Origin of the sequence: Bacillus sp. ISL-35 (assembly GCF_018613355.1) — a bacterium.
Lineage (GTDB): Bacteria > Bacillota > Bacilli > Bacillales > Cytobacillaceae > Mesobacillus.
Genome location: NZ_JAGGQK010000008.1, coordinates 56,249 through 162,532 on the forward strand (window position 1 = coordinate 56,249; position 106,284 = coordinate 162,532).

The window sequence follows — 106,284 nt, forward strand, 5'->3', positions numbered from 1 at the left end:
AGATTTTGGTCCAGGATCATGAAGGAGCATGCGCTATTTTTAAGTCTGGGGTTTACGTATGAGCAAAAACAATTAATTGCTGAAGCACAACAGTTTATTGTGATATTTGAGCGGATTGAGGAAAAACTGGCACGATTTAGCGCCAACACGGATATACGTCAAATCCATGCTTTTAACAATGAGGTTTATCAAGCTGCCGCCTCAATTTGGAGTTACAAAAGAAAAGTATTAGGACTCACTCTAAGATGTGAAATAAGACATAATAATTTTCCTTTGCTAATTGATCACGTAAGCAGAGAAGCAGCGTATTTTGCGAATCGTTTGAAGGAACTAAATGAAGGGAAATTAGCTCCAGAGCCAGAGGCCATTATCGCTGAAAATGTTTTCTTTCTAAGAATCATGGCAGACCATGCAAAATTTATCGGGCATCTTTTAGATCCGTCAGAAAGGAAGCTAGTTGAACAGGCAAGAGAATTCAGTCATGACTTTGACCAATTGGTCTTCCAGGCAGTGGATTTGGATTCAATGAGGCCACAATCGGAAACCGTGCCAATGCTTGATCAATTCCTGGATCAAAACAGGGTTTCGGTTGCATCATTAAGGGATTTTAAGAAAACAGCTAGAGAATTGATTGAAGCCTGCAAAATAAAGAGCAATATTCATCCACTGTTAGCTGACCATACCTTCAGGGAAGCTGAACGATTTTTGGAAATCATCGATCTTTTTGAGGCTAGTCTAAACGCACAAAGTATAAAAGGGTAACGTATATTCACAAGCCGACCTTGATAGGTTGGCTATTTTTTTAGGTGTTCGAATCGATCATCGACATTTTACCCGTGCATATACATTCTTGTTATCAAGAAGTGAGGCATAGCCTTAAAAAAGAAACGCAAACTAAAAAAGTGGATAATCAAAAGGGGGGTGAAGAAATGGCAAAGAATAAACCAAAACATAATAAAGCCCTTCCAAAAGCAGATGTGGAATTTGCGGAGGAAAGAGGAAATGGACTGGAAAAGGTAGCATTAAAGGCGCAGAAAAAACATAATAAATGATTGCCTGTTATCACAGTAAAGCAAAAGAAAAAAGAACTGCAGAGAATCTCTACAGTTCTTTTTGGTACGTTCCCGACATTATTTCAGTTTTCGGCAAAATAAAGCCGATGACTGCTCCGATGAAGGCTGGAACAATCCACCCAAGACCTATATCGTATAAAGGAAGGTAGTCCATGTATAAAGTCTTTATCGAATTGAAGATCGGGACATTCAGATTTGCAACATTTGCTGCTAATGCACTATATCCGTCAAAAAAGCTTACAAGAAATGTCATCGCCATCGAAGCAGAGTAAACGCTCTGTCTATTGCGGAATAGCGGTGATAAAAGGGCCAGTAGGATAAGGATGATGGCTAAAGGATACAGGAACATTAACACTGGGACAGCAAATTGGATGATATTGTTTAATCCGAAGTTTGCGATGGCAAAGGAAACGAAGCTTAGAATAAACACATACCTCTTGTATGATGCCTTCGGAAACACATCATGAAAGAACTCGCTGCAGGCTGTGATAAGACCAATGCTTGTTTTTAAACAGGCCAGCACAATGATGATCGCAAGTAGGATCGCACCGAAGGAGCCAAAATAGTGCTGTGCGACTGCTGCAAAAATCTGGCCGCCATTTTCGAATGTTCCTATAGCTGAAACGCTGGATGCTCCCATAAATGTTATAAGTCCGTAAATCAGCATCATTAGCGACATGGCGAAAATCCCTGATTTCATGGTGGCTTTGGCAATATCCTTTTTGTCAGTAATTCCTTGTCTTTTAATCGCATGGATGACAACAATCCCAAACGCCAGGGATGCCAGAGCATCCATTGTATTATATCCCTCTTTAAAACCTGTCATGAAAGCAAGTTTTTCATAAGCGCCGGACGGTTCACCATAATTCCCCATCGGACTGAAAACCGAAAATCCAATTAAAAGAAATAAAAAGACGAGAAACGCCGGGGTCAAATATTTGCCAATGTAGTCCATGACCTTTGCAGGATGGAGTGAGAAAAAATAAACAACGGCAAAGAAGACGAAACTGAAAATACCCAGCCACAAACCAGCCTGTCCTGGAGCAATATAAGGTTCAAACCCGACAACGAAGGGAACAGTAGCTGTTCGTGGAATCGCAAAAAAGGGTCCAATTGTTAAGTAAAGAACTGTGGCAAAGGCAATGCCAAAAACAGGATGTACTCTGCTCGCTAAATCACGCAAGCCAGTGCTGCCGGAAAGCCCGATCGCCAATATGCCTAAAAAAGGAAGGCCAATGGCCGTTACCAGGAACCCAATCAATGCTGGCCAAAAGTTTGTGCCTGCAAGCTGTCCCAATTGAATAGGGAAAATCAAATTCCCTGCGCCGAAGTACATGCCGAATAGCATGGTTCCAATTAGTGCATAGGTTGAAAACGGAATTTTTTGCTGCATTTAAATTGCCCCTCTTCTTGATGTAGTGAATTCTGATTTACGCTAACTTCAGTTGGCAAGGAAGTATTTCCATTTAAGAAGGGAAGGAAATAGATAGAGAGAAAAGACTTGTTCAATCTATCACAATAGAGTGTTCCGTTGAGTCCAAAAGAAGAATAATACACATTACTATATATACTTACCCTTCACAAGTCAATGGAATTTTTAGTATTTTTAGAATTAAAGGAAAGCGATTCACCAGGAGAAGTTCTTCGGAGAGGCGCTGTAAAAAGTACAGATTGCATCCAATCGAAAAAAGGTATGTAAATTGATTTCAGGAGAGAATCTGATGACGATTGAACAAGCAGAAGCCATTTTAAAAAATCCGGAACTGGGACGAAATTTGACAAGAGAAAAAATGGAGGCAATTGATTTCTTAATCAGTGTAGCGAGAGCAAAAGAACAGAAATGAGAAGGGACTTAATCAAGCTGGTAAACTTAGAACATAGCAAAAGACCCTTGCTATTGGGCAAGGGTCTTATTTCATTAGTGGACCAGTTAAAAAAGATAGGTCAATTATTTATTTTCAGCTGCTTTTCTTAGCAGGAACTCAGCCTTGATATCGGTTAATAATTCCTGGTCAGTAATTAGCTGGACTGCTGTCAAAGCGAGGGCTTTGGCGCCTTTCAACAAGGCTTCATCTCCCTGTGCAGAAGCTGCTGCTTCCCGGAAAGGGACAGTGTGGGCAACGAGCTCATCAGGACCAATCTTAATATAAGGATGAATGGTTGGAACGACCTGGCTGATATTGCCTGCATCTGTTGAGCCAATTCCCTCTCGTTCATCAGTTGCAACGGTCTCTCCAAGGTCCTCGATCACATTTTTGAATACTTCATTATATCGATCATTCAATAGCAGATTATCGACCTCATTTTGGAAGGCAATAACATTCAGCTTTGCTCCGGTTGCTAGTGCCGCTCCTTCTGCAACTGCCTTAACGCGTTGAGTGACATCATTTAATCGGCTTCTTGTTGCTGCGCGGATGAAGAACCTGGCTTTTGCATATTCAGGAATGATGTTAGGTGCATCACCTCCATGGGTGATGATGCCGTGAATTCGTACATCATCAGTCAGCTGCTGTCTTAATGCATTGATTCCGTTGAACAGCTGGATTACAGCATCCAGCGCGTTTATTCCTTCATGAGGAGCCGCTGCTGCATGTGCGGGCTTTCCGATATATTCAAAGTCAAGTGGATCTACAGCAAGAGAAGTTGATGTCAATCTTGTTTGTCCTGAAGGGTGCAGCATCAAAGCCGCATCGATTCCCTCAACAAGGCCATGCTTCACAAAGCTTCCTTTCGCACTTCCGTTTGGGCCGCCCTCTTCTGCAGGAGTTCCAAAAACCACCGCTTCACCGCCAGTTTCATCCAATACCTTGCTAAGAGCTATGGCAGCTGCGACACTGGTTGTTCCTATGATATTATGCCCGCATGCGTGGCCAATCCCAGGCAGCGCATCATACTCTGCCAAAAATGCAATCGATGGTCCCGGTTTTTCAGCCCTTTGGCGAGCAACAAAAGAGGTCTCGTGTCCAGCAACCGCCTTTTCAACTTCAAATCCTTCATCCTCTAAAATCTTGATTAGCCGGGCTGAAGCAAAAAACTCCTCATTGCCGATTTCCGGGCGTGCGTGGATTTCATGGCTGGTCGTTAAGTAAAGGTCTTGGTTTAGTACCACATTTTCTGTAATGATATCTTTTAATGATTTTATTAATGTTGACATCATGATTCCTCCTTTAAACTTTCTTAAGAATAGTGAGCAACAGGGGAATCCCCCTTTAAAACCTTTGATCAGAACTTAAGTGTTCAAGCCTTCTGTGGATACCCAAGAGTGTTGGCTTCAGCAATTAAGGTTGTAGAACAGCCAAAGCTGCGCCCAGAAAAGGGATAACTTCAGCAATTACGGTCGCAGAATGACCAAAGCTGCGCCCGAAAAGGGAAGGCTCCTGCAATTACGGTCGCAGAAAGGTGATTTCTTTTTACCACCCAATCTCACTAAGCGGCACAAAGGTAGGAAGCGTATTTCCCTTGTATTCTTTCTCGATGAATTCTTTCGTGTCATCCTGCTGGTAAAGTTCAGCTAGTTTTTTCAAAGTTTCATTGTCTTTATCTTCTTCGCGGACAGCGATGATGTTGATGTATGGAGTGGCAGTAGCACTCTCAAGGAAGATCGCATCATCCTTTGGTGTAAGACCTGCATCGACTGCGATTCCGTTGTTAATGATTGATGCGGCTACATCTGGCAATACCCTTGGTGTCTGGCCAGCAACAAGCGGCACAAGTTCAATGTTCTTCGGATTTTCAACGATTTTATCGATTGAGCCAATGCCGTCAAAGCCTTCCTCCAGCTTGATCAGCCCTGCTTCCTGGAGTAGTAGAAGACCTCTTCCCATATTCGTCGCTTCATTTGCAAGAGCAATCTTTCCGCCTTCAGGAATGTCTTTCACGTCTTTGTATTTTTCGGAGTAGATACCCATTGGCGCGATCTGTGTGGTTGCGATTGGGACTAGGTCAAGATTGTGTTCTTTGATAAAAGCGTCAAAATAGGAAACGGTCTGGAATGAGTTTGCATCCAATTCACCTTCAGCAAGGGCAAGGTTTGGCTGGACATAATCTGAAAACGTGACGATTTCGACGTCAATTCCTTCTTTTTCTGCCTTTTTGGCAACAAAATCCCATACCCGGTGATCCGTTCCGCTGACACCAAGCTTCACTTTGACAGTTTCTCCGCCTTTCGCGGATGATGAAGAGCTGGAGCATGCGGTGCTGATCAATGCCAGACTAAGTACGATTAATGCTAGTAAAAGTTTTTTCATTTTGTTTTCCTCCTGGTTATCTTCTTCTGATTTTTTTAGCAGTTATATTTCCAAGGGATTGCAGTCCCTGAACCATGACAATTAAAATGCCAACGGTGATGAACATTGTCTGGGTATCAAAACGCTGGTATCCATAAGTAATCGCCAAATCCCCAAGGCCGCCGCCTCCGATGGCTCCAGCCATTGCCGATGCACCAATCAATCCGACTGTTGCAATCGTGAAAGCAAGAATAAGTGAACTCATTGCTTCTGGAAGAATGAACTTGAAGACAATCTGCCAGGGAGTGGCTCCCATTGCTTCGGCTGCTTCAATGACTCCCGGATCGACCTCCAGCAGGGAGTTCTCTACCAATCTGGCAATATACGGCCCTGCATAAAAGACAAGCGGGACGACTGCGGCAGCCGTACCAATCGATGTGCCGACAATCAGCCGGGTCAGCGGGATGATTGCGACCAGCAGGATAATGAATGGCACTGAGCGGAATACGTTGATGATACTGTTAAGTACGTTGAAAACAGGTGCGTTTTCAAGCAAATGGCCTTTTCTGGTCACGACCAGCGCAATTCCCAGCGGCACTCCAAGGACTGCCGAAAACAGCAGGGAGAACGCAACCATTTGCAGTGTTTCGACTAAAGCCTGTATGATTTGTTCTGAGTTAACTAGCATGTGCGGTCACTTCCTTTATGTTGACTTTTTGCTGATGTATAAAATTAAGTGCCCTCAAAATTTCTTTGTCACTTCCCTGGAACTCGACAATCAGGTTACCGAATGGAATTCCCTGCAGCTCGGTAATATTTCCGAACAGAACATTCACATGGATATCAAACTTCTTTGACAACTGTGACAACAGCGGTTCGCCAGCTGATTCACCAATGAAGTTAATCCGGAATACCTTTTGCAGCCCTGAATGTCCCTTAATGATTCTGTGGACGGAATCTGGAATATTGTCATTCATGATAGTGCTGACAAAATTCCTGGCTGTAACTGTTTTGGGAGCTGAAAAAACTTCAAATACTGAGCCTTCCTCAATGATTTTTCCTTCCTCGATGACAGCGACCCGGTCACAAATTTCCCTGATGACGGACATTTCGTGGGTAATGATCAAAATCGTGATGTTGTACTCCTTGTTGATTTTTTTCAAAAGCTGCAGAATTGAACTTGTTGTCTGCGGATCCAGCGCTGATGTCGCTTCATCGCAAAGCAGGATCTTAGGCTGGGTTGCCAGTGCCCGGGCAATGCCGATTCGCTGTTTTTGGCCGCCTGAAAGCTGGTCCGGATAATTGTCTGCTTTATCAGCGAGACCTACAAACTCGAGGAGCTGATAAACACGCTCTTTGATTTTCGCTTTTGGGAGCTTACCGAGAACGAGGGGCATCGCTACATTTTCAAAGACTGTCTTGGAGTTCAAGAGATTGAAATGCTGGAATACCATCCCGATATTCCTTTTAACCTCACGGACTTCTTTTGCTGAAAGAGAAGTCATGTCGCAGCCATTCACAATCACCCGTCCTGATGTCGGCCGTTCCAACAGATTCACACAGCGGATCAGTGAGCTTTTTCCAGCACCGCTAAAACCAATGACTCCAAATATTTCTCCTTCTTTGATTTCCAGGTCAATTCCATTCAGTGCCGCTACCTTATTCCCGCGGCTTTCATAAACTTTCTCCACTTGTTCAAACGTAATCAACTGTCTTCCTCCTTTGTAAATGCATAAAAAAACCTCTTCCCGGAAACAGGAAGAGGGCATGCCGCAATGATGCTGGACAAGGTCTCTTCTTATCTCCCAAGCTATTGCTTGCTGGATTTGGCACAGTCCTCAATATGTGAGTCCGCTGCCGAGGCTTCATAGGGCCAGTCCCTCCGCCTCTCTTGATAAGAAAGTATCGATATGAATTTGTAGGTGGGGATTTTTGGAAAAATAAAAAGTCCCCTTCAGAAAGAAGAGGACATGAATTAAAAAGTCGGCCTCTTCTTATCTTTCAAGCTGCTGCTTGCTGGATTTGGCACAGTCCTCCAAAGGAGTCCGCTGCCGAGGTGTCATAGGGCCAGTCCCTCAACCTCTCTTGATAAGAAGTAACGAATATTAAGTTATAAATCTTGTTTATTACTTTACTGCGTCGCAGAGAATGTGTCAATCATTTTGTTGGATTTTTTTTAGAAATACGAAAAATAGGAATTTAGTATCAATTGTGATGGATGCATAAAAAAATGAAACCCCTGCAGCAGCAAGGGTTTCAATTCGAAATCTATCTAGTAATAACAATCGGTCCATTTTTAGTAAGAATGATCGTATGCTCACATTGTGCGACAAAGCTATTTTCTGTAACATAAGTCCATTCATCATGTTCGTATTGGAAAACTTCTTCCTCACGTGTGGAGATGAATGGCTCAAAAGCGATGACCATTCCCTCTTTTAAGAGCTCATCATCCCATGGCTCATGATAGTTGTAGATGTGGTCAGGAGCTTCATGGATGGTCCGCCCGATTCCGTGTCCGGTAAGGTTTTTAATTACTTTTACTCCGTTCTTCCTCGCAGTCGCCATAACTGCCTTTCCAAGTCCGCTTTTCTTCGAACCTGGTTTCGCTTTTTTCAAGCCCGCTTCAAAAGCCTCAACAGCTGTTTCGCATATCTTCGTTAAAAGCGGGTCACCTTCACCAACGACAAAGGAAATCCCCGTATCGGCAAAATAGCCATTTTTTGATCCGGAAACATCGATATTAACGATATCGCCTTCTTTGATGACGCGGCTTCCCGGAATTCCGTGGGCGACTTCTTCATTCACACTGATGCATGTATACCCAGGGAAATTGTACTCGCCCTTTGGAGCAGAAATTGCTCCATGCTCCTCAAACATTGCACCCGCGACTTCATCAAGTTCCTTTGTGGTAATCCCAGGCACTGTCTTCTGTACCAATTCATCCCGAATCAAGCCGACAATCCTGCCAATTTCTTTTAATCCGTTAAAATCTTCTTCTGTTTTTGCAATCATGACTTATTTCCCTTCCATGTATGAACTATCTTATTAGAGTATCCCTTTTTTTGGTGAAAATCCATTCATCAGATTCAGAGCCTGGAGATTAAAGATAAATAAGATTGGAATAACCTTCAGAATGTAGTAATCTTGATAAAACAAATTCAGAGCGGTCTGATTTATGCAGAACAAGATATATTCACCACTTCATCATCCATATAATACATTAAAATGAGTTACATTTGATTACAGAGCAAGTCTTGGGAGGAAAAAATATGCTTGAATTTTTCATGGGTTTCCATCCGGTTGTCCAGGCACTGATTGGAACTTTGTTTACCTGGGGAATGACTGCTTTGGGCGCTGCCTTAGTATTTACAACGAAAAATCCGAACCAGAAATTCCTGGACAGTATGATGGGTCTAGCTGCAGGAGTTATGATTGCTGCAAGTTTTTGGTCACTCCTTGCTCCTGCGATCGAGATGGGTGAGGGAGGAAGCCTGCCGAGCTGGATGCCTGCTGCGACGGGTTTTCTTTTAGGCGGATTGTTCTTAATGGTCGTAGATAAATTGATGCCCCATTTACACCCTAATTTATCGATGGAGAAAGCTGAAGGCATCCATCCTGAAAAGAAAAGACGAAGTACTTTGATGGTCTTGGCCATCACCTTGCACAACATTCCTGAAGGTCTCGCTGTCGGTGTGGCTTTCGGAGCAGCAGCTGCAGGCTTTCCTTCAGCGTCACTCATGGGTGCGATCGCGCTTGCGATAGGGATTGGGATCCAGAACTTTCCTGAAGGTGTCGCAGTTTCCATGCCACTTCGGCAAGTAGGAATGTCAAGAAAGAAAAGCTTCATGTACGGCCAGTTTTCTGGCATGGTCGAACCAGTTGCCGCGATGGTTGGAGCAGCCGCTGTCATGTTCATCCAGCCTCTTCTGCCATATGCGTTAAGCTTTGCGGCCGGAGCGATGATTTTCGTAGTAGCCGAAGAAGTGATCCCCGGGTCCCAGGAAAACGGCAACAGCGACCTCGCCTCATTAAGCCTCATGTTTGGATTTGCCATCATGATGATCCTCGACGTGGCATTAGGATAAAAACTGCATAAAAGCTTAGAACCCTGTGCTTCAGACTCATTCAAAAGTCTGGTGCACAGGTTTTTTTATGAAAAGACTCTGTTGAATTTGAAGTTTGATTTTTAAACCCTGTTGATTGTAGTGGAAGGCGCGAAGACTCCTCCGAAAATGCTAACGCATTTCCCTCGTGCGTGGGCTGATTCGGGAAGCTAATCAATGTCCTGCGGGCGCAGCTGGTCAGGTGAGACCCCGCAGGAGCAAAGCGACGAGGAGGCTCAGCGCCAGCCAGGAAGAATTGCCTTTTGAAAAAGCCGGCAGTAGGGCTTTTTCATTATTCTTCCAGCGGAAAGCGAAGCGCCTGGAACGAAAATCAACAGCCTTGGTTAACAGGGTCTGCAAAAAAAGTAATAAATTCATAAATAGGACAAGCTGTTATTCTTCGCCTCCCGAAAAAATGAAAACGATAACAATGTGATGGTATCAATATTTCGGCCATTTATTCCAAAACTAAAAAATTGGTACCATAAGCAAAATTCGATGGCTTATAAATGTAAGCCCTTTTTTTTATGATGAAGGTACAAGAAAGACAAAGCAACCAAGGTGGTGAAGAAATGGAAGTCAAGATAGAACAGCCAGTCGAACAACAGGTCAGTGACACCATTATCGAAAAGGCAACAAAAAAAGAAAAATACAAAAAAATCAAAAAGACAATCATTTCACAAAAGTATTTGCAGACGATGGCGCTTCTCGGTGTAGTATGGATGTTCATCTTTAACTATATCCCAATGTATGGGCTGATCATCGCGTTCAAGGAATATAGCATCATCAAGACGATCTCGGAAGCTCCATGGGTTGGATTGATGCAGTTTAAAGAATTCCTTCAGGATGAGAACTTCTGGATCGTCCTAAAAAATACTCTGGGAATCAGCTTGATTAAATTGATTATCGGTTTCCCGCTTCCAATTATATTTGCTCTTTTGCTTAATGAACTTACATCCATGAAGCTTAAGAAAGCGGTTCAAACAATTTCTTACCTGCCGCACTTTATTTCCTGGGTTGTACTTGGAGGGATTTTGACTACCTGGCTGGCGGATATCGGTGTCATCAATGATATTTTGCTAGGTTTAGGGCTGATCAGTGAGCGGACAAATTTCCTGGCTGAACCTGATAATTTTTGGACCATCGTCATTCTCTCGGATATTTGGAAAGAACTTGGATGGTCAGCAATCATCTATCTTGCAGCTATTGCTGGTGTTTCGCCAGAACTATATGAATCATCCACGATTGATGGAGCAAATCGTTTCCAAAAAATGTGGCATGTCACATTGCCGTCAATTCGCCCAACAATCACAATCTTGTTCATTCTTGCTGTAAGCGGTGTCTTGAACTCAAATTTCGACCAGATCTTGATTTTGCGTAACTCATTGAATGAGAGCGCCAGTAACGTAATTGATATTTACGTCTATCAAATGGGTCTGCAGAATGCCCGCTACTCGTACGCAACAGCAGTTGGTTTATTGAAAGCGATCATCGCCTTCATCCTGCTCCTGTCAGCTAACAAGATTACGAAAAAACTGAATGGAACATCTTTATTCTAGGGGGGTGAGGTTGTGTTTAAGCTTTTTAAACGGAACCGGCGAACAACAAGCGAATACATCTTTGACAATGTTAACATTCTGATCATGCTCTTTATCTGTGCCATAACGGTCTACCCGATCTGGTACGTCCTCGTCAATTCACTGAATGATGGTGTTGATGCCATGAAGGGCGGGATTTACTGGTGGCCGAGAGAATTTACATTTGAGAATTATAAAGCTGTGTTTAATACTCCGGGAATCGTCACATCTTTTGGAGTAACAGTGGCCAAAACGGTTATCGGCACAATCACCCATGTATTTTTTACAGCGATGGTAGCTTACGCCATTTCGAGACGAGACCTTTACGGCAGGAACTTCTACATGCTGGTCGGTGTCATTACGATGTTTTTCAGCGGCGGATTGATTCCCTACTTCCTATTGATCAGGGACCTCGGGTTGTTTGATAACTTCCTGGTATATATCATTCCGACCATGTTCAACTTCTTCCATCTGATCATCTTTGTCTCCTTCTTCAGGGAATTGCCAACTTCTCTTGAGGAAGCAGCAAAAATAGATGGAGCAAATGACTTCATGATTTTTATCAAAGTAATCATCCCGCTGTCAATGCCGGTTATCGCTACCATTGCATTGTTCCAGGGTGTCTATCAGTGGAATGATTATTTTGCCGGGGTCATCTTTGTAAATAATCCAGATTTGCAGCCAATCCAGACCTATTTGTACAAGGTTGTTGCCGAGTCAAGTTCAAACCAGATGATGACGAATGCAGCTGGATCGATTGCAACGAAGACGGTAACATCCCAGTCCATTAAACTGGCAACAATGGTTGTAACGACGCTTCCGATCATGCTGGTGTACCCATTCCTGCAAAAGTACTTTGTAAAAGGAATGCTGATTGGTTCAGTAAAAGGTTGATTTTTTAAACAACGATTTAAATTTTTCTTCATTGAAGAAATTTAAATAAAACTTGGCTTCATTATTAATTGAGTACTGCTTTTTCGTGAAAAATACCCCTTTGACCTTGGGAAAGGCTGGCAATAAGCTGAAAAGTCTTTCCCCACCTTTTAAAGCAGTGTACATTGAATAATGTGGCCCAAAAAAACAAACAAGAGAGAGGGTCAAAAAATGAGGAGAAAATTTCTTTCCAAAGGCTGTTCATTAATGCTGGTTCTATCATTGGTTTTGGCATTGTTTTCAGGCTGTTCCAGCAAGACAAATGAAAACGCTTCCGATGAAAAGGACAAAGACAAACCAAAGGCAACAGCTGATGCACCTGGCTGGCAATCCAACAAGGAACCGATTACTTTTGATTGGTATGTGAACTTTTCCTGGTTCGCACATAAATGGGGCGACGATGTTGTTTCCAAGTATGTAACAGATAAAACTGGTGTTTCTGTCAACTTCATTTCGCCAGCAGGTAACGAAGCAGAAAAAATGAACACGATGATTGCATCAGGCAAGCTTCCAGATTTCATCACAATCGGCTGGTGGGAAGATGCTGTCAAAAAGATGATCGAGGGTGAACTTGTCCTTCCATTGAATGAACTTGCAGATCAATACGATCCATATTTTTATAAAGTTTCAGATGGAGCAAAGGTTGAATGGTTTAAGCAGGAGGATGGCAACACTTATGGTTATCCGAATGCATCATCTTCACCGAAAGATTTTGACAAATACAAAGACCTTAAGCCATCAAACCAGACATTCCTAGTACGAAAAGATATGTATGAAGCAATCGGCAGCCCGGATATGAGCACGCCTGAAGGATTCTTGAAGGCTCTTGAAGCTGCTAAAGAAAAATTCCCTGAAGTAAACGGCGCACCATTGATTCCATTCGGTTTAAATGAATTTACTGATGTAGGAAACACTTCCCTTGAAGGCTATCTGCAAAACTTCCTTGCGATTCCAATGGAAAAGGACGGCAAGGTGTATGACCGCAGCCAGGATCCAGAGTATCTTGCATGGTTAAAGACTTTCAGAGAAGCAAATGACAAAGGTCTTCTTGCAAAGGACATCTTCATTGATAAGCGTCCGCAAATGGAAGAAAAGATTTCACAAGGCAGATACTTCGCAATGCTTTACCAGCGCAGTGACCTTGCAGCGCAACAACACGCATTGTATGCTAAAGATCCAAACTCTGTATATATTGCAGTCGACGGACCTGCTAACTCAAATGGAGATGCACCTGCTTTGGCTGGTGACAGCATCTCAGGATGGACTGTAACTTTGATTTCCAAAGATGTAAAAGACAAAGAAAGAGCAATTCAATTCCTGACTTACCTGATCAGCGAAGAAGGACAGATGGACCTTTACATGGGTAAAGAGGGCGAAACATATGATATGGTGAACGGTAAGCCTGAATTCAAGCCAGAGGTTCTTGACCTTTTGAACAAAGACCGCGCTGCGTTTGACCAGCAGTATGGTGCTTCATTCAAGTACTGGATGCTAATGGATACAAACATGAGCCTTGCATGGGCACCGCCAGCTTCTGAGCCATTCAAGCAAATGGAAGACTGGACAAAAGGAAAAACAGTCAGCTATGCAGAATTTGATGGCATCAGCCCGACTGGAACTTCCGCAGAAGGTGTTGCAGCAAGCAAGATCGCTCAAGAATGGGGTAAAACACTTCCTAAGCTTCTGCTTGCCAAATCTGATAAAGAGTTCGATAAACTCTTCAACGAATTCCTGAAGAAACGTGATTCTTTCGGGTATGAAAAAGTTGAAAAGTATCAGCAGGATGTTTATGAAAACAATAAGAAAAAACTTGATGCAGCAAACTAAATAATCATACGGAAAGACTGTTCCTTTAGAAAAAAATTTCTTAAAGGGGCAGTCTATTCCTGCTTTTGCGTTAGGCGTGAATCCTGTTAAACTTCAAAATATTGAAACACTTTTTCACGCTATTTATATTAATTAAGATGTATCATTTTAATGTGGATAAATGTTAGGTGTGATTAAAGTGGACTATCAAAAAAAAATCAAGTACGCAGCGAACTGGTTTGACCGCCTTTCCCTGCAGCAAAAGCTAATTGCCTTATATATCGTCATTATCATTATTCCAATCATCATTTTTATCTCCATCTATTCCAGTAACGTATATGACAGAGCGATCACCGAGATCAGCATCAAGAGTGAAAATGCTCTGGAAATCGAAAAAATCCACATTAAAAACAATATCGAATCGATGAGACGCACGGCCCAGATGGTTGTTTCGGACATGGAATTCATTGATTTCGTTAAAAGCCGAAATGAAGCAAATGTCGATCAGTTAATTGATTTCAGGATGAATGAGCTTTCGAATGTCACCAGGCTGCAGGCCAATAACCCTGCCATTGAAAATATCCGCCTGTATACAACGAATCCATATGTAACCGAGATGTGGCCGATTCTCTTCAAGGAAGAGCGGATCATGGGAAAGCCATGGAGAGATGAAGTCATCAACAGGAATGGCATGGAGGTATGGTGGTTCGATCAGCAGACAGAGGATGTCCTGGAACGGCTGCCATCACAAAACACTGCGAAAATTTCTTTGTTGCGGGAACTGGATTATCCAAAGGATGAACACTTGGGGATCATCGAAATCAATATGTTTCTGAAAAACTTTTTCCCTAAGATGTTCGGAGCTGTTCAAGATCCGGAGTCAGCCTATGTTGTCATCGACCGGGATAACAATATGATCAGGAACTTCCATCATACTTTTTTTGAGGATAAAGGAATTGACACCGAAGATCTTCAACGTGAATTCAGCAAATCAAAACCCGAAGAAACCGGAAGTTTTCAATATGAAAACAATGAAACTCCTTATCTTGTCATCTCTGCCTATATTGAGGATTTGGATGCATACTTGCTGAATGTGATCTCTCTGGAAGGCCTATATGCTGAAACGGAAAAGACGAGGAATGTCATTTTTAGCGGAATTATTTTTCTGGTCATTATTCTTTCTTTTGTCACCTATGTATTGATATTATTGCTCCTGAAAAAAATGTACAAACTGAAGAATTCAATGGAGCGAGTCGGACACGGGGACTTTTCCGTCGATGTAGAGGTTAACGGACAGGATGAGATTTCGGAACTGGCATTCCATTTTAAAAGCCTGCTAGGTAAAATGAACGGACTGATTGCTGAAGCTGTCAATAAGCAGGCTGCCGCAAAAGAAACGGAATTAAAGGCACTGAAGACCCAGATTGACTCCCATTTTCTGTATAACACATTGGAAAACATAAAAATGATGGCAGAAATAGAAGGCGAATATGCCATTTCAGATGCAGTGACCTCACTTGGGGAAATGATGCGCTATAATCTGAAATGGAAAAATGACTTTGTGATCCTGGAAGAAGAACTTAATTATATAAAAAACTATGTAGACATCATGAATCTGCGCCTGGATGGGCGGCTGACATTAACGATCGATGTCCCCAGTGAATTGCGGGACCAGGAAGTGCTGAAAATGTCATTGCAGCCGATTATTGAAAATGCCATAAAACATGGGATTATCCCGAACCACCAGAAAGACAGAGGGATCCTGCAGGTAAGCGCCAGGTATTCTGATGACTATGTCATCATTGAGATTCAGGATAATGGCGTAGGGATGACACAAGAGCAATGTGAAGCTCTCAACCGATCCATCCAAACAGGTGAGGAACATCAAAATCACGGTTCCAAAGGCGGCAATGGCATTGGGATCCACAATGTGAATGAGAGGATCCAGCTTTACTATGGAACAGAGTATGGGGTGTTTGTTACAAGTGTCAAAGGCGAATTCACGATGGTGACATTAAAAATGCCTTGCAAAATTATGAAAGGGGGCAGCCAAAGTGTATAAAGTCCTTATAGCTGATGATGAGAAAAATATCCGATTGGGCATACAGGCAATGATCAAGAGAGAATATCCTGAATTTACTACCTTTATTGCCAGTGATGGACAGGAAGCCCTCGAACGCATAGAGGAAAATGAACCAGATATTGTGATCACTGATATTAAAATGCCGAGGATGGACGGTATCCAGCTGATCAAGGAAATCCAGCAAAAAGAAATCCAAACAGCCATTGTGATCCTTAGTGGATATGATGATTTCTCTTATGCCAAGGAAGCGATCAAGCATAAGGTGAGAGATTATCTTTTGAAGCCGGTCAATCGATCAGAGTTGTTCAAAACCCTGAAATTGATCACGGAAGAATTGGAACATAGCCAGAAAATGACCTATCAGCACATGGATGAATATCGTGCCAGTCAGCTGAATTATATTTTGCTCAATCCTAATCTGCAAAAGGATGTTGTCGAGGATCTTTATAAGAAAATGAAAATCGAGGCCTATCCGGATGGCTTTTATGTAGGGATCATTGATGCGGAGGTTGAGATAGAAAATGCTCATTTGCTTGAAAAAATCAATCAGCTGCTTCAATCATCCAGTGATTGCATTCCGTTTCTCGATAAAGATGGCCGGGTGACCATCATTTCAGCAGATCTCGAGCAATTTTCCCTGTTTAAAGAGCAGCTTGGCAGGGACAGGCATTTGGTCTTCACCATTGGCATCAGTGAGAAGGAACAGGACATACGGGAATTGAAAAAAACGTATGAACAGGCAGCCACTGCCTTGAAGTACCATTTCCTCTATCCGCGCAGACAGGTTATTTTTTTTGAAAATGTCAAAGAAAAGCCGGATGGTTCTTCGATTCCGGTGGAACTGATCAATAAAATCTCCAATATGCTGGGAACGGAAAGGGAAAATGAAATAAAAACGAACCTGAGACAGGTGATGGACTTCGATGTTATCGCGCACAGCAGCATCAGCTATCTCGAAGACCTGAATCAGGCAATCAATGAGACGATTTTCAAGGGATTTTTTAAGCGCCTGGGGGATGAATCCCTTGTGACGTTTGAGCTTTTGAACAAAATCGATGACATTTACAATTTTGATAACTTCCATGAATACTTCCATGCCCTCGAAGGCTTGCTGATGAGGATCCACGAATACAATAAACAAATGAGATCAGTGTATTCAGAGCAAAAGTATATGGACCGGGCAATCGCCTATATCAGGGAAAATTACCACAAGGACTTGAATCTCGCTGTAGTCGCCAATTATATATCATTGAATTACTCCTATTTCAGCCACATGTTCAAGGAGTATATTGGGCAAAACTTCGTTGATTATTTAAAAATGGTCAGAGTAGAGAACGCAAAAAAACTGCTGAAAGAAACGGACTTTAAAATCCTCGAAATCAGCGAGATGGTTGGCTACAAAAATCCCAAGCAGTTCGCACGAGTATTCCGCGAAGCCGAAGGAATCTCACCAAAAGAATTTCGGGAAATGAATGGATGAAGAGAGCTGAATAGGCTCTCTTTTTTTCTGTTTGCTTCTAGGTTCGGTCAAAGTATCGCCAGTGCGGCTTCGTTTTGTCCGAAGTGGCCCCAAGTTCGAACAAAGTATCGTCGGTGGGGCTTCATATTGTCCGAAGTGCCCCCGTGTTCGGACAAAAGATCTCCTGTGCAGCTTCGTTTTGTCCGAAGTAGCCCCAAGTTCGGACAAAGTATAGGCAGTGCGGCTTCATATTGTCCGAAGTAGCCCCAAGTTCGGACAAAGTATCGCCGGTGGTGCTTCGTGTTGTCCGAAGTGTCCCCGTGTTCGGACAAAGTATCGCCGTTACGGCTTGGTTTTGTCTGAAGTAACCCCAAGTTCGGACAAAGTGTCGCCTGTGTGCCTTCGTATTGTCCGAAGTCACCCCAAGTTCGGACAAAGTGTCGCCTGTGCGGCTTCCTTTTGTCCGAAGTCACCCCAAGTTCGGACAAAGTATCGCCTGTGCGGCTTCATTTTGTCCGAAGTCACCCCAAGTTCGGACAAAGTATCGCCAGTGCGGCTTCGTTTTGTCCGAAGTGCCCCCCAACTTCGGATAAAAGATTCCCAATGCGCCTTCACTTTGACTGAACCAGCCCCGTATCCTTATAACACCATCAAATTCATCGCTTTAATCCCTATAAAACTTGCACTTTTTGGAAGTGTTTTCACTCAGAATTCCGCTCTTCTAAAATATTGACACCCTAAACAAAATTCTCTATCTCAAGATGCTGTGCTGGCAAAGGTAGAATAGGAATTGAGATATATTTTGTTCGAAGCAATCCGTTTTTTTGAAAGGGGAAGTTTAGGTGGAGCAAAAAGATCAGGGGAAATTAAACAAAGAAATGATGACGCTTTCAAAAACTGAAGCAGAGTCGAGCCTGGTGTGGGAAGAGAACTTTGACCTACCTGATATAGATGAAAGCAAGTGGAATTTTGTTGAGGCGGGGACGGGGTTTGGCAATGAGGAATCCCAGTTCTATACAAGACGGAAAGAAAACGCGCGGATTGAAAATGGCATGCTGGTCATCGAAGCCAGGAATGAGAAGTATAAAGGGATGGATTATACATCCGCTAAATTGACGACCAGAGGCAAAGCAGCCTGGACATACGGAAGATTTTCGATTCGGGCGAAGCTGCCTGAAGGCCAGGGGATCTGGCCGGCAATCTGGATGATGCCAGAAGATATGGAACTCTACAAAGGATGGCCTGCCTGCGGGGAAATCGACATTATGGAGCTGATTGGACATCAGCCCGGCACGGTTTATGGAACGCTTCATTACGGAATGCCTCACACATATACGGGAGAAAACTATACGCTTCCTGACGGTAAGAAATTCTCAGACGATTTCCATGTTTTCACCCTTGATTGGGAACCTGGTGAATTCAGATGGTATGTGGATGATGTCCTGTATGCAAAACAGACTGAATGGTTCAGCCAATCTCTGGAATCATCAGAAAAACAAGCTGGTTTTGCACCGTTCGACCGCGATTTTTACTTGCAGCTGAACCTTGCTGTTGGGGGGAAATGGCCTGGATATCCTGATGAAACGACACAATTCCCACAGCAGATGAAAGTAGATTACATCAAAGTATACAAAAAAATACAGCAGAGGGGAACAGAAGATGAACAAGTTTTCTAAGGATTTTATTTTTGGTACAGCAACATCATCCTATCAAATTGAAGGGGCCTATCAGGAGGATGGCAGAACCCCGTCTATATGGGACATGTTTTCTCGCACTCCCGGAAAGGTCTTCAATATGGATAACGGGGATATCGCCTGTGACCATTACCACCTATATGAAAAGGATATTGAGATTTTAAAAACGCTTGGTGTGGATTCATATCGCTTCTCGATTGCCTGGCCAAGGATTTTCCCGGAGCAAGGCAAGTATAACGAAGCGGGAATGAACTTTTATAAAAAGCTTATAACACTCTTGAATGAAAATGGCATAAAGCCTGCAGTCACTCTTTACCACTGGGATTTGCCACTGTGGGCCCATGAAAAAGGCGGCTGGACAAACAGAGAGTCCGTCAATTGGTTCATGGAGTATGCAGAAAAATGCTTTGAGGAACTCGATGCACATGTGGAAATGTGGATTACCCATAATGAACCTTGGTGTGCAGGTTTCCTCGGCTACCATCAGGGCGTTCATGCACCAGGACATACGAATATGGAAGAGGCGGTGAAGGCTGTCCACCATATGCTTCTGTCTCATGGGGAAGTCGTTTCCCTGCTGAAAGGGAAATTTGCTTCGGAAACTCCGATTGGGATTACGCTGAATCTGTCACCGATGTATCCGGCAAGCAATTCTGCCAATGACCAGCTGGCTGCCAACAATGCGGATGGCTACACGAACAGGTGGTTCCTCGATCCAGTACTGAAAGGATCTTACCCTGCGGATATGATGAATCTTTTCTCAAAATATGTCCATTCCTTCGACTTCATCCAGGAAGGCGACTTGGAGAAAATTTCGGTGGATTGTGATTTCTTTGGAATCAACTATTATAATCGCAGTCTGGTTGAATTCAATGCTGCATCGGACTTCCTGTTCAAGAGTGCCTATTCGGATTATCCGAAGACCGGTATGGGATGGGATATATCGCCGGCTGAATTTAAAGAACTGATTCATCGCTTGCGCAAGGAGTATACGAATCTGCCAATCTATATCACTGAAAACGGGTCGGCGTTCGATGATCAAGTGTCAGATGACCACCGTGTTCATGATACAGATAGGCAGGAATATGTTGAAAAACACATCACTGCGGTTGCCGAGCTCAATGACGAGGGCATGAATGTCGCCGGATATTATTTATGGTCATTGCTCGACAACTTTGAATGGGCATTTGGCTACGACAAACGCTTTGGAATCACTTATGTTGATTTCGAAACCCAGGAAAGAATCCTTAAGGATAGCGGTTACCGATATGCCGAAATTATCAGGAACCGTTCAATCTAAATCCAACACCTCTGGAGTGAGAAATAATGGGAAAATATCGATTTGATGAAAAACAATATTTTGTTATTGAAGACTTCGATCAGGCAAAGACCTTTTCGAGCTTCCTGCCAGGATTGGCCGGGTTATACGGGATACCGATGTGGGCTTTTTACGTAAACCGCGGCCAGGCGATGGTCAGCTTCGGTGTCCAGGATAAAAACCATGCGATCACAGAGTTTTTCCCGGCAAACCAGGCATACCAGCGTGTATCAACGAATGGTTTCCGCACTTTTATCAAATTGGATGGAAAGACCGTTTTTGAACCATTCTCGTCTTATGGAAGCAAAAAAGATCGTACAAGAAACATGTATATAAAAGAAAATGAACTGAAAATTGAAGAAATCAACCATAAGTATGGTGTCAAGACGCTGATTACGTACTTCACGCTGCCGAATGAAAACTTTGGCGCACTGACAAGAAAGGTCCAAATAGAAAATCTATCTGAAAAACCAATCGAGCTCGAGCTGCTTGATGGACTTCCTGCGATCATCCCATATGGAATTGATGATGCAGCATACAAAGCGGTCGGGAATACGCTGAAAAGCTGGATGGATGTATTTAATCTCGAAAACGGAATTCCGTATTACAGAGTCCGTTCTTCAACGAATGACTCTGCAGAAGTTGAAGAAATTTCGAAAGGTCATTTTTACTTGAGCTTCGATGATCATGGACAATTAATCACCCCAGTTGTTGATGCGGATCTTGTCTTTGGATCAAACAGTTCATTCTCTTTCCCGGATGAGTTTGAAAGCAAATCAATCCATGAGTTATCAAAAGCTCAGCCAGTTACCTCCAACAAAGTACCTTGTGGATTTTCCGGTCTGGGGAGAGTGCTTGGAATAGGAGAACAAGTCACATTTCACACGCTTGTCGGTCATGTGAAGGACATTGAAATCATCAATGAAAAAGCAGCTGACATAAGAGCTGGCGGATATATGGATAGAAAATATGAAGAAGCGCAGAGCCTTGTTACGGAGATTACGAAGGATGTTGAAACAAAGACAGCATCCCCGCTATTCGATGCCTATGTAAACCAAAGCTATCTTGATAATGTCCTGCGCGGCGGCTATCCAATTGAATTGGAGACTGATGATTCAGCCTTTACTTACTATGTTTTTTCCCGTAAGCACGGAGATCTGGAGCGGGATTACAACTTTTTCTCGCTTGCGCCGGAATACTTTTCGCAGGGGAACGGCAACTTCCGTGATGTGAACCAGAACCGCAGGAATGATGTGTTTTTCCATCCCGAGACGGGAGACTACAATATCAAGCTGTTCATGAGCCTGATCCAGGCGGACGGCTATAATCCGCTCGTCGTAAAAGGAGCGAGCTTTGAACTAAAAGATCAGTCTGATTGGGGATGGCTGGATGAACTGGTGCCTCTGCAGAAGGACGCTGAATTTATTAAAAAGAAGCTGAGCGGAACCTATACACCGGGCGATTTACTACAAACGATTTCGGACAGCGATATTCAGCTTGAATCTTCACTTCCGGATTTCCTGAAAAAAGTTCTTTCAAGAAGCTCCCAGAACATTGAAGCGGAGTTTGGAGAAGGGTACTGGATGGACCACTGGACGTACAATCTCGACCTGGTTGAAAACTATTTGAAGGTATATCCGGAAAATAAAGCGCAGCTATTGTTCGGTGATGATGGCTACAAATATTTCCACAGCCCTGTGTTTGTGAATCCTCGTTCTGAAAAATATGTCCTCGCTAATGGCAAAGTCCGTCAATACGATGCCATTACTGAATTTGGGCATCAGAAAGAGTCAAATTGGGTGAGGAGACCTGACGGTGAGTTCTTTACATCCAATCTTTACAGCAAACTGTTCTCACTGGCATTGCTGAAATTCTCAACATTGGATCCTTATGGTATGGGTGTGGAAATGGAAGCGAATAAGCCAGGCTGGAATGATTCCATGAACGGCCTGCCAGGAATATTTGGTTCTGCAATGAGTGAGACATTAGAGCTGAAACGCCTGCTCGAATTTGTCATCTCTTCTGGAGAGGCTGGCGAGCTGAAGATCACTCTTCCTGCAGAAGTCGTCGATCTGGCTAAGTCAGTTGTGGAATTCCTCGTTCAATTTGAAAATGGCGAGCTGGATGATTACAGCTACTGGAATCAAACAGCGGCTGCCCGTGAAAAGTACCGCGAGTTAGTGAAAAACGGTTTTGAAGGTACGGAAAAGAACATCGAGTTACAAAAGCTTACTGCTTATGCAGAGCAAATGCTTCTCAAGACAAAAGCAGGAATTGACAAGGCTACTGAGCTTGGCAATGGGCTGATTCCTACGTATTTCTCTTTCGAAGCCGCTGACTGGGAAAAAATCGTCGATGAAAACGGAAGTGAAAAACTGAATAAAAAAGGCTTGCCGTTAGTCAAGGTCAATAGCTTTGAAGTGTCTGTTCTGCCGCATTTCCTTGAAGGTCCTGCAAGGGCATTGAAGACTGCTGATCACCAAACAGCGAGATCGACCTATCAGCATGTAAGGAACTCGGAGATTTACGACAGTAAGTTGAAAATGTACAAAACTTCCGGATCCCTTGAAGAGCAAACCTTTGATATCGGCCGTGCGAGGGCTTTCACTCCAGGCTGGCTTGAGCGTGAATCCATCTTCATGCATATGGAATTCAAGTATTTGCTCAGTGTCCTGAAGTCCGGATTGTACGAAGAATTCTATGGAGATATCAACTATGCAATGCCGCCATTCATGGATGCAGAAGTGTACGGAAGAAGCGTCCTGGAGAATTCATCCTTTATCGCGAGCAGCGTGAACCCTGATTCCAGCCTCCATGGACAAGGTTTTGTGGCGAGGCTGAGTGGAACAACGGCAGAATTCTTAAGCATCTGGCAATTGATGATGATGGGGAAAAAGCTCTTTGACGTAAATGAAGACGGGTTGACACTGAAGCTTGAGCCGATTCTTCCTTCATGGCTTTTTGATGCAGAGGGCAAGGTGCAATTTACAATGTTGGGCAAGATTCAGGTAACCTATCACAATCCATCAAGGAGAAATACTTTCGGTGAAGAAGGTGCCAAGACCGTTAAGTATGTACTCCATATGAATGGTGAAGAGGTTGATGTTCATGGCGGGCTGCTGCAGTATACCTATGCACAAGCTGTTAGGGACGGAAAAGTATCAAGGATCGATGTTTACCTAGATTAATAGATGAGGTGCTGACACATGGAATTAAAAATGATCCAGAGTGCTAAGAATACCGGAGAGCGTTTTGCGGATAAGGGCAATCTTTCTTTTACAGATGAGCCGGGCAAAGATATGGTGATGAAGCTCGATCCAGAAAAGAAATACCAAACCTTCATGGGATTCGGCGGAGCTTTTACAGAGGCAGCTGCTTATACACTGGCGCAAATTCCCGGGGAAGAACGGGCAAAAGTAATCGACAGCTATTTTAACCAGGAGACAGGTCTTGGTTACAGCCTGGGCAGGACGCACATCCATAGCTGTGACTTCGCCCTGGAAAATTACACTTATGTTGAAGAGAATGACAGAGAACTTAAAACCTTTTCAATTGAACGTGAAAACAAATATGTACTGCCGCTTATCAAGGACGCGGTGAAGGCTAGGGGAGAAGGATTGACGATTCTTTCTTCTCCATGGAGCCCTCCAGCATGGATGAAAACAAATAATGAGATGAATCACGGCGGAAAATTGAAGCCAGAGTTCTATGATACATGGGCTTTGTATTACACGAAATACATCAAGGCAATGGAATCAGAAGGAATCCCAATCTGGGGCATCACCGTTCAAAATGAACCTGAAGCAACTCAAGTGTGGGACTCCTGCAGATATAGTGCCGAAGAAGAGCGTGACTTCGTTAAAAACCACCTGGGACCTGTAATGGAACAGGAAGGCCTTGGAGAAAAGAAAATCATCGTCTGGGACCACAACCGGGATATCGCCTATGAGCGGGCAAAAACGATTTTATCAGATTCCGAGGCTGCAAAATATATTTGGGGCACAGGTCTCCACTGGTATGTATCGGAAGAGTTCGAGAACCTGAGCAAAATTCATGAAGACTTCCCTGACAAGCACCTGATTTTTACCGAAGGCTGCATTGAAGGCGGAGTCCAGCTGGGCGCATGGCATACTGGAGAACGTTACGCCAGGAACATCATGGGCGACATCAACAACTGGCTTGAAGGCTGGATTGACTGGAATATCGTCCTTAACGAACAGGGCGGGCCGAACCATGTAGGCAATTATTGCGACGCGCCGGTCATCGTCGATACCAAAACTGGAGAGGTTCACTATAATAGCTCCTTTTATTATATTGGTCACTTTAGCAAATACATCAAGCCCAACGCAGTCAGAATCGGGCATGAACTAAATCATGATTCTTTAAAAGCAGTATCATTTAAAAACGAAGATGGCTCCATTGTCGCGGTTGTCATGAATGATGCAGATACCAATGAGATATTCTCGCTAACGGTCGGAGGCAAGACTGCCAAAGCCGAGCTGCCTTGTCATTCGATTACAACATTCATTATAGAAAGTTAAGCTCTGCCACCTCCTTGTCATGACAAAATGTGCTTTACGCTAATGATTAACATGAAAAGGAGGTGGTTTTATTTTAGAAGTCTTTAAAGCATATAAGTTGAACTTAACAATTATCGATTTAATGGAGCGGAAGGTGCGAAGACTCCTGCGGGATGAAAAGGTCAGTGGGAGACCCCACAGGCGCTTGCGCCGAGGAGGCTCCCAGGCCTACAGCGGAAAGCGAAGCACCTGGAGCGAAATGAAAAGGTAGACCTTATAGTTCAACTTATATAGTAGATAATGAAGGAGGAATTGGCATGAAGAAAACCTTGGCTCTTTTGTTGAGTGCCATGATGATTTTGCCTGCAGCCAGTATCGCGGCCCCTAAAGATAAACCAGGAAATGAAGAACTGAAAAACAAACAGAACAAATCACAGTGGTCGCTTGTCTGGTCAGATGAGTTCAGCGGTTCGGAAATCGACCGCAGCAAATGGACTTATGATATCGGGAACTGGATCGTGGATGAAGATGGAAACGGCGTTACTTCGGGTTGGGGCAACAACGAGAAAGAATATTATACGGATTCTGATGAAAACGCTTTTATCGACGATGGTAAGCTTGTCATTAAAGCAAAAAAAGAACAGGTTTCAGACCAGTTTGGAACCTATGATTATACCTCTGCCAAACTTAAAACAAAGGGTCTTTTCAGCAAGAAATACGGCAGATACGAAATCAAGGCGAAACTGCCGACAGGTAAAGGGCTCTGGCCTGCCATCTGGATGCTCCCAGAGGACGATAAATATGGTGCCTGGGCGGCCTCAGGTGAAATCGATATTATGGAGGCGTGGGGAAGCAGACCGAATACAGTGTCAGGAACAATCCATTATGGAGAAGGCTGGCCAAATAACAAGTATACCGGCAAGGAATTCGAACTCCCTGAAAACAGAGGCATTGACAAGTGGCATACATATGCTCTCGAATGGAAGCCAGGAGAGCTGCGCTGGTATGTCGATGGTGAACTCTATCAAACTCAAAATAAATGGTATTCAAAAGGAAAGGATAACGCAACAAACTATTCCTACCCTGCACCTTTTGATCAGGAATTCTATTTAGTTATGAACCTTGCAGTTGGCGGCTGGTTTGACGGAGAAGTTGACGAGACGACAAAATTCCCAAGCCAGATGGAAGTAGACTACGTCAGGGTATACGATTTGAAGAAACGTGATTACCGAGAGCCTGTAGAACCGGTATCCGGACCTGTTGAGCTGCCAGTAGATGCGAAGCAGCCTTTAGAGGACGGCAATTTAGTTTATGACCAAAACTATCAACAACCTATTACAGTAGTGGATCAGCCTGGGGTAGAACTGGATCCGCTATATTGGAACTTTGTAAAGTTACCAGAGTTCGGAGGAGACGGCAGCGTTGTACTGGAGGAAATCGAAGGCAAGAATTATGCAAAAACGAATATCACAAATCCAGGTTCGCAGCTTTATTCGCTGCAAATGATCCAGAACATCTCGCTTGCAAATGGAGGCAAATACAAAGTCAGCTTTGACGCAAAGTCGACAGCAGCCAGAAAGATCATGGTCAAAGCGGGTGCCGGCGAGAAACGAGGCTGGGTGAAGTATTCGAATGAGGAATCCTTCCAGCTTTCTGATGAACTGAAAAACTATGAATTCACTTTTGATATGCTGAATGAAACGGATATCGCGTCAAGACTTGAATTCAATCTTGGCGGAAACGGACCGAATCCGGTTTGGATTGGCAATGTAAGGGTTGAGGATATCACCGGGACTCCTGTAGATGAAGATGCGACTAAACAGCCGCTCCCGAATGGGAACCATGTTTATAATGGAACATTCGACCAGGGCGGCATGGATCGGCTGACTTTCTGGAATTTCTTAGTCGGTGAAGCAGCAGCTACAGCATCTGTTTCAGAAAATACTCGTGAACTTCATGTGGCAATTGATAATGGAGGCAGCTATCCTGAGGCCGTCCAGCTTGACCAAAAAGGGATTTATCTGGTTAAGGGAAATGATTATAAGATCACCTTGAAAGCAAGGGCAGACGAACAAAGAACGATTCAGGCCAGCCTTTTAGGCAAGGACGGCAGTGATTACTCAGGAATTAAAACGATTGAGCTCACTTCCAATATGGAAGAGAAAACCTTTGAATTTACAATGCCAGAGAATATTTCTGATTCAGAAGCTAAACTTGTCTTTAGTTTTGGCGGCGGCGATGGCGATGTCTATTTGGATGATGTAGTCCTGCTGAAGACCTCAAACATCCCGGACTATGGAGATATCGACTTATATCCATTGAAAAATGGGGATTTCACAGACGGTTTATCATCATGGGAAAATTATGTTCATTTTGATGCCAGTGCCCAGATCATTCCAGACAATGGAGAGGCTAAAGTGGCAATTGGCAATGAAGGAAATGAAACATGGAGTGTCCAGCTGATACAGCCGAATTTAAACCTTGCCAAGGAAGTGGTATATGAATTATCCTTCGAGGCCCGTTCTACAAAAGCGAGACAGGCAGAGGTAACGATCGAGAATGCTGAATATACCAGGTTCTTGAGTAAGTCGATCCCACTGATTGATCAAATGGAGCAATACACATATGAATTCAAGATGCCTGTTGATGACATTGCGTCGTTCAAAATGCTTCTTGGTAAAAACGGTTCATCAGCAATAGGCAGCCATGATGTCTTCATTGATAACGTGGTCCTGAAAGTAAAGGATGCACCAACTCAGCAGGAGCCCGAGCCTGTGTCAACGCCTGGAATTGATAATGGAACATTTTCCGATGGAACAGATGGCTGGTCCTCATGGTGGGGCGATCAGTGGAGCGGTTATGCTGAAGGTACAATGAATGTTGAAAACGAAGAACTGAAGGTCGCGATTTCCCAGGTTGGCGGTGCAACGTATTCCCCTCAGGTTTTTCAAAAGGACCTGCTTTTTGAAAATGGCAGCAGCTATACAGTAACTTTTGATGCAAGAGCGGATGTGCCAAGGAAAATGAATGTCAATATTGGTAAGGAATTAAGCTTTGAACCATGGTTTATTAACTATGCACCTTTGCAAACAGTAGATTTAACTTCTGAGATACAAACGTACAGCTTTACCTTTGTCATGACTGAAGAAACTTATGCTGATGGCAAAATCGTATTCGAACTTGGCAATATTTTAGACGGCAATGCAGCAACGAATGTCTATCTCGACAATGTAAGTATCACAAAAAATTAAGTGAATCAGCGGATGTATTGACTTGGTCGAAATAATTTTGAATCTGGTTGAATAATTTAAAAATTCGCCGATAAAATTCAAAATGTGGTCGAATTGTTTTGAAATTCGCCCGATAAAACTTAAAATGTGGTCGAATAATTTTAAAACTCGTCAACATAATTCAATAATGGTCGAAATCAAGAGGCAGAACAGCAAGTCTTTTCTGCCTCTTATCCTTCTATTCCATTTCGTTGCTTTAAAATTTTACAATCAAAGTTGAATGAGCGAGGCCAGAGTAATTTTACCAAAGGAAACTTTTAAAGGTGGCAAAGCAAGATGACTTTACAGAAAAACAACAGTCTGCCTAAACAGATTGGCTTATTAGCACTTACCTGGCCGATTTTCATAGAATCGTTTTTACACATGCTGATGGGCAGCACGGATACGTTCATGTTGTCGCATATTTCGGATGAAGCCGTTGCGGCTGTTGGGGTGGCCAATCAGCTCATATTTTTCATGATTCTCGTCTTTGGCTTTGTTGCCACAGGTACTGCAGTCTTAGTTTCACAAAGTCTTGGGGCGGGACTTCAAGCAGATGCAAGGAAGATATCGGGTCTTTCGCTTTCTCTTAATCTTATATTTGGCTTATTGGTCAGTGTGATTGTTGTCGGTTTCAATGATTTGTTTTTACAAATGTTCAATCTGACTCCGGAAATACACAGTCTGGCCCAACAATATTTGACGATTGTTGGCGGCACTCTTTTTACACAGGCGCTCCTTGTCACTGCATCGGCAATCCTCCGGGCAAATGGGCTGACAAAAGAGGCGATGGTGATTTCAATCGTTATGAATATCATCCACCTTGCAGGTAATAGTTTATTTATTTTTGGACTGTTAGGTGTTCCGGAAATGGGTGTTCAGGGTGTAGCGATTTCGACCGCTATATCCCGAACGGTTGCTGTCGTTTTAATATTCCGCTTGCTATACCGCAGGCTCCCTATGAATATTGCTGTAGAAGATTATTTGACATTCAATAAATCTTTTATCAAAAAGATCCTGAAGATAGGTGTTCCTTCTGCTGGCGAGAATGTTGTCTATAACACCAGCCAGATGGCGATTACCGTCATTATTGGCTTGCTGGGGGCTATGGCACTGACAACAAGGGTATACACTTTTAACATCATGTCATTCATGATGCTTTTCGGAATAGCAATTGGGCAGGGTACGCAAATACTGATTGGCTATAAAGTGGGGGCAAGGGAATTTGATCAAGCCTATCATCAGCTATTAAAAAGCTTGAAACTGAGTATCATCATCACGATGGCGATCACGGTCGTCATCGTTTCAATCAGAGAACCTATACTTGGTGTCTTTACTTCAAATAAAGAAATCATCAGGGAAGGAAGCAAGGTCCTGCTCCTTTGCTTGATCCTTGAACCTGGCCGGACCTTCAATATCGTCGTGATCAGTTCTCTCAGGGCAGCCGGAGACGCAGTATTTCCGGTGAAAATGGCATTTGTCTCGATGTGGGGAATTAGTGTGCCACTCGCCTATATCCTGGGAATTACGATGGATTTTGGCCTTACAGGCATCTGGATCGCGTTTATCGTTGATGAATGGTTCAGGGGAATCATCATGTATATCAGGTGGAAAAGCAGGGTGTGGGAGAAGAAGGTCCTGATTGATGCAAACGCGCAGCCAGCGTGACAGTAGAGGGGGAAGAAGATGAACTACAGACAGCTTGGAAGTACAGGGATAAAGGTGTCGGAAGTCGGGTTTGGTGCCTGGCAGCTTGGCAATGCCAGGGATTGGGAAGGCATGGAAGACAAACAAGCAATCAGGCTGGTCCATGAAGCGCTTGATCATGGCTGCAATTTCTTTGATACCGCTCCAAATTACGGTGGGGGTAAAAGTGAGTCATTGCTTGGGGAGGCTCTTTCCGGAAGAAGGAGCGCGGCGGTGATTAGCAGCAAGTTCGGTCATCATCCAGATAAAACCCTTAATTTTGATTCGCAGAATATCCGTAGTTCGGTTGAAGATAGTTTACGCCGACTTAAAACGGATTACCTGGATTTGCTATTATTGCACAATCCGCCGTTTGAAATCCTGACCGGGGTAACGGATCATTTTGAGGTACTGGAAACCCTCAAAAAGGAAGGAAAGATACGTGCATACGGAGCTTCAGTCGATTCCGGGAATGAAATGGAAGAAATCGTCCAGTCTACTGACAGTCAGGTTATTGAAGTGATGTTCAATATTTTTCATCAGGAGCCAAGAAGCGCGTTTACCATGGCCGCAGAGAAGAATGTGGGATTGATCGTTAAAGTTCCGCTTGATTCTGGGTGGCTATCAGGCAAGTATGACGAAAATAGTGTTTTTACAGACATACGAAGCCGATGGACCAGGAGCAGCTCAGGAAAAGAGCCGAGCTCCTGCCTGTTCTAAAGGAAATGCTCGAACCAGGAGAATCCCTGGTCCAGCTGGCTTTGAGGTATATACTTAATTATCAGGAGATCTCTACCGTCATACCTGGAAACAAGAATCTGAAGCAGCTGATTGAGAATCTATCAGCGTCAGAAAAAAGGATTTCAGCAGAAAAAGTAGAAAAGCTAGAAGCACTATGGGAAGAAACACTGCAAGCCGATCCGTTGGGTTGGTAAAAAACAGTATGGAGGTTTTACACAATGGCATATCAACCAGACAGCAATCGCTATGAAACGATGACTTATAACAGATGCGGCAAATCAGGGCTTAAATTGCCGGCCATTTCGCTGGGACTATGGCACAATTTCGGCGGCCAGGATCCTTTTGAAAATGGCCGTGCGTTAATCAGACGGGCCTTTGATCTGGGGATTACCCATTTCGATCTTGCTAACAACTATGGACCGCCGCCGGGATCAGCAGAAGAAAATTTCGGCAGCATCCTGCGCAAGGATTTTTCAGGCTACCGTGATGAAATGGTGATTTCGACCAAAGCAGGCTATGGCATGTGGCAGGGACCATATGGCGATTGGGGTTCAAGAAAGTATCTGGTATCTAGCCTCGACCAGAGTTTGAAAAGGATGGGACTCGATTATGTCGACATCTTTTACCATCACAGGCCGGATCCGGAAACTCCTCTAGAGGAAACGATGATGGCACTTGATCATGTTGTCAGGCAGGGAAAAGCTCTTTATGTTGGCCTGTCCAATTATGGTGTGGAGGAAACGAAACAGGCCATCGGAATTCTAAGAGATCTGGGTACTCCATTGCTGATCCATCAGCCTGCTTATTCAATGTTTAACCGCTGGGTAGAAGACGGACTCACCGATTTGCTAAAAGAAGAAGGAGTCGGATCGATTGCGTTCGTTCCACTGGCACAAGGGTTGCTGACCAACAGATACTTAAACGGAATCCCTAAAGATTCCAGAGCCCTGAAGCCAAACAGTTTCCTCAATGAAGGAGATGTTTCCGAAGATGTTCTAGCAAAGGTCAGGCAATTAAATGAAATAGCACAGGAGCGTGGCCAGTCACTTGCCCAGATGGCTCTTGCATGGGTTCTTAGGGAACAGAAAATCACTTCAGCACTTATTGGCGCGAGCAAAGTAAGCCAAATTGAAGAAAATGTCGCCGCCCTGAACCGTCTTGATTTCAGTGAGGCAGAATTGAATACGATTGATGAAATCTTAAAATAAGGACGTCAAACAAAGCTGTAAAGCCAAATGGTTTTACAGCTTTGTTTTGTATTGGAGTAGTTTCTTGTCATTAGGGTAAAGGTAATTTGCTTTTATACGAGGATAGATTCCCTTCTCTTTTTACCAACGGGGTCTGCTTTGGTAGTATGTAATTTAGGCACTGCCTGTAACTGAAAATAGGAAATCCTCAAAGTGCTAATAATATATAAAAGTAAAAATACGAGAGATATAGGGGTGAAATAGTGATCAGCTTTGAAAATGTCGCAAAGAAATATGACGATGGAACGTATGCGGTGAAGAATTTTAATTTACATATCAACGAAGGGGAATTGCTTGTCTTAATCGGTCCGAGCGGCTCAGGAAAGACGACGACTTTAAAAATGATCAATCGGTTGATTCCGCTTACGGAAGGCTACATTAGAATCAAGGATAAGATGATCAGTGACTATGATATTCACGAGCTGCGCTGGGATATTGGGTATGTACTTCAGCAAATCGCGTTGTTCCCGCATATGACGATCGAAGAAAATATTGCGATTGTTCCGGAAATGAAGAAATGGGAGCAAAAAGAGATCGATCAACGCATTGATGAATTGCTGCATATGGTCGGGCTTGAACCGGAAACGTACCGCAAAAGGCTGCCCCATGAGCTTTCGGGAGGCCAGCAGCAAAGAATTGGCGTGGCACGTGCGCTTGCTGCCAATCCGCCAATCATTTTAATGGACGAGCCATTCAGCGCATTGGACCCATTGAGCAGGGAAAAACTTCAGGATGATTTGATTCAATTGCAAAACAACATAAAGAAAACCATCGTTTTTGTGACCCATGATATGAGTGAGGCATTGAAGCTTGGTGACCGGATTTGCTTGATGAGGAATGGGGAGGTTGTCCAGATAGGGACTCCGCAAGAATTTGTCCAACAGCCTGCAAATGATTTTGTCCGTGAGTTTGTCGGGATTGACCAGTCCCAGGCAAGGATGGTCGATATCAGTGGAGGCGTCGAGCCGGCGAATCATGAAGAACTATACAATCTGCCCGTCATTGCTTCCCGTGTGCCTTTAAACGAGATCCTGTCTCTGCTTGGGGAGCACGAGCAGCTGGCTGTAAAAGAAATGGATGAAATAATCGGCACTATCGACAGGCAGGGAATCATCCGGATTTTATCCAGGCAGATGGAGGGAATGAAATGAATAGCTGGACTTCAACATTCATAGATCGGAAAGACGAGCTGTTAAGTGCACTGCTTGAACATATCCAAATTTCGTTCATCGCACTGTTCTTTGCTGTCTTAATCGCAATCCCTCTGGGAATTTTCCTGACACGAAGGAAGCAGATATCAGAAGGAATCATAGGGGTAACTGCGGTGCTGCAAACAATCCCTTCCCTAGCATTGCTTGGCTTGTTGATCCCGCTATTCGGAATCGGCAAAGTCCCGGCAATCATTGCACTTGTGGCATATGCGCTGCTGCCGATCTTACGAAATACATATACAGGAATCAATGAAGTGGATCCTTCGTTGATCGAAGCCGCCCGGGCCATGGGAATGAACAGCAAGCGCCGTTTGATGAAGGTGGAACTGCCTTTGGCAATGCCGGTCATCATGGCTGGAATCAGGACAGCAATGGTCTTGATCGTTGGAACAGCAACGATTGCCGCGTTGATTGGTGCCGGGGGATTAGGTGACCTGATCCTGCTCGGAATCGACCGGAATAACACGGCATTAATCGTTCTTGGGGCCATACCAGCTGCTCTGCTTGCAATTCTGTTCGACCTAGTGCTTAGAAGGTTTGAAACGGTTTCCTTTAAAAAATCACTTATCACGATTGGGGCCATTTCATTAGCCGTAATCCTCATGATGGCGATTCCTTTCCTTGGCGGGAAAAATGAAGACGAACTAGTCATTGCCGGGAAGCTCGGTGCAGAACCGGAAATCCTGATTAACATGTACAAGCTCCTGATTGAAGAAGAAACGGATCATTCCGTACAGTTGAAACCAGGACTGGGGAAAACATCTTTTGTTTTCACGGCATTGAAAAACGGAGATATTGACATTTATCCCGAATTTACCGGCACGGCCATCTCGGAGTTTTTAAAAGAAACAGCCGAGAGTACAAGCCGCGAAGAAGTATACCAGCAGGCAAAAGAAGGAATGAAAAAAGAGTTCGACATGGATATGCTCCAGCCAATGGACTACAACAACACCTATGCTTTAGCTGTTCCAGAACAACTGGCGAAAGAAAATGACCTGAAGACCATATCTGATTTGAAGTCGATTGAATCATCATTAAAAGCTGGCTTCACACTTGAGTTTTCAGATCGGGAAGATGGATACAAAGGAATTCAGAAGCTTTATAATCTGAATCTGCCAAGCTTGACCACAATGGAGCCAAAACTAAGATACGGGGCGATAAAAAGCGGAGAAATTAACCTGGTCGACGCCTACTCCACCGACAGTGAGCTCCAGAGATACAAGCTGGTCGTACTGGAAGACGATAAAAACCTATTCCCACCATACCAGGGAGCTCCGCTGCTAAGGTCAGAAACAGCAGAAAAATATCCTGAGGTCGTCGAGGCCCTAAACAGACTTGCTGGTAAAATCACTGACGACGAAATGCGGAAAATGAATTACCAGGTCAATGTTGAAGGGAAATCTCCTGAAGAAACAGCCAGGGAGTATTTGAGAAAAGCGGGATTGATTAGGTAAAAAGGAGGCCCCTTACAGCTTGATGTAAGGGGTTCTTTTGGAGTGTGAAATGGGGAACACTTAGGTTGGCACCAATTGTTATATTTTTCTATTCGATAGAAGTTTTGTGAATACAGCTAAAAGTACGAGACAAAAACCAGGGTCTGTTGCAGGACATCCGGACTATGCCTATCTCATATACAACGAAGATAAATGAAACTCATCATCAGTCATAGTGTATTTGTGGAATTGTTCCAAAGCTGTATGCAATCTGTTAGATAAACGATGTGAAACGTAAGCACAAACAGAAAGCATACGTGCCTCTATAACAAAATCATCGGCCGAGGATTCAAATTCTTTAAGCAATTCTTCATCTGGTTCTGTTGATGCCCAATCGACTTGAGCCCAAGTACGAATTGATGAATTAAGTTTTTTTAAGGCAGAAAGATCTTTCTGAAAATATTTTAGAATGGTCTTTGTGTTGAAATCTCCACTTGATAGGTAATAATCAAAGTTATTAACCAGAAAAATAAACTGTTGCTGTTCATCACTAAATAGACTATCAATCTTAGATTTTATTTTTAGGATGGTTCTCATATTTTCGATAATGAGGATATGTTCTTTTTTTTCGATTCCAGTTTTAATAAAGGAAATTAACTTGTTGATATAAATTTCTTCATCCTGGAATCGATAAAATACATGCCCTTCAGTTAACGTTTCTAAATTGTTTGTTTGATGACTTGAATGATTAATGGCTGTGTGAGTGAGATCACAAGACATAAGGTAGTCTCCTTTCCTTTAAGGGGAGGTGACTAAGAAAAGTCGATCAATTCCCAATATTAGTTAATAACATTACCTTAACACTTTAGTCCTGTATATTCCATAAGGGAATTTAACGAAAAATAGCATATTTTGTTGCATATAGTATAAATAATTGTTCGGATTTTATTAAACTGCAGGGAAGCTTTACTTTAACAAATAATACAAAAGAAAGGAGCTAGGATTTTTAGATCCAGCTCCTTCTTTATTGCTAAATAGTAAGCGATTTGGTTTGAACCCCCTGAAGCTGATGCAGGGGGGAGTTGCTATAGTTTGTAAACTTTTAGGTTCAAATATATAGTCAATAAACTGCCGGCAAGGAATACAATGACACCCGAAATTGAATTTGGAGAAAGGTAGTGTAAATACTCCATTTGAAAAGCTCCCCTTTTTGTGAAGTATATCGTAATGCGATACTTTTGTTGATTTAATTATATCGTGTTAAGATATATTTATCAACTAGAAAGTAAGGTGGAATTTTTGTTAAGTAAAGATGTGTATGAGTACCTCGCAGAGTTCCGTTACCAATTAAGGAAGTTCCAGAAGTTTAGTGAAACAGCAGCACAGGATATGGGCATCACTGCTCAGCAGCACCAGTTGATGCTGGCCATTAAAGGCTATCCGGACAGGGACTACGCAACACCGCGGGAGCTGGCAGAACGCCTGCAGATCACTCACCATTCCTGCGTTGGCCTGATTGATCGATGTGAAGAAGCAGGACTTGTTTCACGCAGAAAAAATCCTGAAGACGGCAGGAGTGTATTCGTTGAAGTGACTGAAAAAGGGATTGGAATTCTTGAGGGTCTTTCTGAGATCCATCTAGAAGAGATCAAGCGGATCGGATTGTTTAAAGAAAAATTGTTGGATAGAAATGGAGAAAGTGAAATATAAAGAGGTAGACTTTATGAAAAAAAGATTCTTATATTGGGGATTTGCAACAGTATTGGTCTTTCTGTTGCTATTCATTTCCTATAAACTAATGAACTCAAGGACATCTCAATTTTTCGGCGGGTTGACATCCCAGGTGAGCACAGAGGAGAAAGTTGTGGCCTTGACCTTTGATGATGGTCCAACTAAAAATGTAGAGAGCATTTTGCCGATTCTGGAAAAGTACAATGCCAAAGCAACGTTTTTCCTGATTGGAAATGAAATTGAAAAGAACCCGGAAGAAGCAAAGAAAATCGCCTTGGCCGGGCATCAAATCGGGAATCATACTTATTCACATCGAAGGATGGTGTTGAAATCTCCGTCTTTCATCAAAGAGGAAGTTGAGAGAACTAATACTTTGATTAAAGAGACAGGCTTTGAGGGTGAGATTGACTTTCGTCCGCCTAATGGAAAAAAGCTAATCGGTCTGCCCTATTATTTACATCAGCAAAATATTGACACCATTACCTGGAACCTCGAACCAGATTCCTTCTATCAGGCATCTGCGGATAAAATAAAGTATGTGAAAGATAATGTAGAACCCGGTTCGATTATTTTATTGCATCCGATGTACGATCAATCTGGAGATGAGCTTGAAACAATCGAAGGAGTATTGAAGGCATTAACTCAAAAAGGCTATAAATTTATTACTGTGAATGAGCTCCAGGGAAAATGAGCGTTATGGAAGCTTGGGTGATTTCGTTTGGTATTTAGGAGTCCTTAATAAGCTTTGAAAGTCCCAACCCATAATTCCGGAAACAATTTGCTAGAATATTGATTAATGACTAAAAAAAGTGGCTGCTGCCACTTTTTTTAAAGAAATCTATTCAATTGCCCCAGCTTGTCTTTTCTTAATCTGTACAAATAGCCAGGGCGGCCAACTCCATATGTTAGTGACTCTTCAAGAATGCCCAGGTCCGCTAAAAATTTCAGGTATTTACGGACCGATACTCTTGAAATAAGGGTGATTTCTGATATATCATCGGTAGAAAACTGGAGATTCTCTTTCGATTGAATGACTTTTATGATGGATTCCAAAGTGCTGATCGTTAGACCTTTTGGCAGGTTCTCCATAGATGAAACTGCCAATTTCTGTTCGGTGCTTAATATACGTCCATCAATGTCTTCTTGTCTAAGCATGTTATGATTCTCAAAGAAATGGTGTTTTTCTTTATAGTGCAATAAGGCCTGATTGAATCTTTCAAACTCAAAAGGTTTGATCAAATAGTCCAAAGCCCCATACCTGAGTGCAGTTTGAATATTCTCTTTATCTGCAGCTGCTGTGATCAGGATAACATCGGCTGAGATGTTCTTCTTCCTGATAAAACGGAGCAAATCGATTCCTGTAGCGCCAGGCATATAAACATCCAGCAGGATGAGGTCAACCTTTTCAGATTCAAGAAATTCCCTGGCGTCCTTTACGGTATGGACAATGCCAGCAAGAGTGAAACCATTCACTTCTTGTAGATAACGCCTGTTAAATTCTGCGACCATCGGATCATCATCGACAATCAGTACCCTGATCATTTCCCCACCTCTTTTGCTTCATATGGAATCTTTATATAGAAATTCGTCCCTAGTAATAGTTTTGAATCAATGTCTAATTCTCCACCGAGGTCTATTATACTTTTTGTAACTAGGTATAGACCATAACCACGGTTTTTCCCTTTTGTGGAGAATCCTTTTTTAAATATCTCTGCTTGCTGCTCTTTTGATATACCGGGGCCCGAATCAAAGACTTCGACTGTTAACCACTTATCCTTGTACGAAAAATTCACTTCGATTGTTTTGTCTTCGCTGTCTGCCATAGCCTCAATGGCATTGTCGATGAGGTTGCCTAGGATGGTAATCAATTCATGGGTAGTCTTATTTGCTGCCGGCTCAGGGATGATGCTGGTACATTCTATTGAAAGGTCAACTTTAGCTTCCCGGGCATAACTTAATTTCCCCATGATAAAGCCTGCCAGTGCAGGATCCTTGATATGTTGAGTAATGCTGCCGAATTCCTGATCCCGGTAGTCAACCAGTGTACGAATAAACGCTGCCAGCTGATTGTATGATTTTAATTGGACCATACCGGATATAACATGGAGACGGTTCATGAATTCATGTGATTGTGCCCGAAGTGCTTCCGCATACGTCCTTACCCCTGTGAGCTGTTCCGCCAGCTGGTTTACTTCTGTTTTATCACGGAAAGTGGAGATAGCTCCGACAACCTCGCCATTTACAATAAGCGGAACCCTGTTGACAAGAATCGAAACGCCGTTAATCGTTTGTTCCTCATCCAATTCAGGCTGCCCCGTCTTCAAAACATGATCCAATCTCGTTGATGGCATATAGTCATAAATTTTCATCCCGACCGGCTTTTGAGATAGGCCGGCCCTTTTAAAAATTTGTGAAGCAGATTTGTTCACCAAAGTGATGGTAGATGTATGATCAACTGCAATAATGCCTTCATGCACAGATTGCAGCATCGTACTTCTTTCCTCAAGAATCCTCGAAATGGCAAAAGGCTCAAGGCCAAGGAGGATTTTTTTTATATATCTGGCCAGCAGGATTGCCCCGACGGTCCCTATAAGTAAACCGAGAATGGTTACAATGATGATGTTCTTATGGCTGCGTCCAAGGGCTGTCTCCAGGCTACTAAGCGAAATGCCAACTGCCGCTACACCAATTTGCTCATTCTTGCCATTGTAAATGGGTGTAAAACCGCGCACTGATTCACCAAGTGTCCCGCGTGAGATGGAGACATATTCCTTTCCTTTTAGTGCAGCCTTTTCATCTCCGCCTACAAACGACTTGCCGATCATCTCCTCATTCGGATGGGATAGGCGGATTCCGTTCATATCCATAACAACGATAAATAGGACATTCGTTGCTGTTTGGATTTCCTTTGTGTAATCCTGGATGGCACTGGAGGTTTGGCCCTCCTCTAAGGCATTAATCACAATATGAGATTTAGAAACGGTCCTCGCAACAATTAAAGCCTTCTCTTCCTGGTTTTTTCTAATATTTTCACTAACTGAATTGCTAATTAACAAATCTGTAATCATCAGTGAGATTAAAACAACTAAACATACGAAGAAAATGATAATGGTACTTAGTTTAAATCGGAACCGCTGTTTATGCACGCGAAATCCTCCATAATCGCTTTTATTAACTACTAAATTTCATTGTATAAAAATTAAGGATTTGGCGAAAGCCAACTCAATCTATTATTTTTTCTCTTTCTTTAATTACAAAACGTTTTTTAAAGTTTATTAAACTATATTTCATGTTCACAAAATTGTAACATGTTGTTATTCGAAGGGAATGTAATCGTTTTCAAACTTACTCGAAGGGGAGGAAGATTGCGTGAGAATTAACTTTAAGAGTCTTACTACACAGGTAATCATTGGTATTTTTCTCGGTATTACAGTCGGTTTTATTTTTCCTGAATTTGGTTCACAGCTGAAAGTACTTGCTGACATTTTTATTAAACTAGTAAAAATGGTCATCGCTCCAATCATATTCCTGACAATTGTCATTGGGATTGCAGGTATGGGGGATTTAAAGAAGGTCGGCAAAATTGGCGGCAAGGCACTGCTTTATTTTGAAATTGTTTCGACTATTGCCCTGGCAATCGGGATCATTGTCGCGAATGTAATCAAAGCAGGGCATGGCATTGATGCCAAAGCAGGGAAAGGCGATGTTTCTCAATATACTAAGGCTGCAGAGGAAACTAGCCACGGATTCATGGATTTTGTTCTTTCAATCGTCCCTGATAGCTTCATAGGCGCATTTACAGGCGGCCAGCTTCTGCCAGTATTGTTGCTTGCTGTACTCTTTGGGGCTTCACTCGCACATATTGGTAAAAAGGGTAAACCAGTTCTAGAACTTTTTGAAAAAATCGCCGATGTCTTTTTCGGGATTGTTAATATCATCATGAAGGTCTCTCCACTTGCTGCTTTTGGAGCTATGGCCTATACAATTGGCGAATTTGGCATCAGCTCTCTCGTGTATCTTGGCAAATTGATGGGCTCTGTTTACCTTACAATGGGTCTCTTTATTTTCCTTGTACTAGGCGGTATTGCAAAACTTTACGGTTTCAGCATCTTTAAGTTCATCGCTTATATTAAAGAAGAAATCCTCCTCGTAATTGGGACATCATCGTCAGAAGCAGCTCTGCCAAAAATGATGGAAAAGCTTGAGAAATACGGCTGTTCAAAGCCTGTTGTAGGACTTGTGCTTCCAACTGGATATTCCTTTAACCTTGATGGGACATCCATCTATCTTTCGATGGCGGCACTATTCATAGCCCAGGCATACGGTGTAGACCTCAGCATCTGGCAGCAGATAACACTTCTGGGAGTTTTGATGCTTACCTCCAAAGGTGCAGCAGGGGTGACAGGATCAGGCTTCGTGACACTTGCAGCGACACTTGCGGTATTCCCATCGATACCTGTTGAAGGAATGGCGCTTATCCTCGGCGTAGACCGCTTCATGTCAGAGGCGCGTGCCATTACGAACCTTATTGGCAACGGTGTGGCAACAGTTGTCATCTCTAAGACTGAAGGAGAGTTCAATCCTGTAAAAGAGGCAGTCCAGAACAAGGTATCTGCATAAGCCTTAATCATTCATCAAAATAAACGCAGGCAGCCTTACTTCGCTGCCTGCTTTACCAATTCTATAGGCAGGAAATTATATCAATCTAGCAAGGGGAAGAAGGAAAGATCCATGGCAACTACTGATATGACAAAAGTGATTCAGACTACTTTAAAAGGGAAAGAGATTCTTTCCAACCCGTTTTTGAATAAAGGAGTAGCTTTTACAAAAAAAGAAAGGGAAGAGCTTGGATTGGAGGGATTATTGCCTCCACATGTCCTCACTCTCGAAGAGCAGACGAAAAGAGTTTATGAGCAGTACTCTGCCCGTACGACCAATTTGTTTAAAAATGGACTTTTATATGATCTATATAACCGGAATGTTGTCCTTTTTTACAGTTTGCTGAGGGAACATTTAAGTGAAATGCTGCCGATTATCTACACTCCTACAGTAGGGGAAGCGATTGAGAAATACTCACATGTTTATCGCCGCCCTGGAGGCATGTATTTATCGATTGAAGATCCTCAGGGCATTGAAACAGCTTTTATGAATCTTGGGCAGCCAAAGAACGGGATTGACCTGATCGTCGTCACTGATTCTGAGAGCATTCTTGGCATAGGGGACCAGGGAGTCGGTGGGATCAATATCGCTATCGGTAAATTGGCCGTTTATACTGCCGCTGCAGGGATTGATCCAAGCCGGGTGCTCCCGGTCGTATTGGATACCGGAACAAACAACCAGGCTTTAATCGAAGATCCTTTTTACATTGGGAACAAGTTTCCGCGTGTCAGAGGAGAACGCTATGACGAGTTTATTGACTCCTTTGTCTCAGCGGCAAGAAAATTCTTCCCGGATGTACTCATTCACTGGGAGGACCTTGGCAATGTGAATGCCCGCAATATCCTGGAGAAATATGGGGAAGAAATTCTCACTTTTAATGATGATATCCAGGGCACTGGAGCAGTTACACTCGCGGCGGTTATGTCCGCACTCAAGGCAACAGGTGAATTTTTGAAGGATCAGCGAATAGTCGTCTTTGGTCCCGGAGCAGCGGGGATTGGCAATGCCGATCAAATAGCTGAGGCGATGATGATGGAAGGTTTATCGAGGGAAGAAGCATATGATCGCTTTTGGGCAGTAGACTACCGTGGATTGTTAACTGACGATATAACGGATGTCCTTAAGTTCCAAAAACCATATACACGAAAAAACGAAGAAGTATGGGACTGGGAACGCACTGAAGAAGGCATTATTACATTGATGGAAGTGGTTAAAAAAGTTAAGCCAACAATCCTGATTGGTACTTCCGGACAAGCCGGAGCTTTTTCAGAGGAGATTGTAAAGGAAATGGCCAAGCACACAGAACGTCCAATTATTATGCCAATGTCCAATCCAACTTCATTAGCAGAGGCAATACCAGCAGATTTGGTTCAATGGACAGAAGGCAGGGTCTTAATTGCTACCGGCAGCCCATTCGAAAATGTTGAATACAATGGCATCAGCTATGAAATTGGCCAGTCAAATAACGCCTTTGTCTTCCCAGGTTTAGGCCTTGGAGCAATCGTCTCAAAAGCAAAGATCATTTCCAAGGGGATGCTGGCTGCAGCCGCAAATGCTGTTGCAGAGATGTCGTTTAGCAATACACCTGGCGCACCGCTGCTTCCATCGATCAACAAATTAGGCGAGGTATCAGAATACGTTGCGATTGAAGTAGCCAGGGCAGCAATCCAAGAAGGTCTTGCAGGAACGGAAATTAATGATGTTGAGAAAGCCGTTGCAGATGCAATGTGGAAACCGGAGTATAAAAAAGTAACGACTATCGCCATATAAGTTTCGGAAAAAGGCTGTCCATGGCAGCCTTTTTTCTTTAACTTGCCCTTCGAAAAAGGGGATTTTCTGAACGTATAGAATTGATTAATAGGTAAAGTCCAAATGAAATGAGGTGCTAATTCAATGCTTAAAAATGAAGTGACCGAACTTTTGAATATTGAACATCCGATTATACAGGCACCAATGGCTGGTGGCATCACGACTTCACAACTGATTTCAGCAGTCTCCAATTCAGGAGGATTGGGAATGGTTGGGGCAGGCTATATGGCTCCTGAGGCATTGCAGGAACAAATCAGGGAAATCAAACAGCTTACCACTAAAAATTTCGGTATCAACCTATTCGTGCCGAATGAATTTCATGTTACGCAGGATGAAATTGAATCAGCAGAAAAAGATTTGAAACCAATTCGTCAAGCCTTGAATTTACACGAAGAACACCAGGTGAAAATCCCTGAATACAGTCATCATGCTGAAACATTCAATGATCTGATCAAGATTGTTATTGAAGAGAAAGTCAAGGTTTGCTCCTTTACTTTTGGTCTGCCTTCAAAGAAAGTAATTGGCGAGCTTAAAGCTCACAATATTATGTTATTGGGAACGGTAACAACAGTCAGGGAAGCAATTGAAGCGGAAAAGAGCGGAATGGACGCTGTAGTTGTGCAAGGTAGTGAAGCAGGCGGGCATCGGGGAAACTTTATCAGCGATGACAAAGAAAGCTTAATTGGCTTAATGTCACTGATCCCCCAGGTTGCTGACCATGTAAGAATCCCTGTTATTGCTGCTGGCGGCATCATGGATGGAAGAGGACTAATGGCGTCTATTTGCTTAGGTGCAAAAGCTGTTCAAATGGGCACCGCCTTTTTAACATGTACGGAAAGCGGAGCCCATCATCTTTATAAAGAAGCGATTATGAATGCAGGTGAAGAGGAGATGGTATTAACCAATGCCTTCTCTGGCAAGTGGGCAAGAGGGATTAAAAACCGGTTTATTGAAGAAATGCAGGGAAAAGGGGAGGCATTCCCTCAATTCCCAGTCCAAAATGCACTGACGCAACCAATCAGGAAAGCAGCAGCTAGCCAAAAAAACAGGGACTTTATGTCACTATGGTCCGGCCAGAGTCCAAGACTTGCTAAAAAACAAACAGTTGAGGAATTAATGAAATGTATTATTTCTGAAGCTAATAAGATTAGTGGAAATATGTAATTGGAACTTCATGAAAACATAAAAAAGAGGAAACCCATTATGAATAGGTTTCCTCTTTTTGTTCTTTAATGGAGAATAGGGGGCTCGAACCCCTGACCTCAACGCTGCCAGAGGAAATCCAATAGTAAAACTGAGTTAAATAAGTTAAATTGAAATCAATTAAGTCTTGATTTATAAGGGCTTGTGGAATGCAGTAAACAATTAAACCAATCTAGTTCAATTAAATAAAATAAGTCTGTGCACTGTTTTGTGCACAAAGTAAAAAGCATGTGGTCAAAAAAAGCCAGTTAAGTTAACACTTAATTGGCTTTTTTAATGATGAATTTACATTTTATTTGCCAAGGAGGCGTTATTCTAAATAGGGATTAATCAATATTTATGGAATTATTAAACGATCGAACCCGGTTTAGTTGAAAAGAGAAATGATAATTTAGATAATAAACTGTATTGGTGAATAATAAAATTGGGCTGTATTAAATGAGTAATGAACCTAAGACATTGTAATTATTGATACAATAAAGAAGGGGAGTCTTCAGAAGAGAACATCAGCTTATGGTTTATCTTAGAGCAGATAAACCACTTGACTATATTTATGCCTGGGAAGAGCTTATTGAAAGTGATAAAGAACTAAATATACCTTTAAATGAAGAGAAAAAGAGCCAAAAGGTTACACCAGCTAATAGTGAACCCGCTGACTTCGAGGAAATAGATGAGCCAGAAGAAATAATTTTAAGTTCTTTTGTAAACAAAGATATTCCAGCGGCAGAGAATGAGCCTGAAAAACCCGAATTAGGGCTGGAATATTTCGAACTGGTTAAAGAACTTGAGGATGAACTTAGTAAAGTAGAGCCTCCTAAGAAGGAACCAGTACCTGCATTTTTCAGTGATATGGAAGATTAAGATTTGGAACCGCTGTATAGCGGGTCTTTTGTTTTTAGATGCTAAAAAGGTATTATCTGCTAATATAGAAAAAGAGTGATTGTTGGGTAAATAAGGGGTGAATAAAAAGTTGAGAAAGTATGTTTTTATTTTTTTTATTGGTATATTGTTGATTCCGCTTCTTTTCGTAGTATTAGACATTGTTAATATTACCAATCATATTTCTTTGACAAGAGAATATGATTGGTTAGGATTTTACGGAGGATTTCTAGGAAGTACATTAGGTGGAATCGCAACCTTTTTGGGTGTTTATTTAACCTTACAGCATCAGAAAAAGGTAGAAGATGAGAAAAATAGACTTTCTGTGATTCCGATACTTGAATACAAAATCAGTTATAACAAGACGGATTTTGATAATTCCAACGGACAATTGGCAGGCGAAGTGTGGAGCCATATTAATATCGGTGAAGCAACGTATGAAGATAAAGACAGTTTGGAATGGTATTTTAATTTGATTATAAGTAACATAGGTTTGGGCCATGCACAAATCACCGGAATTAATTTTAAATTCGTTGCTTCAGAGGACCACAATGTAGTCATTCAAGAACAGCAAATTGGCTTTTCTTATATATTAGTTAAGAAGGAGCATGATAAAAGTTTTAAAGCCATGATATATGCTCCAGGAAAAGATGTTAATGAACTTACATATGGTTTAAAGATAATTGTTCAATATCAAGACCTGTTTGGAAATGAATATGAGCAGTTAATACATGCTGCAATCGCTAGTTCCAACGGAATAAATTTTGCTGATTTAAGTTATTATGAAAACTTTAAACTAATTAATAACAAATTTTAAAATTAAAATCCTTTAGGGAGAAGGAGAGCGGATTATGCTGATAAACGGGAAGATAATGAAGCAGATGGCTAACACGTTGAGCGATGATAAACAAAACAATGATGAAATAACTTTAATTTTTAAAGAGGAAGAACTATTTTACTTGGCATTAGAACAAGAAGTGGAGAGAACCAGACCGATAAAGATTGTATTTAAAAATGAAAAAATAAGCAAAGATTCAAAACTGCTCAAAAAGATTTCTAACTGCTCGAATGGTAAAGACGTACTGATTCGCATCTCTGAGTTTATTTTGCTTGCACCAGAATTGTTTAAAGCTTACCAAGAGAAAGATATACAAAAATTAGTAGAAATATATGGAAAGCAAGGCAAAGAAGGGATTTACGTAATGTACGCAGCATCATTTGTTTTTGATGACAAATTAGATTCCTATGTATTATTACTAAAACCCTATAAAGCGAATAAAGAGAAAATAGGATTTTTGCCTTTTCTAGCATAATAAAAAGGACTTTATTTGTATTATTTTTTCTCGCCTTAAAATTAAAATTGAAAAAACTTCCAAATCTATAATAAACTTTCCTTAAGGATTACTAATATCGACAATTTAATTAATTGAATGGGACGAGCTCAACTACTGAGTAACTTAGCCTTACTCAGTAGTTGGGCTTTTTTGTGTTCATTAAACTATTTTTTTATTACTATCCTAAAGTGAATATTTTGGGAACAAAAACTATCATGATTCCTTCGACTCCCAACCCATGCATGAAAATAAATTCCCTTTGTCCATAATGTAGAGGACACAAACGGTTGATAGGACGTGGCTCTTTATGGTGGCTAAGACCCTGTAACAAAAACTGTTTGAGTGGATTTGGTGATCAACCCTTTGTTGGCTCATTCCCTTTGGGAAAGATGACCACGGACAGAAAAATGCCTATTTTCAAATCCACTCGCTGTTTGTGATCTAACACGCGGAGGATTGGTATTATGGAGGTATTTATTGAACGTTGTGCAGGTCTTGACGTTCATTCAGAGACAATCGTTGCCTGTGTTCTCACCGGCAAACAAGACGAAGATTTGAACAGGATAACTGAAACCTTTCCAACCTTGGCGAAAGATCTCTTCCGTCTTTTGAAATGGCTGGAAGACCATGGGGTTACCCATATTGCGATGGAAAGCACCGGAGTCTATTGGAAACCTGTGTTTAACATCCTTGAAGACTTTTTTGATATTACTCTTGCGAATGCCCAAAGGATTAAAAATGTTCCAGAAAGAAAAACAGATGTTTCGGATGCCGAGTGGATTGCCAAATTATTGCGACACGGACTCATCGAAAAGAGTTTTGTGCCCCCGTCCGATATCCGGGAGCTTCGAGACCTCACACGTCTCCGAAAGAAGTGGATTGGCCAATTAACTTCTGAAAAGAACCGGATTCAGAAGGTTCTGGAGTGTTCAAACGTTAAGCTGAGTTCGGTTATCTCCGATGTCTTTGGGGTTTCAGGGAGAAAGCTGCTTGAGAGACTGGTAGAACAGGGATACGTAGATGGCGATGAAGTCGAAAGCAGGATACACGGAAAAATGTCATCTAAAAAACAATTAATTACTGACTCGCTCTTCGGTACGATTAATGACCATCAAAGATTTTTAATTAAACAGTCTTGGCTTCACATTCAACAGCTGGAGGAACATATTTTAGAGGTTGAGAAAAGAATTGACCAGCTTCTGGAAAAATATAAAGAAGAACTTCATTTGCTTCTGACCATTCCAGGAATAAAGAAAGATACAGCAGCCATCATTATTGCCGAGATTGGAGTGGATATGAACCAATTCCCAACCTCTCAACACTTAGCTTCGTGGGCAGGTGTATCTTCTGGCAATCATGAAAGTGCAGGAAAACGCAAGAGTACTCGGACAACAAAAGGAAATCCGCACATTAAATCAGCCATGTGCGAAGCAGCCTGGGCCGTTTCAAGAAGCCGAAATAGATGGTTAGCTACGAAATACTGGTCTACTGCCGCTAGAAGAGGAAAGAAAAAAGCACTCGTTGCGACATCGCCTCGAATGCTTCGAATCATCTACTCCATGCTTATAAACAAGGAGCCATTTAAAGAAAGACAAATTATTTAGTATAACCAAAACCAAATAGAAGTATACACGGTTACCCTCCGACCGGCAGCCATGCTTTCTTATTGGCTTTTTTAGGTTATTTTAAGGATTGCCGAATAGGATCACTATTATTCAAGGCAGCCAGAATTATTTATTTTCACAGAAAAAATGACTTTATCACAACCATGGTGGTCAGATTTGTAAATAGAAAACCTTGTCCGCTAAAGCGGAATAGGGAGATTGTAAAATGTGTTTTTTCTTCTGTAGGAACAATGAAAGGAAAGGTCTTTGAAGAAGGCATAACGTTGAGAAAGAAACTGGATTGATATTGAGTACCAGTTGTTGAAATAATTAGTTTTAAATAGTTTGTCCCTTTGTTATTATTTGGTGGGGGGTGGAAATATTGACTATATATAATATCTTTTTTGATGATAAAGGAAACTTTGTTTGGGCTAGTATTGCTGCATTTATTGCTCTAATCGCTGCATTAGTAAATCTATATAATGTTTATAAAACAAATAAGTCTAATTTTAAAAGTAATATTGTTTCAAAATCCAGAATTGAATGGATACAAGAAGTAAGGAAACAAAGTGTTGCATTTATTTCTTCTTTTTATAAAGTGATAAATTATATTAAAGGGTTTGATTATGATTATTTTAGGGATCCCGACCATAAAAATAGAATTGACAGAATTGAAAAGGATCAGGAATTATCGAGGCTAATTAGTGAATTGAAAGAAAAGGGTACACTGCTAATCTTATATTTTGGACCAGATAAGACTGGTAATAATGATTTTATAGATTATATGGTTAACCATATCTTAGAAGTGGCAGATGGAATGGGTAAATATTATGACGTTGACTATTTACTTGCACAAGAAAAGTCTATAATTAGTTTTAAGGATTTTCTAAGAGTTTATTTTAAAGCAGAGTGGAAAAGAGCGAATGGCCAAATTAAGGATTCAAAAGTACAAGCATATCTCGAAAAGGATAAGTTATATCGAGATATCATGGAAATATATAGAGATGGGCTTGCTAATCACAAGGAAAATACTGAGGTTTTTTATAATAGTTTAAGGGATAAGTATGAAGAATAAGCCTTATTTTGTAAGGCTTATTTTTTTATGCAAGAAAGGAAGTGATAATTTGATATTAAGAGGCTGACCTTCTAATACTATCAGATGAAAATGTTAATAAAAGGAACAGACAGACTGTAAACCAACAGTCTATTTTTTTACACAAAATTGTCGAAAAATATTGAAAAAACTTACTTGCTTCAATGAAGAAAGTAAGTTACTCTTTAATTAGTAAATTATGGAGATGGATTATATGAATGGACTTAGAAAAGGAAGTAAGGATCTAATCAAAGAAATTAACCGTTCCATAGTAATTAACTTAATTAGGAAATCAGGCAGGATTAGCAGGTCTGATGTTTCTAAAATCACCAAAATGAGTTTGTCTACAATCACTTACATTGTGGATGAACTAATGGCCATTGATTTGGTAAGAGAAGTTGGTGTTGCTACATCCACTGGTGGAAGAAGGCCTGTACTGCTGGAGTTTAATGCGGATTACGGCTATACAGTAGGTGTAAAGATTGAGGAGAAAAGAGTTCTATTTGCTTTAACCAATCTAAATGCTAATATTTTGGATTTAGTAGAAAAGAAGTTTAACAGGTTTGATAATATCCAGGATGTTGTAGAAATGATTGCTCGTGGTATTAAGGAGCTTTTACAAGCGGCTGATAAGCCAATGGAGCAACTTATGGGTATTGGAATTGCTGCTTCTGGATTAATCAACCGCCAGGAAGGTACGATTGTTAGATCTTCAATGCTGGGATGGGAGAACGTACCTTTATGTCAATTGTTAAGCGAGCAGCTGAACAATATTCCAGTATTCATTGATAAAAATGTCAACGCTTACACAATGGCAGAATTATGGTACGGAGAAGGAAAAGACCTATCAAACTTCATCTGTATCTCTGTTGGTGCCGGATTAGGTATGTCCCTCGTGGTCGATAAGAAAATTTATTACGGAGAATCCGGGGGAGCTGGTGAGTTTGGCCATACGGTAATGAAAATTGGCGGGTATCCATGTCACTGCGGACAAAAAGGTTGCCTTGAAATGTATGCATCTGAATTCTTTCTATTTAACCGTGGCAGTGAAATAAAAGAAAGCTATCCTGAAACAATCATTGAAGATTTTTCATTCGAAGAAGTATCCACTGCAGCAGAAAAAGGTGACGTTCTTGCAATAGAACTGATGAAATCATTTGGTGAAAACCTGGGATACGGAATACTAAATGCAATTAACGCACTTAATCCCCATACAATTTTGCTTATTGGAGAAGGGATGAAATACAAGCACTTATTCCTGGATGCAGCTGTAGATATTGCAAGGGTGAACTTTTTCTCTGCAGCAAATATCCAAACAGAAATCAGGCCAACAGAACTGGGAGATGATTCATGGCTAAAAGGGGCAGCTTTACTTGCAATCACTCATTTGTTCCAGGCTCCGATTTATGAAGAATCTAAATCTATATTAAATTGAGGTGAGAACATGGTTGGTATGACAAAGAAAAAGACAGCTTTTTGGGTAGCTGTGTTCCTTTTGCCCAATTTAATAGGTTTCTTGACTTTTATCGTTTTCCCACTTTTATCATCATTAGCCATCAGCTTTACGAACTGGGACCTAATATCCACTATGGAATTCGTGGGTATTGATAATTACAAACAGCTAATTGTTGACAAAGAATTTTGGGCAGCGTTTACCCACACGGTAACTTTCATTATTGGATATTTACCCTTAGTAATGATTTTTGGATTAGCTTGTGCTTTGCTGCTTAATCGAAAAGTAAAATTAAGAGCATTCTTCAGAGCAGCGTATTTTTTACCAGTCGTGACATCCTGGGTTGCCGTATCTCTTGTCTGGAAATGGCTGTTTAACCCTAGTTACGGATTAATAAATTACTTCTTATCATTTGTTGGTATTGAGGGGCTGAATTGGCTCCAGGATGAAAGTCTAGCAATGCCAGCTATCATCATCACAAGTGTCTGGAAAGACATTGGATTTGTTATGGTACTCTTCTTGGGCGGCCTACAAAATATTTCAACCTCCTACTACGAAGCCGCAGATATCGATGGGGCAAATTCCTGGAAGAAATTCTGGAATATCACCCTCCCGCTTTTGACACCTACGACATTTTTTGTAACCATCATTTCTTTGATTAACTCATTCCAAGTTTTTGACCAGGTCATGATTATGACTGAAGGAGGCCCAGGCGGAGCTACAAATGTTCTAGTTCAAAACATATACAATCACGCTTTCCGGTATTTTGAAATGGGCTACGCTTCCGCAATGTCATGGATTTTATTCATCGTCATATTTGTGATTACATTGATCCAGATGAAAATGCAGAAAAGGTGGGCGGATTGAACATGGAAATGAATACGGTTACAAAACAATCAACTGTCCTTCAGAAAGACTATCAACTTACAAGTCTTAGAATATTTAAAAAAGGTTTACTGTACATCGTTTTAATCTTAGGTGCAATCGCCATGCTGCTTCCTTTTCTATGGATGATTTCTACTTCATTAAAGAATCAAGGAGCAACAATGGTCTTTCCACCACAATTTATCCCTGATCATGCAACCTTCCAAAATTATAAAGATGTGACTGGTGCATTCCCGATGCTTCACTTTTTGGGGAATTCCTTGTTAGTAGCCGTTCTGACCACTTTGGGCCAATTGCTTTTATGTTCAATGGCCGCATATGCGTTTGCCAGGATGCAATTTTGGGGCAGGGATAAACTTTTCCTGTTATACCTAGCCACTATGATGGTTCCGGCACAGGTCACGATGATTCCACAGTTTATCTTAATGAAAAACTTTGGCTGGCTTGATACATATCAAGCATTGATCGTCCCTGGATTGTTTAGCGTTTTTGGAACCTTTTTATTAAGGCAGGCATTCTTGTCAATTCCGAAAGAACTTGAAGAAGCTGCATTCATGGATGGTGCAAACCATTTTTCAATATTTTGGCGTGTAATCATACCATTGTCAAAACCAACACTCGCGACTTTAGGAATCTTTTCATTCATGCAATCTTGGAACAATTACTTATGGCCACTTATTGTAATTAATGATAAAAGCTTTGCTACTTTGCCGCTAGGATTATCTCTTCTGCAAGGGAGGTGGGAAACGAATTGGAACATGATGATGGCAGGTGTAGTCATTAGTGTTCTGCCAATACTTGCAGTCTATCTATTTGCGCAAAAGTACTTTATTCAAGGAATGACAATGAGTGGAATGAAAGAATAATAAGGGGGAATTAAGATGACTCAGAAAAAGTTTGTTTCGACTATCGTACTATTATTTATGCTTACTTTTACTGTATTGGCAGGATGTTCTGATTCGGAAAAAAGCTCTGGAGCTAACAAAGATGAAAAGGTAACAATCAATTACTTTACTTTTTCACCAGGTACTGACCATGAAAAAGACCTTCAGGATATGATCAGTGCTTTTGAAAAGCAAAACCCTAACGTAAAAGTAGATTATGAGATTGCTGCTTATGATGATTATTTCACAAAGCTGCAAACCATGATTGCTGGCGGAAAAGCACCGGATGTATTCGAGCTTAACTATGAAAACTTTGTTAGTTATGCTTCAAAGGGAGCTTTAGCGGACCTATCTAAATACATTGAAGAAGATAAAGACTTTGATCCATCTAAATTAAACCAAGAAGCATATAAAGCTTATCAATACGAAGGAAAGCAATATGGAATGGTGGAAAGCTTCTCAAACGTTGTTACTTTCTACAATAAAGATTTGTTTGATAAAGCAAAAGTGGATTATCCAACTGCAGAATGGACATGGGAAGATGAATTAGCAGCAGCTCAGAAAATCACGAACAAGGATGAAAAAGTTTGGGGTACTTATGCACCGATTCAGTTCCATGAATTCTATAAAGTGATTGCGCAAAATGGGGGATCTGTATTCAATGAGGATAAATCAGAAGTAACAATTGATAGCCCTGAAAATGCAGAGGCTCTTCAATATATGGTTGATAAGGTAAACAAATACAAAGTTACTCCTTCCGTAGGAGATCTATCTGGCCAGTCACCAGAAGACTTGTTTAAGAACGGTCAAATCGGAATCTTGCATACTGGAATCTGGATGCTATCCGCTTTCAAAGATGCACCATTCAAATGGGATATTGCACTTGAAGCAGGCAATACACAAAAGGCTCATCACTTCTTCGCAAATGGATTAGCAGTTTCAAAGGACTCAGATGCTCAAAACGCTGCTTATAAATTTGCACGCTTCATGAGCGCTAGTGACGAAGCGGCAGAAATTCGTATTGCAAGTTCATGGGAACTTCCAGCCATAACAAATGAAGAAATCTTAAAGCCTTACCTGGAACAAACTCCTCCAGAAAGCAGGGAAGTTATTTTTGAAGCTATGGATACGCTTGTTTTACCTCCAGTAATTGAAGATTGGAGTAAAATGAGTGACCTGATCACAAAGGAACTAGAAAATGTGGTGAATGGTAAAAAGAGTCCAGAAGAGGCATTGAAAGTTATGCAGGGAGAATTAGAGAAGCTGAAGTAATCAAATTTGGGGAAGGATATCGAGGCATCCTCATATCCTTCTCTTCTAACATAAGGGGAGAGACATATGGATTCAAAAGCAATGTACAGCAAGCTGCTTAAAGCTCATGTATACCAGTTAAATAATGATTATCCATCCTCGGAAAGAATTCTTCTTAATTATAAACCTCAGCTTGATAAAGACAGTATATACCTTATTGCTACCTGGCTATGGAATGTGCAGAACCATTTAAAAGGGACGAATAGAGAGAGCATGAAAGAAGTTAATGTTCAACCTTATTTAACGTTTCTCCAGGAAAATTGGAGAAAACCTTTTGAACGTATTTGGGGAGACGGCAAAAAAGATATTCATGTTTCGAACATTGCAATGGTATATGCGGCATTAACTCAATCCAAAAATAATCTCCAGCAATATGAACTTCAAAAAACAATCACAGAAATCAGAGATTTTGTCTTTGGCACTCTACTTTCTGGGGGTATGTTGCTTAATGCAGTGAATGAACGGCAAATTTCATTGGATATGCTTACTGCAGTTATGCCATATGGATTGTTTTCTCCGGAGGACTTAATTGTGGTAGAAGCAGTTGGTCAAATCGAAAGGCAGTTAGTAAATAATACAGGGGCACTAAAAACGATTGAAGGTAAGAAAGAATCTTCTTCAGCTACCGCGCTTTTGTCATTATATTTTTTGGAAAAAGGCAACTATGAAAAAGCGAATACCTATTTAAATTTGGCAAAAAGATTGATTGAAGAAGAGTCGACAGAGGAATCCGAGCTTGGAAAAGTGATTATTGAAATGATAGAACACTATAAGGTTGATTCAATAGAAGAGTACAAAATTATGCATACACCATATGGCAATCATAACATTTACGAACCGCAGCTTACAGAACGCAGTCCACATGAGCCGACAACCGAAGAGCCAATAACAGTAGCATGCCAGGTATGGCCTGAAGGCGAAGTAGATTCGGTTTTATTAACTTTATACTCAGCTAGCGGTGAAACCGTAAAGACAAAAGAGTTGACCAGAAAATATCTTGAGGATAAAAAAGTTTACATTTGGACTGGAACTATCGAACCCCTGACCCAGGAAGAGGAATTCAGTTATCAATTCTCCGCTTATAAAGGCGAGGGCCTTAAGGTGCAATCAGAGCGGTTTCCAATCACACCTCTAAAACGCCGGGTACTAAATGAATTCCGCTTATTTGAAAAGGCTGAGAGTGAAGCAGTCTTGTTAGCGAAAGATGAGGATGGTTTTTCATTACAGATCAATTTGGGCTTCAATGATGACCAGTTTTATATCAATATTGATTCTAATATTAATCAAGAATTCCTCCAGGAAGAATATGAAGCTCTTACCCTTAGATCCATGAACCAAGAATTTACTGTTGACCTGCAGTTAGATCCATTTTTTATTTGCATGAAAGATGCCAACAAAACACTTTTAAAGTCACACGATTTCCTTTCTTTTATTGAATGTACGACTGATGAAAACCAGCTTATCAGAGACTTAAAGCTAAATTTGTATACACCGGTGAACGAAAGCTTTTATGGATTCGGTGAGAGATACAACGCTGTTGAGCAGCGAGGGAATATCATTGATTGCTATGTTTATAACCAGTATCGAGACCAAGGTACAAGGACTTATATGCCTGTTCCTTTTTACATCAGTTCACTGGGATATGGCTTGGTGGTTAATACCAACAGGTACACCCATTTTGACATCGCTCACTCATTGAAGGATGCCATGTCTATTAAGATAAGGATGTCAGAAAAACAACAAAGCACCTCCCTTACCGCATTTTTAGGGACACCGAAGGAAGTGATTGAATCCTTTACTTCGAAAACTGGCAAACCAGTATTACCACCTGTTTGGGCGTTTGGGCCCTGGATGTCGAGTAATAACTGGGATAGGGATAGTTTGACCCGTTCAGAAGTTGAGAAAACAAACAAATATAAGATACCAGCGACTGTTCTAGTCCTCGAACAGTGGAGTGATGAAGCCACTTATTACATGTTCAATGATGCCCAATATGAGGTGAAGGGTAATGGAGAAAGTCATACTTACAACGAAATGGAGTTTCCTGAATGGGGACGATGGCCTGATCCGAAGGGATTGTTTGAATACCTGCATGATAATGGGTTGAAAGTTCTTCTGTGGCAGATTCCGATTAAAAAATACTTGAACAGGCAAACGCATCCACAAAAAGATGAAGATGAAAAGTACATGCTGGAAAATGGGTTTGTTGTCAAAAAGAGAGACGGGTCTCCATACAGGATGCCTGAAGGCTGGTTTAAGGAAAGTCTTTTGATGGATTTTTCAAATCAAGAAGCCCAAGAATGGTGGTTTAGCAAACGGAAGTATTTGCTTGAAATTGGAGTGGATGGCTTCAAAACAGATGGTGGGGAGTTCGTGTTCGGAGACGAATTGCTGTTTGCTGATGGGAAAACTGGCGACGAAATGCGCAACTTGTATCCAAATGATTATATAGAGGCGTACTACCATTTCGCTAATGACTTTAAAAGCGGAGATGCAATGACCTTTAGCCGAGCCGGATATATGGGAGCTCAAAACTTCCCAGCACATTGGGCAGGAGATGAAAGATCGACTTTTGACGCTTTTAAGCGGTCTTTGGCTGCAGGTATCACTTCCGGAACGTCAGGAATTCCATTTTGGGGCTGGGACTTAGCGGGATTCAATGGTGATATTCCAACGGCCGAATTGTATGTCAGATCTGCGGCTATGGCGGCCTTTTGTCCAATTATGCAGTATCACGCTGAAAGCAAAGGTGAGTTTAATCAGGATCGTACTCCATGGAATGTTGCGGAGAGAACCAATCAAAAGATTGCAATTGAGGGATATAGATTTTATGCCAATGTCCGAATGAACTTGCTCCCTTACATTTGGAACGAAGCAAGAAAAACTAGTGAAACTGGTATTCCATTAATGCGCTCCTTATTTATGGAGAAACCCGAAGATCAACGGGGTGAGGGAGTATTCGACCAATATTACTTTGGATCTTCTTTATTGGTTGCCCCTGTAACAGAAGAAGGTGCAACTTCAAGAAAAGTTTATTTCCCTGAAGGAACTTGGTTTGATTTCTGGAACGGAAAAAGAATTATTGGTCCTGCCTATGAATTGATTGATTCACCACTTGATCATATACCTGTTTACGTAAAAGAAGGGGCTGTAATTTTAACAAATGTGGATCAAACGCTTCAGTTAGGTTCATGGGTTTCTAATAATATTACCAGTTATGTGAGACCTTTATTAAGGATTTATTTAAAGGATGGATTATCCGAAAGAATCAATGACCACCTGAATAATCAATGGGGCGTTGATGTCATAGAAGAATCGGATACATGGACGATTTCAGTAAGTGGACCAACAGAAGAATTTGATGTTTATTTTCCTGATGAAGCTAACTCAGGAGGAAAAGCTGTTTTTGTAAACGGAAAGAAAAAAGCTTGAGTACATGGAGGAATGAATGTGTTAGATACAACTAGTTTTGCTATCCTTCCAACCCAGGAAAAGATCGAAGGCGAACCTAAATTACATGTTGGGTCAGTGAAATTTTTCACGTGGAAAGATTATATGCTAACAGGGACCAATGACTATGGTGAGTTTTTGATTTATTTTGCAGAAAAAAAGATTCCTAGGATTATAATAAATCCATTTGGAACAGTACACTCGGCATCGAGTATTGCTGTGTCACTTAAGCAAGTTCCTCATGAGGCAATGTTTCAGGAAACGAATGACCTATTAATGATCACCTGTGATTCGGTAAAAGTTGAGGTGACCAAAGAACCTTTCACAATAAAGATATCGAATGACCAAGGAACAATCTTCCGATCGGGGAGTCCGTCAGCTTTTTATAAAAACAGTGGTGAAGTTTTTTTTGATGCACTGATGGAGACTGATGATGTCTTTTATGGATTTGGGGAAAAGACTGGATTCCTCAATAAGAGAGGTTCGAAACTGTCGATGTGGAATACGGACGTTTATGCACCGCACAATAAGGACACTGTCGAGCTGTATCAATCCATCCCATATTTTGCTGTACATAACAAGCAGAGATCTTATGGACTTTTCTTTGATAATACATTTAAAACCGAATTTGATACCCAGACTTACTCAAATAAATTCAGGATGAGTGCCAATGGTGGCCAACTCGACATCTACCTTTTTGCTGGTGGAGATTTAAAGGAAATCACCACCCTTTACACCGAACTGACTGGAAAGATGAGTCTGCCTCCCAAATGGGCGATTGGATATCATCAGTCCCGCTATAGCTATCGATCAGAAGAAGAGGTCCTGGAGGTCGCTAATCGTTTCAAAAATGAAGGTATCCCATTGGATTGTATATTTTTCGACATCCATTATATGAGGGATTATCGAGTATTTACTTTTGATAAGGATCATTTTCCGAAACCTGATAATCTGATCTCTACTTTATTAAATAACGGGATCAAGGTTGTGCCAATTGTAGATCCAGGAGTTAAAAAGGATGTTCAGTATCCTGTGTACGCAGAAGGGGTAAACAAGGGCTTATTTTGTAAGTATCTTGATGGACAGATTTATTATGGGGATGTCTGGCCTGGAACGAGTGCATTTCCTGACTTCATGAATTCTGAGGCAAGGAATTGGTGGGGAAGTTTGCACAAATTCTATACCAATCTCGGCATTGAAGGAATTTGGAATGATATGAACGAACCGTCTGTCTTCAATGAAAGCAAGACCATGGATCTCGATGTGATGCATGATGTGGATGGAGAACTGAAACCGCATTTGGAGATGCACAACACCTACGGACTCTATATGAGCAAAGCGACTGCCGAAGGACTTTCGGAGCTACTCCCCGAAAAACGTCCTTTCGTTTTGACCCGTGCTGGTTATGCGGGTATCCAAAGATATGCGACCGTCTGGACGGGAGATAACCGAAGCCACTGGGAGCATCTTGAAATGTCACTGCCAATGATCATGAATCTTGGCATATCAGGGGTTGCTTTTACAGGAGCGGATGTTGGCGGTTTCTCTTCTGACTGTACACCCGAATTGTTGATCAGGTGGACACAGGTCGGGGCTTTCATGCCTTATTTTAGAAATCATAGTGTACAGGACAGTATCCGACAGGAGCCATGGGTTTTTGGTGAAGACACAACTGAAATAGTAAAAAAATACATCAAGCTGAGATATAAGTGGCTCCCTTATCTATATTCCCTTTTTCATGAGTCATCTCAAACGGGAGTTCCAATCGTTCGTCCTCTTGTGATGGAATATCCAGAGGATGAAAATACATTTAATATCAGCGATCAGTTCCTATTGGGAAGCAATGTCATGATCGCGCCTATTTTACGGCCAGGTACTACCCATCGGTCTATCTATCTTCCTGAAGGAGTTTGGTATGATTACTGGACTAAAGAATCCTATCAAGGTGGAAAGTATGTATTAATTGAAGCAGCGTTAGATAAGCTCCCAATCTATATAAAAGAAGGAACCGTTCTTCCTATTGGATCAGAGGTTCAAAATACAACTGAAAATCAAATCCTTGAGATTGAAGTTTATGCTGGTGATAAAGGGAAGTTCAGTTTGTATGAAGATGATGGAAGTTCCCTTGGTTATAAAGATGGTCATTATTCCATCACAAATTTCCATACTGAAATGAATGAGGGTTATCTAAAAGTTAAAGTAAAAATAAGCGGAGAAAAGCAATGGAAAAGTAAAGTAAAAGGGATGAAGGTTTATGGCTACGAGGGAGACGTTAGGGTTGAGAATTTATCTGAAGTAAGGGAGCCGGAGAAATGGAAAATCGAGATACTGTAGTGGAAAAGGTAAAGAATGACCAACAATGGTGGAAAAAAAGTATTGTATATCAAATCTATCCTAGAAGTTTTTATGATTCCAATGGGGATGGTATTGGGGATCTGCAGGGGATTATACAAAAGTTGGATTACTTAAAGGAGCTTGGCGTGGATGTAATCTGGCTAAGTCCTATCTATGACTCTCCAAATGACGATAACGGTTATGACATAAGGGATTACTACCAAATAATGAAGGAATTTGGAACGATGGAGGATTTGGATCATCTTCTTGATGCTGCTCATCAGCGAGGGTTGAAAATCATCATGGATTTAGTAGTGAATCATACTTCTGACGAACACTCCTGGTTTGTAGAATCAAAGAAAGGTCTGGATAATCCGTATCGAGACTATTATGTTTGGAAGCCAGGAAAAAACGGAAAAGAGCCGAACAATTGGGGATCGATTTTTAGTGGGCCGGCCTGGGATTATGAAGAAAATACAAATGAATATTATCTGCATCTTTTTTCAAAAAAACAGCCTGATTTGAACTGGGAAAATCCAGCTCTAAGGAATGAAATTCACACCATGATGAAATTTTGGCTTGATAAAGGCATAGACGGTTTTCGTATGGATGTCATTAACTTTATTTCTAAGGTCCCTGGTCTTCCGGATGGGGAGGTTAAAGAAGGTGCTATATATGGGGATGGAGGTCCATACTTCGTAAACGGACCAAAGATTCATGAATACTTGAGAGAGATGAATGAAAAAGTTCTATCTCACTACGATATTTTGACTGTTGGGGAGATGCCGGGAGCGAGTACTTCAGATGCGGTGATGTACACAAATCCTGAGAATAAGGAAATTAACATGATTTTTACCTTTGAACACATGGGCTTAGATAGTGGTCTTACTGAAAAATGGGATCTCAAACCTTTGAACCTAGTTGATTTAAAGGAGAATCTGACAAAGTGGCAGACTGAATTGCATGGCACAGGTTGGAATAGCTTGTATTGGAATAACCATGACCAGCCAAGGATTGTTTCCCGGTTTGGTGATGACCAGGAGTACCGAGTGGAATCTGCCAAAATGCTTGCGACTTGCCTTCACATGATGCAGGGGACACCTTATATTTATCAGGGTGAAGAGATCGGAATGACAAATGTTAAGTTTGAATCGATCGAACAATATCAAGACGTCGAGACATTAAATATGTTCAGAGAAAAACGTTCTCTTGGAGTTCCAACAGAAGATATCATGAACTCGATTTATGTAAAAGGCAGGGACAACGCCCGGACTCCTATGCAGTGGAGCGAACAAGTTCATAGCGGGTTCACGGAAGGAACTCCATGGATCGAAGTAAATCCACGCTATAAAGAAATTAATGTAGAAGCAGCTTTAGAAGATAAAGAATCTATTTTTTATCACTACAAACATTTAATCTCTCTTAGAAAGAAATTAGATGTCATCACAACCGGTGACTTCAATCTATTATTTGAGGATCATCCAAAGATTTTTGCATATGAGCGAAGAAGTGAGAATGAAAAGGTTGTTGTGTTATGTAACTTTAGTAATGAAGAAATTGTAATTGACGAAGAAGCATTATTAACTGAAATTGCTCAAGCAGAATTGATTGTACAGAATTATAAAGAAATAGAACACGGTAAATTGAGGGCATATGAAACGTTAGTTTATTATCAAAAAGGTATTTAATAGTAAAAAAGCTGCAAAACCAATTGGTTTTGCAGCCTTTTTAGTAAGTGGAGAATAGGGGGCTCGAACCCCTGACCTCAACGCTGCCAGTGCACACGATATCACCTGAATGGAACGGACGTTCTCATCTGTATCCCTTTGTAGATAGGGTTTTTCAGGTTGGCTACCAGTTTAAACCTGAACGTTTAGGAAGGTTGTCGCCCGTGTTCGGCGACAACTCGGCGACAGATTAAGAATTCGATGCGGACTGTTTCTTTGAGAAAAGTCCGTTCAATTTATTCGCTGCTTCCTGGTCTGCTTTTCTAAGAACATGACCATATGTGTTCATTGTGACCCTGATATCTGAGTGGCCCAATCGTTCTGAAATAATCTTAGCGTGGACACCCTGATTAATCAGCAGGGTGGCAGAAGTGTGCCGTAGATCGTGTAGCTTTATATACCTGACATCGGCTCTCTTTGTAAAACGGGTCCACCAGGTAGTAGGTGTGTCTGGATGGAAGTGGGTACCGTCCTCATTACAAAACACCCACTGTCGGTCTTTCTCGATCCATTTGTCTCGCATCCTCATCTTCTCTTTTTTCCACTGAAGCTGAAAGAACTTTAATTCTTCGACAACCGACTCAGGCAATGACAGTAACCTTTTCGACTTTTTTGACTTTGGCCCTTTAATGACAGCCCCATTTCTCCCCTTAGTGATAACCTGGGTGATGTCGACCGTTCCTTTGTCCAAATCCAATTTAGACCACTCTAAGCCTAAGCATTCACTCCGTCTCAGCCCAGCTGCAAGGATAAGGGTTAAGAACATTCTCCAATGAAAAGGTTCATTTTCAACAGAGATAAAAAGGGATTCGATCTCATCTTCGTCATAAACAATGAGATCCTTTTCTTCTGTAATCCTAGGCTTTTTGACATTCTTCACGGGGTTGTCCTTAATTATTTGCCATTCTACTGCACGTTCAAATATATTTCGGATGGTTAAATACGTATCCTGCTTTGTCCGTTCAGACAATGGTTTATCATCAGCATCCTTCCTTTTCATATCATTTAGCATATTGATAATATGTAGGGGCTTCACTTGATCAAGTCGCATATGTCCAATTGCAGGAAGGATGTGGTTTCTGATATGAGAAAGGTAATTGGCCAATGTTGTTTCGGCTAATTCCCTGGAGGCATATTTCTCTTCCCAGTCGACAACGAAAGTCTCGAGTGTTAATTTCTCTGGTGCAATATATTCACCAGCCTGAACCTCCGTTTTGAATTTATGAAACTCAACATCCAAATAATCTCGGAGTTTTTTAGTAGTTTTCAAGAGCGACTTGTCTTCAACTTTTATCGTCTTATACCGGCGCTTTCTTCTACCTTTAGAGTCGTACCCTGTTTCAACTGTAAGTATAAAAGAGTTTTCTCCCCTTTTTCTAATGTTCGCCATGCTAAAAACCTCCTTAGTTAATGATTTCTTTAACTTCGTCCACTTCTGAATCTTTATATCCGACTAGCATGCCGTAAAGTTCACCGTCGATCTCTGTGATGCTTTCAAAGATAGGTATTTTTACATTTCCATTTTTGTCCGTTCCACCTTCAATTGCAGTGTTCAATTTAATTAAGATTGGTTTGTTATCCATGATTTAGCCCTTTCTGCGACCATGGTTACGCTGTTAATTCGATTCCTGAATAATTCCAGTCGATATTCGGCGAAATCTAAGGTTACGTTAAAAGTATTAGCCAGAAAGTAGGTTGCTTGTTTATTAGAATCAGGGATTGGGAGCTTCAAAAGCATAAAACTAGGGACACAAAAATGATAGGCAAATAGGTTTGCCTGGTATTCCTGTAGTTCCATAAATGGCTGAGGCATGACCAGTTGGTTGCCTGCGTGCCGTTCTAAATGACATACTTCATGAGCAAATTCTTGCCACTGTTCTTGAGGTGACAATCGTTCGTCAATGATGAGTGAATCATTATAGAAACGGCTAGAAATATCCCTATAAATCACTGAATAGCCTAGTCGGTTTGCGATTGTGTGTAAATCCAATTGCCGAGGGTGATGGATGCCAATTCTTGAATAAAAAATTTCAATCCAGTCTTCGAGCAAAGTTGTTTGGTATTTCATAAGTTCCTCCAAAAAGGGAATATATGTTCGTGTTTATGTTGAAAAGAAAAGCCCGGCATGGGCCTAAAGTGGTTTTTATAAGAACTTTTTCGCTACCTCAATAATCTTTTCTTTATGGAAAACAATATCTGAGACCTTTTCAATATTAACTGATGAACGGGAGTCATCGTTAAATTGAATATATTTATTTGTATTGTTTAGCCCCAATCTGCAGATCCATTTGCGAATACTATTGTCTACGATAATATTAAAATAACTCAAATTATCTCTATAACTTACACGATCAACCGGAAGTGTTTCTTGCACTAAAAACCTAACGGTGACAAACCCTTCTATCTCTTCTTCAGTAGTTATGATCTTCGGTTCAGTTTTTGGTTCTATAGCTTCAATTGCTTCTACAGTAGCTGGGTTTTGTGGTGGTACTTCTTCATCATTATTGGTGTTTTTCAATGCAGCGTTCAACTTATCGTTTACAAGCTCATTGATAAATTGCTTATACCCTTTTTTGATAAGAGGTTCGAATTTTTCTATGGTGTTCTTAGTTTTAATTCCGTCATAAATTTGGGAAATCAAAAATCTAACGTAATCTTCTGAAGGATTTTCACGCTGCTCATTAAGAAACGTTTTAAGTTTATTTAAATACTTTAATTCAGAAGCAGTTGTAAAGATGCTTTCTAAATCAAAACTATCCTTTTTAAATTTCGCTAGTTCAATTAAATTACTCTCTTTGAGATCCAATATATTAAACTCGAAGAACGGAGAGGCATCCATTTTATTTTGTTCTTCTAAATCAGTATAGAACCTATATGTGAGACCGTTAGTCAATATTGCAAATTTTGCAGTAGTCGTTCCAAAGTATCTAAACAACTGTGAATCGTGACGTTGTAATTTCTCGCTAACCGATTTTGCTTCAATTAAAATAACTGGTTTTCCATCTGCCATTATCGCGTAATCTACTTTTTCACCCTTTTTAATCCCAACATCTGCGATAAACTCTGGTGTAAACTCTTCTGGATTGAAAATGTCATAACCTAGCACTTGAAAGAATGGCATTACTAATGAAGTTTTTGTTGCCTCTTCGGTTTCAATTGAATTCTTAATTTTGTTTGCTCTTACCGATAATGTTTTAACTTGTTCAATGAAATTTTCCACATGGCTTCCTCCCTGACTTGTATAGTTTAATTGATTGTTTTATCCATGACTTTCTTTTATTTCTCAAGCTTTGATGATGAGAAGAAAAACCCTAAGGAGGGATTTGGCTTTCGTTTTTATTAATTTAAATTCTCGATAGCATAATCAGCTTCTTCTTGAGTAAATTTTTCTCCAGCTTCAGAAGTCAGCTGATCTCTTATCGCTTCAGGAGACATACTCATTGTTTCCTGATAACTTTTTGCTTTTGCCAAGGCATTTTTCTTAAAATCAGCTTTCATATTGTCAATCGCGTATTGTGCTTCATCTGGGGTGAATTTTTCGCCGGCTTCAGAGATAAGTTGATCGTAGATTCCCTGTTTTGACATTTGCATGTCCTCTGAATAGGATTCAGCTTTCTTCAATGCGTTCGCTTTCCAATCATATTTCAGTTTGCTCATTGCATACTCAGCTGCTTCTGCTGAAAATTTCTCACCATGTTCTGAAGTTAATTGTTCAGAAATAGCACTTTTTGACATGCTCATAGTTTTTGCGTATGCTTCTGCTTTTTTCAAGGCAGACTTATGTTCACTAGGAACATTATCTTCTTGCTTTGTTTCTTCTTTCTTCGTATCTTCTTTTTTTGCTTCCTCTTTAGATTCTTCAGGTTTTGAAGATGTCGCAGCACTATCATTTTCCTTTTTTGGTTCAGTTGAGGTTTGCTCATCTCCACCAGAAACGACACTTATAATAACAGCTAATGCAATAAGACCAATAAATCCAAAACATCCCATTTTAAAAAGCTTTTTCATGATTTATCCTCCCAAAATAAAAAACTATTAAATTCCTAGCAATTGTTTCTTTTTAGCGTTGAATTCATCTTCAGTTAAAATTCCACTATCACGTAAGTCAGCTAACTTTTTAATTTGGTCAGCTGCGTCTAGCTGATTTACATTTACTACAGAAGGATTACTTAATTGATCTATTTTTTCTTCAATTGCTTGTTTAATCTTCTCGAAATCAGCCATCTGCTTCTTATTGAACATAATTGTATTTTCATCTTTTGTAGCATCCATAAGGCCACCTTTATTTTCCTTGCCACCAGAAAAAGAGAATTGAATATAACCGTTGGTCAAAGCACCTGCTTTTTTGATTTGAATCGAAGAAATCTGCTTTACCAGTATTTCTTTATCTCCTTTTAATCCTTGGGTCATTTTTGCCATCATACCTTTTCTTTTGATTACAATTTTGTTACCTGTCAGTTCTAACTGGCCATTTATCCCCATAGCTTCCATAAAAAAAACCTCCTATGTATATGTGAATATATTGTATTGATGGGCGAAATGCCCAGTAGTGACTGAAAGAAAAACACGCAATGCGTGCTATTCTTTATCTCTTTCCTTAATAAACTCCCAGAACCGAATTAACTCAGCAATCTTCTCTTCTGGTGCATCCATCAAATCTTTGAAGAATATTTGGGTTTTTGGGTCCAACATTTCTTTCCACATTTCATCGCTTGATCCTTGTTGATCTTCGCCGGTTAGTAAATAGTCGATACTAACTTCGAAGTAAGCAGATATTTTTTTTAGTGTCTCATAATCTGGTCGCCTTTCATCAGATTCATAGCGAGACAGTTGAACATTAGAAACGCCTATTTTTTTCGCTAATTCTTTTTGAGGTAAGTCTCTTCGTTCTCTCAACCCCTTAATCCTAGTTCCCAACGTACTCATATAAATTCTCCCTTTGTATCAATTAACCTGATTTTAACATTACCAAATCGGTAACAAAATAATTATTGCCAAAAAGGTAATTTATTTATTGACATTACCATAAAGGTAATTTAGTATATGAATTAAGAGTTGCCAAAACGGTAATTACGGGAGGTGAACAACAAGTAATGACAATTAAGAAAGTAAATCTAGAAAAAATCAAACGCCTAAGAAAAGCCAAAGGTCTATCGTTTAACCAAATGGCCGAAAAGCTCGGTTATGAAAGCCAAAATGGATATTACTATTTAGAAACCGGAAGAAATAAATTTTCAGCCGAAGCGCTTGCGATGGTAGCAACAATATTCAATGTACCTATAGAGGATCTTTTTTTTGAAGATAAAGTTACCAAAATGGCAAACTAAATAAGGAGGCAACCCTATGAACCTCGATCATGAAGTTCTCTGGGCTGAACTCAAACTCAAAATTCTGCAATCAGCCATGATGATCAACGACGGATATTCAAATGAAGAAGTGATTCAACAACTTTTGGAAGCCGTTGATATTCTGGATAACACTGAACCAAGGAGGTCAATATGAGTCCAAAGCAAAAAGAACAAATCGTAAATCAAATCATTTCAGTTCTAGCAGAGAACAACGTCAGCTACGCAGAGGTTCCAGAAGTCATCAAGGAAGTACAGTTTGAACTGAGCGAACTATGCCAGCAGCAAGTCATAAAAATTTCATAAGGAGGAATCCCGATGGAAAGACATACTTTAACAGCCCAGGAAGTAGCGCAGTACATTGGCGTTCATCTTGACACCATATACAACATGGTGCGAGAAAAACAGATCCCACATGTTCGGGTAAGGCGGAGGATCATCTTTTCCAAAGAAACCATTAATGCCTGGATGCGTGATCAGGAACAAAAAAGCATAGAAGCTATTTCATAACTTAAGTTTACTAGATTGAACCAATCCCATTGGTAGAAAGAGGGTGTATGAACATGCCGAATGGTAGAGCCACATCGGCTGCCAGGACGGCCCGGAAAGAAGCCGGAATCACACAACTAGAAATGACCTTCGATGAATATTACGGCTCCCGGGAATCGATTTCCCAACAGGAGAACGGCCGTTACCAGATACAGCCGGAGTTGACCAAGTACTACACCGAAAAACATAACAATCCATTCGTTGCGATGGAAGCAGCTGCGGAGTACATCGGCTGGGGTCCCATGAAGCTGGATGGAGACGCTGCCGACCTACATAGAATGACTGTCACCATGAAGACGAAGGAAGAGCTTGAAGAAGCAATTCTATCCATTAGAAAGGCTTCGGAAAAGCTCACAGTGAATCCCAGATGCATCGAACGCTTAGATATTGAAGAAATTGAAAAATCTTTAATGGAGAGCATTGATGCAATCACAGCGCTGAACCATTATGTTGCGGTTGTATGTAAAGAGTACGGAATATCCTGGGTCAAAGTTTGGACCCAGCACAAAGTGAAGTTAATACAGAGGAGGTTCATCAAGAAATGAACAGAGATCAGTTTTTACCCAACGATGCTAGAGCAGCAATAACTGAATACAGGGCATCTTGGACCAACATCACGAGAGCGGAAGAAAGCCTCATCAATGGTGACTTAAAAGAAGCAAAACTTGCAGCTGCCAATCTTCTTAGCTCATTGAATGAACTGGAGAAGCTTCATAAGAAGAAAGAAGAAGTTGATCTGCAAATTAGCAAACTGAATTTTTTGCTTGGAAGAAATTCATTAAGAGGCCTGGTGGTGAGAATACATGAGAACTAAAGCAGGGGATTGGATGAAGCTTTCAAAAATGGAGAAGTACCTTTTGCTAAGAAACAAAATGAAAAAGCAGTGAGTACTGGTGGGGACCGTACGACTCACTGCTCCTATGGAAACTTAGGGTTTGAATTTATTTTATCATCAATATTTTGATGCGGCAAGCTTGGTTCTTGCCGTCCTGGGCCGGGGTTTATCCCCCTTTACACGAACCCCTTTCCCCGACCCGGGACGGTGTGAATGAGGCACCAATACATATAGAAGGGAGGTTCAATTATGCGAGATCATCCGGTCATTGAGCAAGTGGAAGGGACAGGATATCCGAACCTGGCGGATCAGCCGGCACATAGCGGCACCGATTACTTCGGCGATGAAATCCTAGAAGGCGATGAAATCGTGATTGACGGAGAAGAAATGATTTTGAAGAACAACCTTGAGGATTATCTGTCAGATGTCTATGGGTTGGAGTTCACAACAGCAAAATAAAAACCCCCTGTTCGCAGCAGGAGGTCAGCGACAAAAAATACATTTAATTACCGTCATTTTAGCACATATTGCTTTGACGGTAAAGGAGGGCGCACACATGGCAATGAATCAGAATGCCATTCCTACTCATGAAATGAGTCGATATGAATGGCTACAGGAGCGGACAAAAGGAATCGGTGGAAGTGATGCTGGAACCATTCTTGGACTGAATAAATATCGCACAGCATTTGAATTGTGGCTTGAGAAAACAGGCCAGGTAGAACCAATTGAAGTCGATAATGAAGCGGTCTACTGGGGAAACGAAATGGAGAAGGTCGTAGCCAAAGAGTTTGAAAAAAGAACAGGTAAGAAGGTTAGGCGAACTAACTTCATGTATAGCCATCCGGACCATCCTTTTATCAAGGCGAACATAGACCGTTTGGTTGTCGGTGAATCAGCGGTCTTGGAATGCAAAACAGCATCAGCATACCTTGCTAAAGAGTGGGAAGCAGATGAAGTGCCTGCAACCTACCTGGTGCAGTTGCAACACTATCTAGGTGTCACCGGCAAGGAAAAAGGATACATGGCGGTTCTGATTGGTGGCAACAAGTTCATCTGGAAGGAAGTCGAGCGTGATGAGGAGCTCATCGAAATGATTTTCAACGCAGAAAAGCACTTCTGGGAATATCATGTTCAGCAATTCAACCCACCTGAGCTGGATGGATCCAGCGCGGCGGAGAAATACCTGAATGAAAAGTACGCGAAGGCTGAAGCGAACAAGGAAATCGTATTGCCGGGTGAATATAAGGACCTGATTGTCCAATATGAAAAGGTCAAAGGGGACGAAAAGCTCATCAAGACAGCAAAGACCGAAATAGAAAACAAACTCAAGGCTGAATTGAAAGACGCTGAAACAGGTTTGACTGATACCTATATGGTTTCCTGGAAAAGCCAAACTCAGCAAAGGGTTGACTCAAAGGCTCTCAAGGAAAAGTTCCCAGATATTTATAAGGAAGTCATTAAAGAAACTAGCTTCCGTAAATTCAGCGTAAAGGAGATTAAATAATATGCCTGCTATTTCAAGAAAAACGGCTATCGGTTCATTGATCGAGCAATTTTTGGATGATAACGAGAGTGATCTTTCCCCAAACATGTTCTCAGCTCTGGAAGATCTTGCGGAGGAAGTGGATGAGGCAGCTAAGGATTTACATGATGAAGTCGACGAGCTGCAGGACAGGGTGAAGGAACTGGAAGAAGAATTGGAGGCGGGCAAATAATGGCAACAAACTCAGCATTGAAAAATCAATTGGCAAATAAACAGGGCACAGAGGCGAAGCAGGTTTCTGCTCAATCTCTTGGCCTTAAGAATCTCTTAAACACACCGACCATGCAGAAGAAGTTTGAACAAGTCCTAGCAAAGAAAGCACCACAATTCATGGCATCCATTCTTAATCTTTACAACGGTGATGCAACGTTACAAAAAGCAGAGCCGATGTCCATTATTTCAAGTGCAATGGTGGCTGCTTCACTTGACCTACCAGTTGATAAGAACCTCGGTTATGCCTGGATAGTTCCTTACAGTGGAAAAGCTCAGTTTCAACTAGGATACAAGGGATATATTCAATTGGCCTTACGAACAGGGCAATACAAATCAATCAATGTGATTGAAGTTCGAGAAGGCGAGCTGGTGAGATGGAATCGTCTAACTGAGGAAATCGAACTGGATCTCGATGCTGCAACAAGTGATAAGGTCATTGGCTATTGTGGTTATTTCAAACTGATCAACGGGTTTGAGAAGAGTGTCTACTGGACCAGAGATGAAATCACAAAACACAAAAACAAGTTCAGCAAATCCGACTTTGGATGGAAAAAAGACTGGGATGCAATGGCTAAAAAGACTGTCCTAAGGAACATGTTAAGCAAATGGGGAATTCTTTCAGTCGAGATGCAGAAGGCCGTTACAGAGGACGAGAACACGGAGAGAGAACTTAAGGACATCACAAACGATGTAGATGAGTCGGAATCGGTAACTCCTAGCCCAGATATCATCGATATCTCTCCTGATGAAGAAGGACAAGGAGAAACAGTCGAAGGAGAAATCATCGATAAGAAGCCAGATAAGCAAAATAACAAAAAAGAGAAAATGTCAGCACATGATTCAATGGAAATTGATTTTGAATGATTAGCAGTAACCATACAAACGTCCTCCTTCCAGCTTGGATCTGGGAGGAGGCAAAGGATAAGGAACACCTGAAAAAACTTGTACTACAGTATATGCGCAGGTATCCGGATTATACGGTGAAAAAGGTAAAAGATAGATTTGCAGTTTGTGAGAGGAAATAAGGGAGGTGTTCCCTTGCAGGGGTACATCAAGGACCACAGGAAAGAATTAGACAGCGCGATTTGGATGATGCCCCCTCTTTATCATCGAACCTGGCAATATCTCAAATACATCGTGAATCACCAAGACAATACGATTCCATTGAGGGATGGATCCTTCCTGACCATAAAGGCGGGCCAGCATCTAACCTCTGTTCGTGAGATAGCCAAAAGAATTGGGTGGTACGAGGGGGTGAAATGGAAAGAACCTAACCCTAAAACTATGGACACTGTTCTCAAATGGATGGAGAAACAGTCCATGATAAGGATTGATAGAGGGAAAGGTAACAGGCAGTACACACTAATAACCTTGTTAAATTGGGATTTATACCAACAAAACAACCAAGAGGGTAACAGTGAGGTAACAGGTAGGGAACACCTCGTGGATATAAACAAGAATGATAAAGAATGTCTTAAGAATGAGTTTACTGCTTCTGCTAATACGCACATGACTGAGGAAAGTGACGGGGTGCCTACGACCGACCCATTATGTGGTGATTCAGTGCCGTCTGAAGAAATATCACACACCTCAGCCGAGGCAGAGAAAGTCCTTATAGACCGTTTTATCCAACTGAGAGCATCAGGGTTTGCATGTTCACCGTCCGATGAAATAGCAGCACAGGAGATCCTGTCTAGCGGAGTGCCTTTGCAGGACGCCCTAGTTTACCTTACAGACCGTTTTGACACATATAAACCCAAACACCCAAGAGACCGAATAAACAGCTTGTCTTACTGTGTGGGATACATTTTGGACAAGCATTACAATAAATTGGAATCTCAAAAACTTGCCAAGAGGAGGATACCTGAGGATGGCAAAGAGCATAAACGAAGTCCTGGAAGAACTCAGAAAAAAGAGCCAATTAAATCTGAGTCAATCACAGGTGGACAAGTCGGCTGGCTCGGAAGAAAAAAACTATCAGTGCCCGAAGTGCCGGGATCAAATGGGATATATTGAGCAACGCAACGGACAGGAGCTCTGGGTCAGATGCAGCTGTGTTGAATGGAGAAGAGCTCAAAAGCTGATGAAGGCCAGTGAAATCACAGATGAGTTCAAGAACCTAGGGTTTAAGAACTTTATCACCGATGGTAAGCCTGACATCATTAGCGAGATTCGGGAATGTGCCTTGACCTACCTGAAGGACTTCGAAAACATAAAAGGCAGCAGGTCCAACAGTATTGCCTTACTTGGACAGCCTGGGGCAGGGAAGACTCACTTGCTGACAGCAATCGCGAACAACCTGATGAAACGCATGAACGTACCAGTTTTATATTTTCCGTATGTTGAAGGGTTCAATGACTTGAAGGACGATTTTGACAAGCTGGAGGAAAAGCTTGAACGAATGAAGCAAGTTGATGTTTTGTTCATCGATGACCTTTTCAAGCCGGTCAAGGGAAAGCCAAGGGCGACTGAATGGCAGGTTGAGCAGACATACGCAGTCATCAACTATCGGTACCTGAACCACAAACCATTACTCATATCCTCTGAACTTACAGTGGACGAACTGGCAGATGTGGATGAAGCTCTTGGAACAAGAATCTATCAGATGTGCAAGGACTATACAGTCTTGATTAAAGGGGACAGGAAACTATTAAACCATCGATTGGCAGGTGCACCGAATGTGTGAATTATGCAACGGTACCCATGTGGTACATATCGAATCTCCAGGAGTGGCATTAGTGACGAATTGTCCAGAATGTGGCCCTATGCCAGAAGAACAGTGGCAGGCTAAAATGGACGCTTTTCAGAACAGGCTGGATGCAGCCGAATTGCAGTTCGAAAAGAAGGGAGCATAACCATGGGAATCCTTTTTGACAAAGTGAAACGTAGCCAGGATTCATTGCGGCAGGATTATATCGCCCAACTGCTTGTCAAAGGCATTACACACGATCGAAATGGAACAAGCATCCATGATCTTGGGTACTACGAGCTTCGTCAGGAACTTGCTGCAGCTGAATTCAGGAATGTGAATACTGAAACTCTGGAAAACGGATTCTTTTAGGAGGTAAATCAATGATCTGCCCAGTATGTAATCGACAACTAAAAAGCCAGAAAAGTATAGCCCGCGGCATCGGCCCTGTATGTGCTCGTAAACTAGAAAACTTAAAAGACAATCATGACGAAAATCAGATGAAGTTGGAGCTGAAGGATGGCGGCAAATAAGTTCGGCAATCGGAAAGTGTTAGTGGATGGCATAAAGTTTGATAGCGTAGCGGAAGCAAAATACTACGAGCAGCTGAAATGGCTAAAGCACGCAAAACAAATTAAAGGATTCAAGTTGCAGCCTCGGTTCGTGCTCCTGGATTCCTATAAGAAAAACGGCAAGACAATTCGCGCCATTCATTACTCAGCAGATTTCGAGATTCATAACCTGGACGGCAGCATCGAAATCGTGGATGTGAAAGGGTATGAGACGAAAGAGTTTCTGATTAAGAAAAAGCTTTTCGAACATCGATATGAATACACACTGAAGGTCGTTACTTTGGATGATTCTTTTGGATGGATCGAACTTGACCAACTGAAGAAACAAAAGGTCAAGTCTAAGCCAAAGGCGAATACCAGAAGGAGGCGATAGGGATGTTGCAAGGTGTCTGTGTAGGTTTGCTGGTGATTCGGCTTCCACAGAGTAATTAGTGGCTAGAATTGACGAGCAAGGTTCATGAAATCTGAGGAGAAAACAATATGGAAAGAACCTTGCTCTACTCTAGTTTGCTCAAATAGGTGGATTTTAATTATAAATAATATACTCTTTCCACCTTATTGGTTTTCACATCTTTAATTTTCATATCTAAATAAAAAAGTTGTTATACATTTTAAGAAGTTTCACAAGGAGGAAAGGAAAATGAGGATATTTTGTAGTTATACGATGAAATGGGGCAAGGAATTGCAGATTTGGGTCCTTGCCCGTAGAGAAAATAGTAAGGACCAATTACTATATCTCAGGTTTAACTTTGCCAGTTTGAGTGATTATTATCCTTAAGAGGAGTATTAGGCATCGATACTTTTAGTTATTTTATGATATAACTTCACCACTTCAGGATGTTCTTTTTCGTAACTTACGCTGATGCTTTTAGGGATTTCAAACGTTCTAATTAATTCGTTTAAAAGGCTTTGGGATTTCATGCTTTTAACGCGGGATGAGAAATCAGAACTCAAAATTTTTTGATGGACTGAATCAATTTGTTTTAGTGTCCTCATGGTTTCCTCCATTAGTGTATAAGGAATATTGCTCTTTTGAGCAAAATTATGCAGACGATTGTACTAAGCGGCTACAAAATTATTTTTAAGGCAAATTACGAAAACGTTGAAGGAGAACAATTAATGAAAAACTACAAAACAACCTACGATTATCCAAAGGCAAAGGGGCCAGCTATTTGTCCTAAGTGCGGATTTCATTTCGAATTACCAGCAAACTTCTGTCCAGGATGCGGGAACGAATTGGATGACACCACCAAACAAGGACTCAAAAATTAAAAAAGCCAGGATTTCTCCCGGCCACCCAATCTCATTATAACCCATTGGGAGGGGTCCTGGTGAAGGCAAATGCAGAAAATATGACGGCAGAAATTGATTTAATGGTTAATGCAACATACATCGTAAAAGACGGCCAGCTTGTTATAGTCGATACCCCACCAAAAGGATACGGCAAACAAGTTATTTCTTGGCAGTCGGGGAAGCCGTCGCATTATGAATTGAACTACTCAAATAAATTATAAGTCTACTGGAACAACCAGGGGCACTAAATGGACGCTACGGCGTTTGTTTGGTGTCCTTTTTATTTTGATTGGGGGTCAAATGATGAAGGTGACTATATGTGAACAGTTAAGAAGTAAAAATCCTCAGAAACAAACTGATAAGAATAAGTCGGACAAGCTATCCGAAAGTGATTTGAAATATCTAATGGGCACTAGCAGGCAAACACTGACCAGGGGAAAAGGCGGAGCTTGGAGGAATGGGCGATGATAGATCAGATCGAAGTCTTATTACGTGATTATCAGTGGATGCGACGGGAAGTAGACAGACTCCAGAACGCTCTCTATGGTTACTCGGCTCCTATGAGGAGTTGGGGAGTAGCTCAATATGGAATCGAAGCTGCCATGCCAAAGGGGTCATCAGGGAAAAGTAAAGCTGAGTTGGAGAAAATGGATTTGCGAGAAGAGCGATTATATAAAAGGCTTCTGAAATATGAAGGTCGAGTGTATGCGCTAGAGTGGGCAGGGGAACTATTGGATGATGAAAAGGAAAGAGTCGTTTATGACTGTATGCTCGATGGAATGAGCTACCGTTCTATTGCAGAATTGTTGGGAATGACCAGAAATCAAGTGAAGAAAACCAAAGATGCCATATTGAGCCAATTGAGCCAAAAAAGCCAATTTGTGCAATTGTTGAATCTCGAAAAATTCGCATGCTAAACTTGAAGGCAGGACGGGGAGGCAGTTAATAAGCTACTTCCTCTATATAAAAGTCTATGTTATCTCCGATAAATACTTTGGAGGTGACAATATTGGAAAAGGTTGATTTTAGTCCAATGAAAGAAACAGTTGATATGATGGCATCCCAGTTGGCAATCTGGATCCTTTTGACTGTGGAAATTGTACTGGTAGTAATAGTGGTTTTAAAAGTCTTAAGAGTGCCAGGTAGATTGATTGTTGCAATAGCATCGATTACAACGCTTTTGGCAGCTTATAAAGTATTCTTATTTCTATTTAGTTGAAACTAGGCACTCAATCAGAGTGCTTTTTTTATTGTCCCAAAACAAACACAAATACCTGGGGGTGGCAGGTGATGTAGCATGGCTGAAAAATATGTGTTAGCTGAAAAAGATTATATGAAAGGCATGAAATACAAAGACATTGCCGATAAATACGAGGTCTCTCTCAATACGGTCAAGTCATGGAAAAAACGATATGGCTGGAATCGAGATAGGGGTGCACCCTCTGAAAAGAGTGTGCACACAAAAAAACGTGGGGCTCCTAAAGGAAATATCAACGCTAAGGGTAATAGTGGGGGATCAGCCCCAAAAGGGAACCAGAATGCTATGACTCATGGTTTCTTTTCAAAGTTCCTACCTGCTGAGACATTAGAAGTAATGGATGCGATGCAGGATAGGTCAGCAATTGATTTAATATGGGATCAAATACAAATTCAATACGCTGCTATCATCCGCGCTCAGCAGATCATGTTCGTCCAGGATAAGGGCGAGATGATTAAAGAGCTGAAGAAATCAAAATATGAATTGGTTCCTGACCTGGATAATAGAGGGGAATTCAAGCAAATCGCAACCGAGGAAGAGTACGAATTTCAGTTTGCATGGGATAGACAGGCTGCTTTCCTGAATGCTCAGTCCAGAGCAATGGGCGAGCTACGGAGTTTGATTAGGCAATTCGATGAAATGGCCCATGCTGAAGATGAGCGACGGCTGAAGCTTGAGCAACTGCAGTTGAATGTTGCGAAGACAAAAGCCGAGATTGAAAACATGAGCGATGATGGTGAGGATGATGTGGTAAACATCGTTATCACTCGAAAAGAGGCGCGTGGGTAATGGACATCAATAAAGAAGTTAATCCACGTTTCGAGGACTTTCTCTTTGACTGGAATCAAAAGTTCCAGTTTCTTATGGGGGGTTACGGTTCCTCTAAGTCTTATCATGTTGCCCTAAAAATCATTCTAAAATTACTCTCTGAAAAACGTAAGGCTCTTGTGATTCGTGAAGTATACGATACACACAAGGACAGTACGTTTTCTTTATTTACCGAGATAATTGAGGATTTAGGTCTCTTGGATGAAAGCAGTCGAAAAAAGGTTGCGAAAGGCAAGATAAGGCCGAAAGAAAGCCCCTATGAACTACGGTTCTCCAATGGTTCTAAAATCATTTTCAAAGGAATGGACAAGCCTGCAAAACTAAAATCAATCAACAACGTGTCCCTCATATGGTTGGAAGAATGTTCAGAAGTGAAGTACGAGGGTTTTAAAGAGTTGATTGGTCGTTTGCGTCATCCGAAACTCAAGTTGCATATGATTCTTTCAACTAATCCAATCGGTGAAGACAATTGGACATATTTGCATTTCTTCAAAGACGATGAAAACGATCGTTTCGTTCTGGATGATAATGAACTTTATCAAAAAGGAACAGTCGTTGTTGGAGATACTTACTATCATCATTCAACGGCAGACGATAACCTGTTCCTGCCTGATAGTTACATCGAGCAGCTGGATGAATTAGCAGAGTATGATCCTGACTTACATCGTGTTGCCAGGTTGGGGCGATATGGGGTTAATGGTAAAAGAGTTTTGCCTCAATTCCAAGTGAAGTCACATGAGGAAGTAATGAGGGCAATCGATGAAATTGACAAGCCGTTATTTAAAAATGGTTTGGACTTTGGATTTGTTGAATCATACAACGCTTTGGTCAGGATGGCAATTGATCATGAAAATAAATACCTCTACATCTTTGAACAGTATTACAAACGTGGTATGACAGACCCTGAGCTGGTTGAGGATTTGGATCCATACAAAAAGATAATGATCAAGGCCGATAGTGCTGAACCTAAGACGATTGCATATTTCAGGCAAAGAAGATTTAGGATTATGGGAGCGAAGAAGGGACCTGGATCGAGACTTCAAAACACCAAGAAGGTGAAGCGGTTTAAAAAGATTATTTGTTCCGATGCTTGCCCGGATGTAATAAGAGAACTGAAGAATTTAACCTTTGCTAAAGATAAAAAAGGCAAAATAATCGAGGACGAATTCAATATTGATCCTCATACTTTCAGTGCTATTTGGTACGGCTTGGATGATTACGAGGTTGCTAGTATTAAAGGTCATAACGCAAGACGCAAAACGGGGTAGGTGAAAACAATGCTGAAGTTCAAGGAATACATCGATAAGAATGGCATTGATGAAAAAACCGTGCTAGAGATGATTGATGCCCATAGCAAAATTAGAGCACGAATGAGGAAGATGTATCAGCGATATAAAGCTGATCTTGATGGTCCAACCATTTTTTCGCGGTCTGCTACTGCATACGAAGAAAAGTTTGAATCAGGCGGCAATGTTCTTCGAATTGATGATAAAGTGAACAACAAGCTTAACAATGCTTTTGATGCTGATATCGTCGATACCAAGATAGGGTATATGTTCGGTCATCCCATCAGCTACGATGTTGACGATACCAATGCGGCACTTAGATCAGAACTGGAATCATTCCTTTTGCGCAATAATGCAGAAGATAATGATTCAGAATATGGAAAGATGGCTGCAATATGCGGGTATGCTGCAAGGTTGGCATACATCGATAAGGCAGGGGATGAAAGAATAAAAAACATAGATCCATGGGAAGTCATATTCCTGGGGGATGAGATACATGAACCGGACTATTCTCTTCGATATTTTTCTCGCGATGATGAAATTTACGCTGAGTTCTATGATGAGATATACATTTATTTTTTCAAAGCAAACCAGGGCGGTCAGTTTAACCTCCAGGACATCCAGCCTCACATGTTTGACTTCAATCCTCTTTTTGGAGTGGCAAACAACAAGGAGTTAAAAGGGGATGCTGAGAAAGTTCTTAATCTTATCGATGGTTACGACCGCACGCTCTCAGATGCTTCCAATGAAATCGAGCAATATCGGCTAGCCTATCTCATTCTGAGAGGAATGGGAGCAGATGAAGAGACACTGGCCAACCTAAAGAAGAGTGGGGTATTCGAGTTATTCGGTGAAAATGACGATGTCCGGTACCTAACCAAGGATATTAATGACACCATGATCGAAAATCACCTGAACCGACTGGAAGAGAATATCTTGCGATTTGCAAAGTCAGTGAACTTCACGGACAAATCGTTCGGGACTCAGCTAAGTGGAGTGGCAATGAGGTTCAAATTGATGGCCTTAGAGAACAAGTGCATCACTATGGAGCGTAAGTTCACTGCTTCCCTTCGATATCAGTTCAAGGTTCTCTTTAGTGCCTGGTCGAAAAGGAAAGGATTTAGTCCCGATGATTATCTGAAAGTATTCTTCGGTTTTAAGAGAAACCTTCCTGCTAATATCTTGGATGAAGCACAATCAACAGCTCAGCTGAAAGGGCATATCAGCGAGCGGACCAGATTGGGGCTTCTTTCATTTGTTGATGATGTTGAATTTGAGCTTGAGGAAATGAAAAAAGACGCTGTCTTATTTGGTCCAGCGCTTGAGCCATTGGACGAGGATGATCCTGATGAGGAAGACCTGCAAGAAGATGAAAAGGGGAGCTCCGGCAAAACAAGTGAGGGAAGCAAACCATGTACTACCTGCAGCGGCACAGGCAAAGTACCAAGCAACATTACAGGAAACCTCATTCAGTGCAAAACATGTAAAGGCACTGGGGTGGTTGGCTAATGGATCAATTTAAGATTCGTGAGTTGCTGAACAAGCTTTTAGGAAAGACAGAATCAGATATTGAAAAGGTGTTTGCTAAACGGCTCCAAGCAATTTTTCTGCAGATCGGTGAAATGTTCAGGAAGTACGAGAAGAAGGGTGAGCTCTCTTACACAGAGCTGAACAAATATAACCGGTTCCAAAAGGAAATGGAAGTCATCAGCAACATGTTCAACTCTGATTACAAGCAGTTGATCAAAATGATTAATGCCTCAATGGAAACTCAGTATGTAGAGAGCTTTCTTATGCATGCATACCTTTTCCAAATGAGTGCATCAACGGAAATGGGATTCACTCTCCCGTCTATGACCACCATAAAATTGGCTCTTGCAAATCCTGTAGACAAATTAACGTTGCCTTCCGTATTTACAGAGCACAGGAATGAGATCATCCGGAAAATCAATATTGAAATCAGTCAGTCGCTTATTGCTGGTGAAGGTTATACAGCCATGGCAAAACGAATTGAGAATGCAGTGAACTTCTCGAAAAAGAAAGCGATGCTCGTAGCCAGGACTGAGGCTGGCCGTGTTCGTTCTATTTCGGATGAAGAGGTGGGAGAACAGGCTGCCAAATACGCAACCATGGATAGTATTTGGGCTTCATCGTTGGACTTGAGGGTCAGGACCTCACACAGGGAATTAGACGGCCAGAAGGCTGACAAGGATGGATATTTCCACTACAAAGGCATGAAAGCTAAAGGTCCTCATCTCTGGGGCAAGGCTAACATGGATATCGGCTGTCGCTGTGTGAAGCTCCGGCTTGTGAATGGCATGCTGCCTGAATATCGTCGAGGTAGGGATTATATGAATCCTGATTTCCAGAAGAAGCTGGCGACTCGTATAGACGCGTTGATGGCTGACGAAGGCCTAACATATGCAAAGGCATTGAAAAAGGCACAGAAGGCCGTGAAACCTCCTTCTACCACAATGCCTTATGTAACATTCGAGGAATGGAAGAAGAAATATGCTTCATAGGAGGCTGAATAAATGAAATATCGTAAGAAACCTGTAGTTATTGAAGCGATTCAGTTTAATACCTTAGAAGATTACCTGCGAATATGCAAATGGATTGATGATAGCGAAAGTACCTTGAGTGCAGTTGAGACGGTGGAATTTAGGACTCCGATCATGCTGGTCAACACATTAGAAGGAACCATGACTGCAAAACCTGGTGATTACATTATCAAGGGTGTGAATGGGGAGTTTTACTCTTGCAAACCTGATATCTTCGAAGCTACTTATGAATTGGTTGAGGTGAAATAAATATGATTTTTCTTGATGAATTTCGAAAGAGCAAAGAAGGGAAAGTCACACCAAAGGCACTTATTGAACACCTTATCGCTAATATAGATCAAGTTGAAGTCGTAGGATACGTTATCAAAAAGAAAGACGGGATTATCGATGCCGGTTGGAGTGAGACAACGCACCTGGAAGCTCTAGGATTATATGAGCTTGGTAAAAACCGAATCATTTTTGATATGGGAGAGGATGAATTCCAATGACCTTTGAACAATTTAAATCTAGATATCTGCTAAAGCTTACGGAACAAGGCCTTGCGAGCAACGATATAGAGATCATAAAGTTGTATATTGCTGTGAAGGTATTTAAGGGCTTTGAGGAGAAAGCTGCAAAAAGGAGAGGGTGAAGTTTGACCAATGTCATAGTCACTATCGGTGAAGATGGTTATATGAAGATTGAGGCTGCTGGACATGCTCAAAGCGTTGTTTGTGCTGCAGTTTCAACTTCGCTTCAAACATCAGTTAGATTTCTCCAGGAACTTTCTGAACAGTTCCCAGAGGATTTGCAAGTAACAATCAAACAACAATCGGATTGACCTGGGCAAGTCATTAAAAGGCATATTTTTTATACCCATTTTGACATGCAGGCTCGTACTGCATGGCTAGGAGGAATTAGAACGTGAAAAAATTTAATTTTCTGAAGGTTAATATTAAACAATTTGATGCCGGTACTATCAGTCTGGCAGCAGTGAAAAAGTTCTTGGAAGATAACAAGGATCAGGAAGAAGTGAAAACCTATCTTGGAGAACTCTCGGCCGTGTCAGCAGACAAGGTGAAAGGTTTCTTGGATACAGAGGATGGGAAACGGCTTCTTCAACCCCGTCTGGACAGCTATTTTACCAAGGGATTAGATACTTGGAAGGCGAACAACCTGGAGGCTCTAGTCTCTGAAGAGGTCGCGAAACGTAACCCTGCCCAGACAGAGGAGCAGAAACGAATAGCGGCACTTGAGAAGGCCCTTGAAGACCAGCAAAAGGAATCTCAGCGAGAAAAGCTTATGAACCTTGCAATCAAGCAGGCTACGGAGAAGAAACTTCCCGTTGATCTTGTTAGTTATTTCCTTGCAGAGGATGAGGAGAAAACTACGGCTAATCTTGCGAAACTCGAGGAAACATACAACAAGGCTATCCAGGAAGCTGTAGACAACAAATTCAAGGATAAAGGCCGAGATATTCAACAAGGCGGCAACACAGGTGGCGGCACAATTAAATCCATTCAGGAAATGGCGGCAGCACACAATATTCGTAATCAAAGTCAAAACAATTAAAAGGAGGCCATCATAAATGGCAGTAGCATTGGAAACATCATTAGTAACATCTTTACTCGCAGTTAATATTAAGCAATTTGAAGAGCAAACATATACTCCAGACCATGTATTAATGCAAAATGCAAAGACAGGGTTAATCCCCCAGGAAGAGGGCGGCCTAATCATTGAGGATGTGATCAAAGGGTCAACAATCATGAAGCTGGCAAAATATGAGCCTATGACTAAGCCGAAGAAAACATTCTCTTTCAAGGCTAAAGGAGCCGGCGCGTACTGGGTATCTGAAACAGAAGTTATCAAGACTTCCACAGTTGAATGGCTTACTGCCTCAATGCAGGCAGAGAAGCTGGGTGTCATTATCCCATTCTCAAAGGAATTCTTGCGTTACACAGCTAAGGACTTCTTCAATGAAGTTAAGCCACTGATTGCTGAAGCGTTCTATCAGACATTTGATATTGCAGGATTATTCGGTACGAACTCACCGTTTGCTACTCATACTAGTGGCAAGGCCATCTTCACTGGCGCAACTGATGAAGGAAATCTCATCGCACTTGGTTCAGGTGCTGACCTGCAGGATGAAGTATTTGACCTGATGGCACTTATCGAGGCAGGTGGATTCACTCCTGATGGGATGGTAGCAACAAATGCATTCAAACAGAACCTGCGCCGCGCAAGGAACGCAACAAATGGTGAAAGGTACTATACGAACCTAAACGACGTGGAAGGCCTGGCTGTAACTTACTCCAAGCCTGAAGCATTCGACGCTACTAAGGCTGTAGCTCTCATGGGCGACTGGGACTATGCACGTTACGGTATCCTTCAGAACATTGAATATGCAGTTTCTGAAGATGCGCAGTTATCTTCAATCGTAGACGCTGCAGGTAAGCCTATCAATCTATTTGAACGCGATATGTTTGCTCTCCGTGCGACAATGCATATCGGTTACATGAATATCAAACCAGACGCATTTGGTGCGTTAACACCAGCTGTAGTCACGCCATAATAGAGTCCACACAATAATAAAGGAGGAATAATCAATGGCTAAATACGTGAAAGCTTCTGATAGCATGGTTGTTGTTAAAGATCAAAAGGGTAAGACGCATAGGGTGACAGAAAGGGCGTATAACATCGTGTACAAGGCAAAGGGTTACACCCTGGTTGAGGCCCCGGAAACAACAGAAAACCAAAATGACGGGTCAGAACTGGATTATTTCACGCTTACTCGTGAAGAACTGCAGGAAATCAAAAATGATGATTTGAAAGAATTCCTCGACAAGGAAGAAATTCAGTATAAATCAAACGCCAATAAAGAGGATTTAATTGATTTAATCCTCGGGGAGTAGGTGTACCATGTATAGACCTACAGATGAAGAAGTAAAAGAAATAATGCTGATTAACGGGGAGAATCGTACGGAGCAAGAGGCGCATTACCGTACCATGCTCCCTCTTATTTTTGACCATGTGAAGGAAGAATGTAATAACACATTCGGAGACAGTGAAACGACTGCTCCTGTTATTCCTGGTGGAGTCAAAATCTTTATGGCTAAGGCGATTGAATTCTACCAAAACAAAACCGGCCTGCGGAATCGGTCGATGGGCAGCGTCTCTTACTCTTTCGAAAGTGAATTACCGAGGTCCTTATACAATAACTTGAGGGCTTACAGGAAGGTGAGATTCCGTGCTCAACGATGAATTTCCTCATGAAATAACCTTTTGGGAGCAAAGAAAGATACCAGATGGGGGAGGCGGCCACGAATTGGCTTACGCTGCAGTTTTAACGATGATAGGGTTTATGGATACACCTTCAAGCCGTGAAATTTACGAGTTTCAAAAATTGGACAATCAACTGGACAGGGTACTCTATTATCCATACAGAACGGATATCAAAACAGATATGCGTGTGAAGTACCAGGATGAGACTTACGAGGTTGTGGGTAGACCTCAGGATCAAGGGGGGCAGGGCGAAGTTATGCGCCTGCCTTTAAAGTTGGTTCCTAATGGTTAATATTCGGTTTGGAAATAGAAAGCTTTCCAGATCTGCCCGGAAGTTTGGTGAAGGGGTGGTTGAAGAGGCAAAAAGGATTGTCGTAGAAACGGCTTATTTAATCCAGTCCAATGCTCGATCATTGGCACCCTCTGACGATGGGAATCTTAGAAAATCCATTGAAGTGGAAATCAGGGACGGGGGCTTAACAGCTGTCGTAACCGTGAGTGCCCATTATGCCATCTATGTCGAGTTCGGGACAGGCATCTATGCTGTGAATGGGGATGGCCGTCAAACACCATGGACCTACTATTCAGACAAGCTAGGGCGGTTTGTTACTACAAGAGGAATGCGTGCTCAACCATACTGGTACCCTGCTATAGAGATAGGTAAAAGATACTACCGAACCGAGATGAATAGGTTGGTGAACTGACATGCCCTACGATACAGCTTTATGGCCATTGCAGGAGGCTATTTATCAAAAATTAGAGGCTGATGTATCCCTGAAGAATATGATCACAGGAGTTTTTGATGCAGTTCCTAAAGATCAGGCGTATCCCTATGTGGTTATTGGAGAACCGGCAATGCTTCCTTTTGACACAAAAACAGTGCCTGGTGAAGAAATATCTTTAGTCATCCATGCTTGGTCTGATTACCCTGGAAAGAAAGAAACCTTCAACATATTAAATGCTTGCCAGAAAGCCTTGTCTTACAAACTGGATTTGCCGGGTTTTTGGATCCTTAAAGTGGAGCGGCTCGGGATCCAAGTGTTTGATGACATCGACCCTCGTATAAGACACGGGGTTTTACGAATGAAATACACATTGAGGAGTGAATAGGATGCAACAAGGAAAAGATTCCATTCTTTTAGTGCAATCTACGGATGCTGCACTCGGAACAGATGGGTTGCTAATTGGTAACCTGACGGAAAACTCATATTCTATTGAGAATGACATCATAGATGAGTCGACGAAGTTCGGGCGCATCGTTGGTTATGGACAGAACAGTGAATCATTTGAGTTCACTGCATATGGAGAGACGGGTGATCCAGGACAAAAAGTTGTAATGGACGCTATCAAAAACAAGAGGCAGATCAAGGTTTGGGAAGTGGATCTAAACCTAAATGCCAGTGGTAAACATCCTGCGGTTTTTGGATATTGCATCGTGGAAAGCGCTGAAAAGTCCAGTCCACAAGATGGCTTTGTGGAAGTATCAGCCACGGTCCAGGTCATCGGGTCTACCCAAGAAGGAGAAATTGATCCACTACCTCCTGAAATGATCGAATTCGCACGTTATGGCTTTGAAGCTCCTGGGGCTTCGACAGGAGAGTTTCCTGATCAAACAACAGCACCGACTGTATAAAGCTAGGGGCGGGATCCTATCCTGCCTCTTATCATTTTATTTTGTGGAGGTAATCGAAAATGGCATTTTTAGAGATTAACGGAAAAGAGTTTGAAGCGAAGTGTACATTCCGTTTTGAAAGATTGGCAGATAAGAAGTATTCAGAGAAGGATAACGACGGCAATGATGTGGGTGGTTTCCATGGCTTGTATACAAACTTGCTGCAGTATTCCAACAAGCATCTTTTGGCATTCTGGGATTGCGGCTTGGAATACTTAGGGAAGGATAAACCCAAACTTGAGGACATAGAAGCTGCCATTGAACAACGTATCGAAGAAGATGGGGACACAGAAAAGTTGTTTAAAGAAGCATTCAACGCGGTGGACGAATCGGGTTTTTTCAAGAAACAAGCCAAGAGTTATTGGAAAAACATCGAGGCTTACAAGAAGACCGGGAAAACAGAAGAGGAGAAGGCGGAAAGGGAGCAACAAACGGAAATGCTGTTCCAAATGCGCAAAGAAATGAAGGAATAAATTTCGACCAATTGTTCGTCAACGCAGCTCATTACCTGGAAGTCTATGATGCTGATTTGATTTTGTCCTGGACTCCAAGGCAGTTCAAAAACTTTATAAAAGGGTCTCAATTAAGGTTAGTGGACCAGTACGAAAGCATGGCTAAACAGGCGATGTTTAATCGGTATGCCCAGAATGCAAAGCGAGCTAGGGAAAACAAAATGTTCGATTCGAAAACTGCGCGTAAAAGAATTATGAGCGGTTCTGAAAATTGGAAAGAAAGCAGAGTACCCAAAATCAACGTAGAACGATATAGAAAAGCGAAGGAAGCAATGAAATCTTACAAAATGAAAGGAGGATAAAACATGCAAGAGAATTTTGCTGCTAAAATCACTGCGGATATCAATGAATTTATGCGACAAATGACAGAAGTTGATGAAGCGATCAGAAGAACAGCATTTGGTGCTACAGCTTCTATTACGGCTGATATCACGAACTTCATCTCAAGCATCCAGCGTGCTAATTCTGAACTCAACGAAATTCCGAGTGTGAGGGAAACGAATATTCAAGCTGATGTGACCCGTTTTAACCGTCAAATGCAGCAAGTCCAGGCCAAGGTTTTAGCCCTTACTCGCGAAGTGAACGACTTAACAGCCGAGCTGTCCCATACTCAGCGTCAAATGCAAAGAACGGGCAACCAGGCTATACATGCAGGCAACCAAATGTTCAATGCGGGATATCAAACCCAAAGAATGTATCGAGGGACTTCCGAAGAAGCCAGGAGAATGAGCCAGGAAATGCGATCAGCGTTTGCTCAACAGTCCTTGGCGATGAGTGGATTCCGAGATGAAATGATCAAGGCAGAATATGAATATTTTAAGTTAGCCCAGGGTGCAAAAACCTACTCTGGCTCTAATCAACAGTTTATGGCTGATGTTGCAGCGATGGGGGCGGCTCATAAAAAAGCAACCGACAACATGATGAAGAACAATGAGCTAATGAAGATAAGCATGATCCAGACTGCCGGGACTATGCTTAACATGTCAACTCAAGCTGAAAAGATAAGCGCTAACTATGACCGAATGAAAAATCCTTTGTTACAAGTGAACAAAGGAAGTCTGGCCGTTGCTAACTCCTTAAACAAAATGGCGAATGCAGGTAATGCATCTGTTCTAGCTTTGAAAATGCTAGGTCCTACTGCGAATATGAAGGAATTAAACGACATGACCAGGATGATTACGCAAGGGATGATGCGTTTTCAGATGGTTGCTATCGGGGCAGCAGTGACATCTGCTCTTGTGTATTCGTCATTGCACAAAGGCGCAATGGATACGGTTAAAGGTTATGAAGAATCACTTAATCGGATGAAGGCTGCTGTTCGTCAGGCTTTTCAACCAATGGTGGACGTTTTCGGCGCCGTGATGATGAAGATTTATGATTTCATAACAGCAATCGCTAACATGACCATAAAATTCAACGAAGCACACCCTGTTCTAGCTAAAATCATTCAGGGAACCATGATGTTAGTTCCAGCTCTTACTCTTCTGTTATCCCCACTGGCTGTAGGGATTGGGTTAGTTGCAGGATTCAAGGCTGCATTAGCTTCCGTTTGGCCTTTAATCACACCTATAGTAACGGGACTTGCGGCAATGAGTGCTACGGTATGGATTGTAGCTGCGGCAATTGTGGCTCTAACTGCAGGTTTCATTTACTTGTGGAAGACAAATGATGGTTTTCGCAATGCTATCATTTCTGCTTGGAACTCCATAAAAGCTGCAGCAATGATAGTATGGGGATTCTTATTACCCTATATCAACCAAGCAATTACAGCCGTTAGTACCTTCATTAAACAAAGGCTCGACCAGATTAAACAATTCTGGGATGAAAATGGAGCTCAGATTATTCAAGCTTTATCGAATGCCTGGAGTATTATCAAGACCATTTTTTCTGCAGCAATGGCTGTGATTGTACCAATCTTAGGCGTTGCATGGATGATCATTAAGTCAGTGATCATCTCTACTTGGAATGCAATTAAGAACATCATCAACGGTGCTCTAAATGTCATCCAAGGAATTATCAAAGTATTTGCAGGTATTTTTACTGGAGACTTTTCGAAGGTTTGGGAAGGGATTAAGCAGATTTTCAAAGGAGCTTTACAAATACTTTGGGGCTGGATCAATCTCTATTTCATAGGTAAGTTCCTTGGACCACTTAAGGGATTTGCATCTACAGGAAAAACTTTGATGAAATCTGCCTGGAACTTTATTAAAGGTATCTTCACCAATACTCTGAATACAATAAAATCTTTTGTTACTGGTTCATTTAACGCAGTTAACCGGACAATTTCCAGTGTGATGAATGCAATCAAGCAGGTTATAGTTTCAATTTGGAATAGCATTCGCTCTACCATTAACACTGTAACCAGTACCATAAAGTCCATTGTGACTGGTGTATTCAATAGGTTAAAGTCGACTGTTAGCACGGCAATGAAAAATGTAAAAACTGCCATTGTAAATGGGTGGAATGCTGCAAAATCCTTCTTATCCTCTATCAATCTTTCAGGTATTGGTAAAAACATCATTCAGGGGCTAATAAAAGGGATCGGCTCAATGATGGGAGCAGTTGCAGACAAAATAAAAGATGTTGCAGGCTCAATAAAGAGTGGCATTACAAAAGCTTTAAGTATTCACTCTCCATCTCGTTGGATGAGGGATATGGTTGGTAAGAATATCGTTAGCGGTGTAATCGTTGGTATAGACAAGATGACCGGCGCAGCTGCGAAGACTACTGCTAATATGGCTTCAGCAATAACTGGGGCGTTCAGTCCTCAATTGGCTGTTGCAAACATGGAGATTAACAGAACTTCACTCGATGCGGGCTTTCAAATCGATGAAATAAAACAGCAGGTTAAAGATGAACTTAGCGTGGATCTAGTGATACATCATATAAGTGGACAAGCAAGCCAGGTAGAGTCTGCTGGAGAGAAAGAACCTCGAATTTTTCAATTGGTCACCCCGCAAGGCCGGGTACTTGCAGAATGGATTGCGGACGATGTGACAGAGGTTCAAAATCAGAAAAAACGTCTTCATAGGCATAATAAGGGGAAGCGATAGAATGGGGAATTTCACTTTTAACGGTGGGAAAAAAGACTATATATCTTTATTATCATCAGAAAGAAGACCTGCTTTCGCCCCTATTTCCAGAAGGTTGGTGACAAAACCGGGATTGCCTGGAGCTCATTTAGTTGGTACCGATACATCACCAAGGGTTCTCCCGGAACCAATACTTATTGATAAGGAGAAGTCGGGGTATAGTAATATCGAAAAATTAAAAGAGGACCTGGCAGCATGGTTAATTAAAACTGATCCGGTAAATCTTATCTTTGATGATGAACCTGATCGAATCTACTATGCATTAGTTGAAGGAACCCTTGAGTTTGAAGAGTCCTACAATTATTTAATAGGGACCATCTCCTTCATTTGCCCGGATCCATATAAGTATGGAGCGGAAGATACTGTTCTACTTGATGCTGCACCTATTATGAATATGGGGACAGCCGAAATACCCTTAATCATCAATGCAACCTTTAAAACTGTAGCAACCGAATATAAAATCACTCACTCAAACGGGAAGTATGTAAGGGTCATCTGGGATTTCAAAGTGGGAGACATACTAGAAATTGATTTGAAAAAGAGGAAGGTAACTATTAATGGAGTTGTTCATATGACAGCTTACGATTGGCGAAGCAGTCCTTTTATGCTATTGCCAGGAGCGAATACTTTAACAGTAGATCCAGCGGGCGTGGCTACGACGCAAATAACTTTTAGGCCGAGGTGGTTGTGATGGAGGACAAAGACCTATTAATCTTTGATTCTTATGACAATCTGGTTGCCATCCTATCAAACGAGGCAGCAGAAGCATGTGCCTTCTGGAATGCCCCGTTTAAGGAAATTTTAAATAACGGCTCGACATTTGAATTTTCGGCACAAGGTGATCATGAAGACTCTCAATACCTTGTTGCAGAAAATCAAGTGGCTTTTATGGATAAAGACGGTTATTTCCGTCTATTTGTCATTAAAGAACCAGAAAAGACCAATGGTCAAGAAGGACCACAAATAAGAGTGGTCACTGAGCCAGCGATGCTTGAATTAAACGATGAACCTTTGGAGGATATCAGACCCTATGATACCACAGTGGACGACGCTCTTCTAAGGGCACTTCAGAACACTAGATGGGAAGTTGGAGAAACAGCTGAACTGGGTCTGAATTCAACTAACTTTTACTACATCAATGCAAGAGAAGCCATAGAGAAAATCCTAAATACTTGGGGTGGTGAGCTGAGGGACAGAGTGGAGATTGATGGAAATAAAATTATTGGCCGTTATATCGACATTCTTCCAAGAAGGGGCCAGGACATAGGGAAGGTTTGGGAAATTGATAAAGATATCCTTTTCATTAAGCATAAGGTCCTCTCCTACCCGAAAACAGCCTTATACGGACGTGGCTCGAGCCTAGAGACTGATAATGAAGGGTACACAAGAAAAGTCACTTTTGCAGATGTAGAATGGAGCACAGTTAATGGTGATCCCGTTGATAAACCAATGGGACAGGAATGGGTGGGGGATGCTGAAGCATTGGAGGCGTTCGGCAGGTTGAATTCGGATGGAACCAAAAGACATCGGTTTGGTTTCTATGATGATGATTCTGAGGATCCTACCTTATTGCTGCAGCGTACATGGAATGCTCTTCAAGAACAAAAGAACCAGATTGAGAACTTTGAGCTTGATACGTTTTTGTTAGGAGATTTGATTGGATATGAACACGAGAAAGTAAGGCTAGGTGACACGACCCGGACGGTTGACAGGTCATTTGCAGCACCTATTGAAGTTCAAACCAGGGTAGTGGTTTTCGAATATGATGTGGCGGATCCGGACAATGCTCACGTAGAAATGGGGCAGTACCTTAATCTTTTTGAGGATGATGAACGCCTGGATATGATTGAAGCTAAATTAAACGATAAGGCACCAATCTGGGACAAGAACACCACTCAAAAGGAAATTAGCGATACCGATTTTCCAGACGTCCCTCCCCCTGTTCCAACAAGCTTTACAGCCAAAGGGCTATTTAAAACCATAAAATTGAATTGGGATTTCATCCACGAATTATATATTGCTGCCTATGAAGTGTACGCTTCCCAGGTACAGAATTTCATTCCAGGAGACGAAAACCTGGTCTTCAGAGGTAAAAGTAGCGGTGTGATTTTCGAATCAAATACCGATGAACAATGGTATTTCCGAGCAAGGACCATCAACACGCATGGAACGGCCAGTGAATTCACTAATGAAATATCGGCCCAAACCGCCAGGGTAAGTGGGCAGGACATTGTGCCTTTGACGATTACAAACGAATTGATTGCCGAGGGTGTAAGTGCTGATAAAGTAACAACCGGTACATTAAAGGCTATTGCCATTGAAGGGGTTACCATTACAGGTTCTGTTTTCATGTCCACCAATGGTAATTTTCAGGTTGATGACAATGGAATCATGATGAAAGAGAATCTGAAGATGACAACCCTCGATGAGCTAGGATTGACTGGTTGGTACGATGCCACCGGGAATGAAAATTGGGAGAAGGTTTTCTATCTAAATGAGGATGAAACAGTTACTAAAAAGGTAAGAGCTGAAGAGGAGTTTACGATGGGAGGAATAAAGATCATCAAGATGCCTAATGGTGCTTGGGCGTTTGTTCCTACCATTTAAAGCGGGGTGATTATGAATGGCAAGCGGATCATTTAAAGTAAGTACAGATAATGGATATATTTCGGGTACAGTATCATGGAGTAGCACTGAAAATGTCTCTAAAAACCAGAGTACCGTAACTGCAACCATGAGGCTTGAAAGAACAAACACAGGTTATACCTCATATGGTACAGGTGACTTCTTTGTTTCAATCGATGGAACAAAAATTTGGGATTATGATAAAGACTTCTCGTTGACTTATAATTCAAATACATTCATCGTTTCTGGTTCCAAGGTAGTTACACATAATTCAGATGGATCAAAGAAGATAACGATTGGATGGGGCGGGGACTCAAACGTTTTCAATGTATATGATTCAAGTGACACAGCTACATTAGACACAATCCCTAGGGCGTCAAGCTTATCGTCAAGTGCAAACTTCACAGCCGGTCAAAACTTTACCGTTTCAGTAAGCAGACATTCATCAAGTTTCAGGCATGAGGTAGAAATATCTGTTAAAAGGTCAGATGGCGTATGGGATTGGATAGGTCAGGTTACCCTTCCATCTAATGATACATCCGTCAATTCAGGTTGGGGAATAACAGAACATGCCGAAGCTTACAGGCATTTGGCTGGAAGATCAAGTGCAGAGACAAGATTTGTGCTGCAAACATTTGATGGAAGTACTTTTATTGGAGACAAAACCTACTATGGGTCTGTTACAGCTTTAAGGTCATCAGATATACCTAATGGGACAAATTGGGATGTCTACCCTGATGGCGGAATTTATATAGGTATATCAAGAGCTCATAGTGTGTTCACACATACATTGAAAATATATGCAGGAGGTACTTTGATTAAGACTCTCTCGGGTGTTGGATCGAGTACCACTTGGACACCAACAGCATCAGAAGAGGCAGCAATATATGCGAAGTTTCCCACCTCAACTAGCGTTGACGGAAACATTGAAGTCTTCACATATTATGATGGGGAGCTCGTTAGAAGCAAAACCGACAACGATATAAATTTTTATATCAGAAATAGTAATCCATCATTTAGTGCTTCAAATGTAAGCTATACAGATATTGATACAACTGTCACACCTGTCACTGGAGATGCAAGTTATATTGTACAAGGAAAATCCAACCTTCAGATAAATGTCCATACTGCAGCGACAGCATTGAACTCAGCTACTATATCAAAGTATGTAATATCCGTTGCAGGTCAATCCCAAACACTTACTGCCACTACAGGTGTCGCAAACTTTTATGATATAAATATTTCATCAAACACTACAGCTTATGTGACAGCTTATGACAGTCGAGGCTTTACAACTCGGGCATCATTTACAGTAAAAAGTATTCCTTATCATGTGCCTACATTGAGTGATTCTATAAGACGAAAGAATAACTTTGAGAATGAAACCACAATTAGTGTGTCAGGAAACATAGCATTAATGACAATCGGATCCGTGAATAAAAACTCAATACAATATGCTCAATATAGTTGGAAAGATAAATCGTCCGCAACGTGGAGTGCATGGACAAACTTATCTCTCACGATGAATGGTGAAAACTATTCAGCGACAGCCACAAGGGATTTTGATAATGGAAAAGCATATGATATTCAAATTAGAATCATTGATAGATTGAGTACAACACTTGTCACACGGACATTATCTGCAGGTAAGCCGTTATTTATGCCTGATCCTAATCTTCTGTCTGTCGGTATCAATAAACAGCCAGTAAGATATGACGCTGTTGATGTAGGGTCCCATGCATATTTCGATAAATCAATTGTGCACTATTATCCAGGTTTTCAATTATGGAGAAACTTAGCTGCATACTCAGGGGCAGGAAGTCTTCAAGGTGCATTTGTAATTGAACTTCCATATGGAATGGTAAATGTAATGTCGAAGATAACCATTGATGGTTATATTTATGATAGTACTGCCCCTTTCAAAATCGAGGTAGGCTTTTATTCATATCAGGGTAACCCAACACCGTCTTTTGTTAACACTGGATATACAAATTATGGTGGAAAATATATGACTGTCAGACTTGGGAGAAACACAGCCACAGGCAATGTTGTCATCATTATCGGTTCTGAATCTCATTCATATTCCTATCCGAAATTGACCGTTTCGCAAGCCATTCTTACACACTCTATTCCTGATCAAGTAACATTGCAGTCAAGACAGTGGAATATCACACAAAAGACTTCTTTATCGGGATATGACCTAATTCAAACAGTACCCAACGTCACACTTAATGGGGGCATCCCTTCAATAGAGGTTGGCCTTGGTCAAGAATCTTATCCTTACTATTCATGGAAAGATAGCGGTGGCAGGGTAAATTCTATCACACAATTAGGTAACGAATTATCTGTTCGGTTAGGTGCAAACTCAATTGCAAATGAAGTTGCCAAATTTACATCTAATGGTCTTGTAAATAAAAGCAGCGGCGAGTTGTTATGGAGTGGCGGTTATTACATGACCGCAGGGCATACGGTGACGCCTTCAAAAACATTGACAAGCTGTCCTAATGGTTGGGTTTTAGTTTTCTCTGATTTTGATTCAAACACCAATACTACTAACCCATATAATATAGTCCAATGTTATATCCATAAAGCTCATTATGATGGGCTTGCTGGGCAAGGAATGTATTTTACTTTAGGAACTGCTGCAAACACTTATGCGACAAAATATTTGTATGTTTCATATGACTGGATAAAAGGCCATGATGAAAATAATGATACAGCTCAACAAACGGACGTTGTATTGAAGGAAGTAAGAGCATGGTAGCGTCGGGGGGGAATGGTTGTGAAAGTATACGTAACCTTAAATGACATAAATGTAATTGATGGGTGGAGTACAGTGCCTTCTGGAGTTGAGGGGGAGATTGAAGCGGAAGTAATCGAAGGTCATGAATTATTTTCACTTCCTCCTAAGCTGTTCACAGTAATCGAAGGAAAAGTAATTAAGAATGATGATGCAGAAGTAGCATGGAGGAATAAAGTTGTCATTTCAGATAAGGAACAAATTGAATTACTCAAATCCGAAAATGAACAATTAAGGCATCAGCTAAATTCAACAAATGCAGACTTAATGGGATTCATGGATTTTTACTTTAATGGAGGAAGCATGTAAAGATCTAAAAAAAGAAAGGAGGTGAGACAAAATGGCGATCTATTCTTTCAGAACAGGAACATATGCTAGGAATATCTATCTTTATGGAAATACTTCTTTTGACAGTATTCCAGCTGAGTACCATGAACCAGTGAAACAATACGCAGCTCAGAACTTTTCCGTCGACCAAATCGAAACTGCTCGGAACAATCTGTGGATCAGCGAGATAGAGTATACTGACACAATGACATATAAATCTTAAGTAAGGTCCTACTGTAGCTGAATAGGGCTTTTTATTTTGCCGTCAAAGGAAATAGAGAGCGTGTTAGGGGGGAAGTAAGCATTGGAGGAGACAACAGTGGATTTGTTCAAACAGACTGTACAGAATGACATTGCTGAACTTAAGAAATCAGACAAGGACCTTAAAGAGGAAATAGATAAACTCAAACAGACTGTCGCTTTTCACGATCGTGATATTACAGACATTAAAGATACACTGAAAGAAATAAAAGAAGATACAAAATGGCTACGCCGTTCCATCACTAATGCACTGATAGGAGCATTGATTGCTGGGGCAGTGGCCATTTTTTATGCAGCATTAAAATCACAAGGAGGAGTATAGGATGAAATACATGGACCAGGGCACTGTCATTCGGACGGTGCTTCTTTTTATTGCGTTGATCAATCAAATTTTCGGTGTGGGTACTATCGCATTAGATGAAGGCCAAGTTGTCACGATAGTGGATGGAGTTTATTTACTGGGATCCACATTATTCACTGTTGTGACAGCTATTATTGCCTGGTTTAAAAACAACTATATTACTGAGCGTGGAGGACAGCAGAGAAAGGCACTTCAAGCTCAAGGTTTATTGAAGAAGGATAGTAAAATTAGAACACATTCGACTCAGCAAAAGCATATGAAGACGACGGTAAATAAGCTGCCCTGATGGGTGGCTTTTATCATTATAAAGAGGAGCGATTTAAATGCCTTATACATTCGAAAAACTTCCACAGTTAGTGGACAGGCGTGAAGGAATGCAGGAACGCGGAGAATACGTGGACTATGGCGTAGAATCCAAAAAGGTCAGGGTGTGGCATCATTCACTCACTGAAAAACATTTGGGTGGATCGGATGCTGAATCATTTGCTGATTATCATGTGAATACAAACGGCTGGCCTGGCATTGGGTATCAATTTGTCATTGAACCAAAGAATCAGGTGGAAGGCCCAGATGGCAGAATGAGAGCAAGAATAGTTTGGTGTCATAATCCTGGAGTAAAGTCTTATCATGTTGGAAATTCCAATAAAATGAGTTTGGGAATCTGTGTAGCGGGTGATTATCGAAAAGATAAACTGGATGAAGCAACATTGTTGTCTATTTCAGAATTGCATGCTGCTCTTGTGAGGGACGGCATTGGTGATTCAGATAAAAGCCATAATGAGATGCCAGGTTATTCTTGGAAAGATTGTTGTGTATTTGATTATCATGATGCTTTCAAATTCAAGCCTGTTGCAAAGAACAAACAACCTGATCAATTACCAGGAAAGTATACGGTCCAAGAAGGAGATACTTATTGGAGCATAGCTGGCCGGGATGGCGCCCAAGGTGTTAAGGTGAATGATCTAATTGTAGCGAATCCTGGAGTTGATCCAAATAAGCTTCAGGTAGGCCAGGTAATTAAATTTGGTAAAGCACAAAACGCCTATACTCGGAAACCTGAAGAACCTAAGAAACCTCAGTCAGCATACAAATATCCTTTACCAACTGGTGTTCATCGAAAAGGGGACAAAGGAGCAGGCGTTAAGCAGTTACAAAATGCTTTAAATGCTATTTATTTCAAAAGCGGGGCAGCTGATGGTATCTTTGGTCCTAAAGTAGAGGATGCGATGCGGAGGTTCCAGATGGTTTATCTGCCGTATGAAGTAGACGGGGTGTACGGACCTAACACTCGCAGGAAGCTGCAGGCTGTTTTAAAATCAAAAGGATATTAAATATAAAAGCCCTTCTCAATCGAGAGGGGCCTCACTTTTTGTTAAAAATATTATAAAAATGCCCTACGAGATATGGAGTGTTTTTAATACTACATCCTTACTTTGTGTAGAAGACGTTGAAAAGTTTGGTCACCGATTAAATAACGCAAATGTTGTTTCTTTCGATAAAAAGCATTCTCGACAGTAGAAGGATAAACGTGGACAGTAAGTTCAGTCATTTTCTTTAAAATCAAAAGAACTTTATTAATAACCGATGAAAGAGTTTGGGTATTAAAATCATCCTGATTTATTAAATCAGTATAAAACAATTGAATACTCATGTTTGATTTGCTATTACTATGTACAAACATGCATGACTTGCCATATTCCCCGATTATATAATCCAATATTGAAGATGCAATTTCATCTTCTCCAATTAATTCTTTCAATCTTCTAAAAAGCTCATTAACCCCTGTTTCGTCATGATCATTTAGATTCAACATAGCACGAGCATAATTTTCAATAAACGATCTGAATACGTAATGGAATTGCCTAAGAGAATCTTTAGTTAAAGAGTTCATAACGGATAATATGTCAAAAATTAAACTGTTTTTATAATGACTCTCCCCGGTATAATTAACGAAAGTTTTCATGAAAATAATATACTTTGAAATAGATTTTAATTCATTGATATTAGGCAAACTTTTTTGAGATAAAAGTAATGAAGTAAATTTATCGATCTCTTCTTTTATCTCTTTGAATTGATCATACTTTCTAATTAAATCCATTTTTATAAACCTTCCAGCCACATTTTCAACTTATCGTTTGCGTTTTTCTTTTTTGTTGTTTTTTTGGGCTCAAGCTCATTTTTCTCTTGTTCTTCAGCAAAGTATTCAATAATTTTTTGTCTTATATCATCCAATTCTTTGTCGCTTTTATGGTTTAATTCCTTTGTGATTCTAGCCACAATTAGTGTGCGTGACTTCATAACATATGGTAAAAAATCTATATTAAAAACTCTTTTTAAAAAAGAGGATATATCCTGGTTTTTTTTAAAAAGGTTTTTGGAGTATAGTAGAGCTACACTCACTCCCATAATATCCACATAATCTAAGTCAGTAGATAGTACACGCTTAAATATAATATTATTTTCATTTTCTCGAGAAGTCATATTTATCTCCTCTCTACACGATCCAAAAATTCTGAAGCTACCTCATGAATATCTTCGCGTGATTTTTTATAATTTGATGAAATATTACCTTGCAGTCCTACCATTAAATCATTTACATAAGTAGTTTGAGATGTGAAAATATCGATGTCATTTAATACGGCGGAAGTTTCAAAGGTTTCTTTTAGTTTTTGTGATTTCAAGCCAGGTTTTCCAACCATCGTATAAACAATACCTAGGGGTTTAATGTCTAAATCTTCATCATACGAGAGTCTATCGATTACTTGTTTAAGCAGTTTTATTCCTAGTATAGAATACCTGTCTATACGGTTTGGCACCAAATAATAATCAGAAGCATTCAATGCTGCATCTGTATAAAAGGATATTGTTGGGGGACAATCAATAAATATAAAATCATAAACTCTGCGCAGATTGTTTTCGGAAATAAACTTTTTAATACGTCGGGAGCGAGCACTGTCTCCTTGATTATCATCAAAGATTAAATCAATGTTACCACAAATTAAATCTATGTTCGGTGACTTTTCAAAGCTTAGGATAACATCTGAAGGATTTGGCAATTTTGGTTTTTCGGAAATTGAAGTAACAGACTCGAATAATTTTCTTATCGTTTTATTTTGTCTAAAATCATTCATATATTCTTCTTCCAAATCAAAATAGTCCATTAGCGTTTGAGTGGTATTGAATTGAGGATCCACATCAATAAATAGAATCTTCTTTCCTAAGAAATTAGCTAAGTATTCACCAATACCTACGCATAAAGTTGTTTTTCCGACTCCGCCTTTCATATTTATTACTGAAATTACTTTACCGTTTTTGTCCATTACTGAATCTCCGTTTCCGAATAGATTATATATCATTATTTTATTCTAAAATTTTTACTTAATCAGTTATTTTTGTCATATTTATCAACAGTTGTTTTTATTCCACTTAAAGCTCATATTTCCTTCATTCATTTCAAAAATATTAGATTTATTAAATCCGGAAATTTCCTATTTCGAAATGTTCTTAATTTCATTCCTTATATCATATCGGTAATTTCATAATCATTGTTTAATATTATAAGCATCTTCACTGCCACGGTTTAGGCAAGCTGAATAAAAGAAGCCTCACTCATTGAGTGGAGCATAATCTTTAAACAATCGTATAAGCGCCTTCTCTTCTGAAGCGCTCCACAATCCTCAAGGCTTGTAATTTTGTGACTGGTATTTTAATGTCTTCTCCTATACTGGCTTTAAGCTTTTCAGATGACCTTTCAATTGGAGTTTCTTTTAAGGAAGAACATAAAACATCCGCCTGTATATGTGTTCCTACATTTATCTCTTTTGTCACACTAAGCAATTCAGTTATGCTGCTATCCTCTGTTTCAAAAACGAACTTTTTCAAGAAGTATTTAGTGGTTAGGTGCTCCATACTCTTCTCCTTCTTTACATTCTAGGTGTCAGTTTACTGGTTTCAATGATTTTATCGGATATTTTTTCAGTTTTTTAATGATGTATAAAACCACCTTACTTTTAGAAAAATAATCCTAAAGGAGATGATTTAATTGAAAAAATTACTGGTATTTTTAGCATTGATTATGGTTATTTGTGTAAGTAATGTTTCTGCACAAAGCTATCAGAAACATAAACATGACTCCAAGGGAATGGAACAAGTGATGGATCATTTCTTGTTGGATCAATTCCATGATGAAATTGCACAAGCGTTGAAAGGATATTACAAAAATGAATCTATAAGGATCCAGTATAATTGGTGGGATAAAAATTATGATGTCGTGGAGATAGACCAGTGGGAAAAAGGAAACGAATTAAGTCACCCATATATCGTGAAATTTACTATTCAGTCGTATGGTGAAGAAGGACAGCTGGGGACCGATACCATAACTTTTGGTGCTTCACCTGAACTTTTCAATAAAGGATATAATGATAAAAATCTGGCTGCAGTTAATGTGGATTTTATAGACTTTAAACACCGTGAAGCTAAAGCGAAAAAATAATAAGTAAGAATTAAAGCCCTTCTCAACCGAGAGGGGCTTATAAATGCTTATGAACTTTCCTCATATTGCTCCCATGCCTTCTAGGATAATTTTTGCATCAGCATTCAAATATGCTGGTGTATCTTTTCTCAGAAGTAGGTTCGGATTATCCTTTACAAGCATCTTAATTCCTCGAACATCAAACTTACTTGCATATGTATTGATGGCATTAATGATTGCCATATCCATTCTTGTCAATGGTTGTCCACCGTCAGCATGCAGTTTCAGAAGGAAATCCAATAACTCCCTTGCATTCTTATTTAGCATATTTTTATGCTCTTTTAAGATTTCTATATTCTCTTCAATATAAACCCTAGCGGTAGCAAGTTCCATGTCTTCTACGTATTGGTTAATCTTAGTTGCCAGTGCATCTAAACTCAATTAATCCATCTCCTTGTTAGTGACTACACTGATATATCGGTAAAAAAAATAACTTCTAAAGATTAAAAACCTTCATAGGTGAGTGGGACTTCATTCTAGTTCATCAGGATCCAATTCATAGAATTCTATTAACTTATTTAGAGTCGATTGACGATGATTTCCTTTGTCATTCTCTATGTTACCTAGAGTCCTGGTTGTCATATTAAGTTCTTCGCAAACTTTCTCTTGAGACATATTTCTTTTACATCGCTCTACTCTTAACTGAGAACCTAAGCTTTCGTTATTCATATGTTAACCTCCTGATTGGTTATATAAAAACATATTCCTCCATATAAAAAAATAAAACCCATCTCACTCGAGATGGGCTTATAACTGACATATATGTTTTTAATTGGATGTCTTCGGTACATCGTCTAATTTGTCTAACCAATCCAGTGCTTGTTTTACATTATGAAAAGCAGTAGTCTTGGATAAATCGATTCCACTATTTACGGCTGTTTGGGCTAGTCGTGGGGATATTCCAGTGGTGAGTACCTTAATTCCTAATAACTTAAGTACACCCCCTATTTGATGGAGGTTACGAGCCATTTGTTCATTAATTGTTGATACTCCAGAGAAGTCTGCAATTAAATAATTTACTTTAAGCTCACTTATCTTTGGAACAACTTTCAACATTAAGTGATTCGTTCGTACGGAATCAATGTTACCTATTAAGGGTAAAACCACTACCCCTGCTTTAACAGGAACAAGCGGCGAAGACAATTCTTCTATTTCTTTAAGTGCCTCTAAGCGTAGTTGTTCACTTATCCGTTCGTAAGTGGATATTGTTTCCTCGAGGCTAATATCCAACATTTTATTAAATTGTCTAATAACTAGAATTGCTTCTTTTGCATCCAGGTTAAATTCATTAGTCCAATCTGTAACAAAATCTGCGAATACCTCTCTTGTTGGGGGATATCTCACAGTGATTTCAGATATATGCGTTTCGGAATTAATCAAAGCTTCTGAATTCCTTCTACTCCACTCGATTAATTCAACAGGCACATTTAGTGTTTCATTTGTAAGGCTTCCAGCTAAATGGATTATAAGATTCTCATACATGCTAATGGCTGCATTTTTTTCATCCTTAGGGATATGGAGATCCATTTTGTTTAGAACATCATTAACGATATCAAGAGCAAGGTTTGCAGAATTGCTATTTAGGTGATTTGCAAGATTATTAATAGTTCCCAACAAATGATCAACTCCTTATTTCCTCATTATAATAAACAGTTGGGAATTATCCAAACCCTAATAGGGTGGTAAATTTAAAAAAGCCCTTCAGGTTAAGAAGCGCTTTAGTCTAAGTCTTTAGAATTCATGTGAGAGGGCCGTTTTCATTGTTCATTTCATAATAATCGATTAACCTTTTGATTGTCTTTCCATTCATGCTTTTATTGTTTTCAATGTTACTCAGTGTTTCTAATTTCATCTGGAGTGCCTTGCATACTTGTTCCTGTGTTAGGTTTCTTTTGAACCTTTCCATCCTCAAAATGGCTCCTAAGCTTTCAGGGTGCATAATAAAAGTACAACTCCTTACCATTTGTCTAAAGTCATTTCTTAATTTATATCGGATTTATGATTTACAATTTTAATCAAAAAAAGAAGCTTCACTCATCGAGTGGGGCTTTTATCATTTCCTTGACCTTTTCAGTTATATCCTCTTTCCCATCAACAATTACGGATATCAATCCTTCGATATCCATTTCCTTTTTTATCTCCTGGATAAAGTCAGCTGCCACCTTTTCTGGTTTCCTGCCTCTTTTTTGAAAAGACCCTTTACGTTGTACCCTTATACCCCTAGAAAGAAAAGTTATTGCGATTGTCAAGTTCATGCGTGTCACTCCAAATACCATTTTCCCAAGCGCTTGGGAATTCATATTTTTATTCAACCATATAACCCCATAAACTTTCTACAGTTTCATTCAGCGATCTCGCAATCCTTATAGCTACCGGAAGAGTCGGAAGTGACTTTCCTCTAACAATCAGACTGAACGCCCCAGGTGTTAATCCGGACTTCTCAGCAATAAATCCTTGTTTTAGTCCCCGTTCCACCAGTATCTGTTTTAGCTTGGTCTCCAATACAATCACCTCAGTTATGAATTCGTCGAAAAAAATGATTGTCCTCTAAATAATTGTGTTATAGGACAAGCATTCATTCTCATATCTTTTTTCAAGGACGTCATAAGACGTCAAAAAGGAGGATGCTATATGAGAGAAACAGAGAGGGAAAGTTACGAAAGGTTAATCCGGCATTACAAAGAAGAATCTGATATGAAGTGGATCCTGGCAGGTCTGATGAGTATTCTTATAGCTGGATTTTTCACCATTTGAGGGAGGGACGTCAAATGTATAGACCTACCGTACGTTATGCAGATTGTTATCAACAGTATGTGGATAATATGTTTCAATCCACACACCTAGACAGGAATCAGATTATAAGGGCAGCGTTATTCACAGCTGCTTACTCGGAAGAATTTTTAAAGTTGATGCGTCATAACCAAATAGCTGACGTCCCTCTTCCCTCCCCTTTATGGCAGATGGATCACACCGAGTTATGGAGGGAACAGTCGCCTAAAACAACAGGAGAGGGGAAGGACGGCAATGATCATGATGACCGAAAGGGAGAAGTTGAGGATAATTGCCGAGTTGTTAAACCAATATCCAGAAGCACCATTGAAGAAAGATGTCAGCTCCAGGTCCAGGGATCAGATAGGACGGTTTCAAAAAGAATCCAGACGTCAGGAGAAATCCAAATACGAATCGGTTAGAATAATTAAATTGAAGAAAGTGAAAGGGAGTTATGGTACCTATATTGTAAAAACTAAGATACTCACAGAGGGGGAAGTAGATATAATAATAATTTTTGGTTTATTGATTGTCCTGTCTGTAATTTTCTAAAAATGATTCATCATTTTAATTAAAAATTCCATTTCGGCGACAGTTCGGCGACAAAATAAAAAAATCCAAGATGGTAAACTCAATAAAAAAGAAAAAAGCCTTGATATACAAGGCTTTTTTGGATGGAGAATAGGGGGCTCGAACCCCTGACCTCAACGCTGCCAGCGTTGCGCTCTCCCAGCTGAGCTAATCCCCCGTATCTGTTTAGATAAGGTACAAGAAAGATTATATAACCTTCTTTATGGACATGCAAGACAAAATTTCGGAAATGAGCAAAAAAAGCCGCTCATCAGCGGCTTTTCTCATAATCCTTCAATTTCTACACGGTTAATGCCTTCGATTTCAGACACCGCCTCATATACATCCGTAGTCTTTCTGCGGAAGTCCACCGTCACGATTAATTGAACCAGCTGGTTTCCTTCTGCAAGATCCTTGATGCGTACATTTTTCAATGCGATTTTTTCTGCTTTAATCCTGGTTATAATGTCGGCAATGCTTTCCCTCGTATTCACATTGAACTGCAGCCGGATCTCTTTTTCCCGTAATTGCCTTGGACCAATGAAGGTCATGAGGAATGGGATGAACTCCACACTGACAATAAGCAGTGCTACACCCGCAATGGCTTCCCAGTAAAAACCGGCACCCACGGTGATCCCGATCCCTGCCGCACCCCAAATCATCGCAGCTGTCGTCAAACCGGAAATGGTATCATTCCCTCTTCGTAAAATAACACCTGCACCGAGGAAACCAATACCGGAGACAATTTGGGCAGCCAGGCGGAGTGGGTCCATCGTGATATTGACGTCTTCATCCCCGGGGAACATATAGGCTGACTCACTCGATACAATCGTCAACAGACAGCTGACGATCGATATGACCAGGCTCGTTTTAAGCCCAACCGGTTTTCTTTTAATCTCCCTTTCGAGCCCGATTACAAGACCAAGAAAAGCGGATATCCCAAGTTTAAGTAAAATTTCCATATCGATTGTTGAAAGCATACTGATCTCCTGCCCCTGAGTAAGATGTATTTACTTTCCCTAAAAATAATGAATTAAACACAGTCCGGGCGATAAAATTTCAATTAAGGTAAGCTAAAAATTCGATTTCATTGTAAAATACATATAATTCATATTAAAGGAGAATGGAAATGGACTCACCAAAACTAAATCCCTATTTGGCAGTTGCAGTCGGTGTCGTGGCTGTATCAACCTCTGCCATTCTGGTTAAAGTTTCATCTGCGCCATCTGGTGTCATTGCATTTTACAGATTGTTCTTCTCTGTTTTGCTGATGCTGCCGGTGTTTCTTATAAAGTATGTTTCAGAACTTCGTCTTATTACGAAGCGGGATTGGATGTTCAGCGGGATTGCCGGCATTTTTCTTGCCTTTCACTTTATCCTCTGGTTCGAATCCCTAAACTATACTTCTGTTGCGAGTTCTACAGTGCTGGTCACACTCCAGCCGCTTTTCGCATTTATAGGAGCGTACTTCTTCTTTAAAGAGCGAGTATCTTTTAAAGCAATACTAAGTGGAATTATTGCCGTCGGCGGGAGCGTCATCATCAGCTGGGGCGACTTTAAGATTAGTGGCAGTGCATTGTTTGGAGACTTTTTGGCTATCGTAGCCTGTGCGTTGGTCACTGTATATCTATTATTTGGCCAAACCGTCAGGAAGAGAATGTCCTTAATAACCTATACCTTTATTGTCTACAGCATCAGTTCAATTACTTTATTCTTCTATGTAATAGCTATCGGTGAATCCTTCTATCCGTACCCTGCAAGTGACTGGGTTTATTTTATTCTTCTTGCACTGATTCCAACCTTGCTTGGCCATACCCTGTTCAACTGGTCGATTAAATGGATCAGCGCTTCCGTCATTTCAATGGCTATCTTGTTTGAACCAGTAGGTGCAACGGTATTGGCCTTCTACCTTCTTGGTGAAAAAGTTATTTTGACCCAGGTAATTGGGGGATTAATTGTTATTGCGGGTATAACTTTATTTCTAGTCGATGAAAGAAAGATGAAAATCAAGAACCAGACAGAGGTAAATTCAATCTCAGGTTAGGGGTGTATGTTTATGGAAATCAGAAAAGCTACGCTTCAAGATGCTGAGGGCATTGCCAAGGTGCACGTGAAAAGCTGGCAAGAAACGTATAAAGGACTAGTAAGCCAGGAGTATCTAGATTCATTGAAGGCAGAGGATCGCCAGCCTCTATGGGAAAAGAGCCTGATCCAAACTTCTGATACCTCTCCCGTATTTGTTGCTGTTACTCCAGGTGGAGAAATAGTGGGCTTTGCATCTTTTGGTAAGGAGAGAATGGGCAAGTTAAATGCGGATGGTGAGTTGTATGCTATATACATCCTGAAAAAATACCAGAGAGATCGAATTGGCACAAAGCTTCTCCATACAGGCCTGGAAGAGTTGTTAAGGCAAAAAGATGAATCCATGCTTGTTTGGGTACTAAAGGATAATGAAAGCCGCAAGTTTTATGAATCTCTCCAGCCGGTAAAAGCTGGAGAGGAAGTGGTTGAAATAGCAGGACAGGAATATACCGAAGTGGCTTATGTATGGAAGGACTTAAACTTGCTGAATCAGTCCTTAATAGAAAAGCAGTCAGGGGATAGATAAATGGGATTGGAGAGTGTGTTTGAGCAGTTTCCTTTATTGGAGACGGAGCGGTTTTCCCTAAGGGAGCTGAAAACAGAAGACGCCCCACAAATCTTCAGCTATTTTTCGCAGGATTCTGTGACTAAATATTACAATCTTGAAAGCTTTACACAAGAACAGCAAGCTGTGGAGTTGATTCAGAAATTCAACCAGGGCTTTATGGAGAAAAGGCAAATCCGCTGGGGTGCTGAACTGAAAGAAACAGGCACACTGGTTGGTACTTGTGGTTACCATGCGATTGACGCCAAACACTTCAAAGCAGAAATAGGCTACGAACTTCACCCAGATTACTGGGGAAGAGGGATGATGCCTGAGATTACGAAAGAAATATTGAGATTTGGATTTGAGGAAATGGGTTTAAATCGAATAGAAGCATTGTATCATCCTAAAAATGAACAATCCTGGGCCGTATTGAAGAAAAGTGGTTTCGAATATGAAGGAACACTTAGAAAGCGATGGTTTGATAAAGGTGTTTTCATGGACGCAGCGATCGCGTCTATCATAAAAATCCCCTGAGAGGGGATTTTTTTAAATAAATAGATATGTGAACCTTGAGAATAGAAATGCACAAATAGTGGAGAACATGAAAGTTCCTCCATGAACCCTTCCTTCAGTGTTAGCGATTTTGATAGCTTCGATGTAGGCCACACTAAATAAAAAGATGGCCATAAGTAGTGAAAGATAAAGTGCGACTGATTGCAGCAAATAGGATCACCTCTGTTATTTGGTTTGTCCAAGCCATTATATGAACAAGAAAGAAAAAATATTATTGAAACCTTTAAGTAAGAAGAAACTTGGAAAGAATGAATAAATTCATTGTCAGTGAAAAAACTTTTAAAATTATATTGCAAACATAATTTATCCGTGGTATATTTAATCTCGCTTCAGAAAAACAACGCTGAATTGGCAAAATCAACATCGCTTTTAGTGTAATAAAAAAACAAAAAACGATGTTGACAATAACAAAACAGCATGTTATATTAATAAAGTCGCTTCTGGGCGACAAACTGAACAACTTGCTCTTTGAAAACTAAACAAACAAGCGTCAACAAACAATAAATTTTCATGCTTCTATTATAGAAGACATGAGCCAACGTTTTAACTTATGAGCTAACTCATAACTCTTTTTTGGAGAGTTTGATCCTGGCT

At 41.0% G+C, this 106,284-nt stretch carries 117 protein-coding genes, 1 tRNA gene, 1 pseudogene and 2 riboswitches (1 of these 121 running past the window's edge); of the genes and pseudogenes, 89 read left to right on the forward strand and 30 right to left on the reverse strand.

Annotated features, from left to right (window positions below; genetic code table 11):
• Positions 1-762, forward strand: the 3' portion of a protein-coding gene (locus tag J7E38_RS13215; protein ID WP_215038567.1) for a DUF2935 domain-containing protein. The gene continues 39 nt to the left of window position 1, outside the view; the window shows 762 of its 801 coding nt (coding positions 40-801); its start codon lies beyond the left edge, outside the window; its stop codon occupies positions 760-762.
• Positions 763-929: 167 nt separating this feature from the next.
• Entirely contained in the window at positions 930-1,052 is a 123-nt protein-coding gene (locus J7E38_RS24140) for a hypothetical protein (protein ID WP_285291737.1), read from the forward strand.
• 49 nt (positions 1,053-1,101) lie between these two features.
• On the opposite strand, the gene brnQ is transcribed toward J7E38_RS24140, so the two are convergent.
• Positions 1,102-2,466 carry a branched-chain amino acid transport system II carrier protein gene (brnQ, locus tag J7E38_RS13220; RefSeq protein ID WP_214705431.1) on the reverse strand — a complete coding sequence of 455 codons (1,365 nt, stop codon included), beginning with the start codon at positions 2,464-2,466 and terminating at the stop codon, positions 1,102-1,104.
• Between the two features lie 328 nt (positions 2,467-2,794).
• On the opposite strand from brnQ, the gene J7E38_RS24145 reads away from it, so the two are divergent.
• Entirely contained in the window at positions 2,795-2,917 is a 123-nt protein-coding gene (locus J7E38_RS24145; RefSeq protein ID WP_285291738.1) for a hypothetical protein, read from the forward strand.
• A 104-nt stretch (positions 2,918-3,021) separates the two neighbouring features.
• Here the strand turns inward: J7E38_RS24145 and J7E38_RS13225 are convergent, their stop codons facing one another.
• The 5 genes from J7E38_RS13225 to map all read right to left on the reverse strand — a co-directional run bounded on the left by J7E38_RS13225 (position 3,022) and on the right by map (position 8,311).
• Entirely contained in the window at positions 3,022-4,227 is a 1,206-nt protein-coding gene (locus J7E38_RS13225; RefSeq protein ID WP_214705430.1) for a M20 family metallopeptidase, read from the reverse strand.
• 256 nt (positions 4,228-4,483) lie between these two features.
• Positions 4,484-5,320 carry a MetQ/NlpA family ABC transporter substrate-binding protein gene (locus tag J7E38_RS13230; protein WP_214705429.1) on the reverse strand — a complete coding sequence of 279 codons (837 nt, stop codon included), beginning with the start codon at positions 5,318-5,320 and terminating at the stop codon, positions 4,484-4,486.
• A gap of 16 nt (positions 5,321-5,336) precedes the next feature.
• Positions 5,337-5,987, reverse strand: a complete 651-nt coding sequence (locus tag J7E38_RS13235) for a methionine ABC transporter permease (protein WP_214705428.1) — start codon at positions 5,985-5,987, stop codon at positions 5,337-5,339.
• Positions 5,977-7,008: a methionine ABC transporter ATP-binding protein gene (locus J7E38_RS13240; RefSeq protein ID WP_214705427.1), complete on the reverse strand. Its 1,032-nt coding sequence runs from the start codon at positions 7,006-7,008 to the stop codon at positions 5,977-5,979. The genes J7E38_RS13235 and J7E38_RS13240 overlap by 11 nt, the downstream gene beginning before the upstream one ends.
• A gap of 86 nt (positions 7,009-7,094) precedes the next feature.
• Positions 7,095-7,200: riboswitch (SAM riboswitch) on the reverse strand.
• A gap of 90 nt (positions 7,201-7,290) precedes the next feature.
• Positions 7,291-7,394, reverse strand: a riboswitch (SAM riboswitch).
• A gap of 173 nt (positions 7,395-7,567) precedes the next feature.
• A complete protein-coding gene (gene map / locus J7E38_RS13245; protein ID WP_214705426.1) occupies positions 7,568-8,311 on the reverse strand; it encodes a type I methionyl aminopeptidase in 744 nt (247 codons plus the stop codon).
• 257 nt (positions 8,312-8,568) lie between these two features.
• Between map and J7E38_RS13250 the strand changes: the two genes are divergently transcribed.
• On the forward strand, positions 8,569-9,384 hold the full coding sequence (locus J7E38_RS13250; protein WP_214705425.1) for a ZIP family metal transporter: 816 nt from the start codon (positions 8,569-8,571) through the stop codon (positions 9,382-9,384).
• A 216-nt stretch (positions 9,385-9,600) separates the two neighbouring features.
• On the opposite strand, the gene J7E38_RS13255 is transcribed toward J7E38_RS13250, so the two are convergent.
• Complete coding sequence (locus J7E38_RS13255) at positions 9,601-9,780, reverse strand: hypothetical protein (protein WP_214705424.1); 180 nt, start codon at positions 9,778-9,780, stop codon at positions 9,601-9,603.
• Positions 9,781-9,974: 194 nt separating this feature from the next.
• On the opposite strand from J7E38_RS13255, the gene J7E38_RS13260 reads away from it, so the two are divergent.
• The 16 genes from J7E38_RS13260 to opuFB all read left to right on the forward strand — a co-directional run bounded on the left by J7E38_RS13260 (position 9,975) and on the right by opuFB (position 34,400).
• Complete coding sequence (locus J7E38_RS13260) at positions 9,975-10,961, forward strand: ABC transporter permease (protein WP_214705423.1); 987 nt, start codon at positions 9,975-9,977, stop codon at positions 10,959-10,961.
• Between the two features lie 84 nt (positions 10,962-11,045).
• Complete coding sequence (locus J7E38_RS13265; protein WP_215038590.1) at positions 11,046-11,873, forward strand: carbohydrate ABC transporter permease; 828 nt, start codon at positions 11,046-11,048, stop codon at positions 11,871-11,873.
• 210 nt (positions 11,874-12,083) lie between these two features.
• Entirely contained in the window at positions 12,084-13,739 is a 1,656-nt protein-coding gene (locus tag J7E38_RS13270; protein WP_214705421.1) for a type 2 periplasmic-binding domain-containing protein, read from the forward strand.
• A gap of 178 nt (positions 13,740-13,917) precedes the next feature.
• Positions 13,918-15,780: a sensor histidine kinase gene (locus J7E38_RS24315; RefSeq protein WP_214705420.1), complete on the forward strand. Its 1,863-nt coding sequence runs from the start codon at positions 13,918-13,920 to the stop codon at positions 15,778-15,780.
• Positions 15,773-17,281 (forward strand): response regulator, encoded by a 1,509-nt coding sequence (locus J7E38_RS24320; RefSeq protein ID WP_214705419.1) that lies wholly within the window; start codon positions 15,773-15,775, stop codon positions 17,279-17,281. The genes J7E38_RS24315 and J7E38_RS24320 overlap by 8 nt, the downstream gene beginning before the upstream one ends.
• 821 nt (positions 17,282-18,102) lie before the next feature.
• The gene (locus tag J7E38_RS13285) at positions 18,103-18,936 is read left to right on the forward strand and encodes a glycoside hydrolase family 16 protein (RefSeq protein WP_214705418.1); all 834 of its coding nucleotides are present in this window, start codon (positions 18,103-18,105) and stop codon (positions 18,934-18,936) included.
• Positions 18,920-20,254 carry a GH1 family beta-glucosidase gene (locus J7E38_RS13290; RefSeq protein WP_214705417.1) on the forward strand — a complete coding sequence of 445 codons (1,335 nt, stop codon included), beginning with the start codon at positions 18,920-18,922 and terminating at the stop codon, positions 20,252-20,254. The genes J7E38_RS13285 and J7E38_RS13290 overlap by 17 nt, the downstream gene beginning before the upstream one ends.
• 26 nt (positions 20,255-20,280) lie before the next feature.
• On the forward strand, positions 20,281-23,460 hold the full coding sequence (locus J7E38_RS13295; protein ID WP_214705416.1) for a hypothetical protein: 3,180 nt from the start codon (positions 20,281-20,283) through the stop codon (positions 23,458-23,460).
• Positions 23,461-23,478: 18 nt separating this feature from the next.
• A complete protein-coding gene (locus J7E38_RS13300) occupies positions 23,479-24,813 on the forward strand; it encodes a glycoside hydrolase family 30 protein (RefSeq protein WP_214705415.1) in 1,335 nt (444 codons plus the stop codon).
• A 296-nt stretch (positions 24,814-25,109) separates the two neighbouring features.
• On the forward strand, positions 25,110-28,043 hold the full coding sequence (locus J7E38_RS13305; RefSeq protein WP_214705414.1) for a carbohydrate binding domain-containing protein: 2,934 nt from the start codon (positions 25,110-25,112) through the stop codon (positions 28,041-28,043).
• A 315-nt stretch (positions 28,044-28,358) separates the two neighbouring features.
• Complete coding sequence (locus J7E38_RS13310) at positions 28,359-29,729, forward strand: MATE family efflux transporter (protein ID WP_214705413.1); 1,371 nt, start codon at positions 28,359-28,361, stop codon at positions 29,727-29,729.
• 18 nt (positions 29,730-29,747) lie between these two features.
• Positions 29,748-30,467 carry an aldo/keto reductase gene (locus tag J7E38_RS13315; RefSeq protein WP_214705412.1) on the forward strand — a complete coding sequence of 240 codons (720 nt, stop codon included), beginning with the start codon at positions 29,748-29,750 and terminating at the stop codon, positions 30,465-30,467.
• On the forward strand, positions 30,419-30,682 hold the full coding sequence (locus tag J7E38_RS23925; protein ID WP_214705411.1) for an aldo/keto reductase: 264 nt from the start codon (positions 30,419-30,421) through the stop codon (positions 30,680-30,682). Before J7E38_RS13315 ends, J7E38_RS23925 begins: the two co-directional genes overlap by 49 nt.
• A 24-nt stretch (positions 30,683-30,706) precedes the next feature.
• Positions 30,707-31,696, forward strand: a complete 990-nt coding sequence (gene mgrA, locus J7E38_RS13320) for an L-glyceraldehyde 3-phosphate reductase (protein WP_214705410.1) — start codon at positions 30,707-30,709, stop codon at positions 31,694-31,696.
• 242 nt (positions 31,697-31,938) lie between these two features.
• A complete protein-coding gene (locus tag J7E38_RS13325) occupies positions 31,939-32,886 on the forward strand; it encodes an ABC transporter ATP-binding protein (RefSeq protein WP_214705409.1) in 948 nt (315 codons plus the stop codon).
• Positions 32,883-34,400 (forward strand): ABC transporter permease/substrate-binding protein, encoded by a 1,518-nt coding sequence (gene opuFB / locus J7E38_RS13330; protein ID WP_214705408.1) that lies wholly within the window; start codon positions 32,883-32,885, stop codon positions 34,398-34,400. The genes J7E38_RS13325 and opuFB overlap by 4 nt, the downstream gene beginning before the upstream one ends.
• Positions 34,401-34,568: 168 nt before the next feature.
• Here the strand turns inward: opuFB and J7E38_RS13335 are convergent, their stop codons facing one another.
• Positions 34,569-35,159: an MEDS domain-containing protein gene (locus tag J7E38_RS13335; RefSeq protein ID WP_214705407.1), complete on the reverse strand. Its 591-nt coding sequence runs from the start codon at positions 35,157-35,159 to the stop codon at positions 34,569-34,571.
• Between the two features lie 510 nt (positions 35,160-35,669).
• Between J7E38_RS13335 and J7E38_RS13340 the strand changes: the two genes are divergently transcribed.
• Both J7E38_RS13340 and J7E38_RS13345 read left to right on the forward strand, forming a co-directional pair.
• Entirely contained in the window at positions 35,670-36,089 is a 420-nt protein-coding gene (locus J7E38_RS13340; protein WP_215038569.1) for a MarR family winged helix-turn-helix transcriptional regulator, read from the forward strand.
• A gap of 13 nt (positions 36,090-36,102) precedes the next feature.
• Complete coding sequence (locus tag J7E38_RS13345; RefSeq protein ID WP_214705405.1) at positions 36,103-36,801, forward strand: polysaccharide deacetylase family protein; 699 nt, start codon at positions 36,103-36,105, stop codon at positions 36,799-36,801.
• Between the two features lie 137 nt (positions 36,802-36,938).
• Here J7E38_RS13345 and J7E38_RS13350 read toward each other — a convergent pair whose 3' ends face one another.
• Both J7E38_RS13350 and dcuS read right to left on the reverse strand, forming a co-directional pair.
• Positions 36,939-37,652, reverse strand: a complete 714-nt coding sequence (locus J7E38_RS13350) for a response regulator (protein WP_214705404.1) — start codon at positions 37,650-37,652, stop codon at positions 36,939-36,941.
• Positions 37,649-39,178: a DcuS/MalK family sensor histidine kinase gene (gene dcuS / locus J7E38_RS13355; protein ID WP_251030330.1), complete on the reverse strand. Its 1,530-nt coding sequence runs from the start codon at positions 39,176-39,178 to the stop codon at positions 37,649-37,651. Before dcuS ends, J7E38_RS13350 begins: the two co-directional genes overlap by 4 nt.
• A 301-nt stretch (positions 39,179-39,479) precedes the next feature.
• On the opposite strand from dcuS, the gene J7E38_RS13360 reads away from it, so the two are divergent.
• The 15 genes from J7E38_RS13360 (at position 39,480) to J7E38_RS13430 (ending at position 60,696) form a co-directional block, all read left to right on the forward strand.
• The gene (locus J7E38_RS13360) at positions 39,480-40,730 is read left to right on the forward strand and encodes a dicarboxylate/amino acid:cation symporter (RefSeq protein ID WP_214705402.1); all 1,251 of its coding nucleotides are present in this window, start codon (positions 39,480-39,482) and stop codon (positions 40,728-40,730) included.
• 111 nt (positions 40,731-40,841) lie between these two features.
• On the forward strand, positions 40,842-42,539 hold the full coding sequence (locus J7E38_RS13365; protein WP_214705401.1) for an NAD-dependent malic enzyme: 1,698 nt from the start codon (positions 40,842-40,844) through the stop codon (positions 42,537-42,539).
• A 123-nt stretch (positions 42,540-42,662) separates the two neighbouring features.
• Entirely contained in the window at positions 42,663-43,742 is a 1,080-nt protein-coding gene (locus J7E38_RS13370) for an NAD(P)H-dependent flavin oxidoreductase (RefSeq protein WP_214705400.1), read from the forward strand.
• A 552-nt stretch (positions 43,743-44,294) separates the two neighbouring features.
• Entirely contained in the window at positions 44,295-44,642 is a 348-nt protein-coding gene (locus J7E38_RS13375) for a hypothetical protein (protein WP_214705399.1), read from the forward strand.
• A gap of 109 nt (positions 44,643-44,751) precedes the next feature.
• Complete coding sequence (locus J7E38_RS13380) at positions 44,752-45,477, forward strand: hypothetical protein (protein ID WP_214705398.1); 726 nt, start codon at positions 44,752-44,754, stop codon at positions 45,475-45,477.
• Positions 45,478-45,511: 34 nt separating this feature from the next.
• A complete protein-coding gene (locus J7E38_RS13385) occupies positions 45,512-45,973 on the forward strand; it encodes a hypothetical protein (protein ID WP_214705397.1) in 462 nt (153 codons plus the stop codon).
• A 485-nt stretch (positions 45,974-46,458) separates the two neighbouring features.
• On the forward strand, positions 46,459-47,598 hold the full coding sequence (locus J7E38_RS13390) for an IS110 family RNA-guided transposase (RefSeq protein ID WP_214705396.1): 1,140 nt from the start codon (positions 46,459-46,461) through the stop codon (positions 47,596-47,598).
• Positions 47,599-47,980: 382 nt separating this feature from the next.
• Positions 47,981-48,673 carry a hypothetical protein gene (locus tag J7E38_RS13395; protein ID WP_214705395.1) on the forward strand — a complete coding sequence of 231 codons (693 nt, stop codon included), beginning with the start codon at positions 47,981-47,983 and terminating at the stop codon, positions 48,671-48,673.
• A gap of 232 nt (positions 48,674-48,905) precedes the next feature.
• A complete protein-coding gene (locus tag J7E38_RS13400; protein WP_214705394.1) occupies positions 48,906-50,126 on the forward strand; it encodes an ROK family protein in 1,221 nt (406 codons plus the stop codon).
• Positions 50,127-50,135: 9 nt separating this feature from the next.
• On the forward strand, positions 50,136-51,011 hold the full coding sequence (locus tag J7E38_RS13405; RefSeq protein WP_214705393.1) for a carbohydrate ABC transporter permease: 876 nt from the start codon (positions 50,136-50,138) through the stop codon (positions 51,009-51,011).
• 122 nt (positions 51,012-51,133) lie between these two features.
• Positions 51,134-51,895, forward strand: coding sequence for a carbohydrate ABC transporter permease (locus tag J7E38_RS13410; RefSeq protein ID WP_483297175.1), 762 nt, complete (start codon positions 51,134-51,136; stop codon positions 51,893-51,895).
• A gap of 15 nt (positions 51,896-51,910) precedes the next feature.
• Complete coding sequence (locus J7E38_RS13415) at positions 51,911-53,185, forward strand: ABC transporter substrate-binding protein (protein WP_214705391.1); 1,275 nt, start codon at positions 51,911-51,913, stop codon at positions 53,183-53,185.
• Positions 53,186-53,251: 66 nt separating this feature from the next.
• Positions 53,252-56,656, forward strand: a complete 3,405-nt coding sequence (locus tag J7E38_RS13420; RefSeq protein WP_214705390.1) for a glycoside hydrolase family 31 protein — start codon at positions 53,252-53,254, stop codon at positions 56,654-56,656.
• Positions 56,657-56,674: 18 nt separating this feature from the next.
• Positions 56,675-59,008, forward strand: a complete 2,334-nt coding sequence (locus J7E38_RS13425) for a glycoside hydrolase family 31 protein (RefSeq protein ID WP_214705389.1) — start codon at positions 56,675-56,677, stop codon at positions 59,006-59,008.
• Positions 58,987-60,696 carry a glycoside hydrolase family 13 protein gene (locus J7E38_RS13430; protein ID WP_214705388.1) on the forward strand — a complete coding sequence of 570 codons (1,710 nt, stop codon included), beginning with the start codon at positions 58,987-58,989 and terminating at the stop codon, positions 60,694-60,696. The genes J7E38_RS13425 and J7E38_RS13430 overlap by 22 nt, the downstream gene beginning before the upstream one ends.
• 229 nt (positions 60,697-60,925) lie before the next feature.
• Here J7E38_RS13430 and J7E38_RS13435 read toward each other — a convergent pair whose 3' ends face one another.
• The 7 genes from J7E38_RS13435 to J7E38_RS13465 all read right to left on the reverse strand — a co-directional run bounded on the left by J7E38_RS13435 (position 60,926) and on the right by J7E38_RS13465 (position 65,661).
• Positions 60,926-62,125: a tyrosine-type recombinase/integrase gene (locus tag J7E38_RS13435; protein WP_214705387.1), complete on the reverse strand. Its 1,200-nt coding sequence runs from the start codon at positions 62,123-62,125 to the stop codon at positions 60,926-60,928.
• Positions 62,126-62,138: 13 nt separating this feature from the next.
• Positions 62,139-62,318: a hypothetical protein gene (locus tag J7E38_RS13440; protein WP_214705386.1), complete on the reverse strand. Its 180-nt coding sequence runs from the start codon at positions 62,316-62,318 to the stop codon at positions 62,139-62,141.
• Entirely contained in the window at positions 62,297-62,803 is a 507-nt protein-coding gene (locus J7E38_RS13445; RefSeq protein ID WP_214705385.1) for an ImmA/IrrE family metallo-endopeptidase, read from the reverse strand. The genes J7E38_RS13440 and J7E38_RS13445 overlap by 22 nt, the downstream gene beginning before the upstream one ends.
• A 75-nt stretch (positions 62,804-62,878) precedes the next feature.
• Positions 62,879-63,955, reverse strand: coding sequence for a type I restriction endonuclease (locus tag J7E38_RS13450; protein ID WP_214705384.1), 1,077 nt, complete (start codon positions 63,953-63,955; stop codon positions 62,879-62,881).
• Between the two features lie 119 nt (positions 63,956-64,074).
• The gene (locus J7E38_RS13455; protein WP_214705383.1) at positions 64,075-64,743 is read right to left on the reverse strand and encodes an Ltp family lipoprotein; all 669 of its coding nucleotides are present in this window, start codon (positions 64,741-64,743) and stop codon (positions 64,075-64,077) included.
• Positions 64,744-64,770: 27 nt separating this feature from the next.
• Positions 64,771-65,226, reverse strand: a complete 456-nt coding sequence (locus J7E38_RS13460; RefSeq protein WP_214705488.1) for an SHOCT domain-containing protein — start codon at positions 65,224-65,226, stop codon at positions 64,771-64,773.
• An 87-nt stretch (positions 65,227-65,313) separates the two neighbouring features.
• Positions 65,314-65,661, reverse strand: coding sequence for a helix-turn-helix domain-containing protein (locus J7E38_RS13465; protein ID WP_214705382.1), 348 nt, complete (start codon positions 65,659-65,661; stop codon positions 65,314-65,316).
• Positions 65,662-65,828: 167 nt separating this feature from the next.
• Between J7E38_RS13465 and J7E38_RS13470 the strand changes: the two genes are divergently transcribed.
• The 16 genes from J7E38_RS13470 to J7E38_RS13540 all read left to right on the forward strand — a co-directional run bounded on the left by J7E38_RS13470 (position 65,829) and on the right by J7E38_RS13540 (position 72,854).
• Positions 65,829-66,062, forward strand: a complete 234-nt coding sequence (locus J7E38_RS13470) for a helix-turn-helix domain-containing protein (protein ID WP_214705381.1) — start codon at positions 65,829-65,831, stop codon at positions 66,060-66,062.
• Positions 66,063-66,078: 16 nt separating this feature from the next.
• Positions 66,079-66,237, forward strand: a complete 159-nt coding sequence (locus tag J7E38_RS13475) for a hypothetical protein (RefSeq protein ID WP_214705380.1) — start codon at positions 66,079-66,081, stop codon at positions 66,235-66,237.
• Entirely contained in the window at positions 66,234-66,386 is a 153-nt protein-coding gene (locus tag J7E38_RS13480) for a hypothetical protein (protein ID WP_214705379.1), read from the forward strand. The genes J7E38_RS13475 and J7E38_RS13480 overlap by 4 nt, the downstream gene beginning before the upstream one ends.
• A 12-nt stretch (positions 66,387-66,398) precedes the next feature.
• Positions 66,399-66,590: a helix-turn-helix domain-containing protein gene (locus J7E38_RS13485; protein ID WP_214705378.1), complete on the forward strand. Its 192-nt coding sequence runs from the start codon at positions 66,399-66,401 to the stop codon at positions 66,588-66,590.
• 53 nt (positions 66,591-66,643) lie between these two features.
• Positions 66,644-67,174, forward strand: coding sequence for a hypothetical protein (locus J7E38_RS13490; protein WP_214705377.1), 531 nt, complete (start codon positions 66,644-66,646; stop codon positions 67,172-67,174).
• A complete protein-coding gene (locus J7E38_RS13495) occupies positions 67,171-67,443 on the forward strand; it encodes a hypothetical protein (RefSeq protein ID WP_214705376.1) in 273 nt (90 codons plus the stop codon). The genes J7E38_RS13490 and J7E38_RS13495 overlap by 4 nt, the downstream gene beginning before the upstream one ends.
• Positions 67,444-67,713: 270 nt before the next feature.
• A complete protein-coding gene (locus J7E38_RS13500; RefSeq protein WP_214705375.1) occupies positions 67,714-67,923 on the forward strand; it encodes a YqaI family protein in 210 nt (69 codons plus the stop codon).
• Positions 67,924-68,026: 103 nt separating this feature from the next.
• A complete protein-coding gene (locus J7E38_RS13505; RefSeq protein WP_215038599.1) occupies positions 68,027-68,968 on the forward strand; it encodes a YqaJ viral recombinase family nuclease in 942 nt (313 codons plus the stop codon).
• A 1-nt stretch (position 68,969) separates the two neighbouring features.
• Positions 68,970-69,179: a hypothetical protein gene (locus J7E38_RS13510; RefSeq protein WP_214705373.1), complete on the forward strand. Its 210-nt coding sequence runs from the start codon at positions 68,970-68,972 to the stop codon at positions 69,177-69,179.
• Positions 69,179-70,084: a recombinase RecT gene (locus tag J7E38_RS13515; protein ID WP_214705372.1), complete on the forward strand. Its 906-nt coding sequence runs from the start codon at positions 69,179-69,181 to the stop codon at positions 70,082-70,084. The genes J7E38_RS13510 and J7E38_RS13515 overlap by 1 nt, the downstream gene beginning before the upstream one ends.
• A gap of 174 nt (positions 70,085-70,258) precedes the next feature.
• Positions 70,259-71,236, forward strand: coding sequence for a hypothetical protein (locus J7E38_RS23930; protein WP_214705491.1), 978 nt, complete (start codon positions 70,259-70,261; stop codon positions 71,234-71,236).
• Positions 71,163-71,906 (forward strand): ATP-binding protein, encoded by a 744-nt coding sequence (locus J7E38_RS13520; protein WP_214705371.1) that lies wholly within the window; start codon positions 71,163-71,165, stop codon positions 71,904-71,906. Before J7E38_RS23930 ends, J7E38_RS13520 begins: the two co-directional genes overlap by 74 nt.
• Positions 71,899-72,075: a hypothetical protein gene (locus J7E38_RS13525; protein WP_214705370.1), complete on the forward strand. Its 177-nt coding sequence runs from the start codon at positions 71,899-71,901 to the stop codon at positions 72,073-72,075. The genes J7E38_RS13520 and J7E38_RS13525 overlap by 8 nt, the downstream gene beginning before the upstream one ends.
• 2 nt (positions 72,076-72,077) lie before the next feature.
• Positions 72,078-72,281, forward strand: a complete 204-nt coding sequence (locus tag J7E38_RS13530; protein ID WP_214705369.1) for a hypothetical protein — start codon at positions 72,078-72,080, stop codon at positions 72,279-72,281.
• A gap of 11 nt (positions 72,282-72,292) precedes the next feature.
• Complete coding sequence (locus tag J7E38_RS13535) at positions 72,293-72,442, forward strand: DUF6011 domain-containing protein (RefSeq protein ID WP_214705368.1); 150 nt, start codon at positions 72,293-72,295, stop codon at positions 72,440-72,442.
• Positions 72,429-72,854, forward strand: coding sequence for a DUF1064 domain-containing protein (locus J7E38_RS13540; RefSeq protein ID WP_214705367.1), 426 nt, complete (start codon positions 72,429-72,431; stop codon positions 72,852-72,854). Before J7E38_RS13535 ends, J7E38_RS13540 begins: the two co-directional genes overlap by 14 nt.
• Before the next feature lie 413 nt (positions 72,855-73,267).
• On the opposite strand, the gene J7E38_RS13545 is transcribed toward J7E38_RS13540, so the two are convergent.
• Complete coding sequence (locus tag J7E38_RS13545) at positions 73,268-73,477, reverse strand: hypothetical protein (protein ID WP_214705366.1); 210 nt, start codon at positions 73,475-73,477, stop codon at positions 73,268-73,270.
• Between the two features lie 36 nt (positions 73,478-73,513).
• Between J7E38_RS13545 and J7E38_RS13550 the strand changes: the two genes are divergently transcribed.
• From J7E38_RS13550 to J7E38_RS13695, 30 genes and pseudogenes are all read left to right on the forward strand, one after another.
• Positions 73,514-73,753: a hypothetical protein gene (locus tag J7E38_RS13550; protein WP_215038577.1), complete on the forward strand. Its 240-nt coding sequence runs from the start codon at positions 73,514-73,516 to the stop codon at positions 73,751-73,753.
• 59 nt (positions 73,754-73,812) lie between these two features.
• Entirely contained in the window at positions 73,813-73,995 is a 183-nt protein-coding gene (locus J7E38_RS13555; RefSeq protein ID WP_214705364.1) for a DUF3954 domain-containing protein, read from the forward strand.
• A 243-nt stretch (positions 73,996-74,238) separates the two neighbouring features.
• On the forward strand, positions 74,239-74,691 hold the full coding sequence (locus J7E38_RS13560) for a sigma-70 RNA polymerase sigma factor region 4 domain-containing protein (RefSeq protein WP_214705363.1): 453 nt from the start codon (positions 74,239-74,241) through the stop codon (positions 74,689-74,691).
• A gap of 92 nt (positions 74,692-74,783) precedes the next feature.
• The gene (locus J7E38_RS13565) at positions 74,784-74,993 is read left to right on the forward strand and encodes a hypothetical protein (protein ID WP_214705362.1); all 210 of its coding nucleotides are present in this window, start codon (positions 74,784-74,786) and stop codon (positions 74,991-74,993) included.
• Positions 74,994-75,071: 78 nt separating this feature from the next.
• Positions 75,072-75,821, forward strand: coding sequence for a phage terminase small subunit (gene terS / locus J7E38_RS13570; protein ID WP_214705361.1), 750 nt, complete (start codon positions 75,072-75,074; stop codon positions 75,819-75,821).
• Entirely contained in the window at positions 75,821-77,128 is a 1,308-nt protein-coding gene (locus tag J7E38_RS13575) for a PBSX family phage terminase large subunit (RefSeq protein ID WP_214705360.1), read from the forward strand. The genes terS and J7E38_RS13575 overlap by 1 nt, the downstream gene beginning before the upstream one ends.
• A gap of 9 nt (positions 77,129-77,137) precedes the next feature.
• Positions 77,138-78,655, forward strand: coding sequence for a phage portal protein (locus J7E38_RS13580; RefSeq protein ID WP_214705359.1), 1,518 nt, complete (start codon positions 77,138-77,140; stop codon positions 78,653-78,655).
• Complete coding sequence (locus J7E38_RS13585; protein ID WP_214705358.1) at positions 78,655-79,668, forward strand: phage minor head protein; 1,014 nt, start codon at positions 78,655-78,657, stop codon at positions 79,666-79,668. Before J7E38_RS13580 ends, J7E38_RS13585 begins: the two co-directional genes overlap by 1 nt.
• A gap of 12 nt (positions 79,669-79,680) precedes the next feature.
• A complete protein-coding gene (locus J7E38_RS13590) occupies positions 79,681-79,956 on the forward strand; it encodes a hypothetical protein (protein ID WP_214705357.1) in 276 nt (91 codons plus the stop codon).
• A 2-nt stretch (positions 79,957-79,958) separates the two neighbouring features.
• Entirely contained in the window at positions 79,959-80,195 is a 237-nt protein-coding gene (locus tag J7E38_RS13595) for a hypothetical protein (RefSeq protein WP_214705356.1), read from the forward strand.
• Positions 80,192-80,338, forward strand: coding sequence for a hypothetical protein (locus J7E38_RS13600; protein WP_214705355.1), 147 nt, complete (start codon positions 80,192-80,194; stop codon positions 80,336-80,338). The genes J7E38_RS13595 and J7E38_RS13600 overlap by 4 nt, the downstream gene beginning before the upstream one ends.
• Positions 80,339-80,341: 3 nt before the next feature.
• Positions 80,342-80,527 (forward strand): ribosomal-processing cysteine protease Prp, encoded by a 186-nt coding sequence (locus J7E38_RS13605; RefSeq protein WP_214705354.1) that lies wholly within the window; start codon positions 80,342-80,344, stop codon positions 80,525-80,527.
• Positions 80,528-80,664: 137 nt separating this feature from the next.
• Positions 80,665-81,258, forward strand: a complete 594-nt coding sequence (locus tag J7E38_RS13610) for a DUF4355 domain-containing protein (protein ID WP_215038604.1) — start codon at positions 80,665-80,667, stop codon at positions 81,256-81,258.
• A 16-nt stretch (positions 81,259-81,274) separates the two neighbouring features.
• Positions 81,275-82,258, forward strand: a complete 984-nt coding sequence (locus J7E38_RS13615) for a phage major capsid protein (protein ID WP_214705352.1) — start codon at positions 81,275-81,277, stop codon at positions 82,256-82,258.
• A 34-nt stretch (positions 82,259-82,292) separates the two neighbouring features.
• On the forward strand, positions 82,293-82,598 hold the full coding sequence (locus J7E38_RS13620; RefSeq protein WP_214705351.1) for a hypothetical protein: 306 nt from the start codon (positions 82,293-82,295) through the stop codon (positions 82,596-82,598).
• Positions 82,599-82,605: 7 nt separating this feature from the next.
• Entirely contained in the window at positions 82,606-82,947 is a 342-nt protein-coding gene (locus tag J7E38_RS13625; RefSeq protein ID WP_214705350.1) for a head-tail connector protein, read from the forward strand.
• Positions 82,934-83,260, forward strand: coding sequence for a phage head closure protein (locus J7E38_RS13630; protein WP_214705349.1), 327 nt, complete (start codon positions 82,934-82,936; stop codon positions 83,258-83,260). Before J7E38_RS13625 ends, J7E38_RS13630 begins: the two co-directional genes overlap by 14 nt.
• Positions 83,253-83,672, forward strand: a complete 420-nt coding sequence (locus J7E38_RS13635) for an HK97-gp10 family putative phage morphogenesis protein (RefSeq protein ID WP_214705348.1) — start codon at positions 83,253-83,255, stop codon at positions 83,670-83,672. The genes J7E38_RS13630 and J7E38_RS13635 overlap by 8 nt, the downstream gene beginning before the upstream one ends.
• A gap of 1 nt (position 83,673) precedes the next feature.
• Complete coding sequence (locus J7E38_RS13640; protein WP_214705347.1) at positions 83,674-84,078, forward strand: DUF3168 domain-containing protein; 405 nt, start codon at positions 83,674-83,676, stop codon at positions 84,076-84,078.
• Between the two features lies 1 nt (position 84,079).
• Positions 84,080-84,601, forward strand: a complete 522-nt coding sequence (locus tag J7E38_RS13645; protein WP_214705346.1) for a phage major tail protein, TP901-1 family — start codon at positions 84,080-84,082, stop codon at positions 84,599-84,601.
• 59 nt (positions 84,602-84,660) lie between these two features.
• Positions 84,661-85,113: a tail assembly chaperone gene (locus tag J7E38_RS13650; RefSeq protein WP_214705345.1), complete on the forward strand. Its 453-nt coding sequence runs from the start codon at positions 84,661-84,663 to the stop codon at positions 85,111-85,113.
• Positions 85,114-85,457: 344 nt separating this feature from the next.
• Positions 85,458-88,205 carry a phage tail protein gene (locus tag J7E38_RS13655; RefSeq protein ID WP_214705344.1) on the forward strand — a complete coding sequence of 916 codons (2,748 nt, stop codon included), beginning with the start codon at positions 85,458-85,460 and terminating at the stop codon, positions 88,203-88,205.
• Between the two features lies 1 nt (position 88,206).
• Positions 88,207-88,935 carry a distal tail protein Dit gene (locus J7E38_RS13660; RefSeq protein ID WP_214705343.1) on the forward strand — a complete coding sequence of 243 codons (729 nt, stop codon included), beginning with the start codon at positions 88,207-88,209 and terminating at the stop codon, positions 88,933-88,935.
• Positions 88,935-90,851, forward strand: coding sequence for a phage tail spike protein (locus tag J7E38_RS13665; RefSeq protein ID WP_214705342.1), 1,917 nt, complete (start codon positions 88,935-88,937; stop codon positions 90,849-90,851). The genes J7E38_RS13660 and J7E38_RS13665 overlap by 1 nt, the downstream gene beginning before the upstream one ends.
• Before the next feature lie 16 nt (positions 90,852-90,867).
• A complete protein-coding gene (locus tag J7E38_RS13670; protein WP_214705341.1) occupies positions 90,868-93,633 on the forward strand; it encodes a DUF859 family phage minor structural protein in 2,766 nt (921 codons plus the stop codon).
• Between the two features lie 18 nt (positions 93,634-93,651).
• Positions 93,652-93,978: a hypothetical protein gene (locus J7E38_RS13675; RefSeq protein WP_214705340.1), complete on the forward strand. Its 327-nt coding sequence runs from the start codon at positions 93,652-93,654 to the stop codon at positions 93,976-93,978.
• Positions 93,979-94,009: 31 nt separating this feature from the next.
• Complete coding sequence (locus J7E38_RS13680; protein WP_214705339.1) at positions 94,010-94,219, forward strand: hypothetical protein; 210 nt, start codon at positions 94,010-94,012, stop codon at positions 94,217-94,219.
• An 81-nt stretch (positions 94,220-94,300) separates the two neighbouring features.
• Entirely contained in the window at positions 94,301-94,579 is a 279-nt protein-coding gene (locus tag J7E38_RS13685; protein ID WP_214705338.1) for a hemolysin XhlA family protein, read from the forward strand.
• Position 94,580: 1 nt separating this feature from the next.
• A pseudogene (locus J7E38_RS13690) lies at positions 94,581-94,832 on the forward strand (phage holin); the annotation flags it as partial.
• A 109-nt stretch (positions 94,833-94,941) separates the two neighbouring features.
• Positions 94,942-95,949 carry a peptidoglycan-binding protein gene (locus tag J7E38_RS13695; protein WP_214705336.1) on the forward strand — a complete coding sequence of 336 codons (1,008 nt, stop codon included), beginning with the start codon at positions 94,942-94,944 and terminating at the stop codon, positions 95,947-95,949.
• An 89-nt stretch (positions 95,950-96,038) separates the two neighbouring features.
• Here the strand turns inward: J7E38_RS13695 and J7E38_RS13700 are convergent, their stop codons facing one another.
• The 4 genes from J7E38_RS13700 to J7E38_RS13715 form a co-directional block, all read right to left on the reverse strand.
• Entirely contained in the window at positions 96,039-96,716 is a 678-nt protein-coding gene (locus tag J7E38_RS13700; protein WP_214705335.1) for a hypothetical protein, read from the reverse strand.
• Between the two features lie 2 nt (positions 96,717-96,718).
• A complete protein-coding gene (locus J7E38_RS13705; protein ID WP_214705334.1) occupies positions 96,719-97,099 on the reverse strand; it encodes a hypothetical protein in 381 nt (126 codons plus the stop codon).
• 2 nt (positions 97,100-97,101) lie between these two features.
• Entirely contained in the window at positions 97,102-97,938 is an 837-nt protein-coding gene (locus tag J7E38_RS13710; protein WP_214705333.1) for a ParA family protein, read from the reverse strand.
• A gap of 310 nt (positions 97,939-98,248) precedes the next feature.
• On the reverse strand, positions 98,249-98,527 hold the full coding sequence (locus J7E38_RS13715; protein ID WP_214705332.1) for a hypothetical protein: 279 nt from the start codon (positions 98,525-98,527) through the stop codon (positions 98,249-98,251).
• A 133-nt stretch (positions 98,528-98,660) separates the two neighbouring features.
• On the opposite strand from J7E38_RS13715, the gene J7E38_RS13720 reads away from it, so the two are divergent.
• Positions 98,661-99,110, forward strand: coding sequence for a DUF3888 domain-containing protein (locus J7E38_RS13720; protein ID WP_214705331.1), 450 nt, complete (start codon positions 98,661-98,663; stop codon positions 99,108-99,110).
• A gap of 60 nt (positions 99,111-99,170) precedes the next feature.
• On the opposite strand, the gene J7E38_RS13725 is transcribed toward J7E38_RS13720, so the two are convergent.
• From J7E38_RS13725 to J7E38_RS13750, 6 genes are all read right to left on the reverse strand, one after another.
• Positions 99,171-99,530: a hypothetical protein gene (locus J7E38_RS13725; RefSeq protein WP_214705330.1), complete on the reverse strand. Its 360-nt coding sequence runs from the start codon at positions 99,528-99,530 to the stop codon at positions 99,171-99,173.
• A 90-nt stretch (positions 99,531-99,620) separates the two neighbouring features.
• Positions 99,621-99,818 carry a helix-turn-helix domain-containing protein gene (locus J7E38_RS13730; protein WP_214705329.1) on the reverse strand — a complete coding sequence of 66 codons (198 nt, stop codon included), beginning with the start codon at positions 99,816-99,818 and terminating at the stop codon, positions 99,621-99,623.
• Between the two features lie 99 nt (positions 99,819-99,917).
• Entirely contained in the window at positions 99,918-100,766 is an 849-nt protein-coding gene (locus J7E38_RS13735; RefSeq protein ID WP_214705328.1) for an STAS domain-containing protein, read from the reverse strand.
• A 121-nt stretch (positions 100,767-100,887) separates the two neighbouring features.
• Positions 100,888-101,112: a helix-turn-helix domain-containing protein gene (locus tag J7E38_RS13740; RefSeq protein ID WP_353049953.1), complete on the reverse strand. Its 225-nt coding sequence runs from the start codon at positions 101,110-101,112 to the stop codon at positions 100,888-100,890.
• Between the two features lie 67 nt (positions 101,113-101,179).
• The gene (locus tag J7E38_RS13745) at positions 101,180-101,461 is read right to left on the reverse strand and encodes a hypothetical protein (protein WP_214705326.1); all 282 of its coding nucleotides are present in this window, start codon (positions 101,459-101,461) and stop codon (positions 101,180-101,182) included.
• Positions 101,454-101,651: a helix-turn-helix transcriptional regulator gene (locus J7E38_RS13750; RefSeq protein ID WP_214705325.1), complete on the reverse strand. Its 198-nt coding sequence runs from the start codon at positions 101,649-101,651 to the stop codon at positions 101,454-101,456. The genes J7E38_RS13745 and J7E38_RS13750 overlap by 8 nt, the downstream gene beginning before the upstream one ends.
• Before the next feature lie 129 nt (positions 101,652-101,780).
• On the opposite strand from J7E38_RS13750, the gene J7E38_RS24160 reads away from it, so the two are divergent.
• Both J7E38_RS24160 and J7E38_RS13755 read left to right on the forward strand, forming a co-directional pair.
• Positions 101,781-101,903 (forward strand): hypothetical protein, encoded by a 123-nt coding sequence (locus tag J7E38_RS24160; RefSeq protein WP_285291739.1) that lies wholly within the window; start codon positions 101,781-101,783, stop codon positions 101,901-101,903.
• Between the two features lie 270 nt (positions 101,904-102,173).
• A complete protein-coding gene (locus tag J7E38_RS13755) occupies positions 102,174-102,470 on the forward strand; it encodes a hypothetical protein (protein ID WP_214705324.1) in 297 nt (98 codons plus the stop codon).
• Positions 102,471-102,593: 123 nt separating this feature from the next.
• Here the strand turns inward: J7E38_RS13755 and J7E38_RS13760 are convergent.
• Together J7E38_RS13760 and J7E38_RS13765 are read right to left on the reverse strand one after the other, a co-directional pair.
• Positions 102,594-102,666 (reverse strand) — tRNA-Ala (locus tag J7E38_RS13760).
• 106 nt (positions 102,667-102,772) lie between these two features.
• Positions 102,773-103,468 (reverse strand): MgtC/SapB family protein, encoded by a 696-nt coding sequence (locus J7E38_RS13765; RefSeq protein ID WP_214705323.1) that lies wholly within the window; start codon positions 103,466-103,468, stop codon positions 102,773-102,775.
• A 149-nt stretch (positions 103,469-103,617) separates the two neighbouring features.
• On the opposite strand from J7E38_RS13765, the gene J7E38_RS13770 reads away from it, so the two are divergent.
• From J7E38_RS13770 to J7E38_RS13780, 3 genes are read left to right on the forward strand one after another with little or no spacing between them, the layout of a single operon-like run.
• Complete coding sequence (locus J7E38_RS13770; protein ID WP_214705322.1) at positions 103,618-104,532, forward strand: DMT family transporter; 915 nt, start codon at positions 103,618-103,620, stop codon at positions 104,530-104,532.
• A 12-nt stretch (positions 104,533-104,544) separates the two neighbouring features.
• Positions 104,545-105,096: a GNAT family N-acetyltransferase gene (locus J7E38_RS13775; RefSeq protein ID WP_214705321.1), complete on the forward strand. Its 552-nt coding sequence runs from the start codon at positions 104,545-104,547 to the stop codon at positions 105,094-105,096.
• Complete coding sequence (locus tag J7E38_RS13780) at positions 105,097-105,651, forward strand: GNAT family N-acetyltransferase (RefSeq protein WP_214705320.1); 555 nt, start codon at positions 105,097-105,099, stop codon at positions 105,649-105,651.
• Positions 105,652-106,284 lie beyond the last annotated feature (633 nt).

What these genes read in the sequence shown, in the direction of transcription:
- J7E38_RS13540 (WP_214705367.1), top strand. Translation starts at nt 72,429, where the DNA reads ATGGCGGCAAATAAGTTCGGCAATCGGAAAGTGTTAGTGGATGGCATA.
- J7E38_RS13335 (WP_214705407.1), bottom strand. Translation starts at nt 35,159, where the DNA reads ATGTCTTGTGATCTCACTCACACAGCCATTAATCATTCAAGTCATCAA.
- J7E38_RS13650 (WP_214705345.1), top strand. Translation starts at nt 84,661, where the DNA reads ATGGCATTTTTAGAGATTAACGGAAAAGAGTTTGAAGCGAAGTGTACA.
- J7E38_RS13530 (WP_214705369.1), top strand. Translation starts at nt 72,078, where the DNA reads ATGGGAATCCTTTTTGACAAAGTGAAACGTAGCCAGGATTCATTGCGG.
- J7E38_RS13410 (WP_483297175.1), top strand. Translation starts at nt 51,134, where the DNA reads ATGCTGCTTCCTTTTCTATGGATGATTTCTACTTCATTAAAGAATCAA.
- J7E38_RS13595 (WP_214705356.1), top strand. Translation starts at nt 79,959, where the DNA reads ATGATTTTTCTTGATGAATTTCGAAAGAGCAAAGAAGGGAAAGTCACA.
- J7E38_RS13415 (WP_214705391.1), top strand. Translation starts at nt 51,911, where the DNA reads ATGACTCAGAAAAAGTTTGTTTCGACTATCGTACTATTATTTATGCTT.
- J7E38_RS13465 (WP_214705382.1), bottom strand. Translation starts at nt 65,661, where the DNA reads ATGAGTACGTTGGGAACTAGGATTAAGGGGTTGAGAGAACGAAGAGAC.
- J7E38_RS13390 (WP_214705396.1), top strand. Translation starts at nt 46,459, where the DNA reads ATGGAGGTATTTATTGAACGTTGTGCAGGTCTTGACGTTCATTCAGAG.
- J7E38_RS13305 (WP_214705414.1), top strand. Translation starts at nt 25,110, where the DNA reads ATGAAGAAAACCTTGGCTCTTTTGTTGAGTGCCATGATGATTTTGCCT.
- J7E38_RS13525 (WP_214705370.1), top strand. Translation starts at nt 71,899, where the DNA reads ATGTGTGAATTATGCAACGGTACCCATGTGGTACATATCGAATCTCCA.
- J7E38_RS13375 (WP_214705399.1), top strand. Translation starts at nt 44,295, where the DNA reads ATGGTTTATCTTAGAGCAGATAAACCACTTGACTATATTTATGCCTGG.
- J7E38_RS13255 (WP_214705424.1), bottom strand. Translation starts at nt 9,780, where the DNA reads ATGAATTTATTACTTTTTTTGCAGACCCTGTTAACCAAGGCTGTTGAT.
- J7E38_RS13445 (WP_214705385.1), bottom strand. Translation starts at nt 62,803, where the DNA reads ATGAAATACCAAACAACTTTGCTCGAAGACTGGATTGAAATTTTTTAT.
- J7E38_RS13225 (WP_214705430.1), bottom strand. Translation starts at nt 4,227, where the DNA reads ATGTCAACATTAATAAAATCATTAAAAGATATCATTACAGAAAATGTG.
- J7E38_RS13400 (WP_214705394.1), top strand. Translation starts at nt 48,906, where the DNA reads ATGAATGGACTTAGAAAAGGAAGTAAGGATCTAATCAAAGAAATTAAC.
- J7E38_RS13350 (WP_214705404.1), bottom strand. Translation starts at nt 37,652, where the DNA reads ATGATCAGGGTACTGATTGTCGATGATGATCCGATGGTCGCAGAATTT.
- mgrA (WP_214705410.1), top strand. Translation starts at nt 30,707, where the DNA reads ATGGCATATCAACCAGACAGCAATCGCTATGAAACGATGACTTATAAC.
- J7E38_RS13620 (WP_214705351.1), top strand. Translation starts at nt 82,293, where the DNA reads ATGGCTAAATACGTGAAAGCTTCTGATAGCATGGTTGTTGTTAAAGAT.
- J7E38_RS13755 (WP_214705324.1), top strand. Translation starts at nt 102,174, where the DNA reads ATGATCATGATGACCGAAAGGGAGAAGTTGAGGATAATTGCCGAGTTG.
- J7E38_RS13645 (WP_214705346.1), top strand. Translation starts at nt 84,080, where the DNA reads ATGCAACAAGGAAAAGATTCCATTCTTTTAGTGCAATCTACGGATGCT.
- J7E38_RS13405 (WP_214705393.1), top strand. Translation starts at nt 50,136, where the DNA reads ATGGTTGGTATGACAAAGAAAAAGACAGCTTTTTGGGTAGCTGTGTTC.
- J7E38_RS13770 (WP_214705322.1), top strand. Translation starts at nt 103,618, where the DNA reads ATGGACTCACCAAAACTAAATCCCTATTTGGCAGTTGCAGTCGGTGTC.
- map (WP_214705426.1), bottom strand. Translation starts at nt 8,311, where the DNA reads ATGATTGCAAAAACAGAAGAAGATTTTAACGGATTAAAAGAAATTGGC.
- J7E38_RS13385 (WP_214705397.1), top strand. Translation starts at nt 45,512, where the DNA reads ATGCTGATAAACGGGAAGATAATGAAGCAGATGGCTAACACGTTGAGC.
- terS (WP_214705361.1), top strand. Translation starts at nt 75,072, where the DNA reads ATGGCTGAAAAATATGTGTTAGCTGAAAAAGATTATATGAAAGGCATG.
- J7E38_RS13435 (WP_214705387.1), bottom strand. Translation starts at nt 62,125, where the DNA reads ATGGCGAACATTAGAAAAAGGGGAGAAAACTCTTTTATACTTACAGTT.
- J7E38_RS13705 (WP_214705334.1), bottom strand. Translation starts at nt 97,099, where the DNA reads ATGACTTCTCGAGAAAATGAAAATAATATTATATTTAAGCGTGTACTA.
- J7E38_RS13625 (WP_214705350.1), top strand. Translation starts at nt 82,606, where the DNA reads ATGTATAGACCTACAGATGAAGAAGTAAAAGAAATAATGCTGATTAAC.
- J7E38_RS13295 (WP_214705416.1), top strand. Translation starts at nt 20,281, where the DNA reads ATGGGAAAATATCGATTTGATGAAAAACAATATTTTGTTATTGAAGAC.
- J7E38_RS13775 (WP_214705321.1), top strand. Translation starts at nt 104,545, where the DNA reads ATGGAAATCAGAAAAGCTACGCTTCAAGATGCTGAGGGCATTGCCAAG.
- J7E38_RS13370 (WP_214705400.1), top strand. Translation starts at nt 42,663, where the DNA reads ATGCTTAAAAATGAAGTGACCGAACTTTTGAATATTGAACATCCGATT.
- J7E38_RS13580 (WP_214705359.1), top strand. Translation starts at nt 77,138, where the DNA reads ATGCTGAAGTTCAAGGAATACATCGATAAGAATGGCATTGATGAAAAA.
- J7E38_RS13575 (WP_214705360.1), top strand. Translation starts at nt 75,821, where the DNA reads ATGGACATCAATAAAGAAGTTAATCCACGTTTCGAGGACTTTCTCTTT.
- J7E38_RS13365 (WP_214705401.1), top strand. Translation starts at nt 40,842, where the DNA reads ATGGCAACTACTGATATGACAAAAGTGATTCAGACTACTTTAAAAGGG.
- J7E38_RS13455 (WP_214705383.1), bottom strand. Translation starts at nt 64,743, where the DNA reads ATGAAAAAGCTTTTTAAAATGGGATGTTTTGGATTTATTGGTCTTATT.
- J7E38_RS13310 (WP_214705413.1), top strand. Translation starts at nt 28,359, where the DNA reads ATGACTTTACAGAAAAACAACAGTCTGCCTAAACAGATTGGCTTATTA.
- J7E38_RS13260 (WP_214705423.1), top strand. Translation starts at nt 9,975, where the DNA reads ATGGAAGTCAAGATAGAACAGCCAGTCGAACAACAGGTCAGTGACACC.
- J7E38_RS13710 (WP_214705333.1), bottom strand. Translation starts at nt 97,938, where the DNA reads ATGGACAAAAACGGTAAAGTAATTTCAGTAATAAATATGAAAGGCGGA.
- J7E38_RS13600 (WP_214705355.1), top strand. Translation starts at nt 80,192, where the DNA reads ATGACCTTTGAACAATTTAAATCTAGATATCTGCTAAAGCTTACGGAA.
- J7E38_RS13510 (WP_214705373.1), top strand. Translation starts at nt 68,970, where the DNA reads ATGCCTGCTATTTCAAGAAAAACGGCTATCGGTTCATTGATCGAGCAA.
- J7E38_RS13665 (WP_214705342.1), top strand. Translation starts at nt 88,935, where the DNA reads ATGGAGGACAAAGACCTATTAATCTTTGATTCTTATGACAATCTGGTT.
- J7E38_RS13470 (WP_214705381.1), top strand. Translation starts at nt 65,829, where the DNA reads ATGACAATTAAGAAAGTAAATCTAGAAAAAATCAAACGCCTAAGAAAA.
- J7E38_RS23925 (WP_214705411.1), top strand. Translation starts at nt 30,419, where the DNA reads ATGGACCAGGAGCAGCTCAGGAAAAGAGCCGAGCTCCTGCCTGTTCTA.
- J7E38_RS13680 (WP_214705339.1), top strand. Translation starts at nt 94,010, where the DNA reads ATGGCGATCTATTCTTTCAGAACAGGAACATATGCTAGGAATATCTAT.
- J7E38_RS13730 (WP_214705329.1), bottom strand. Translation starts at nt 99,818, where the DNA reads ATGAATAACGAAAGCTTAGGTTCTCAGTTAAGAGTAGAGCGATGTAAA.
- J7E38_RS13765 (WP_214705323.1), bottom strand. Translation starts at nt 103,468, where the DNA reads ATGCTTTCAACAATCGATATGGAAATTTTACTTAAACTTGGGATATCC.
- J7E38_RS13265 (WP_215038590.1), top strand. Translation starts at nt 11,046, where the DNA reads ATGCTCTTTATCTGTGCCATAACGGTCTACCCGATCTGGTACGTCCTC.
- J7E38_RS13300 (WP_214705415.1), top strand. Translation starts at nt 23,479, where the DNA reads ATGGAATTAAAAATGATCCAGAGTGCTAAGAATACCGGAGAGCGTTTT.
- J7E38_RS13485 (WP_214705378.1), top strand. Translation starts at nt 66,399, where the DNA reads ATGGAAAGACATACTTTAACAGCCCAGGAAGTAGCGCAGTACATTGGC.
- J7E38_RS13290 (WP_214705417.1), top strand. Translation starts at nt 18,920, where the DNA reads ATGAACAAGTTTTCTAAGGATTTTATTTTTGGTACAGCAACATCATCC.
- J7E38_RS13475 (WP_214705380.1), top strand. Translation starts at nt 66,079, where the DNA reads ATGAACCTCGATCATGAAGTTCTCTGGGCTGAACTCAAACTCAAAATT.
- J7E38_RS13500 (WP_214705375.1), top strand. Translation starts at nt 67,714, where the DNA reads ATGCGAGATCATCCGGTCATTGAGCAAGTGGAAGGGACAGGATATCCG.
- J7E38_RS13480 (WP_214705379.1), top strand. Translation starts at nt 66,234, where the DNA reads ATGAGTCCAAAGCAAAAAGAACAAATCGTAAATCAAATCATTTCAGTT.
- J7E38_RS13695 (WP_214705336.1), top strand. Translation starts at nt 94,942, where the DNA reads ATGCCTTATACATTCGAAAAACTTCCACAGTTAGTGGACAGGCGTGAA.
- J7E38_RS13345 (WP_214705405.1), top strand. Translation starts at nt 36,103, where the DNA reads ATGAAAAAAAGATTCTTATATTGGGGATTTGCAACAGTATTGGTCTTT.
- J7E38_RS13635 (WP_214705348.1), top strand. Translation starts at nt 83,253, where the DNA reads ATGGTTAATATTCGGTTTGGAAATAGAAAGCTTTCCAGATCTGCCCGG.
- opuFB (WP_214705408.1), top strand. Translation starts at nt 32,883, where the DNA reads ATGAATAGCTGGACTTCAACATTCATAGATCGGAAAGACGAGCTGTTA.
- J7E38_RS13495 (WP_214705376.1), top strand. Translation starts at nt 67,171, where the DNA reads ATGAACAGAGATCAGTTTTTACCCAACGATGCTAGAGCAGCAATAACT.
- J7E38_RS13430 (WP_214705388.1), top strand. Translation starts at nt 58,987, where the DNA reads ATGGAAAATCGAGATACTGTAGTGGAAAAGGTAAAGAATGACCAACAA.
- J7E38_RS24160 (WP_285291739.1), top strand. Translation starts at nt 101,781, where the DNA reads ATGAGAGAAACAGAGAGGGAAAGTTACGAAAGGTTAATCCGGCATTAC.
- J7E38_RS13545 (WP_214705366.1), bottom strand. Translation starts at nt 73,477, where the DNA reads ATGAGGACACTAAAACAAATTGATTCAGTCCATCAAAAAATTTTGAGT.
- J7E38_RS13515 (WP_214705372.1), top strand. Translation starts at nt 69,179, where the DNA reads ATGGCAACAAACTCAGCATTGAAAAATCAATTGGCAAATAAACAGGGC.
- J7E38_RS13535 (WP_214705368.1), top strand. Translation starts at nt 72,293, where the DNA reads ATGATCTGCCCAGTATGTAATCGACAACTAAAAAGCCAGAAAAGTATA.
- J7E38_RS13490 (WP_214705377.1), top strand. Translation starts at nt 66,644, where the DNA reads ATGCCGAATGGTAGAGCCACATCGGCTGCCAGGACGGCCCGGAAAGAA.
- J7E38_RS13440 (WP_214705386.1), bottom strand. Translation starts at nt 62,318, where the DNA reads ATGGATAACAAACCAATCTTAATTAAATTGAACACTGCAATTGAAGGT.
- J7E38_RS13235 (WP_214705428.1), bottom strand. Translation starts at nt 5,987, where the DNA reads ATGCTAGTTAACTCAGAACAAATCATACAGGCTTTAGTCGAAACACTG.
- J7E38_RS13460 (WP_214705488.1), bottom strand. Translation starts at nt 65,226, where the DNA reads ATGGAAGCTATGGGGATAAATGGCCAGTTAGAACTGACAGGTAACAAA.
- J7E38_RS13315 (WP_214705412.1), top strand. Translation starts at nt 29,748, where the DNA reads ATGAACTACAGACAGCTTGGAAGTACAGGGATAAAGGTGTCGGAAGTC.
- J7E38_RS24140 (WP_285291737.1), top strand. Translation starts at nt 930, where the DNA reads ATGGCAAAGAATAAACCAAAACATAATAAAGCCCTTCCAAAAGCAGAT.
- J7E38_RS13590 (WP_214705357.1), top strand. Translation starts at nt 79,681, where the DNA reads ATGAAATATCGTAAGAAACCTGTAGTTATTGAAGCGATTCAGTTTAAT.
- J7E38_RS13585 (WP_214705358.1), top strand. Translation starts at nt 78,655, where the DNA reads ATGGATCAATTTAAGATTCGTGAGTTGCTGAACAAGCTTTTAGGAAAG.
- J7E38_RS13655 (WP_214705344.1), top strand. Translation starts at nt 85,458, where the DNA reads ATGCAAGAGAATTTTGCTGCTAAAATCACTGCGGATATCAATGAATTT.
- J7E38_RS13250 (WP_214705425.1), top strand. Translation starts at nt 8,569, where the DNA reads ATGCTTGAATTTTTCATGGGTTTCCATCCGGTTGTCCAGGCACTGATT.
- J7E38_RS13270 (WP_214705421.1), top strand. Translation starts at nt 12,084, where the DNA reads ATGAGGAGAAAATTTCTTTCCAAAGGCTGTTCATTAATGCTGGTTCTA.
- J7E38_RS13420 (WP_214705390.1), top strand. Translation starts at nt 53,252, where the DNA reads ATGGATTCAAAAGCAATGTACAGCAAGCTGCTTAAAGCTCATGTATAC.
- J7E38_RS13615 (WP_214705352.1), top strand. Translation starts at nt 81,275, where the DNA reads ATGGCAGTAGCATTGGAAACATCATTAGTAACATCTTTACTCGCAGTT.
- J7E38_RS13560 (WP_214705363.1), top strand. Translation starts at nt 74,239, where the DNA reads ATGATAGATCAGATCGAAGTCTTATTACGTGATTATCAGTGGATGCGA.
- J7E38_RS13740 (WP_353049953.1), bottom strand. Translation starts at nt 101,112, where the DNA reads ATGGTAAGGAGTTGTACTTTTATTATGCACCCTGAAAGCTTAGGAGCC.
- J7E38_RS13505 (WP_215038599.1), top strand. Translation starts at nt 68,027, where the DNA reads ATGAATCAGAATGCCATTCCTACTCATGAAATGAGTCGATATGAATGG.
- J7E38_RS13230 (WP_214705429.1), bottom strand. Translation starts at nt 5,320, where the DNA reads ATGAAAAAACTTTTACTAGCATTAATCGTACTTAGTCTGGCATTGATC.
- J7E38_RS24145 (WP_285291738.1), top strand. Translation starts at nt 2,795, where the DNA reads ATGACGATTGAACAAGCAGAAGCCATTTTAAAAAATCCGGAACTGGGA.
- brnQ (WP_214705431.1), bottom strand. Translation starts at nt 2,466, where the DNA reads ATGCAGCAAAAAATTCCGTTTTCAACCTATGCACTAATTGGAACCATG.
- J7E38_RS13640 (WP_214705347.1), top strand. Translation starts at nt 83,674, where the DNA reads ATGCCCTACGATACAGCTTTATGGCCATTGCAGGAGGCTATTTATCAA.
- J7E38_RS13700 (WP_214705335.1), bottom strand. Translation starts at nt 96,716, where the DNA reads ATGGATTTAATTAGAAAGTATGATCAATTCAAAGAGATAAAAGAAGAG.
- J7E38_RS13660 (WP_214705343.1), top strand. Translation starts at nt 88,207, where the DNA reads ATGGGGAATTTCACTTTTAACGGTGGGAAAAAAGACTATATATCTTTA.
- J7E38_RS13780 (WP_214705320.1), top strand. Translation starts at nt 105,097, where the DNA reads ATGGGATTGGAGAGTGTGTTTGAGCAGTTTCCTTTATTGGAGACGGAG.
- dcuS (WP_251030330.1), bottom strand. Translation starts at nt 39,178, where the DNA reads ATGATTACAGATTTGTTAATTAGCAATTCAGTTAGTGAAAATATTAGA.
- J7E38_RS13670 (WP_214705341.1), top strand. Translation starts at nt 90,868, where the DNA reads ATGGCAAGCGGATCATTTAAAGTAAGTACAGATAATGGATATATTTCG.
- J7E38_RS13715 (WP_214705332.1), bottom strand. Translation starts at nt 98,527, where the DNA reads ATGGAGCACCTAACCACTAAATACTTCTTGAAAAAGTTCGTTTTTGAA.